General features: G+C 68.7%; 109 protein-coding genes and 3 pseudogenes (2 of these 112 only partly in view). 62 read left to right on the forward strand and 50 right to left on the reverse strand.

From position 1 onward, the window contains the following. The 6 genes from BN3385_RS13300 to BN3385_RS13320 all read left to right on the forward strand — a co-directional run. A protein-coding gene (locus BN3385_RS13300) for a WS/DGAT domain-containing protein (RefSeq protein ID WP_082690456.1) crosses the window boundary here: on the forward strand, nucleotides 1–285 show its 3' portion. The gene continues 951 nt to the left of window position 1, outside the view; 285 of the gene's 1236 nt are visible here — the last part of the coding sequence; its start codon lies beyond the left edge, outside the window; its stop codon occupies nucleotides 283–285. Between the two features lie 40 nt (nucleotides 286–325). Further along, nucleotides 326–841, forward strand: a complete 516-nt coding sequence (locus BN3385_RS13305) for a DoxX family protein (RefSeq protein ID WP_059017210.1) — start codon at nucleotides 326–328, stop codon at nucleotides 839–841. 143 nt (nucleotides 842–984) lie between these two features. Further along, nucleotides 985–2709: a DUF3556 domain-containing protein gene (locus BN3385_RS13310; protein WP_059017211.1), complete on the forward strand. Its 1725-nt coding sequence runs from the start codon at nucleotides 985–987 to the stop codon at nucleotides 2707–2709. 178 nt (nucleotides 2710–2887) lie between these two features. Continuing rightward, nucleotides 2888–4045: a thiolase family protein gene (locus tag BN3385_RS13315; protein ID WP_059017212.1), complete on the forward strand. Its 1158-nt coding sequence runs from the start codon at nucleotides 2888–2890 to the stop codon at nucleotides 4043–4045. 2 nt (nucleotides 4046–4047) lie between these two features. Further along, nucleotides 4048–4197: a hypothetical protein gene (locus BN3385_RS28165; protein WP_502688065.1), complete on the forward strand. Its 150-nt coding sequence runs from the start codon at nucleotides 4048–4050 to the stop codon at nucleotides 4195–4197. Continuing rightward, nucleotides 4194–4991: a crotonase/enoyl-CoA hydratase family protein gene (locus BN3385_RS13320; protein ID WP_059017213.1), complete on the forward strand. Its 798-nt coding sequence runs from the start codon at nucleotides 4194–4196 to the stop codon at nucleotides 4989–4991. Before BN3385_RS28165 ends, BN3385_RS13320 begins: the two co-directional genes overlap by 4 nt. Before the next feature lie 4 nt (nucleotides 4992–4995). On the opposite strand, the gene BN3385_RS13325 is transcribed toward BN3385_RS13320, so the two are convergent. Together BN3385_RS13325 and BN3385_RS13330 are read right to left on the reverse strand one after the other, a co-directional pair. Next, complete coding sequence (locus tag BN3385_RS13325; RefSeq protein ID WP_059017214.1) at nucleotides 4996–5772, reverse strand: fasciclin domain-containing protein; 777 nt, start codon at nucleotides 5770–5772, stop codon at nucleotides 4996–4998. Between the two features lie 107 nt (nucleotides 5773–5879). Next, entirely contained in the window at nucleotides 5880–7145 is a 1266-nt protein-coding gene (locus BN3385_RS13330) for an MFS transporter (protein WP_059017215.1), read from the reverse strand. An 82-nt stretch (nucleotides 7146–7227) separates the two neighbouring features. Between BN3385_RS13330 and BN3385_RS13335 the strand changes: the two genes are divergently transcribed. The 4 genes from BN3385_RS13335 to BN3385_RS13350 are packed head-to-tail and all read left to right on the forward strand — an operon-like array spanning nucleotide 7228 to nucleotide 10620. Beyond that, nucleotides 7228–8181, forward strand: a complete 954-nt coding sequence (locus tag BN3385_RS13335) for a GlxA family transcriptional regulator (protein WP_059017216.1) — start codon at nucleotides 7228–7230, stop codon at nucleotides 8179–8181. 25 nt (nucleotides 8182–8206) lie between these two features. Next, a complete protein-coding gene (locus BN3385_RS13340) occupies nucleotides 8207–8728 on the forward strand; it encodes a gamma carbonic anhydrase family protein (RefSeq protein ID WP_059017217.1) in 522 nt (173 codons plus the stop codon). Between the two features lie 60 nt (nucleotides 8729–8788). Then, complete coding sequence (locus BN3385_RS13345; RefSeq protein ID WP_059017218.1) at nucleotides 8789–9928, forward strand: NAD(P)H-binding protein; 1140 nt, start codon at nucleotides 8789–8791, stop codon at nucleotides 9926–9928. Beyond that, nucleotides 9925–10620, forward strand: coding sequence for a CPBP family intramembrane glutamic endopeptidase (locus tag BN3385_RS13350; protein ID WP_059017219.1), 696 nt, complete (start codon nucleotides 9925–9927; stop codon nucleotides 10618–10620). Before BN3385_RS13345 ends, BN3385_RS13350 begins: the two co-directional genes overlap by 4 nt. Here the strand turns inward: BN3385_RS13350 and tet(V) are convergent. Beyond that, nucleotides 10617–11906 carry a tetracycline efflux MFS transporter Tet(V) gene (gene tet(V), locus BN3385_RS13355; protein WP_059017220.1) on the reverse strand — a complete coding sequence of 430 codons (1290 nt, stop codon included), beginning with the start codon at nucleotides 11904–11906 and terminating at the stop codon, nucleotides 10617–10619. The genes BN3385_RS13350 and tet(V) overlap by 4 nt on opposite strands. Nucleotides 11907–12022: 116 nt before the next feature. Beyond that, on the reverse strand, nucleotides 12023–12841 hold the full coding sequence (locus tag BN3385_RS13360; protein ID WP_059017221.1) for an enoyl-CoA hydratase: 819 nt from the start codon (nucleotides 12839–12841) through the stop codon (nucleotides 12023–12025). Between the two features lie 49 nt (nucleotides 12842–12890). Here BN3385_RS13360 and BN3385_RS13365 point away from each other — a divergent pair, with 49 nt between their 5' ends. The 3 genes from BN3385_RS13365 to BN3385_RS13375 are packed head-to-tail and all read left to right on the forward strand — an operon-like array spanning nucleotide 12891 to nucleotide 15770. Next, on the forward strand, nucleotides 12891–13979 hold the full coding sequence (locus BN3385_RS13365) for a CaiB/BaiF CoA transferase family protein (RefSeq protein ID WP_156432743.1): 1089 nt from the start codon (nucleotides 12891–12893) through the stop codon (nucleotides 13977–13979). 21 nt (nucleotides 13980–14000) lie between these two features. Beyond that, the gene (locus BN3385_RS13370) at nucleotides 14001–14756 is read left to right on the forward strand and encodes a 3-hydroxyacyl-CoA dehydrogenase (RefSeq protein ID WP_059017222.1); all 756 of its coding nucleotides are present in this window, start codon (nucleotides 14001–14003) and stop codon (nucleotides 14754–14756) included. Nucleotides 14757–14768: 12 nt separating this feature from the next. Further along, nucleotides 14769–15770 (forward strand): NAD(P)H-dependent flavin oxidoreductase, encoded by a 1002-nt coding sequence (locus BN3385_RS13375; RefSeq protein WP_059017223.1) that lies wholly within the window; start codon nucleotides 14769–14771, stop codon nucleotides 15768–15770. A 99-nt stretch (nucleotides 15771–15869) separates the two neighbouring features. Here the strand turns inward: BN3385_RS13375 and BN3385_RS29210 are convergent, their stop codons facing one another. Continuing rightward, nucleotides 15870–16001: a hypothetical protein gene (locus BN3385_RS29210; protein ID WP_156432744.1), complete on the reverse strand. Its 132-nt coding sequence runs from the start codon at nucleotides 15999–16001 to the stop codon at nucleotides 15870–15872. 159 nt (nucleotides 16002–16160) lie between these two features. Between BN3385_RS29210 and BN3385_RS13380 the strand changes: the two genes are divergently transcribed. Both BN3385_RS13380 and BN3385_RS13385 read left to right on the forward strand, forming a co-directional pair. Then, nucleotides 16161–18419 (forward strand): MMPL family transporter, encoded by a 2259-nt coding sequence (locus BN3385_RS13380; RefSeq protein ID WP_059021910.1) that lies wholly within the window; start codon nucleotides 16161–16163, stop codon nucleotides 18417–18419. Nucleotides 18420–18453: 34 nt separating this feature from the next. Next, nucleotides 18454–19089, forward strand: a complete 636-nt coding sequence (locus tag BN3385_RS13385) for a class I SAM-dependent methyltransferase (protein WP_059017224.1) — start codon at nucleotides 18454–18456, stop codon at nucleotides 19087–19089. On the opposite strand, the gene BN3385_RS13390 is transcribed toward BN3385_RS13385, so the two are convergent. Continuing rightward, nucleotides 19075–19791, reverse strand: a complete 717-nt coding sequence (locus tag BN3385_RS13390) for an NAD-dependent deacylase (RefSeq protein ID WP_059021912.1) — start codon at nucleotides 19789–19791, stop codon at nucleotides 19075–19077. The two genes, BN3385_RS13385 and BN3385_RS13390, sit on opposite strands and share 15 nt — an antisense overlap. Nucleotides 19792–19828: 37 nt before the next feature. Between BN3385_RS13390 and BN3385_RS13395 the strand changes: the two genes are divergently transcribed. Further along, nucleotides 19829–20194 (forward strand): Rv1152 family transcriptional regulator, encoded by a 366-nt coding sequence (locus tag BN3385_RS13395; protein WP_059017225.1) that lies wholly within the window; start codon nucleotides 19829–19831, stop codon nucleotides 20192–20194. A 4-nt stretch (nucleotides 20195–20198) separates the two neighbouring features. On the opposite strand, the gene BN3385_RS13400 is transcribed toward BN3385_RS13395, so the two are convergent. Together BN3385_RS13400 and BN3385_RS13405 are read right to left on the reverse strand one after the other, a co-directional pair. Next, nucleotides 20199–21014 (reverse strand): class I SAM-dependent methyltransferase, encoded by an 816-nt coding sequence (locus BN3385_RS13400; protein ID WP_059017226.1) that lies wholly within the window; start codon nucleotides 21012–21014, stop codon nucleotides 20199–20201. Nucleotides 21015–21132: 118 nt separating this feature from the next. Further along, nucleotides 21133–21654, reverse strand: coding sequence for a DUF1697 domain-containing protein (locus tag BN3385_RS13405; RefSeq protein WP_059017227.1), 522 nt, complete (start codon nucleotides 21652–21654; stop codon nucleotides 21133–21135). A gap of 30 nt (nucleotides 21655–21684) precedes the next feature. Here BN3385_RS13405 and BN3385_RS13410 point away from each other — a divergent pair, with 30 nt between their 5' ends. Both BN3385_RS13410 and BN3385_RS28175 read left to right on the forward strand, forming a co-directional pair. Then, entirely contained in the window at nucleotides 21685–22128 is a 444-nt protein-coding gene (locus BN3385_RS13410; RefSeq protein ID WP_059017228.1) for a PPOX class F420-dependent oxidoreductase, read from the forward strand. Nucleotides 22129–22146: 18 nt separating this feature from the next. After that, nucleotides 22147–22323, forward strand: coding sequence for a DUF5302 domain-containing protein (locus tag BN3385_RS28175; protein WP_156432745.1), 177 nt, complete (start codon nucleotides 22147–22149; stop codon nucleotides 22321–22323). Here BN3385_RS28175 and BN3385_RS13415 read toward each other — a convergent pair. The 7 genes from BN3385_RS13415 to BN3385_RS13445 form a co-directional block, all read right to left on the reverse strand. After that, nucleotides 22320–23531, reverse strand: coding sequence for an MFS transporter (locus tag BN3385_RS13415; protein WP_059017229.1), 1212 nt, complete (start codon nucleotides 23529–23531; stop codon nucleotides 22320–22322). The two genes, BN3385_RS28175 and BN3385_RS13415, sit on opposite strands and share 4 nt — an antisense overlap. A gap of 102 nt (nucleotides 23532–23633) precedes the next feature. Further along, entirely contained in the window at nucleotides 23634–25271 is a 1638-nt protein-coding gene (locus BN3385_RS13420; protein WP_059017230.1) for a monocarboxylic acid transporter, read from the reverse strand. Continuing rightward, on the reverse strand, nucleotides 25268–25618 hold the full coding sequence (locus BN3385_RS13425; protein WP_059017231.1) for a DUF485 domain-containing protein: 351 nt from the start codon (nucleotides 25616–25618) through the stop codon (nucleotides 25268–25270). The genes BN3385_RS13420 and BN3385_RS13425 overlap by 4 nt, the downstream gene beginning before the upstream one ends. A gap of 137 nt (nucleotides 25619–25755) precedes the next feature. Continuing rightward, complete coding sequence (locus tag BN3385_RS13430; protein ID WP_059017232.1) at nucleotides 25756–27480, reverse strand: sodium/solute symporter; 1725 nt, start codon at nucleotides 27478–27480, stop codon at nucleotides 25756–25758. Then, nucleotides 27477–27860, reverse strand: a complete 384-nt coding sequence (locus BN3385_RS13435) for a hypothetical protein (protein WP_059017233.1) — start codon at nucleotides 27858–27860, stop codon at nucleotides 27477–27479. The genes BN3385_RS13430 and BN3385_RS13435 overlap by 4 nt, the downstream gene beginning before the upstream one ends. Beyond that, on the reverse strand, nucleotides 27853–28629 hold the full coding sequence (locus BN3385_RS13440; RefSeq protein WP_059017234.1) for a LytR/AlgR family response regulator transcription factor: 777 nt from the start codon (nucleotides 28627–28629) through the stop codon (nucleotides 27853–27855). The genes BN3385_RS13435 and BN3385_RS13440 overlap by 8 nt, the downstream gene beginning before the upstream one ends. Nucleotides 28630–28639: 10 nt before the next feature. After that, the gene (locus BN3385_RS13445) at nucleotides 28640–29821 is read right to left on the reverse strand and encodes a sensor histidine kinase (protein ID WP_059017235.1); all 1182 of its coding nucleotides are present in this window, start codon (nucleotides 29819–29821) and stop codon (nucleotides 28640–28642) included. Between the two features lie 31 nt (nucleotides 29822–29852). Here BN3385_RS13445 and BN3385_RS13450 point away from each other — a divergent pair, with 31 nt between their 5' ends. Together BN3385_RS13450 and BN3385_RS27635 are read left to right on the forward strand one after the other, a co-directional pair. After that, the gene (locus tag BN3385_RS13450) at nucleotides 29853–30428 is read left to right on the forward strand and encodes an HhH-GPD-type base excision DNA repair protein (protein WP_059017236.1); all 576 of its coding nucleotides are present in this window, start codon (nucleotides 29853–29855) and stop codon (nucleotides 30426–30428) included. Nucleotides 30429–30469: 41 nt separating this feature from the next. Then, on the forward strand, nucleotides 30470–30616 hold the full coding sequence (locus BN3385_RS27635; RefSeq protein ID WP_082690458.1) for a DUF1059 domain-containing protein: 147 nt from the start codon (nucleotides 30470–30472) through the stop codon (nucleotides 30614–30616). A gap of 73 nt (nucleotides 30617–30689) precedes the next feature. Here the strand turns inward: BN3385_RS27635 and BN3385_RS13455 are convergent, their stop codons facing one another. From BN3385_RS13455 to BN3385_RS13465, 3 genes are read right to left on the reverse strand one after another with little or no spacing between them, the layout of a single operon-like run. Further along, on the reverse strand, nucleotides 30690–32099 hold the full coding sequence (locus BN3385_RS13455; protein WP_059017237.1) for a wax ester/triacylglycerol synthase family O-acyltransferase: 1410 nt from the start codon (nucleotides 32097–32099) through the stop codon (nucleotides 30690–30692). A gap of 7 nt (nucleotides 32100–32106) precedes the next feature. Beyond that, nucleotides 32107–32811 carry an Rv1157c family protein gene (locus BN3385_RS13460; protein WP_082690459.1) on the reverse strand — a complete coding sequence of 235 codons (705 nt, stop codon included), beginning with the start codon at nucleotides 32809–32811 and terminating at the stop codon, nucleotides 32107–32109. 14 nt (nucleotides 32812–32825) lie between these two features. Further along, nucleotides 32826–33386: a hypothetical protein gene (locus BN3385_RS13465; RefSeq protein ID WP_059017238.1), complete on the reverse strand. Its 561-nt coding sequence runs from the start codon at nucleotides 33384–33386 to the stop codon at nucleotides 32826–32828. 240 nt (nucleotides 33387–33626) lie between these two features. Here BN3385_RS13465 and BN3385_RS13470 point away from each other — a divergent pair, with 240 nt between their 5' ends. After that, nucleotides 33627–34805 carry a mannosyltransferase gene (locus tag BN3385_RS13470; protein ID WP_082690460.1) on the forward strand — a complete coding sequence of 393 codons (1179 nt, stop codon included), beginning with the start codon at nucleotides 33627–33629 and terminating at the stop codon, nucleotides 34803–34805. Here the strand turns inward: BN3385_RS13470 and BN3385_RS13475 are convergent. After that, nucleotides 34780–35067 carry a 4a-hydroxytetrahydrobiopterin dehydratase gene (locus BN3385_RS13475; protein WP_059017239.1) on the reverse strand — a complete coding sequence of 96 codons (288 nt, stop codon included), beginning with the start codon at nucleotides 35065–35067 and terminating at the stop codon, nucleotides 34780–34782. The genes BN3385_RS13470 and BN3385_RS13475 overlap by 26 nt on opposite strands. 26 nt (nucleotides 35068–35093) lie before the next feature. Between BN3385_RS13475 and BN3385_RS13480 the strand changes: the two genes are divergently transcribed. The 6 genes from BN3385_RS13480 (at nucleotide 35094) to BN3385_RS13505 (ending at nucleotide 42230) form a co-directional block, all read left to right on the forward strand. After that, nucleotides 35094–35489, forward strand: coding sequence for a (deoxy)nucleoside triphosphate pyrophosphohydrolase (locus BN3385_RS13480; RefSeq protein ID WP_059017240.1), 396 nt, complete (start codon nucleotides 35094–35096; stop codon nucleotides 35487–35489). A 42-nt stretch (nucleotides 35490–35531) separates the two neighbouring features. Further along, entirely contained in the window at nucleotides 35532–36710 is a 1179-nt protein-coding gene (locus tag BN3385_RS13485; RefSeq protein ID WP_231748849.1) for a cytochrome P450, read from the forward strand. 4 nt (nucleotides 36711–36714) lie between these two features. Beyond that, the gene (locus BN3385_RS13490) at nucleotides 36715–37791 is read left to right on the forward strand and encodes a hypothetical protein (RefSeq protein WP_059017242.1); all 1077 of its coding nucleotides are present in this window, start codon (nucleotides 36715–36717) and stop codon (nucleotides 37789–37791) included. Nucleotides 37792–37801: 10 nt separating this feature from the next. Continuing rightward, nucleotides 37802–38266, forward strand: a complete 465-nt coding sequence (locus BN3385_RS13495; RefSeq protein ID WP_059017243.1) for a hypothetical protein — start codon at nucleotides 37802–37804, stop codon at nucleotides 38264–38266. A gap of 138 nt (nucleotides 38267–38404) precedes the next feature. Then, nucleotides 38405–40303, forward strand: coding sequence for a translational GTPase TypA (typA, locus tag BN3385_RS13500; protein WP_059017244.1), 1899 nt, complete (start codon nucleotides 38405–38407; stop codon nucleotides 40301–40303). A 28-nt stretch (nucleotides 40304–40331) separates the two neighbouring features. After that, nucleotides 40332–42230, forward strand: coding sequence for an ABC transporter family substrate-binding protein (locus BN3385_RS13505; RefSeq protein WP_197415299.1), 1899 nt, complete (start codon nucleotides 40332–40334; stop codon nucleotides 42228–42230). A gap of 4 nt (nucleotides 42231–42234) precedes the next feature. Here BN3385_RS13505 and BN3385_RS13510 read toward each other — a convergent pair whose 3' ends face one another. Continuing rightward, nucleotides 42235–43221: a hypothetical protein gene (locus BN3385_RS13510; RefSeq protein ID WP_059017245.1), complete on the reverse strand. Its 987-nt coding sequence runs from the start codon at nucleotides 43219–43221 to the stop codon at nucleotides 42235–42237. A gap of 250 nt (nucleotides 43222–43471) precedes the next feature. Further along, nucleotides 43472–44563 (reverse strand): hypothetical protein, encoded by a 1092-nt coding sequence (locus BN3385_RS13515; RefSeq protein ID WP_156432746.1) that lies wholly within the window; start codon nucleotides 44561–44563, stop codon nucleotides 43472–43474. A 799-nt stretch (nucleotides 44564–45362) separates the two neighbouring features. Between BN3385_RS13515 and BN3385_RS29215 the strand changes: the two genes are divergently transcribed. The 3 genes from BN3385_RS29215 to purU all read left to right on the forward strand — a co-directional run bounded on the left by BN3385_RS29215 (nucleotide 45363) and on the right by purU (nucleotide 48053). After that, on the forward strand, nucleotides 45363–46712 hold the full coding sequence (locus tag BN3385_RS29215) for a hypothetical protein (protein WP_156432747.1): 1350 nt from the start codon (nucleotides 45363–45365) through the stop codon (nucleotides 46710–46712). After that, entirely contained in the window at nucleotides 46684–46941 is a 258-nt protein-coding gene (locus tag BN3385_RS27645; protein WP_082690462.1) for a hypothetical protein, read from the forward strand. The genes BN3385_RS29215 and BN3385_RS27645 overlap by 29 nt, the downstream gene beginning before the upstream one ends. A 215-nt stretch (nucleotides 46942–47156) precedes the next feature. Beyond that, nucleotides 47157–48053: a formyltetrahydrofolate deformylase gene (purU, locus tag BN3385_RS13525; RefSeq protein WP_059021920.1), complete on the forward strand. Its 897-nt coding sequence runs from the start codon at nucleotides 47157–47159 to the stop codon at nucleotides 48051–48053. Here purU and BN3385_RS13530 read toward each other — a convergent pair. Then, entirely contained in the window at nucleotides 48050–49054 is a 1005-nt protein-coding gene (locus BN3385_RS13530; RefSeq protein WP_156432916.1) for a class I SAM-dependent methyltransferase, read from the reverse strand. The two genes, purU and BN3385_RS13530, sit on opposite strands and share 4 nt — an antisense overlap. Before the next feature lie 367 nt (nucleotides 49055–49421). Here BN3385_RS13530 and BN3385_RS13535 point away from each other — a divergent pair, with 367 nt between their 5' ends. After that, on the forward strand, nucleotides 49422–49901 hold the full coding sequence (locus BN3385_RS13535) for a hypothetical protein (protein ID WP_231748727.1): 480 nt from the start codon (nucleotides 49422–49424) through the stop codon (nucleotides 49899–49901). A gap of 3 nt (nucleotides 49902–49904) precedes the next feature. Here BN3385_RS13535 and BN3385_RS13540 read toward each other — a convergent pair whose 3' ends face one another. Continuing rightward, nucleotides 49905–51134 (reverse strand): chloride channel protein, encoded by a 1230-nt coding sequence (locus tag BN3385_RS13540; RefSeq protein ID WP_059017249.1) that lies wholly within the window; start codon nucleotides 51132–51134, stop codon nucleotides 49905–49907. Between the two features lie 45 nt (nucleotides 51135–51179). Continuing rightward, nucleotides 51180–51965 (reverse strand): hypothetical protein, encoded by a 786-nt coding sequence (locus BN3385_RS13545; RefSeq protein WP_059017250.1) that lies wholly within the window; start codon nucleotides 51963–51965, stop codon nucleotides 51180–51182. A 277-nt stretch (nucleotides 51966–52242) separates the two neighbouring features. On the opposite strand from BN3385_RS13545, the gene mshB reads away from it, so the two are divergent. Continuing rightward, a complete protein-coding gene (mshB, locus tag BN3385_RS13550) occupies nucleotides 52243–53097 on the forward strand; it encodes an N-acetyl-1-D-myo-inositol-2-amino-2-deoxy-alpha-D-glucopyranoside deacetylase (protein ID WP_059017251.1) in 855 nt (284 codons plus the stop codon). Here the strand turns inward: mshB and BN3385_RS13555 are convergent. Beyond that, nucleotides 53094–54395, reverse strand: coding sequence for a hypothetical protein (locus BN3385_RS13555; protein WP_059017252.1), 1302 nt, complete (start codon nucleotides 54393–54395; stop codon nucleotides 53094–53096). The two genes, mshB and BN3385_RS13555, sit on opposite strands and share 4 nt — an antisense overlap. A gap of 355 nt (nucleotides 54396–54750) precedes the next feature. On the opposite strand from BN3385_RS13555, the gene BN3385_RS13560 reads away from it, so the two are divergent. Further along, a complete protein-coding gene (locus BN3385_RS13560; RefSeq protein ID WP_059017253.1) occupies nucleotides 54751–55122 on the forward strand; it encodes a hypothetical protein in 372 nt (123 codons plus the stop codon). Between the two features lie 2 nt (nucleotides 55123–55124). Here BN3385_RS13560 and BN3385_RS13565 read toward each other — a convergent pair whose 3' ends face one another. Next, nucleotides 55125–56072 (reverse strand): hypothetical protein, encoded by a 948-nt coding sequence (locus BN3385_RS13565; protein ID WP_059017254.1) that lies wholly within the window; start codon nucleotides 56070–56072, stop codon nucleotides 55125–55127. Between the two features lie 200 nt (nucleotides 56073–56272). Between BN3385_RS13565 and BN3385_RS13570 the strand changes: the two genes are divergently transcribed. Then, nucleotides 56273–58852: a bifunctional FO biosynthesis protein CofGH gene (locus BN3385_RS13570; protein ID WP_059017255.1), complete on the forward strand. Its 2580-nt coding sequence runs from the start codon at nucleotides 56273–56275 to the stop codon at nucleotides 58850–58852. Nucleotides 58853–58883: 31 nt separating this feature from the next. Continuing rightward, on the forward strand, nucleotides 58884–59513 hold the full coding sequence (locus BN3385_RS13575; RefSeq protein ID WP_059017256.1) for a hypothetical protein: 630 nt from the start codon (nucleotides 58884–58886) through the stop codon (nucleotides 59511–59513). Here the strand turns inward: BN3385_RS13575 and BN3385_RS13580 are convergent. Then, nucleotides 59479–61503: an NADPH-dependent 2,4-dienoyl-CoA reductase gene (locus BN3385_RS13580; protein WP_059017257.1), complete on the reverse strand. Its 2025-nt coding sequence runs from the start codon at nucleotides 61501–61503 to the stop codon at nucleotides 59479–59481. The genes BN3385_RS13575 and BN3385_RS13580 overlap by 35 nt on opposite strands. A gap of 76 nt (nucleotides 61504–61579) precedes the next feature. Here BN3385_RS13580 and BN3385_RS13585 point away from each other — a divergent pair, with 76 nt between their 5' ends. The 3 genes from BN3385_RS13585 (at nucleotide 61580) to dapC (ending at nucleotide 64085) form a co-directional block, all read left to right on the forward strand. After that, nucleotides 61580–62464 (forward strand): hypothetical protein, encoded by an 885-nt coding sequence (locus BN3385_RS13585; protein WP_156432748.1) that lies wholly within the window; start codon nucleotides 61580–61582, stop codon nucleotides 62462–62464. Between the two features lie 176 nt (nucleotides 62465–62640). Further along, nucleotides 62641–62964 (forward strand): ferredoxin, encoded by a 324-nt coding sequence (gene fdxA, locus BN3385_RS13590; RefSeq protein WP_059017259.1) that lies wholly within the window; start codon nucleotides 62641–62643, stop codon nucleotides 62962–62964. 14 nt (nucleotides 62965–62978) lie between these two features. Then, nucleotides 62979–64085 (forward strand): succinyldiaminopimelate transaminase, encoded by a 1107-nt coding sequence (gene dapC / locus BN3385_RS13595; RefSeq protein ID WP_197415211.1) that lies wholly within the window; start codon nucleotides 62979–62981, stop codon nucleotides 64083–64085. 45 nt (nucleotides 64086–64130) lie between these two features. Here dapC and mspA read toward each other — a convergent pair whose 3' ends face one another. Beyond that, nucleotides 64131–64769, reverse strand: a complete 639-nt coding sequence (gene mspA, locus BN3385_RS13600; RefSeq protein ID WP_059017261.1) for a porin MspA — start codon at nucleotides 64767–64769, stop codon at nucleotides 64131–64133. Between the two features lie 199 nt (nucleotides 64770–64968). Further along, nucleotides 64969–66525: a PucR family transcriptional regulator gene (locus tag BN3385_RS13605; RefSeq protein WP_059017262.1), complete on the reverse strand. Its 1557-nt coding sequence runs from the start codon at nucleotides 66523–66525 to the stop codon at nucleotides 64969–64971. Nucleotides 66526–66608: 83 nt separating this feature from the next. Here BN3385_RS13605 and pruA point away from each other — a divergent pair, with 83 nt between their 5' ends. From pruA to BN3385_RS13620, 3 genes are all read left to right on the forward strand, one after another. After that, entirely contained in the window at nucleotides 66609–68243 is a 1635-nt protein-coding gene (gene pruA, locus BN3385_RS13610) for an L-glutamate gamma-semialdehyde dehydrogenase (protein WP_059017263.1), read from the forward strand. Then, nucleotides 68240–69238 carry a proline dehydrogenase family protein gene (locus tag BN3385_RS13615; protein WP_059017264.1) on the forward strand — a complete coding sequence of 333 codons (999 nt, stop codon included), beginning with the start codon at nucleotides 68240–68242 and terminating at the stop codon, nucleotides 69236–69238. Before pruA ends, BN3385_RS13615 begins: the two co-directional genes overlap by 4 nt. 182 nt (nucleotides 69239–69420) lie before the next feature. Then, entirely contained in the window at nucleotides 69421–70179 is a 759-nt protein-coding gene (locus BN3385_RS13620) for a sulfite exporter TauE/SafE family protein (RefSeq protein WP_059017265.1), read from the forward strand. On the opposite strand, the gene BN3385_RS13625 is transcribed toward BN3385_RS13620, so the two are convergent. The 3 genes from BN3385_RS13625 to BN3385_RS13635 all read right to left on the reverse strand — a co-directional run bounded on the left by BN3385_RS13625 (nucleotide 70145) and on the right by BN3385_RS13635 (nucleotide 72553). Then, nucleotides 70145–71431 (reverse strand): acyltransferase family protein, encoded by a 1287-nt coding sequence (locus BN3385_RS13625; protein WP_059017266.1) that lies wholly within the window; start codon nucleotides 71429–71431, stop codon nucleotides 70145–70147. The two genes, BN3385_RS13620 and BN3385_RS13625, sit on opposite strands and share 35 nt — an antisense overlap. Before the next feature lie 19 nt (nucleotides 71432–71450). Beyond that, nucleotides 71451–71954, reverse strand: coding sequence for an Rv2253 family sensor-like surface protein (locus BN3385_RS28185; RefSeq protein WP_059017267.1), 504 nt, complete (start codon nucleotides 71952–71954; stop codon nucleotides 71451–71453). A gap of 110 nt (nucleotides 71955–72064) precedes the next feature. Continuing rightward, complete coding sequence (locus tag BN3385_RS13635) at nucleotides 72065–72553, reverse strand: NUDIX domain-containing protein (protein ID WP_059021922.1); 489 nt, start codon at nucleotides 72551–72553, stop codon at nucleotides 72065–72067. A gap of 74 nt (nucleotides 72554–72627) precedes the next feature. Here BN3385_RS13635 and BN3385_RS13640 point away from each other — a divergent pair. The 4 genes and pseudogenes from BN3385_RS13640 to BN3385_RS13655 all read left to right on the forward strand — a co-directional run bounded on the left by BN3385_RS13640 (nucleotide 72628) and on the right by BN3385_RS13655 (nucleotide 77121). Then, nucleotides 72628–74039 (forward strand): annotated as a pseudogene (locus BN3385_RS13640) (acyl-CoA synthetase). After that, a complete protein-coding gene (locus BN3385_RS13645) occupies nucleotides 74030–74377 on the forward strand; it encodes a VOC family protein (protein ID WP_059017268.1) in 348 nt (115 codons plus the stop codon). Before BN3385_RS13640 ends, BN3385_RS13645 begins: the two are co-directional and overlap by 10 nt. A 111-nt stretch (nucleotides 74378–74488) precedes the next feature. Continuing rightward, nucleotides 74489–75817: a cytochrome P450 gene (locus BN3385_RS13650; protein ID WP_231748729.1), complete on the forward strand. Its 1329-nt coding sequence runs from the start codon at nucleotides 74489–74491 to the stop codon at nucleotides 75815–75817. After that, nucleotides 75802–77121 carry an acyltransferase gene (locus BN3385_RS13655; protein WP_059017269.1) on the forward strand — a complete coding sequence of 440 codons (1320 nt, stop codon included), beginning with the start codon at nucleotides 75802–75804 and terminating at the stop codon, nucleotides 77119–77121. Before BN3385_RS13650 ends, BN3385_RS13655 begins: the two co-directional genes overlap by 16 nt. Here BN3385_RS13655 and BN3385_RS13660 read toward each other — a convergent pair. The 4 genes from BN3385_RS13660 to dapD form a co-directional block, all read right to left on the reverse strand. Further along, complete coding sequence (locus tag BN3385_RS13660) at nucleotides 77118–79679, reverse strand: ABC transporter permease (RefSeq protein WP_059017270.1); 2562 nt, start codon at nucleotides 79677–79679, stop codon at nucleotides 77118–77120. The genes BN3385_RS13655 and BN3385_RS13660 overlap by 4 nt on opposite strands. Beyond that, nucleotides 79679–80380 (reverse strand): ABC transporter ATP-binding protein, encoded by a 702-nt coding sequence (locus BN3385_RS13665; RefSeq protein WP_059021925.1) that lies wholly within the window; start codon nucleotides 80378–80380, stop codon nucleotides 79679–79681. Before BN3385_RS13665 ends, BN3385_RS13660 begins: the two co-directional genes overlap by 1 nt. 68 nt (nucleotides 80381–80448) lie before the next feature. Then, complete coding sequence (locus tag BN3385_RS28190; RefSeq protein ID WP_156432749.1) at nucleotides 80449–83100, reverse strand: Ig-like domain-containing protein; 2652 nt, start codon at nucleotides 83098–83100, stop codon at nucleotides 80449–80451. 80 nt (nucleotides 83101–83180) lie between these two features. Further along, a complete protein-coding gene (dapD, locus tag BN3385_RS13675) occupies nucleotides 83181–84152 on the reverse strand; it encodes a 2,3,4,5-tetrahydropyridine-2,6-dicarboxylate N-succinyltransferase (protein ID WP_231748851.1) in 972 nt (323 codons plus the stop codon). 20 nt (nucleotides 84153–84172) lie between these two features. Here dapD and dapE point away from each other — a divergent pair, with 20 nt between their 5' ends. After that, nucleotides 84173–85246, forward strand: coding sequence for a succinyl-diaminopimelate desuccinylase (gene dapE, locus BN3385_RS13680; RefSeq protein WP_059017273.1), 1074 nt, complete (start codon nucleotides 84173–84175; stop codon nucleotides 85244–85246). Here the strand turns inward: dapE and BN3385_RS13685 are convergent. Beyond that, nucleotides 85243–86388, reverse strand: a pseudogene (locus BN3385_RS13685) (AAA family ATPase); the annotation flags it as partial. The gene dapE and the pseudogene BN3385_RS13685 sit on opposite strands and share 4 nt — an antisense overlap. Nucleotides 86389–86463: 75 nt before the next feature. Between BN3385_RS13685 and log the strand changes: the two are divergent. The 9 genes from log (at nucleotide 86464) to BN3385_RS27655 (ending at nucleotide 94508) form a co-directional block, all read left to right on the forward strand. Then, nucleotides 86464–87033, forward strand: a complete 570-nt coding sequence (gene log / locus BN3385_RS13690; protein ID WP_059017275.1) for a cytokinin riboside 5'-monophosphate phosphoribohydrolase — start codon at nucleotides 86464–86466, stop codon at nucleotides 87031–87033. A 38-nt stretch (nucleotides 87034–87071) separates the two neighbouring features. Beyond that, on the forward strand, nucleotides 87072–88856 hold the full coding sequence (gene fadD6, locus BN3385_RS13695) for a long-chain-acyl-CoA synthetase FadD6 (RefSeq protein ID WP_059021927.1): 1785 nt from the start codon (nucleotides 87072–87074) through the stop codon (nucleotides 88854–88856). A gap of 56 nt (nucleotides 88857–88912) precedes the next feature. After that, a complete protein-coding gene (locus BN3385_RS13700) occupies nucleotides 88913–90082 on the forward strand; it encodes a sensor domain-containing diguanylate cyclase (RefSeq protein ID WP_082690463.1) in 1170 nt (389 codons plus the stop codon). Continuing rightward, nucleotides 90082–91275, forward strand: coding sequence for a GGDEF domain-containing protein (locus tag BN3385_RS13705; RefSeq protein WP_059017277.1), 1194 nt, complete (start codon nucleotides 90082–90084; stop codon nucleotides 91273–91275). Before BN3385_RS13700 ends, BN3385_RS13705 begins: the two co-directional genes overlap by 1 nt. 149 nt (nucleotides 91276–91424) lie before the next feature. After that, nucleotides 91425–92249 carry a dihydropteroate synthase gene (folP, locus tag BN3385_RS13710; RefSeq protein WP_231748852.1) on the forward strand — a complete coding sequence of 275 codons (825 nt, stop codon included), beginning with the start codon at nucleotides 91425–91427 and terminating at the stop codon, nucleotides 92247–92249. After that, the gene (locus BN3385_RS13715) at nucleotides 92246–93181 is read left to right on the forward strand and encodes a glucosyl-3-phosphoglycerate synthase (protein WP_059017279.1); all 936 of its coding nucleotides are present in this window, start codon (nucleotides 92246–92248) and stop codon (nucleotides 93179–93181) included. Before folP ends, BN3385_RS13715 begins: the two co-directional genes overlap by 4 nt. Nucleotides 93182–93255: 74 nt before the next feature. Beyond that, entirely contained in the window at nucleotides 93256–93600 is a 345-nt protein-coding gene (locus BN3385_RS13720) for a DivIVA domain-containing protein (protein ID WP_059017280.1), read from the forward strand. Further along, nucleotides 93597–94181: a DNA-3-methyladenine glycosylase I gene (locus BN3385_RS13725; RefSeq protein WP_059017281.1), complete on the forward strand. Its 585-nt coding sequence runs from the start codon at nucleotides 93597–93599 to the stop codon at nucleotides 94179–94181. The genes BN3385_RS13720 and BN3385_RS13725 overlap by 4 nt, the downstream gene beginning before the upstream one ends. Nucleotides 94182–94340: 159 nt before the next feature. Next, nucleotides 94341–94508: a DUF3117 domain-containing protein gene (locus BN3385_RS27655; protein ID WP_003931055.1), complete on the forward strand. Its 168-nt coding sequence runs from the start codon at nucleotides 94341–94343 to the stop codon at nucleotides 94506–94508. Nucleotides 94509–94557: 49 nt separating this feature from the next. Here the strand turns inward: BN3385_RS27655 and glgA are convergent, their stop codons facing one another. Then, a complete protein-coding gene (glgA, locus tag BN3385_RS13730) occupies nucleotides 94558–95721 on the reverse strand; it encodes a glycogen synthase (RefSeq protein ID WP_156432750.1) in 1164 nt (387 codons plus the stop codon). A gap of 148 nt (nucleotides 95722–95869) precedes the next feature. Here glgA and glgC point away from each other — a divergent pair, with 148 nt between their 5' ends. Beyond that, entirely contained in the window at nucleotides 95870–97084 is a 1215-nt protein-coding gene (glgC, locus tag BN3385_RS13735; RefSeq protein WP_059017282.1) for a glucose-1-phosphate adenylyltransferase, read from the forward strand. A gap of 13 nt (nucleotides 97085–97097) precedes the next feature. Next, nucleotides 97098–98015, forward strand: coding sequence for a DUF732 domain-containing protein (locus BN3385_RS13740; RefSeq protein ID WP_059017283.1), 918 nt, complete (start codon nucleotides 97098–97100; stop codon nucleotides 98013–98015). Here BN3385_RS13740 and BN3385_RS13745 read toward each other — a convergent pair whose 3' ends face one another. From BN3385_RS13745 to BN3385_RS13775, 7 genes are all read right to left on the reverse strand, one after another. Continuing rightward, nucleotides 98016–98600 carry a DUF4126 domain-containing protein gene (locus tag BN3385_RS13745; protein WP_059017284.1) on the reverse strand — a complete coding sequence of 195 codons (585 nt, stop codon included), beginning with the start codon at nucleotides 98598–98600 and terminating at the stop codon, nucleotides 98016–98018. It lies immediately after the preceding gene. 10 nt (nucleotides 98601–98610) lie between these two features. Further along, on the reverse strand, nucleotides 98611–100293 hold the full coding sequence (locus tag BN3385_RS13750; protein ID WP_059021931.1) for a CocE/NonD family hydrolase: 1683 nt from the start codon (nucleotides 100291–100293) through the stop codon (nucleotides 98611–98613). Between the two features lie 19 nt (nucleotides 100294–100312). After that, on the reverse strand, nucleotides 100313–100987 hold the full coding sequence (locus tag BN3385_RS13755) for a methyltransferase family protein (protein WP_059017285.1): 675 nt from the start codon (nucleotides 100985–100987) through the stop codon (nucleotides 100313–100315). A gap of 10 nt (nucleotides 100988–100997) precedes the next feature. Continuing rightward, a complete protein-coding gene (locus BN3385_RS13760; protein WP_059017286.1) occupies nucleotides 100998–102605 on the reverse strand; it encodes an ABC transporter permease in 1608 nt (535 codons plus the stop codon). Beyond that, nucleotides 102602–103516, reverse strand: coding sequence for an ABC transporter ATP-binding protein (locus BN3385_RS13765; protein WP_231748853.1), 915 nt, complete (start codon nucleotides 103514–103516; stop codon nucleotides 102602–102604). Before BN3385_RS13765 ends, BN3385_RS13760 begins: the two co-directional genes overlap by 4 nt. Further along, on the reverse strand, nucleotides 103491–104165 hold the full coding sequence (locus BN3385_RS13770) for a TetR/AcrR family transcriptional regulator (RefSeq protein ID WP_059017288.1): 675 nt from the start codon (nucleotides 104163–104165) through the stop codon (nucleotides 103491–103493). Before BN3385_RS13770 ends, BN3385_RS13765 begins: the two co-directional genes overlap by 26 nt. Nucleotides 104166–104285: 120 nt before the next feature. After that, nucleotides 104286–104951 carry an O-methyltransferase gene (locus BN3385_RS13775; RefSeq protein WP_059017289.1) on the reverse strand — a complete coding sequence of 222 codons (666 nt, stop codon included), beginning with the start codon at nucleotides 104949–104951 and terminating at the stop codon, nucleotides 104286–104288. A 218-nt stretch (nucleotides 104952–105169) separates the two neighbouring features. Between BN3385_RS13775 and sigE the strand changes: the two genes are divergently transcribed. From sigE to tatB, 4 genes are all read left to right on the forward strand, one after another. After that, on the forward strand, nucleotides 105170–105943 hold the full coding sequence (gene sigE / locus BN3385_RS13780) for an RNA polymerase sigma factor SigE (RefSeq protein ID WP_059017290.1): 774 nt from the start codon (nucleotides 105170–105172) through the stop codon (nucleotides 105941–105943). Between the two features lie 131 nt (nucleotides 105944–106074). Beyond that, a complete protein-coding gene (gene rseA, locus BN3385_RS13785; RefSeq protein WP_059021933.1) occupies nucleotides 106075–106479 on the forward strand; it encodes an anti-sigma E factor RseA in 405 nt (134 codons plus the stop codon). A 79-nt stretch (nucleotides 106480–106558) separates the two neighbouring features. Beyond that, a complete protein-coding gene (gene htrA, locus BN3385_RS13790) occupies nucleotides 106559–108055 on the forward strand; it encodes a serine protease HtrA (protein WP_059017291.1) in 1497 nt (498 codons plus the stop codon). Between the two features lie 3 nt (nucleotides 108056–108058). Beyond that, a complete protein-coding gene (gene tatB / locus BN3385_RS13795) occupies nucleotides 108059–108466 on the forward strand; it encodes a Sec-independent protein translocase protein TatB (protein WP_059017292.1) in 408 nt (135 codons plus the stop codon). Between the two features lie 15 nt (nucleotides 108467–108481). Here tatB and BN3385_RS13800 read toward each other — a convergent pair whose 3' ends face one another. The 4 genes and pseudogenes from BN3385_RS13800 to BN3385_RS13815 all read right to left on the reverse strand — a co-directional run bounded on the left by BN3385_RS13800 (nucleotide 108482) and on the right by BN3385_RS13815 (nucleotide 112996). Further along, nucleotides 108482–109618 carry an Mrp/NBP35 family ATP-binding protein gene (locus tag BN3385_RS13800; RefSeq protein ID WP_059017293.1) on the reverse strand — a complete coding sequence of 379 codons (1137 nt, stop codon included), beginning with the start codon at nucleotides 109616–109618 and terminating at the stop codon, nucleotides 108482–108484. 115 nt (nucleotides 109619–109733) lie between these two features. Beyond that, a pseudogene (locus BN3385_RS13805) lies at nucleotides 109734–110989 on the reverse strand (lytic transglycosylase domain-containing protein). Nucleotides 110990–111158: 169 nt separating this feature from the next. Further along, on the reverse strand, nucleotides 111159–111695 hold the full coding sequence (locus BN3385_RS13810) for a DUF1003 domain-containing protein (protein WP_059017294.1): 537 nt from the start codon (nucleotides 111693–111695) through the stop codon (nucleotides 111159–111161). Next, nucleotides 111692–112996: a magnesium transporter MgtE N-terminal domain-containing protein gene (locus BN3385_RS13815; RefSeq protein ID WP_059017295.1), complete on the reverse strand. Its 1305-nt coding sequence runs from the start codon at nucleotides 112994–112996 to the stop codon at nucleotides 111692–111694. The genes BN3385_RS13810 and BN3385_RS13815 overlap by 4 nt, the downstream gene beginning before the upstream one ends. 24 nt (nucleotides 112997–113020) lie before the next feature. Between BN3385_RS13815 and BN3385_RS13820 the strand changes: the two genes are divergently transcribed. Then, nucleotides 113021–113977, forward strand: coding sequence for an HpcH/HpaI aldolase/citrate lyase family protein (locus BN3385_RS13820; protein ID WP_082690465.1), 957 nt, complete (start codon nucleotides 113021–113023; stop codon nucleotides 113975–113977). Here the strand turns inward: BN3385_RS13820 and BN3385_RS13825 are convergent. After that, nucleotides 113974–114265: the 3' portion of a DUF4190 domain-containing protein gene (locus tag BN3385_RS13825; RefSeq protein ID WP_082690466.1), read on the reverse strand. The gene runs 146 nt beyond the window's last position; the window shows 292 of its 438 coding nt (coding positions 147–438); the start codon falls outside the window, past its right edge; the stop codon is at nucleotides 113974–113976. The two genes, BN3385_RS13820 and BN3385_RS13825, sit on opposite strands and share 4 nt — an antisense overlap.

A 114265-nucleotide genomic window follows, 5' to 3' on the forward strand; every position in this document is an offset into this window, starting at 1 on the left:
GCGCTGTTGCGTTGGGGAGTAAGCCAGTTCGACCCGGACATCCGGCCGCCGACGGTCACCGGCAACACCGTGGTCTCCAGCGTGAACCGCGGCCCGGCGGACCTCACCTTCGGCGGGGCCCCGGTGGTGTTCGCGGCCGGGTTCTCCGCGTTGTCACCCATGATGAGCCTCACCCACGGCGTGCACGGCCTCGGTGATGTCATCACGCTCAGCGTTCACGCCGATCCCGGCAACGTCGATGTCGAGGACTACGTTGACCGATTGAGAATTACGTTTGGCCGCTGAGGCGTAACGCCAGTGGTCGTAATGCTCTAGGTTTAGCGGCGTGACTGCCTATGACGTCGGATTGTTGATCCTGCGACTGGTGCTGGGGCTGACCATGGCCGCGCACGGCTACAACAAGTTCTTCGGCGGCGGCCGGATCAAGGGCACCGCGGGCTGGTTCGAGAGCATCGGTATGAAGCCGGGCACCTTCCACGCCCGGGTGGCGGCGACGACGGAGGTGGCGGCCGGTCTCGGCCTGGCCGTCGGTCTGCTCACCCCGGTGACCGCGGCAGGGTTCGTCGCGCTGATGCTCGTCGCCGCGTGGACGGTGCACCGGCACAACGGCTTCTTCATCGTCAAGGAGGGCTGGGAGTACAACCTGGTGCTGGCCGCGGCGGCCGTCGCGGTGGCCGCGACAGGAGCGGGCAAGCTCAGCCTGGACTACGCGCTGTTCAAGAGCACCGGCTTCTACGACCTGCTGCACGGCTGGTGGGGCCTGATCATCGCGGTCGCGCTCGGCCTGGCCGGCGGCATCGGCCAGCTGGCGATCTTCTACCGCCCGCCCGCCAAGGCCTAGCCCCTCTTCTCGGCCCCCTCTTTCGCCCAACCCGACACCCGGGCGAACTTCTGCGAGTAGATCGCGCCATAACGTCGACCTCGGCGTAGCGCCTTGTCCCAACTGCGCCCCATCGGAATAGAACACGTTCTAATCTGTCCCGCATGGGATTTCTGAAGCAAGAAGTACCCGTCATCGACTTCGAGACGTGGAGCAGGGGCACGCGCGCCGAGAAGATCAAGCCGATGGCGCGACACTGGGCCGAGGTGGGGTTCGGCACGCCGGTGATCCTGCACCTGTTCTACGTCGTCAAGATCCTGCTCTACATCTTCGTGGCCGCGTTATTTGCACTGGCCACCAAGGGAATTGACGGATGGGGCAATATCGGCCAGTGGTGGTCGGAGCCGATCGTCTTCGAAAAGGCCGTGCTCTACACCATGCTGTTCGAGGTCGTCGGACTCGGCTGTGGCTTCGGCCCGCTCAACAACCGGTTCTTCCCGCCGATGGGCTCGATCATCTACTGGTTGCGGCCCGGCACCATCCGCCTGCCACCGTGGCCCAACCGGGTGCCGCTGACGAAGGGTGATAGCCGCGGCCCGGTGGACGTCGTGCTCTACGGCGCGCTCATCGTCATGCTCCTGGTGGCGCTGTTCTCCGACGGCACCGGACCCATCCCCGAACTCGGCACCGAGGTGGGCCTGCTGCCGACGTGGCAGATCGTCGCCGTGCTGGTGCTGCTGGCGCTGGCCGGCCTGCGCGACAAGGTGATCTTCCTGGCCGCCCGCGGCGAGGTGTACGCCAGCTTCGCGGTGGCGTTCCTGTTCGCCGGGGTGGACATCATCATCGCCCTGAAGCTGGTCTGCATGGCCATCTGGATCGGCGCGGCCACCTCCAAGCTCACCCGGCACTTCCCGTTCGTGATCTCGACGATGATGTCCAACAGCCCGGTGATGCGCCCACGCTTCCTCAAGCGCAAGTTCTTCTCCGACTTCCCCGAAGATCTCCGGCCGGGCCGGGTATCGCATGTGCTGGCCCACTTCAGCACCGCCATCGAGATGGGCATCCCGCTGGCGTTGTTCTTCTCCCACGGCGGCTGGCCGACCGCGATCGCCGCGTTCGTGATGGTCTGCTTCCACCTCGGCATCCTGTCGGCGATCCCGATGGGCGTGCCGCTGGAGTGGAACGTCTTCATGATCTTCTCGGTGCTGTCGCTGTTCGTCGCGCACGCCCAGATCGGGATCACCGACCTCACCAGCCCCTGGCCGGTGGTGTTGTTCGCGGTGCTGGCCTTCTGCGTGTTCCTGGGCAACACCGTCCCGCGCAAGGTCTCCTTCCTGCCCGGGATGCGCTACTACGCCGGCAACTGGGACACCACGCTGTGGTGCATCAAGCCGTCGGCCGAGGCCAAGATCGACAAGAACCTCATCGCGATCGCGAACATGCCGGCCGCCCAGCTGGAGAAGTTCTACGGCAGCAAGGAAGCCGCCCAGATCCCGATCTACATGGGGTATGCCTTCCGCGCCTTCAACACCCACGGCAAGGCGCTGTTCACCCTGGCCCACCGGGCGATGGCGGGGCAGAACGAGGACGACTACTCGATCACCGACGGTGAGCGGATCTGCAGCATGGCCATCGGCTGGAACTTCGGCGACGGCCATATGCACAACGAACAGCTGATCAACGCGATGCAGAAACGCTGCAACTTCGAACCCGGCGAGGTGCGGGTGGTACTGCTCGACGCCCAGCCCCTGCACCGGCAGCGCCAGGAGTACCGGCTGGTCGACGCCGCCACCGGCGAATTCGAGCGCGGCTGGGTGGCGGTGTCCGACATGGTCACCCGCCAGCCCTGGGACGACGACCTGCCGGTGCACGTGACCAGCGGAAAGTAGGCCTCATCGATTCTGCGGTGAGGGCGGGAAAATCGCCCGGAACGGCGCCCTCACCGCAGAATCGATGCGCCGCCAGACCGCCTAACCGAACGGTTGGTTGACCCCGCTGCGCAGGCTCCGCAAGCTCGGTGCTATGAATCGAAGACCCACGTAGTCACCCAGCAGAAGGAGAAAGTCGATGGCTGAAGCGGTCATTGTCGAAGCGGTGCGCTCCCCAGTCGGTAAGCGCAACGGCGCACTGTCCGGTATCCACCCGGCCGAGCTGTCGGCCCAGGTACTCAACGGCCTGGTCGAGCGGGCCGGTGTCGACCCCGCCATTGTCGACGACGTGATCTGGGGCTGCGTCATGCAGGCCGGCGAGCAGGCGCTCGACATCGCCCGCACCGCGGTGCTCAGTGCCGGCTGGCCGGAGACCGTCCCGGGTGTGACCGTGGACCGCCAGTGCGGGTCGAGCCAGCAGTCGCTGCACTTCGCCGTCGCCGGCGTGGTGGCCGGCCACTACGACGCCGTCGTCGCCGGTGGTGTCGAGTCGATGTCGCGCACCCCGATGGGCTCCTCGCTGGCCAACGGCGGCAACCCCTACGGTGCGTCGTTCAAGGCCCGCTACGCCAAGACCCCGAACCAGGGCATCGGCGCCGAGATGATCGCCGAGCAGTGGGGCCTCAGCCGCACCCAGCTCGACGAGTTCTCCCTGCGTTCACATGAAAAGGCCGCCGCTGCACAGGATTCCGGCGCGTTCAAGGATCAGATCGTCGGCATCAAGACCCAGGACGCCGACGGCAACGACACCGTGGTGCTCGAGGACGGCGGCATCCGCCGCGGCGGCACCGTCGAGTCGATGGCCAACATCAAGCCCGCGTTCAAGGACGACGGCGTGATCCACGCCGGCAACTCCAGCCAGATCTCGGACGGTTCGGCCGCGCTGCTGATCATGTCTGCCGAGAAGGCCAAGGATCTGGGCCTCAAGCCGATTGCCAAGGTGCACACCGCGGTTCTCGCGGGTGCCGATCCGGTGATCATGCTGACCGCGCCGATCCCGGCCACCCAGAAGGCGCTGAAGAAGTCGGGCCTGACCATCGACCAGATCGGCGCTTTCGAGGTCAACGAGGCGTTCGCCCCGGTTCCGCTGGCCTGGCTCAAGGACATCGGTGCCGACGAGTCCAAGCTCAACCCCAACGGCGGTGCCATCGCGCTCGGCCACCCGCTCGGCGGTTCGGGTGCGCGGATCCTGACCACGTTGCTGTACCACATGCGGGACAACAACATTCAGTACGGGCTGCAGACCATGTGTGAGGGCGGCGGCCAGGCCAACGCCACCATTCTCGAGCTGCTGTAACAGTGACAGACGTAGAAGCCCCCGCCGCTCTTTATGAGCGGCGGGGCAACGTCGCGCTGATCACCATCAACCGGCCCGAGGCTCGTAACGCCGTCAACGGTGCGGTGAGTACCGCCGTCGGCGATGCGCTGCAGCAGGCGCAGGAACAGTGACAGACGTAGAACCCCCCGCCGCTCTTTATGAGCGGCGGGGCAACGTCGCGCTGATCACCATCAACCGGCCCGAGGCTCGTAACGCCGTCAACGGTGCGGTGAGTACCGCCGTCGGCGATGCGCTGCAGCAGGCGCAGGATGACGCCGGGGTCTGGGCAGTGGTGATCACCGGAGCCGGTGACAAGTCGTTCTGCGCCGGCGCCGATCTCAAGGCAATCTCGCGGCGGGAGAACCTCTTTCACCCCGAGCATCCGGAGTGGGGCTTCGCCGGCTACGTCCGGCACGCCATCGACAAGCCGACCATCGCCGCGGTGAACGGCACGGCACTGGGCGGCGGCACCGAGCTGGCGCTGGCCAGTGACCTGGTCGTCGCTCAGCAGAGCGCCAAGTTCGGTCTGCCGGAAGTCAAGCGCGGCCTGGTGGCCGCCGCAGGCGGGGTGTTCCGCATCGTCGAGCAGCTGCCGCGCAAGGTGGCGACCCAGCTGCTGTTCACCGGCGAACCGATCACCGCCGACGAGGCGCTGCAGTGGGGCCTGATCAACCAGGTGGTGCCGGACGGCACCGTGGTGGACGCCGCGCTGGCCCTGGCTGAGCGGATCACGGTCAACGCGCCGCTGGCCGTACAGGCCAGCAAGCGCATCGCGGCCGGGATCGACGGCGGCACCATCACCGCCGACGAGGCCGGCTGGTCGCGCACCATGCGCGAGATCGGCACGCTGATGAAGTCCGAAGACGCCAAAGAGGGTCCGCTGGCCTTCGCCGAGAAGCGCGCGCCGGTCTGGAAGGCGCGCTGATCGGCTAGGCGCCCGGCGCCTTGGTGGTGGTCGGCGTCGGTGACGGCGACTCCGCCGAGGTGCTGGCGGTGGTCGAGGTGGTGGCCTCACTCGAGGTCGACGTGGTCGACGTGGTCGACGTCGTGCTGGTCGACTCAGGCGTCAGCACGGTGTCGATCATGTAGATGTAGGCACCCTTGGCGGTGTAGCTGCACACCACCTTGGCGGTGTCGTTGATCTTGATGTCGCCGCCGCTGCCCTTCACGCTGATCAGCCGGCCGTCCTGGGTCGGCATCTTGCCGTCGACGTCGTCGGGACCCAGGTAGCCCAGCACCATGTGGTAGTACAGCGTCGGCAGCAGCACGGCCGGATCGTTCTTCAGCGTCGCCAGGGTGGCTTCGTCGAGCTTGGCGAACGCGTCATCGGTGGGGGCGAACACCACGTAGGGGCCGCCGTCGAGCACCGAGGTGACGTTCACGGCGGGGTTCAGCTTGCCGGAGATGGCCGAGCTGAACGTGCTCAGGTCGGCGTTGTTGGCGATGGCCACCGAGGCGACCTGGCTGCCCATGCTGTCGATCGACCCGGCGCCGGTGGGCACCTTGTTCTTGTAGGCGTCGCAGCCCGGGCCCTGCGGGTCGGGCAGCTTGGTGACGGTGGGCACCGGGATCGACGAGGTGGTCGGCGCCGCGGTGTCGGTGCTGGGGGTGGTCGGATCGGCGTAGGCCTGAACCGCGGTCGGGATCGCGACGGCGATGGCGGCGACGGCCGCTGCCACGCCGAGGGTCTTGGTGCGAGTGCTCACATCGGCTCCTTGCTGTGTTTCGGAGTCGGCATGTCGCGGGTCCCCGGGCCGCCGCGACGCCTGAGGCATCGTACTGTCCGCCGGGTGACCCTCCCAAAAGGGCCTGTTCAGCCGCCTGGCCGCCGTACCAGCCAGCACAGCACAGCGGCGCCGACGCACAGCCCGGCGGCGAGCTGGAATGCCAGGTCGTAATTGCCGTTCGCATCCCGCAGCACGCCCGCCCCGGCCGCGGCCAGCGCCGCGCCGAGCTGGTGGGCGGCGAAGACCCAGCCGAACACCACGGGCGAGCGGGCCCCGAAGTACTCCCGGCACAGCACGATCGTCGGCGGCACCGTCGCGACCCAGTCCAGTCCGTAGAAGATGATGAACACCCAGGTGCCCGGCTCGGCGTTCGGGGACAGCAGTGCGGGCAGCGCCGCCAGCGACAGGCCGCGGCCGAGGTAATACACCACCAGCAGTAGCCGGGGGTCGATCCGGTCGGTCAGCCACCCCGACAGGACAGTGCCGGCGACATCGAGGATGCCGACGGTGGCCAGCAGGCCGGCCGCGACGGTCGTCGGCATGCCGTGGTCGTTGGCGGCGGGGATGAAGTGGGTGCCGATCAGGCCGTTGGTGGTCATCCCGCAGATCGCGAAGCTGCCCGCCAGCAACCAGAACGCCGGAACGCGGGCGCCGATGCGCAGGCCGTCGAAGGCGGCCCGGAAACTCGACGCCGGAACGGGTTGCGGCGCTTGGGCTTCCGTTGCACCGTAGGGCAGTAGGCCCTTGTCGGCCGGATAGTTGCGCATCAACAGCAGCACCGGCGGTACCACGGCCAGTGCCGCGACGGCGACGATCAGTGCCGCCCACCGCCAGCCGTGCCGGGTGGTCACCTCGGCGACCAGCGGCAGGAAGATCAGCTGTCCGGTGGCGCTCGCGGCGGTCAGCACCCCGGTGACCAGACCGCGGCGCTGCTCGAACCAGCGCACCGCGATCGTGGCGACGAAACCCATCGAGATCGCCCCGGTGCCGGTCCCGACGAGCACACCCCACAGCAGCACCAGCTGCCAGCTTGCGGTCATCAGCACGCTGGCGGCCGATCCCGCCGCGATCAGCGTCAAGGCCGCGGTGAGAACGGGACGCACTCCGAACCGGTCCATCAACGCCGCGGCGAACGGTGCCGTCAGCCCGAACAGCGTCATGTTCACCGACATGGCGAGCCCGACCACGCCGTGCGACCAGCCGAATTCGTGGTGCAGCGGATTCATCAGCACGCCGGGCACCGACCGGAAGCCGGCTGCACCGAGCAGCGCCACGAAGCTGACGCCCGCGACGACCCAGGCCCAGTGCAGGCCGGTACGGGTGGCGGGCCGAGAGGTCGACGTGGAGGTCACCGCATCACTCTGGCCGACTGGGCTACCGCGCGACTAGTGGCAAGAATGACACTATTCGTCAAAAACATGCCACACTCGAGGTGTGCACCGGGTCGCTGTTCTGTTGGTGGCGCCCGTCGTCGGGTTCGACGCGGGTATTGCGCCGACGTTGTTCGGCGCTGCCACCGCCGCCGACGGCAGCCCGCTCTACGACGTCGTCACCTGCGCCGTCGGTGGTGGGGCGGTCGCCACCACGAACGGCTACGCGATTGTCCCGGCAGCCGGAGCGGAGGTACTCGCCACGGCGGACACCGTCGTCATCCCCGGCAGCCGAAACCGTTCCGCGCGCAGCCTCGGCGTCCTGGAGCCCGACCTCGCGTCGGCGCTGTCGTCGATCCGCCCCGGCACCCGCCTGGTGTCGATCTGCACGGGGGCGTTCGTCCTTGCTGCTGCCGGTGTGCTCGACGGCAGGCCTGCGACCACGCATTGGCGCTTCGCCGACGATCTGCGCGCCCTGCATCCGGGTGTATTGCTGGACGAGAACGTGCTGTTCGTCGACGACGGCGACGTGCTGACCTCGGCGGGCCTGGCCGCCGGAATCGACTTGTGCCTGCACATCATTCGGCACGACCACGGCGCTGCGGTGGCCAACGAGGTGGCGCGGTACTGCGTCGTCCCGCCGTGGCGGGAGGGCGGCCAGGCGCAGTTCATCGACCGGCAACCACCGGCGGATCAGGCGTCGACCGCGGCGACCCGGCAATGGGCGCTCGATCACCTCGACGAGGAGTTGTCCATCGAACAGCTCGCGCGCCACGCGCGGATGAGCGAACGCACCTTCTGCCGGCGGTTCCGCGAGGAGACCGGGCAATCACCAGGGGCGTGGGTGCGCGTCCGCCGAGTGGAGTTCGCTCGCGAACTGCTCGAGACGCAAGATCTGCCCGTCGACGAGGTGGCGCGACGCTCGGGCCTGGGGTCGGGCGGGAATCTCCGGCACCATCTGCGGCGTGGTCTGGGCATGTCGCCCTCGAGTTACCGCAAGGTGTTCCAGGGCGCCTGACACCGCTCCGCCTACGATGACGCCCATGGCCGAGCCCCTCATCATCTCGCTGCGCGGACGCAGCCCCGAACTGCATCCGGAATCCTGGGTTGCCCCCAACGCCAGCCTGATCGGCTGGGTGCGGCTGGGTGCCCGGGCCAGCGTCTGGTACTCCGCGACTCTGCGCGCCGAGGCCGAGCCCATCGAGATCGGCGCGGGCAGCAACATCCAGGACGGCGCCACCCTGCACGTCGACCCGGAGTACCCGCTGACCCTGGGCACCGGCGTGACCGTCGGGCACAACGCGGTGCTGCACGGCTGCACCGTCGAAGACGGCTGCCTGATCGGGATGGGCGCCATCGTGCTCAATGGCGCGGTGATCGGCGCCGGCTCGACCGTGGCCGCCGGGGCGCTCGTCCCGCAGGGTGTCGTGGTGCCGCCGCGGTCGCTGATCGCCGGGGTGCCCGGCAAGGTCCGCCGCGAACTGTCCGACGCCGAACTGGCCGGCAACCGGGCCAACGCCGCGGTCTACGAAAACTTGATGGAACTTCACCGCGACGCCACGTAGCGGTCGATCTCACAGCGACGTCAGGTTTGTGTCACCTTCAAACTGCCGATATTTCGTACCGTGGAAGCAATGCGCATCCTGGTCACCGGTGCCACCGGATATGTGGGTTCACGGCTGGTGGCCGCGCTCGTACGGGACGGTCACAGCGTGGTGGCCGCCACCCGCGACCCGGAGAAACTCGGCCGCTTCGGCTGGTGTGACGACGTGAACGCGGTGGCGCTCGACGCCGATGACCCGGCCTCCGTCGAGGCGGCCTTCACCGTGGCCGGCCCCGTCGACATCGTCTACTACCTGGTGCACGGCATCGGCCAGCCGGGCTTCCGGGAGCGCGATAACGCCGCCGCGGCCACCGTCGCCACAGCAGCCGCCGCGACCGGTGTACGGCGCATCGTCTACCTCGGCGGGTTCGTGCCTGACACCGACACCCTCTCCGAGCATCTGGCCGGCCGGGCCGAGGTGGCTGACGCACTCACGCTCGACGGCGGACCGGAGCTGGTGTGGCTGGGCGCGGCGGTCATCATCGGGGCCGGGTCGACGTCGTTCGAAATGGTCCGCTACGTCGGGGACCGGTTCTGGCTGATTCCGCTGCCGCCGTGGGCCGATCACGACATCGACCCGATCTCGATCCGCGACGTGCTGCACTATCTGATGGCCGCGGCGGATCCCGCGGGCGTACCGGCCGGTGCCTACGACATCGCCGGGCCCTCGACCACCACTTACCGCGGGCTGCTGGAAAGCTACGTCGATGCCACCGGTGCAATGCGGGCGGGACTGCCCGTCCACGACGTCCTGCCGCGCTCGGTGGTCGGCCGGGTGGCCGGGGCGGTGGTGCCGGTGCCCACCGGACTGGCCGCCGATCTCATCGAATCGCTGGACCATCCGATGACGGCCTCGGACACTGTCTTGGGTGACTACGTGCCGGATCCGCCCGGGGGGCTCACCGATATCGACGACGCCGTGCTCGCCGCCGTGTCCAGCCCGCCGCCGCGCCCGGTGGATCAGCTGGCCGACCCACACCATCTCGCCGACAGTGACCCGGTGTGGGCCGGCGGTGACACGTTGCGCCTGCAGCGGCTGGCCGCCACGGTGACGCCGTCGGTGGCCCGGCCCGCGCTCGGGATTCTCGGCGCGGTGCCCCGTCCGCTCGCCGGCGTGCTGCGCACCGGACTGGATTTCATGCTGGCGAGGGTGCCGCTGTGACGGGATTGTCGGACATCCGCGCCGCCGCGGCCAAAATCGCTGTGCCGCATCAGGAATGGCCTTCGGTGGTACGCAGGCGGCGGATCATCGTATGCGTCGTGCTGGTGGTCGGGGCGCTGCTGCTCGGCTATTCACTGAGCCGTCGGCCCGGCGACGAGACGTTCTACTGGCTGACGCTGGCGCTGGCCGCGGTGTGGACCGCGGGGGCGTTCTCCTCCGGTCCGCTGCACCTGGGCTGCATCCGCTGGCACGGCCGCAACCAACGCCCCGTCATCACCGGCATCACCGTGGGGTTAGCGCTCGGCGTGGTGTTCCTGGTTGGCGGTCTGGTGGTGCGCGAGATCCCGCCGATCGCCGAGCGCATCACCCGGGTGCTGGAGTACACCAACCATGGCAGCCTCGCGCTGATCGTGGTGATCACCCTGGTCAACGGTGTGGCCGAGGAATTGTTCTTCCGCGGCGCGCTCTACACCGCGCTGGGCGCGTTCCACCCGGTGCTGATCTCCACCCTGCTGTACGCCGTGGCGACGTCGGCCAGTGGCAACCCGATGCTCGGCTTCGCCGCCGTCATCCTCGGCACGGTGTGTGCGTGGGAGCGCCGGGCCACCGGCGGCGTGCTCGCACCAGTGCTGACCCACCTGGTGTGGGGGCTGATCATGGTGCTCGCACTGCCGCCGCTGTTCGGCCTTTAGCGAAGCGGGTGGGCGATCTCGTCGCTGGGCATCCGCGCCGCGACGAGCGCGACCGCGGCCAGTAACACCGGCAGCACGCCCGCCGCGCCGAAGATCACCTCGACCGGCACCACCTTCGACAGCGGGCCTGCGACGGCCATCGACACCGGCATGAACGCCAGGGAGACGAAGAAGTCCAGGCTGGACACCCGGCCCAGCATCTCCGGCGGAACCCGGCGCTGCAGCAGCGTGCCCCAGATGACCATGCCCACGCCGTCGGCCACCCCGACGGCGAACAGGGCCAGCACCATCACCGGCAGCCAGGACGTCACGCCCACCACCGCCAGCGGCAGCGAGCCCGCACCCCACATCGTCATCATGACGGTGAGGTAGCGCCGCGGCATCAGCCGCGAGGACACCACCAGCGCGCCCACCGCGCTGCCCAGTCCGAAGGCCGCGAGCATGAAGCCGTAGACCTGCTCGCCGTGGGCGAAGCGGTCTCGTGCGACGAAGGGCAGCAGCACGTCGATCGGGCCCAGCGCCAGGAACACCCAGGTGCTGGCGAACATCAGCGTCCAGCGCAGCCAGGCGGTGCGCAGCACGAAGCGCAGACCGTCGCGCAAATCGGCCAGCGGATGCGGCTTTTCGCGCTGCACCTCGAGCACGATGTGCTCGCCGTGGCTGGGCCGCATCGCGACCAGCAGGGTCAGGCCGACCGCGAACAGCGCGGTGACGGTGACCGTGCCGAGTGCCGGGAAGGTCAACCCGACCAGGACACCGGCCGCCGCCGGACCGATGGCCTGCTGCAGGGTGGGGCGGATCGCGCCCTCCAGACCGTTGGCGGCCAGCAGCTGCTCGGCGGGCAGGATGCGCGGCAGGTAGGCGCTGTAGGCGGGGAAGAAGAATGCCGCGCCGATGCCGAGCGCCGCGGCGGCAATCGCCATGTGCCACAACCGCAATGAGCCGGTGAGGCCGAGGACGGCGACCGCACCGGTGGCCGCCACGTTGGTGGTCTCGACGGCGATGATGACCGCACGCTGATTGACGCGATCAGCCACGATGCCGCCGACCAGGATGAAGGCCAGCATGCCCAGTGCCATCGACGCGGCCACGAGGGACAGTGCAGCGGGGTCGTTGGCCAGCGCGATGACCTGCAGGGCCATCACGACCGTCCACATCCCCTCGGCGAACAGCGAGATCGACATCGCCGAGATGAGCAGACGGAACTCGCGGAACCTGAACGGGGTGAGCACGCGCCAGCCGCCGGTGGAGTTCACCGGCCGCTCTACGTCACACGGCGTACCCATGACATCGAGGGTGGCTGACCGAAGCGGGCGCTGTCCAACGATTTTCAGCGCGCCGAATGGCCACTTGTGTCACTGTTCTCGCCGAAAACCGTGACACAAGTGGCCACTCGGCGGGCCTAGTCGTCGGTGAAGGTGGGGCTGCGGTGTTCCTGGAACGCCTTGGTGCCCTCGCGGAAATCGCGCGAGCGCAGCAGGATGCCCTGGCCCTCGACCTCGCGCCCGATCGCCGCGTCGAGTTCGGTGAGCGTCGCATCGTTGATGGCCTGCTTGGTCTTGCGCAGCGCGACGGCCGGCCCGGACACCAGCGTGTTGATCACCTTGTCGGTGGCCGCGTCCAGCTCGTCGACCGGATGCACCGCGCTCACCAGACCGAACTCGAACGCCTCGGTGGCCGAAATGCGTTCGGCCAGAAGGGCCATCCGCATCGCCCGGATCCGGCCGATCGCCGCGGCCACCAATGCCGAGGCGCCGCCATCCGGCATCAGCCCGATCTTGGTGAACGCCAGCAGGAAGAAGGCCTTCTCCGAGGCCAGCACGATGTCGCATGCCAAGGCCAACGACACCCCGACTCCGGCAGCCGGACCCTGCACCACCGCCACCACCGGCTTGGGCAGTCGCGTGATCGCCTGCACGGTCCGGTTCGCATGCAGCAGAACGTCGTCGTCCTCGGGGTTCTCCGACCGGCGGGACTGGTCCTCGGCGCTGATGCCCGCCCCCGAACAGAACCCGCGGCCGGCCCCGCTGAGTCGCACCACCTTGACCGCAGGATCGGACGCCGCGCGCTCCAACGTGTCGGCCGCCGTCCGCAGCATCGCCGCGTTCAGCGAGTTGAGGCTGTCCGGCCGGTTGAACGTCACCGACAGCACACCGTCGTCCAGGGACACCGCGAGATCGGAGATGCCGGTATATGCGCCGGGCGAGTCGAGGGTGGTCATGGCCGCAGCCTAAGCTATCCGGGCGATCAACCAACTGGAAGGTAGGGCAATGGCAGGACCACTTCAGGGATTGCGAGTCGTCGAGTTGGCCGGCATCGGCCCGGGTCCGCACGCAGCGATGATCCTCGGTGACTTGGGCGCTGACGTCGTCCGCATCGAACGGCCCGGCAAGGGGCCGGGCATTCCCACCACTGCCAGTAACGACTACCTCCTGCGCAACCGCCGGTCGGTGGCCGCCAACCTCAAGAGCGAAGAGGACCGCGATCTGGTCCTGCGCCTGATCTCCAAGGCCGACGTCCTGATCGAGGGTTACCGCCCCGGCGTCACCGAGCGCCTGGGCCTGGGCCCGGAGGACTGCGCGAAGCTCAACGAGCGGCTGGTCTACGCCCGGATGACCGGCTGGGGCCAGACCGGCCCGCGCAGCCAGCAGGCCGGCCACGACATCAACTACATCTCGCTCAACGGTGTGCTGCACGCCGTCGGCCGGGTCAATGAGCGTCCGGTCCCGCCGCTGAACCTGGTCGGCGACTTCGGTGGCGGCTCGATGTTCCTGCTTGTCGGCATCCTGGCCGCGCTGTGGGAGCGGGAGCGCTCCGGCAAGGGCCAGGTGGTCGACGCGGCGATGGTCGACGGCTCGTCGGTGCTGGCCACCATGATGTGGGCCTTCCGCCACATGGGGATGTGGAGCGACACCCGCGGCACCAACATGCTCGACACCGGCGCCCCGTACTACGACACCTATGAGTGCGCCGACGGCCGCCACGTCGCGGTCGGCTCGATCGAGCCGCAGTTCTACGCCGAGCTGATCGAGAAGCTGGGTCTGGAGTCCGCAGATCTGCCCGGGCAGAACGACATTGCCCGCTGGCCTGAGCTGCGCGCCATCCTCACCGCGAAGTTCGCCGAGCACGACCGCGACCACTGGGCCACGGTGTTCGCAGGCAGCGACGCCTGCGTCACCCCGGTGCTGTCCTTCGGCGAGGTCGAGACCGAGTCGCACAACACCGAGCGCGACACCTTCTACAGCGAGAACGGCTCGCTGTTCCCGGCCCCGGCGCCCCGCTTCTCGCGCGCGTTCCGGGAGCCGACACCGAGGCTGTCCTGCGCGATTGGGTATAGTCCCCAACCAACCAGTAGGTAGACGTACGAAAGGAACACATCTGTGCTGATCAAGGACTCGGTAGCGGTTGTTACCGGCGGCGCCTCCGGGCTCGGCCTGGCCACCACCAAGCGGCTGCTCGACGCCGGCGGTTCGGTGGTCGTCATCGACCTCAAGGGCGAAGAAGTGGTGGCCGAACTCGGTGACCGCGCGAAGTTCGTCGCGGCCAACGTCACCGACGAAGCCGCCGTGGCCGAGGCGCTCGACATCGCCGAGTCCCTGGGCCCGGTTCGGATCAACGTCAACTGCGCCGGTATCGGCAACGCCATCAAGACTCTCGGCAAGGACGGCCCGTTCCCGCTGGACGGCTTCCGCAAGGTCGTCGAGGTCAACCTGATCGGCACCTTCAACGTGCTGCGGCTGGCCGCTGAGCGGATCGCCAAGACCGAACCGCTCAACGGTGAAGAGCGCGGCGTCATCATCAACACCGCCTCGGTCGCCGCCTTCGACGGCCAGATCGGCCAGGCCGCCTACTCGGCCTCCAAGGGTGGTGTCGTCGGCATGACCCTGCCGATCGCCCGCGATCTGTCGCGCAGCCTGATCCGCGTGGTCACCATTGCTCCGGGTCTGTTCAAGACCCCGCTGCTGGGCTCGCTGCCCGAAGAGGCGCAGAAGTCGCTGGGCCAGCAGGTCCCGCACCCGGCGCGGCTGGGCGATCCCGACGAGTACGGCGCCCTGGCCGTGCACATCGTCGAAAACCCGATGCTCAACGGCGAGGTCATCCGCCTCGACGGCGCCATCCGCATGGCTCCGCGGTAAAGGGGAATCCACATGGCGTTGTCGACGAAGTTCACCGAGGTTTTCGGTGTTGAGCATCCGATTGCTCAGGGCGGTATGCAGTGGGTGGGCCGGGCTGAGCTGGTGGCCGCGGTGGCCAATGCCGGAGGCCTGGGTTTCATCACCGCGCTGACCCAGCCCACTCCGGCGGATCTGTCCCGGGAAATCCAGAAGACCCGCGAGCTCACTGATAAGCCGTTCGGGGTGAACCTGACGATCCTGCCGGCGATCAACCCGCCGCCCTACGACGAGTACCGGCAGGTGATCGTCGATGAGGGTGTGAAGATCGTCGAGACGGCGGGCTCCAACCCGGCGCCGCATTTGCCGATGTTCCACGACAACGGGATCAAGGTGCTGCACAAGTGCACCTCGGTGCGTCATGCGGTTAAGGCGCAGAGCCTGGGTGTGGACGGCATCAGCATCGACGGTTTCGAGTGCGCCGGGCATCCCGGTGAGGACGACGTGCCCGGTCTGGTGCTGATCCCGGCGGCGGCCAAGGAGATCGAGATCCCGATGATCGCCTCCGGTGGCTTCGGTGATGCCCGTGGTCTGGTGGCCGCACTGGCCCTGGGTGCCGACGGCATCAACATGGGCACCCGGTTCATGTGCACGGTGGAGTCCTGCATTCATCAGAACGTCAAGGAAGCGATCGTGGCCGGCGATGAGCGTGGCACCGAGCTGATCTTCCGCAGCCTGCACAACACCGCCCGGGTGGCGTCCAACGCGGTTTCCCGCGAGGTCGTGCAGATCCTTAAGGACGGCGGTCAGTTCGAGGACGTCAAGGATCTGGTCGCCGGTGTGCGGGGGCGGCGGGTCTTCGACGAGGGCGATGTCGATGCCGGTATCTGGACGGTGGGCACCGTGATGGGCCTGATCCACGACATCCCCACGGTCGGCGAGCTGGTCAGCCGCATCGTGTCCGAAGCCGAGGAGATCATCAGCGGGCGGCTGGCCGGCATGATCACCCCGGGTCAGGACGCAAAAGTGCCCGCCTGATCATCAGGCGGGCACGCCGCGCGACTGCGCGGGAATGTCTGAACTCCGATTGGCGCCTCGCCGCGTACCCGCGGCGCAGGCGCCTTTCGGCGTTTCAGGTCAGCTGGCGGTGGCCAGCGGGGGACGATCCTCGAACTGCTCCGAGGTGTCGCCCTCCACGAGGACATCGCCGTGATAGAGCGCGTCGAAGTCGACCTTGATGACATCTGCACTGGTGTCGTCGATCCACATGACACTGAGCGTATGGGTCACCTTTAAGGAATCTTTGAGTCACGATTCGGAAAATGGTGGCAATTCTTACTCCGGAGTCAGGTCACCGGAGCCCATAAGTCATCGTTGCGTCATCGAATACCGGCATTTCGGCTGGTGAACAGCGGTAAAGATGGGACCGTGCTGCAAAAACTGGCGCATCTGGCTCTACGCGCACCCCGGCGGATCGTCGCCGTGGCGGCCTTCCTCATGGTCGCGACGGCGATTTTCGGGATTCCGGTGGCCGGGAGCCTGTCCGCCGGCGGTTTCCAGGACCCGACCTCCGAATCCAGCCAGGCATCGCGGCTGCTCGGCGAGAAGTTCGGGCAGAGCGACCAGCAGTTGCTGTTCACCGTCACCGCCCCTGACGGTGCGGCCGGCCCGTCGGCCCGGGCAGTGGCGACCGGCATCGTCGACCAGCTGTCGGCCTCGCCCTACGTGCTGCGGGTCAGCTCAGCGTGGACCTCGCCGCCCGCGGCCGCCTCGGAACTGATCAGCCGCGATGGGAAGACCGGCCTGGTGGTCGCGGTGCTCGACGGCGGGGAGAACAACGCCCAGAAATACGCCACCGCCCTGGTCAAGCAGATCGGTGACGGTAAGGACGGCGTGACGGTCCGCGCCGGCGGCACCGCGATGATCTACTCCCAGATCACCAAGCAGACCGAACGCGACCTGCTGATGATGGAGTCCATCGCGGTTCCGCTGAGCTTCCTGGTGCTGATCTGGGTGTTCGGTGGCCTGGTGGCCGCCGCGCTGCCGATCGCCGTCGGGCTGATGGCGATCTTCGGCGCGATGTCGGTGCTGCGGCTGATCACCTACGTCACCGACGTGTCGATCTTCGGGCTGAACCTGGCCACCGCGCTGGGGCTGGCACTGGCGATCGACTACACGCTGCTGATCCTGAGCCGCTACCGCGACGAGATCGCCGGGGGTGCCGACCGCGACAGTGCTCTGCTGCGCACCATGGCGACCGCGGGCCGCACCGTGCTGTTCTCGGCGACCACCGTCGCGCTGTCGATGTCGGTGCTGATCCTGTTCCCGATGTACTTCCTGAAGTCCTTCGCCTACGCCGGGGTGGCGACCGTGGCGTTCGCGGCGGCCGCCGCGGTGATCGTCACCCCCGCGGCCATCGTGCTGCTCGGCGACCGGCTCGACTCGTGGGACATCCGCCGGGCGCTGCGGCGGATGTTCGACCGTCCCGAACCCGTCGCCAAACCGTTGGAGCACCAATTCTGGTATCGCTCAACGAAGTTCGTGATGCGTCGGGCCATTCCGATCGGCACCGCGATCGTCGCGCTGCTGGTGCTGCTCGGGGTGCCGTTCCTGCACATCCAGTTCGGCAACCCCGACGACCGGGTGCTGCCCAAGAGCGCCTCCACCCATCAGGTCGGCGACCAGTTGCGCAACGACTTCGCCAGCGACTTCTCTACCGCGGTGTCGATGGTGATCCCCGACGCCGACGGCATCGCCCCGCAGGAGATGGAACGCTACGCCGCCGACCTGTCGCGGGTGCCGGAGGTGGCGCTGGTCTCGGCGCCGACCGCAACGTACGTCAACGGCAAGAAGGTCGGTCCGGCGTCGGCCCCGTCGGGCATCTCCGAAGGCAGCGCCTACCTCACCGTGCGGAGCACCACGCCGCTGTTCTCCGACGCGTCCAAGACCCAGTTGAACCGGTTGCACGCCGTGCAGGAGCCGGCGGGCCGCGATGTGCTCATCACCGGTGGCGCCCAGGTCAACCGCGACAACGTGAACGCGATCCTGTCGCGCATGCCGCTGGTGCTCGGACTGATCGCGGTGATCACCTTCGCCCTGCTGTTCCTGCTCACCGGCAGTGTGGTGCTGCCGCTGAAAGCGTTGGCGCTCAACGTGTTATCGCTGTCTGCGGCCTTCGGCGCGCTGGTCTGGATCTTCCAGGAGGGCCATCTCGGCGCGTTCGGCACCACCCCGACCGGCACCCTGGAAGCCAATATGCCGGTGCTGCTGTTCTGCATCGCCTTCGGCATCTCGATGGACTACGAGGTGTTCCTGGTGGCCCGGATCCGGGAGTACTGGTTGTCCTCGGCGCGCACCCGCGAGGACAACGACGAGAGCGTGGCGCTCGGGCTGGCCCGCACCGGCCGGGTGGTGACGGCCGCCGCCCTGATCATGGCGATCGCGTTCGCCGCCCTGATCGCCGCCCAGGTGGCATTCATGCGGGTGTTCGGGGTGGGCCTGACGCTGGCCGTCCTGGTCGACGCCACCCTGGTGCGGATGGCGTTGCTGCCGGCGTTCATGCACGTCATGGGGCGGTGGAACTGGTGGGCTCCCAAACCGCTGGTCCGGCTGCACGAGCGGTTCGGGTTCAGTGAGGCGCCACCGGAGCCGGTGCCCGCCGCCGTCGGGGTCTCCGGCAGCGGCTAGCGTTGGAGGGACCACGGCGGGAGGACCCTCGACAATGACGTCACAAACCTTCGACCACCCCTTCTTCGCGCGGTTCTGGACGGTGATGTCCGCTCACGAGTCCGGGGCCATGAAGAAACTACGCAAGCAGAACCTGGCCGACTTGCACGGCCGGGTCCTGGAGATCGGCGCCGGTACCGGCACCAACTTCGAGTTCTACCCCGACACCGTCACCGAGGTCGTCGCCCTGGAGCCCGAGACCCGGCTGGCCCCGCAGGCCAGGGCCGCCGCCGCGGCCGCGGGGGTTCCGATCACCGTGATCGAAACGACGGTCGAGACCATGCCCGCCGCCGAACCGTTCGACGCGGTGGTGTGCTCGCTGGTGCTGTGCTCGGTGGAGAACCCGGAAGGTGTTCTGCGCCAACTGAAATCGGTTCTCAAACCCGGTGGGGAGTTGCGCTACTTCGAGCACATCGCCCAGCCGGGCTGGCGCGGTGGGTTGCAGCGGGTGGCCGATGCGACGATCTGGCCGCGGATGGCCGGTAACTGCCACACCCATCGGGAGACCGAGCGGGCGATCGCGTCGGCGGGCTTTGCGATCCAAACCGCGCGGCACGAAGCGACTTTTCCGGCCTGGGTACCGCTGCCGGTCCAGGAAGTCGCGCTGGGCCGGGCCCTAGCTCCCCAGTAGCTCCGGCAGCTTCTGCAACAGCGTGGGCAGCGCGGTGCTGGCCGATTCCCTGATTGTCAGGGTGGCGGTGCTCGACAGCGGGGTGGCTTCCGGATTGACCTCGATCACCACCGCGCCGCGTGCCAGGGCCACCTCGGGCAGGCCCGCCGCGGGGTAGACGATGCCGGAGGTGCCGACCACCACCAGGATGTCGGCGGTGGCGACGGCTTCGACGGAAGCCTGCCACGGCTCGTCGGGCAACTGCTCGCCGAACCAGACGATGCCGGGCCGGATCAGCCCGCCGCACTCGCAGGTGGGCGGCATCTTCTCCAGTTCGGGTTCGGGCATATCGGGTAGCGGGCCGTGATAGCGCGAACCGCAAGTGTCACACCAGAATTCGGAGAGGCTGCCGTGCAGGTGATGCACCGGCTTGCTCCCGGCCCGCTCGTGCAGATCGTCGACGTTCTGGGTGATCACCGTGACGTTGGCGTAGTCCTGCCAGGCCGCGACGGCCCGATGCCCGCTATTGGGCTCGACGGTGGCGACCAGGTGGTGGCGCCACAGATACCAGGCCCACACCCGCTCGGGGTGGCTTTGCCAGCCCTGCGTGCTGGAGAGTTCGTAGGGGTCGTATTTGGCCCATAATCCGGTCTCGTCATCGCGGAACGTCGGGACTCCGCTTTCGGCTGAGATCCCCGCCCCGCTGAGCACCGCGATATGCACATCCACCAAAATAGCCGGTCTCAGCGATAATTAGCATGTGTCGGAGTTGGGGGATTGGTTGCGCGTGGACACACACGCGCCGAAACCGTTATTTGATCAGTTGAGAACCCAGATCATCGACGGCGTCCGCGCCGGTCGGTTGCCACCGGGTACCCGGCTGCCCACCGTTCGGGAACTGGCCGGGCAACTCGGGCTGGCGGTCAACACCGTCGCCAGGGCCTACCGGGAACTGGAGACGGCCGGGATCGTCGAGACCCGGGGCCGGTTCGGAACGTTCGTGGCCCGGGCCGATCCGGCCGATGCGGCGATGGCCGCCGCGGCCAACGCCTACGCCGAAACCGCGCGGGCACTGGGCCTGGGCAAGCCCGAGGCGCTGCGCTACCTCGACGCCGCATTCGGCTGACCGGTCAGCCGAACTCCAGCAGGGTGTAGGCGCCGCGCACGTTGCGGGCCGGGCGGAACGCCCAGATTGCCGGGAACACCTTCTCGAAGAAGAAGCCGCGGCCCCGCGGCATCGGGATGTCGTGCACGGCCGTCACGCCCGGCATCGTGTTGACCAAGTCGGCCAGCTGATCCACCGAGAGGCTGAACGGCATCGGCGGCACCCGGTAGTGCTTGGAGGATCGCATGCCCTTGGGTGCGAGCTTCTTGACCATCACCGGCGGCAGGTCGAAGAACATCTGGCCGCCGGGAAAACGCTTGGCGCACTGGGCGATCAGGTCCATCGCCTCATGCGGTTGCAGATACATCAGCAGGCCCTCGGCGGTGATGAACACGCCGTTGCTGCTGTCCACCCGGTCCATCCAGCTGTAGTCGAGTGCCGACTGCGCCAGGTTGGTGATGCGCGGATCGGCCGGCAGCAGCCGCTCGCGCAGTTCGAGCACCGGCGCGAAGTCCACCGACACCCAGCTGAACTGCGGGTCGCTGATCGCCTCGTTCAGGCGCCAGAAGCTGGTCTGGAAGCCCTCGGCCAAGGCGACCACGGTGGCCTTCGGGTGGGTGCGCAGGTAGGCCTTGGCGCAGCCGTCGACGGCCAGCGAACGCAACGCCATTTCCTGGCCCTTGCGGCCGAACTTGTCGTAGTCGAAGGCGATGGCGTCGCGTAGCTGGATCGCCATCGGGTCGTGCAGGATCGCCCCGGGCAGGCCGGCCTGGTGGGCGCGGCCGTTGAGGGTCAGCAGTGCGGTTTCGGAGACGCCGGTGAGCGTGACAGGCTGGTTCATCACCAAAAACAGTACCCGCGGGACTCAGCGGGTCTGGGCCGCGCCGAATGTGCATCCACTGCGAAAAATGCCCCTCTTTCTCGCAGTGAGCGCACGTTCGGCGACACCTGACGGCGGCTTAACGCAACACTTTGGTCAGAGTCCGCAGATTGCGGGTGGTGGTCGAGGACTTGTAGCGCTTCTTGCCCATCGTCTTGCCGATCGTGGAGTCCAGCGTCGAGGACTTGGGCACTTGCCAGTAGAGGACACCGTCGCCGCGGGCGATCTTCTCCTGCGGTCCGGCGCCGGTCGCGAGCTCGGCGAGTTCGTCGAGAATTTCGGGATCGCTGACGAACGTGACGTAGGAGTGGTGGCCTTCGACCTCCGCCTCGAACGGGTAAGCCTGGGCGATGGTGCCCACGGTGTCGAGGTCATAGACCAACACCCAGGCGTCATAGCCGAACCGCTCGCGCAGGGCGGCTTCGGCCGTGGTCCGGACCTTCGCGGCCGAGGCGGAGGAGTCCAGGACGACGTTGCCGGAGGCCAGGATCGTGCGCACGTCACGGAAGCCGGCGTCGGTGAATGCGGCTGCGACGTCGGCCATCTTGAGGGTGATCCGGCCGACGTTCACCCCGCGCAGGAAAGCCGCATAGCGGGTCATGACCGCAGATTACCCACGTAGTCTCGGGGTATGTCCCGCCACGTGTTCGACGACAAGCTGCTGGCGCTGATCGCGGGCAACTCGCTCGGGGTGCTGGCCACCATCAAACGCGACGGACGGCCACAGCTGTCCAATGTGACCTACCACTTCGACGCCCGGGAACCGGCCATCGAGGTGTCGATCACCGAACCGCGGGCCAAAACCCGCAACCTGCGCCGCGACCCGCGGGCCTCCCTGCTGGTGGCCTCCGACGACGGCTGGTCGTATGCGGTGGCCGAGGGTGAGGCCGTGCTGAGCCCTCCGGCCGCCGCGCCCGACGACGACACGGTGGAGGCGTTGATCGCGCTGTACCGCAATGTTGCCGGTGAGCATCCGGACTGGGACGAATACCGCCAAGCGATGGTGACCGACCGGCGGGTGCTGCTGCGGATACCGATCACCCACGTGTACGGGATGCCACCGGGTAAGCGCTGAACGGTTTAGGCTGCCAGCATGGCCGAGTCAGAGTCCGAATCGCAGGACGACACCAAGCGCAAGTTCCGTGAGGCCCTGGAACGTAAGAAGGCGAAGTCGGCGGGCGGTGCCGGGCACACGGACGGCGGCAACAAGCAGCCCCGCGCCCACGGCCCGGTGGAGAACCGCCGGGAGTTCCGCCGCAAGAGCGGTTAGTCGCTGCGCGCCGCCGAAAGCGTTGCCGGCGAACGACTGCCGGATTCCTGACGCAGGATCGCGGCCAGGCAACCCAGTGCCAGCACGCCGACAGCGGCGGCGAACACGATGCCACTGGGCCGAAGTCTCAGGGCGTGGGCGGCGAACCCCTCGCTGATCACCGGTACCGAGATGGCGATGTAGGCCACCACGAAGTACGTGGAGCTGACCTCGGCGCGCCGCTGTGCCGGCGTTCGCTGGGCGACGGCGGCCAGCCCGCGGCTGAAGCTGATGCCCTGCCCGATGCCGGACACCACCGCGGCGGCGATCAGCCCGGCCAGCGACGAAAACACCAGGGCGACAACCAGGATCGCCATGCCGGTGGCCAGGATGGCGCAGCCGATCGCCACCGCCCGTCGCGGCTCCAGCCGGGTCGCGGCGATCTGCGCCACCGCGGAGGCTGCGAAGATCGACCCGGCGATGACACCGGCCAGCGCGTGGTTGTCGATGCCGACGACGGTGGCTAGGAACGAGGGCGCCACCGAGGTGAACAGTCCGGTCACCGAGAATCCGGCGAACGCCGCGAGCGCGGCGGTGATGAACACCGAGCGGACTTCCGGCGGGACGGAAAGACGTTGGAACCCAATCGTTCCGGTGCGGCTGGAGGTCTCCGGTACGATCAGCACGGCGACGGTGGCGAGCACGGCCAGCGCGATGTGCACGATGAAGGTCAGGTGCAGCGGTGCCGGGGCGTACTGGGCGAGTACCCCGGCCAGCACCGGCCCGGCACCCAAACCGCCGATGTTGGCGACTGTCGCCACCGCAGGCGCCCGGTCCCGCCAGCTCTCCGGAGCCGCCTCGATGATCGCGGCCGTCCCGGTACCGGTGAACAGCCCGGCCGACAGACCCGACAGCACCCGCCCCACCAGGAGAACCGGAACCGAGTCGGCCACCAGGAACACCGCCGCACTGGCCAGCGCACAGGCGGTGCCGGCCAGCAGGATGGGCCGCCGGCCGACGGCATCCGACCAGCGGCCGAAGGCCAGCAGCGCCATCAGCACCCCGCCGGCATAGCTGGAGTAGATGATCGTGGTGGTCAGCACGTCGAAGTGCATCCGCTGGGAGTACAGCGCATACAGCGGCGTCGGCAGCGTGGTGCCGGCCATCATCGCGGCGAAGGCGTAGGCCAGAAGCGCGAACGAGAGAGCTCGCCGGGTGGGGGCGGTCATGGGTCCCGGTGGGGCAGGAGCGAAGCGACCTGGGGTCATGGTGAAGTCAACGTCGTCGACACACCGTGACCATTCCCGCACCCGGCGAGATTCTCACCTCATTTAGTGATGGGTGGCCTTCTCCGCGCCCACACCGGTCAGCGAGCGGACCTCCATCTCGGCGTTGAGCTCCGGATCGCCGGTGTCCGAGGACGTCAGCGTGCCGATGATGCCGAGGATGAACGCCAGCGGGATCGACACGATGCCGGGGTTGGCCAGCGGGAACCAGTCGAAGTTCGCACCGGGGATCATTGCGGTCTTGGTCCCCGACACCGCGGGGGAGAACACGATCAGCACGATGCAGCTGATCAGGCCGCCGTACATGCTCCACAGCGCGCCGCGGGTATTGAATCGCTTCCAGTACAGCGAGTAGACGATCGTCGGCAGGTTGGCCGAGGCCGCCACCGCGAACGCCAGGGCCACCAGGAAGGCGACGTTCTGTCCGTTGGCCAGGATGCCCAGGCCGATGGCGGCGATACCCAGCACCACCGCGGTGATCCGGGAGACCCGTACCTGTTCGTCCTCGGTGACCTTGTGGTTCTTCAGCACACTGGCGTACACGTCATGGGCGAACGAGGCCGAGGCGGTGATCGTCAGACCGGCCACCACCGCGAGGATCGTCGCGAACGCGACGGCCGAGATGATGCCGAGCAGGATCACCCCGCCGAGTTCGAAGGCCAGCAGCGGAGCCGCGGAGTTCTGCCCACCGGGCGCCTTGAGGATTCGGTCGGGGCCGACGATGGCCGCCGCGCCATAGCCCAGCACCAGGGTGAACAGGTAGAACGCGCCGATCAGCGCGATCGCCCAGACCACCGAACGGCGGGCCTCCTTGGCGGTGGGCACCGTGTAGAACCGCATCAGCACGTGCGGCAGGCCGGCGGTGCCCAGCACCAGCGCCAGACCCAGTGACAGCAGGTTGATCTTCGACATGGTCGAGGCGCCGTACTGCGCACCGGGTGCCAGCACATCGCGGCTGGCCACACCCTTCGTCGTCGCCTCGTGCACCATGTTTTGTGCCGAGCCGAGGATCTCGGAGAAGTTCAGCCCGAACTTGGCCAGCACCAGGATGGTCATGAACGCCGCACCGGCGATCAGGAGGACGGCCTTGATGATCTGCACCCAGGTGGTGCCCTTCATCCCGCCGATCAGCACGTAGACGATCATCAATACGCCGACGACCGCGATGACGAACGACTGTGCGGTGCGGCCGTGGATGTCGAGCAGCAGCGCCACCAGGCCACCGGCACCGGCCATCTGGGCCAGCAGGTAGAACAGCGACACCGTCAGCGTCGAGGTGGCCGCGGCCAGGCGCACCGGCTTCTGCTTGAGCCGGAAGCTCAACACGTCGGCCATGGTGAATTTGCCTGTGTTGCGCAGCAATTCGGCCACCAGGAGCAGGGCCACCAGCCAGGCCACCAGGAAGCCAATCGAGTAGAGGAAGCCGTCGTAGCCGTAGACCGCGATGGCGCCGGCGATGCCGAGGAAGCTGGCCGCCGACAGGTAGTCACCGGCGATGGCGATGCCGTTCTGCGGGCCGGAGAAGGCGTGGCCGGCGGTGAAGAACTCGGTGGCGTTGGTGTTGGAGCGGCTGGCCCGGATCACGATCACCAGCGTGATGATCACGAAGGCCACGAAGATGCTGATGTTGACGGCGGGGTTGCCGATGGTGCTGCTCTGCGCGAGCAGGGTCAGGTGATTCACTGCTGGCTCCAGTGCATTTCGTTGCGGATCTTCTCCGCGCGCGGGTCGAGTTCGCGGTTGGCGAAGCGGACGTAGAGGCCGGTGATGAGGAACGTCGTGACGAACTGGCCGAGCCCGAGCAGCAGGCCGACGTTGATGTTGCCCCACACCTTGATCGCCATGAAGTCATGGGCGAAGGCACCCAGCAGGACGTAGCTGGCGTACCAGATCAGGAAGAACGCGGTCGTGGGGAACACGAAGCGGCGCAGGGTGCGGCGCAACTCCTGGAATTCCGGGCTGGCCTGGACGGCCAGGTATTGGGCACCGCTGGGTTGGGTCTCCCGCGGTGGGATTTCGGTTGAGGACACCGCACGCTCCTGTGGTTGTGAACTCGATGGTGTTCACAGGGTATTGAGAGGTGGATCACAGTCCTAGGGCCCACGAGGTGAACAGTCGGACCCTGCGCTGAACGGTTGTCCGGGGGCGACGAGCGGTCAGCCCGCCGCTAGCCGCGGGGCACCCGCTCCACACCCATGCCGAGGCGTTCGGGTACGTGCATCCGAGCGAAGATCCGCGCCACGTCGGCCGGCACCGTCTGCCGGGTGAGCCGGCTGACCACCACCATCGTCGCGAAGGCCAGCGGCACGGTGACCGCGGCCGGGTAGCCGATGAGCGTGGCCGGCCAGCCGCGCAGCGCATCGTCGTCGACCCACCCGGTGACCGCGAGCAGCGCGGCCAACCCCGATGACAGCGCGCCGACCACCAGGCCCGCCACCGCCCCGCGCGCGGTCAGCCCGCGCCACCAGATGCCCAGCACCAGTAGTGGACACAGCGTTGAGGCGGCCACGGCGAACACCAGGCCGACGCCGCGGGAGAGCTCCAGGGAGGCGGCGATCAGTGACAGCGGGATGGGGATGAACCCGGCCACCAGCGCCGCCAGCCGGAAGTCGCGGACCCGGCCGCCCAACAGGTCGGTGGACACCGCGCCGGCGATGCTGACCAGCAGACCCGAGGACGTGGCCAGGAACGCCGCGATAGCGCCTGCGGCCACCAGCGCCGCCATCAGTTCGCCCGGCAGCCCGGCGATGGCGGCCGACGGCATCAGCAGCACCGCCGCGTCGGACTTGCCGGTGATCAGCAGCTGTGGCACGTACAGGCGGGCGAACACCCCCAGCAGGGTGGGGAACAGGTAGAACAGCCACAGCAGCGCGATCACCGCCAGCGCGGTGCGCCGGGCCGTCCGGCCGTCCGGGTTGGTGTAGAAGCGGACCAGCACGTGCGGCAGGCCCATGGCGCCCAGGAAGGTGGCGACCATGATCGAGAACACTTGGTAGAGCGGGTGTTTGCCGCCGAACCCACCGCCGTTGGAGATCCACTGCGCCCCGGTGACCGGGGCCCCGGCCACCACCGGCGTCTGCGCCCCTGCGGCCAGTCGCAGGGTGGTGCCTTCAGGCAGGGTGTACTGGCCGGGCCCGGGCAGGGCGCCGGTGAGGGTCGGCCCGGTGACCGTGATGCCGGCGGGATCGGCGACGGTCACGACGACGTCGGTGTCGACGGTGACGGTGGTGGCGCGCTCGACGGTGGGCGGCAGCGGTCCGCCCAGTTGCGGATGTTCGGTGCCGACGTGGAACAGCAGCACCAGGGCCGGTATCGCCACCGCGGTGAGTTTGAGCCAGTACTGGAAGGCCTGCACGAAGGTGATCGACCGCATGCCGCCGCCGACCACGTTGACGATCACGATCGCGCCTACCAGGACGGGCCCGATCCAGACCGGTACGCCCAGAAGCGTTTTCAGCGTCAACCCGGCACCCTGGTATTGCGGCACCAGATAGAGGATGCAGACGGTGACCACCACCAGCATCGCGACCTGGCGCAACCGCGCCGAGCCGAGCCGGAACTCGGCGAAGTCCGGAACGGTGTAGGCCCCGGAGCGGCGCAGCGGGGCCGAGACGAACAGCAGCAGACCCAGATAACCCGCGGTGAAGCCGACCGGGTACCACAGGGCGTCGGCCCCGTATTTGGCGATCAGGCCGGCGACCCCGAGAAACGATGCCGCCGAAAGGTATTCACCGGAGATGGCCGCGGCGTTCCAGCGCGCCCCCACGGTGCGGGAGGCCACCAGGAAGTCCGACGTGGTGCGGGCGAGTCGAACACCGTAGGCGCCGACGGCCACCGTCGCGACCGCGGCGGCCAGCAGTCCACCGGCGGTCAGCGCGGTCGAGGTGTTCACTGCGGGGGCCTGTCATCGTCGACCACCCCGATGAAGTCCCGCTCGCCCTGTTCGGCCAGCCGGATGAACAACCGGCCCACCCCGTACATCGCGGGGTAGACCAGCACGGCCAGGATCAGCCAGTTCAGTCGCATCCCGAACACCGTGACAGCGGCCAGTTCCGGGAACGCGGCATTGAGCAGCGGCAGGGCGGCCATGCCGCCGGCCACCACCGCCGCCAGCCGCAGCGCCAGCCCGAGCTGGGCGCGCACCAGGCCGCGCACCAGCGCGTCGCCCACCTCGGTCTGCTCCTGGACCTCGACGCGGGTGTGCACCACCCGGGTGCCGCGGCGGTGGGCCAGCACCACCCGCTGGCGTTGCGGGCGGCCGGATCTAGTCATTGCCGCCGCCGGGGCGGAAGGTCCGCATCGGGTCGCGGATCAGCCGGTCGCGCAGTTCGCGGGCCTGGCGGCGGCTGACGGGCAGCTCGACCGGCGGCGAGGAGCCGTTGGCCCGCAGCCGCACCATCGTCGAGGCGCCGGAGGTGCGCAGGCCGGTGACCATGTTCAGCGCCACCAGATAGGACCGGTGCACCCGCTGGAAGCCACGGCTGCGCCAGCGATCTTCCAAGGTGCTCAACGGAATTCGGACCAGATGCGATCCGGATGCGGCGTGCAGGCGGGCGTAGTCACCCTCGGCCTCGACCCAGCCGATGGTGTCGCAGCGCACCAGTTGGGTGACGCCGCCGAGTTCGACGGGGATGGTGTCGCCGATCGGTTCGTCGGCGCTCGGCGCGGGTTCGGCGCTGCGGGCGGCGGCCACCCGGCGGACGGCCTCGTCGAGGCGTTCCTTGCGGATCGGCTTGAGCAGGTAGTCCAGCGCCCCGACTTCGAAGGCGGCCACCGCTTTGTCGTCGTGGGCGGTGACGAACACGACCGACGGTGGATGCGCGAAGTTGCCCAGCACACTGGCCAGTTCGAGGCCGGACAGGCCGGGCATGTTGATGTCGAGGAAGATCGCGTCGACGGTGCGCTCGTTGAGGATGCGCAGCGCGGAGGTGGCGTCGCCGACGCCGATCACCTCACCGATCTCGGGATGGTTGCCCAGCAGGTAGGTCAGCTCGTCGAGGGCGGGCGCTTCGTCGTCGACCGCGAGAACCGAAAGCCCCATCCCACCTCCCTTACGCGCGCACGCCCGCGGCGAACTTGGGTACCCGCATGATGACCTTGGTGCCCGCGCCCGGAGCCGTCTCGACCACCAGACCGTAGTCGTTGCCGAACGCCGCGCGCAGTCGATGGTCGACATTGGTCAAACCCACATGGGCGGCCTGCTCGCCGTCGGCCAGCACGTCGCCGTGCCCGGAGCGCAGGGTCTCCGGATCCATGCCGATGCCGTCGTCCTCGACGCTGATGACGCAGTCGGATCCTTCGTTGCGCGCGACGATTTCGATCGAGCCGCCCTGGCGCCCGGCCAGGCCGTGCCGCACGGCGTTCTCGACGAGCGGCTGCAACGCCAGGAACGGCACCACCACGGTGAGCACCTCGGGGGCGACCTGCAGGGTGACCGACAGGTTGGGCCCGAACCGGGCGCGCTCCAGCGTCAGGTAGCGGTCGATGTTGCGCAGTTCGTCGGCGAGCACGGTGTAGGGACCCGCCGAGCGGAACGAGTAGCGGGTGAAATCGGCGAATTCCAGGATCAGGTCGCGGGCCCGGTCGGGGTCGGTGCGCACGAACGAGGCGATGGTGTTCAGGGCGTTGTAGATGAAGTGCGGGCTGATCTGGGCGCGCAGTGCCAGCACCTCGGCGCGGTCGAGGCGGGCGCGGGAGGCGTCGAGCTCGGCGAGCTCGAGCTGGCTGGCGGCGTAGCGGGCGACCTCGCCGATGGCACCGAGCATGCCGGGCGCCGGTTCGGCGGCGTTGACGGCGACGAGCACCCCGATCACCACGCCGTCATCGTCGAGCAGGGGCTGGGCGACCACTGCGGGGGTCTGGTCGCGAGCCAGCACGCGGCGTTGACCGGCGATCGAGTCGGCGGCGGTCTGCCGGCACACCGCGGTGGTGGCCGGTGTCCACAGCGGCTCACCGGGCGGGTCGGCGGCCAGCAGGGTGCCCTCGCCGTCGTAGAGCGCCACACCGTCGGCGCCGGTCAGTCCACGCAGATGGGGGGCGGCGCTCTGGGCGGAGTCAGCGTCGAGGCCCTTACGCAGGGAGCGGGCGGCCAGTGAGGCGGTGTGCAGGGTGGCGTGCACGGCACGTTCGGCGGGGGTGCTCACCCGTTGGCGGGTCAGGACGGCCAGCATGCCGATGATGAGCGCGACGGCGGCCAGCGCGAGCGCTACCGCGATCGCCACCGCTCCCGACATCTCGCCTCCTCCCGCGACCTACACTGACGCCATGGCGCAGCTGCAACTGACCCAGGATGCCGCGGCAGACACCCTGCTGTCCGAGGATCCGTTCGCCCTGCTGATGGGGATGATGCTGGATCAGCAGATCCCGATGGAAGTCGCCTTCGCCGGCCCGCGCAAGCTGCTGGAGCGCCTCGGCGGGATCGACCCGCGCACCATCGCCGACTACGACCCGGAGTCGTTCGCCGCGGAGTTCGCGAAAACGCCTGCGGTGCATCGCTTCCCCGGATCGATGGCCAAGCGGGTGCAGGACCTGGCCCGCGAGATCGTCGACCGCTACGACGGAGACACCGCGCGGCTGTGGCTCGACGGCGACCCGGACGGTGCCGAGGTGCTGCGCCGGCTCAAGGCGCTGCCCGGGTTCGGTGAGCAGAAGGCCAAGATCTTCCTGGCGCTGCTCGGCAAGCAGTACGGCGTGACGCCCCGCGGCTGGCGCGCCGCCGCGGGCGACTACGGCAAGGCAGGCACCCACATGTCGATCGCCGATGTGGTCGACAAGGGGTCGCTGGACGAGGTCCGGGCGTACAAGAAGAAGATGAAGGCCGCAGCGAAGGCGAAGGCCTGAGCAGTCGGGAACAGAAGGCCAAGGCCTGATAGGGAGGCATCATGAAGACCCATCTGAACTGCCCGTGTGGCGAGGCGATCCGCGGCGAGAACGAGGACGAACTCGTCGAGCTCACCCAGGCCCACCTGGCCTCGGCGCACCCCGGTCTGGAGTATGACCGGGACGCCATCCTGTTCATGGCTTACTAGGCCACGTTGACACAGAACTCACGCAGGGTCCTACTCGACCTTCTTGTGCGTGGTTTCTGAGTCAACGCCTGGTTCAGGCCACCCGGACGGCGGCCTCCAGGTCCGCCAGGGCCTTCTCGGTCAGCGGGATGAGGTCGTCGATGTCGGCGACCACGTCGCGATCGGCCACGTAGCCGACGCCGATGCGGTCGGCGTACGAGCACACCGTGACATTGAGCGCCATGCCGTCGTAGACCACCGAGACGGGGTAGATCTCGTCGACGTGGGCGCCGTTGAAGTACCGCTGTTCCTGCGGGCCGGGCACGTTGGAGATCGGCAGGTTGTAGCTCGGCCGCACCCAGGACGTGAACGGCAGCTGGGGGAGTAGCACCGTCGGCCCGATCGCGGGCATCAGCACCAGCAGCATTGCCCCCGGTCCCTGCGCGGCCACCTGATGTTTGACGTTGCCCATGGCGTAGTGCACCAGCGTCAACCGCTGACCGGCGTCGTCGATATTGGTGCCCAGCGGGCACAGGCCGAGCCCGAACATGTTGCCGTGCTCGTCATCGGGGGTGGCCGCCGGGTCGCGCACCGTCACCGGGCAGATCGCCACCAGCGACTGGTGCGGCAGCTCGTCCTGTTCGGCCAGCCAGTCCCGCACCACACCGGAGACCACGGCGGTGACGACGTCGTTGCCGGTCACCCCGGCCACCTGCTGGATAGCCCGAATTCGGTTGCGGTCCAAGCTGGTTGCGGCCACCGCGCGCTGGCTGCCCAGCTTGGTGTTGAACCGGGTGTGCGGGGCGCCGAACGGCGGTGTCACCGCGGGGGTGGCGATGCTGCCCAGGATGTTGGCCAACTCGCCGGCCACCACATGGCGGGTCAGGTTCACCCCGGAGGCGGCCACCCCGGCCGCAGCCTTCACCGCCGACAGCGGGTTCGGTAGCCGCCGACCCGTCGGCTGTGGCCGTGGTTCGGGGACCTCGGCGCACGCGTAGAACGGCGGCATGTCGCGCTGATCGGGATCGGTGCTCAACGAGTCACCGATCATCTTCAGCCCCGCCACCCCGTCGACCACGATGTGGTGAACCTTGATGTAGAACGCGAACCGCCCGTCGGGCAGGCCGTCGATCAGGTAGGCCATCCACATCGGCGCGGTGCGGTCCAGCGGCAGCGCATGCAATCCGGACACCAAGTCCCACAACGCCTCTGGGCCGCTGTCTGCCGGCAGTGTGCGGCGCTGCATGTGGTGGCGCAGGTCGAGATCGTCGGCCTCACGCCACACCCACAGCCCGGCGGTGTCGATACCGCGGTAGGGCCGCCGGCGTAACCGGGGGTCGATCGGCACATCCGCGGTGAGGCTGTCGGAGTAGAGCTGCTCGACATAGCGATGGGTGTCGACACCTTCCGGTGGGGACAGGATCATCACCACGGCCACGTGCATCGGGCTCGACAACAGCTCGCCCGTGAGCATCAGGGCGTCAATCGGGTCGAGCGTCTCCATCTCCCAATCAGGGTACGACGGTGGAGCCGATCGTCGGCATGAAAGTGCACTGCTTGTCCACAGTGGTCACCTGGCCGAAGATCGTCGACATGATGCTGCCCGAGCCGGTATCGACGACGGCGGTCAGCGTGGTCGGGCCCTGCGGGTTGATGTCCGGGTTCGGCTTGAGCGTGGCGCTACCCGACTTACCGGTGGTCAGGTTGACCCAGGTGACGTTGAGCGGCAGCTTCTGCTCGGCCGCCGGGGCGGGCGTGCCGACCGCGGTGAACACATAGGCCGTCTGGCCGGGGCCGGGGCCGGGGGTGGGGATCTTGGCCGGGCCGGCGACCGACCCGTGGGCGACGCCGGTCAGTGCCGTCGCGGCCGGGGGTGCCGCGGCGGGCAAGGCGGTCATCGGGCCCGCGGCCCCACCCTCCTGCACGAATTTGGTGACCTGCTGAGCCAGGGCTGCCGACCCAGCCGGCGTGGCGGCATTGCCCGCCAGCTGGGAAGCGGCGGCCAGCAGCAACTGCTGCGCCGATGAGGGATTCCCCGCGGCCTGCTGGATCACCGGGCTCAGGTTCTGCACGGCGTCCAGGCCGGGCAGCTGGCCGGGGTCCAGCGGGATGGTCGGGTCGGCGGTCGCGACCGGAGCCAGACTCAGGGCCGCGACGAGCGCGGCGGTGGTCAGGCCGGCGGACAGCTTGGCGATCTGCACGGTGTGCTCCCTCATCGGGTTGTTGGCGGTCAGGGCAGAGCGGACAGCGGCAGCAACTGGCCGAGGCCGGCACCGCCCGGGGTGACCGGCGCGATCGGCGGGTTGCTGGCCGGCGGCACCGCAGCGGGCGCGCCCACCGGCGGGTTGGAGATGCCGGGGGTGTTACCGATGGCCACCGGGAACGGCATGGACTCCGGGGTCAGGTTGGCCAGGTTGCCGGGCACCCCGAGCTGGTTGAGCAGCGGGATGATCGGTCCGGCCAGGCCGCCGGAGGTCGGGGCCGGAGCCGGCGTTGCGGGCAGCGGCGCGGTGCCCGGAGCGCCGACGATCGGCGAGACGGGCATCGTCTGCGCCGGGGCGCCGGTGATGGCCGACGCGCCGGTCAGTGCGGTCGCGGCGGTCTGCATCAGCGCCGCGGCGCTGGCCGGGTTGGTCGCGATCTGCTGGAGCATGTTGAGCGCCGGCACGCCGGGGACGGCGGGCGGTATGGCCGGGTCGGCGGCCGCGGTGGGGCTCAGCGCCAGCGCCGCCGAGCACAGTCCGGCGGCTGCAATCGCGTTGGCGGCGAACAGCTTTGTGAAACGTGACATGGTGATCCCAATCCCTCGATGGCAGGTCTGAACCCGAAGGTAGTCCGTTACTAGAGTTACTCAAGTGACACGTGTGGCGGTTATTCAACCGTTACGGCAGTGATGGCCGATGGTGATCCGCCGCGCCGCGTCCGGCTCCGCATCGATCCTGCGCACAGGGCGGCGACACGCCGACGGCGCACGCCCTCACCGCAGACTCGATGACGTCGGCGACCACCCGAAACTGGCTACAGTCTTGGGGTGAACACGACGGCCCGGGTGGCCCGGCTCGCCCCGGTGGCGCTCGTCGTGTCCATCGCGGCCCGGCTGGCGTGGACCTATCTGGTGCCCAACGGCGCGAACTTCGTCGACCTTCACGTCTACATCGGCGGCGCGGCGGCCCTCGATCAGCCCGGCACGCTGTACTCCTACGTCTACGCCGACCAGACGCCGGACTTCCCGCTGCCGTTCACCTATCCGCCGTTCGCCGCCTTGCTGTTCTACCCGCTGCACCTGCTGCCGTTCGGTCTCGTGGCGTTCTGCTGGCAGATCGGCATCATCGCCGCGCTCTACGGCGTGGTGCGGGTCAGCCAGCGACTGCTCGGCATCGCCGATGGTCAGCCCGCCGCGATGCTGTGGACCGCGGTGGCGATCTGGATCGAACCGCTGCGCAGCACCTTCGACTACGGCCAGGTCAACGTCATCCTGGTGCTGGCCGTGCTGTGCGCGGCCTACACCTCACGATGGTGGCTGTCGGGTCTGCTCGTCGGTGTGGCGGCCGGTATCAAGCTCACCCCCGCGGTCACCGGGCTGTACTTCCTGGGCATGCGGCGCTGGGGCGCGGCGATCTTCTCGGCCGTGGTCTTCTTCGCCACCGTCGGGCTCTCCATCGCGGTGATCGGCCAGCAGGCTCGCTACTACTTCACCGACCTGCTCGGCGATGCCAGCCGGATCGGCCCGATCGGCACCTCGTTCAACCAGTCCTGGCGCGGCGGCATCTCGCGCATCCTGGGTCACGACGCCGGCTACGGGCCGCTGGTGCTCGCCGCGATCGCGGTGACGGCGGTGCTGGCAGTGCTGGCCTGGCGGGCGCTGGGTACCGACGGGGATCGCGACCGGCTGGGCTCACTGCTGGTGGTGCAGTTGTTCGGGCTGCTGATCTCGCCGATCTCGTGGACCCATCACTGGGTGTGGTTGGTGCCCTTGATGATCTGGCTGCTGCACGGGCCGTGGCGGATGCGCGCGGGCGCGCGGGTGCTGGGCTGGGGGTGGCTGACGCTGACGCTGATCGGGGTGCCCTGGCTGCTGAGCTTCGCCCAGCCGACGATCTGGCAGATCAGCCGCCCCTGGTATCTGGCCTGGGCCGGGCTGATCTACATCGTCGCGACGGTGATCACCCTGGGCTGGATCGCGGTCAGCGGTCGCCGAGAAGCCCGTTGATCTCCCGCGCCAGCTCGACGTCCTTATCGGTGATCCCGCCCTCGGAATGCGTGACGAGCGCGAAAGTCACAGTGCGCCAGCGGATATCGATATCGGGATGATGGTCACGGCGCTCGGCCAGATCAGCCACCCGGCGCACCCCCTCGATCCCGTCGAGGAAGCTGCCGAACGTCACCGAGCGGCGCAGTGCACCATCTTTGCGTTCCCAGCCGTCGAGCTCCGCGGCGGCGGCGTCCACTTGTTCATCGGTCAACACGGCCATCCTTCGACGGTATACCGTCGGACGCCATGGTCACCCAGATCGTTGTCGCCGGTGCGCTGATCGCCGACGGCGCGTTGCTGGTGGCCCAGCGGCAGCGACCACCGGAGCTGGCCGGTCTGTGGGAACTGCCCGGCGGCAAGGTGGCGGCGGGGGAGACCGAAGCCGAGGCGCTGGTTCGGGAATTGCGTGAGGAACTCGGGGCCGACGTGACCGTCGGGGCGCGGCTGGGCGACGACGTTGTCATCGGGGAGACGCTGATCCTGCGGGCCTACCTCGTCACCCACACCGGCGGCACCCTGCATCCGCACGATCACCGCGCGCTGCGCTGGGTCACCGCGGCCGACGTCGAGGATCTGCCGTGGGTGCCCGCCGATCGCGGCTGGCTACCGGAGCTCGCGAAACTCCTCGGGTGTCAGGCCTGATCACCCTATGATCTGGGCGTGCCCACCGACGTGAAGCCGGACATCGATCTGACCGACGGGCGGTTCTACGCCGGCGGTACCGCGCGCGAGGCCTACCGCTGGATGCGGGCCCACCAGCCGGTGTTCCGCGACCGCAATGGCCTGGCCGCGGCCGCCACCTACCGTGCCGTCATCGATGCCGAACGCAATCCCGAACTGTTCTCCAATGCCGGTGGCATCCGGCCGTCCACCCCGGCGCTGCCGCACATGATCGACATGGACGACCCCGCGCACCTGTTGCGGCGCAAGCTCGTCAATGCCGGCTTCACCCGCAAGCAGGTGAAGGACAAGACGAAATCGATTGAGGCGCTGTGTGACACGCTGATCGACGCGGTATGCGAGCGCGGCGAGTGCGACTTCGTCCGCGACCTGGCCGCGCCGCTGCCGATGGCCGTCATCGGCGACATGCTGGGGGTGGCCCCCGAAGACCGGGCGACGCTGCTGGCCTGGTCCGACGACCTCGTGGTCGCCCTCAGTTCGACGGCGTCGGAGGAGATTCTGGAAGCCTCGGTCAACGCGCTGCTGGCCTACAACGAGTTCATGGCCGCCACCATCGAGAAGCGCCGCCGACAGCCCACCGACGACCTCGTCAGCGTGCTCATCGGCGCCGAGGTGGACGGCGAGAAGCTGACCGACGAGCAGATCATCTCCGAAACCCTGCTGATCCTGATCGGCGGCGACGAGACCACCCGGCACACCCTGTCCGGCGGCACCGCCGAACTGTCCCGCCACCGGCACCAGTGGGAGGCGGTGCGCGCCGACGGTGCACTACTGCCCGGTGCCGTCGAGGAGATGCTGCGCTGGACCTCACCGATCAAGAACATGTGCCGAATCCTGACCGCGGACACCGAGTTTCACGGCACCGAGCTGCATGCCGGCGAGAAGATCATGCTGCTGTTCGAGTCGGCCAACTTCGACGACACCGTGTTCGACGATCCCGATGTGTTCCGCATCGACCGCAACCCGAACAACCACGTCACCTTCGGGTTCGGCACGCACTTCTGCCTCGGTAACCAGCTGGCCCGCCTCGAGCTGACCGCGATGACGCAGCGCGTGCTGCACCGGCTGCCCGACCTGCGCCTGGCCGACGGTGCGGACCTGCCGCTACGACCGGCCAACTTCGTCAGCGGGCTGGAGGCCATGCCGGTGGTGTTCACCCCCACCGCACCCGTCCACCACTGAGGCCATGGCCGTTCTGCGGTTCATCTGGCAACGCATCCTGGCGTTCGACCGGATCGGATCGCGTATCCCGCAGCTGATCCAAATCTGGCTGCTGGAGTTCTTTTTCGTGATGCCGCTGGCCTTCTTCATCGGCAAGCTCATCGACATCCGCGGCGGCTTCGGCGTCCCCGGCACCGGCGAGAAGCTGGGTGGCACCTTCTGGGCGGCACTCGTCATCGCCATCGTCGCCGGGTTCTTCTTCGTGCGCTCGCTGGTGCGTCCGCGGATCGTCTCGGGTTCGTGGGCCCCGGTGGTGAAGGCCGACGTCGGGGACTTCACCGTGTTCGCGGCCAACAACCGGGCCCGCGTCGACTACGTCTACCTCACCAGCCACCCGTCCTACGCGCTGCTGCTGCTGATCACCGCGCCCATCCCGGCGGTGATGGCGCTGGCCACCATCAATCAGGGCGACAGCACCTTCTATTGGCGCGTCACCGGCATCGTCGGCCTGATCATCCTGGCCGGTATGGCACTGGCGCGTGTATTGGCTTGGTACGTCTTCAGATTCGGCCGCCGACAGCTTGATGACCAGCTGGCCGACGCGCCTGTCTCGCCGCGCCGGCTGGGGTGGGAGATCGCCTGGAAGCCGGTGCTGATGCTGGTGGTGCTGATGTACGCCATCGTCTGCATCCCGCTGGGCTGGATGTGGCTGGCCGAGAAGCGCACCATCGCGCACCTGCCACAGGTGACGGTCGCCGACACCGTCCACCCGGGGGACTACCGCCGCATCGAGGGCGCCGTCGTGGGTGCGCCGGTGTACTGGGCGCCCAACGGCACCGGCCGCGGCGGCAACAACTACGCCGGGGCCGGGGTGCTCGTCGACCTCGACAGCGGCGGGCAGGCGCTGCTGCTGGCCGAGTCGCTGTCGGTACCGGATTTCCGCGGCGTGCTCAAGCACGTCGAGAACGGCCGACTGAGGGCCACCGGCAAGATCGTCGACGAGATCACTGATGTCCAACGCAAGTACTACGGATTCGACGTTGACGCATTCGGCCCACCCCCGGCCGACGGGAGGGTGATGATGCTGTTGTCCTACCCATAGGAGGCGCATCATGACGGCATTGCGCGCCGCCGCGCTCGCACTGACACTGGCCACCTGCTGGGCACCGATCGCCGGAGCCGAGCCCTATCCGGTGGCCGAGGGCAACTACACCAGCGCCGACGACCCGGGCTGGGTGTTCTTTCTCAGCCCACCGGGCTACGGAGACTTCGGCTGCGGGATCGGCCCCGACGGCACCGTCGGCTGTGACGTGGTGCCGCACCCGGTGCCGATCTCCGACGAACCACCCACCGACGTCCCGCCGGATGCCAACCAGACCGTCGCCACCCCGGACCAGCCGGGCTACTACCGCCACGCCGATGCGCTGACCTTCACCCGTGTGGTCGACGTCCTGCCCGAGGGCCACCAACTGGTCAACGGCGACGCGTCCTGCCTCGTGGGCTTCCAGGGCTCGGTCAGTTGCACCACCGGTGAGCACGGCTTCACCCACTACGCCGTGTTCGGCTACACACACTGATACCCGCCCGGCCGCAGTCGGCGTCGGCGGCAAAAGAGATCCTGCCCACACTGCTGAGCCGGATTCCCCCAGCCTGACGGCCCCCGGCGGGCCTGCTCGTTTTCGCGATCGGGGCTCCGCACTGCGACAATCACCGGCGTGAATACGCAGGACTTCCGCAATGTCGCCATCGTCGCGCACGTCGACCATGGCAAGACCACCCTCGTGGATGCCATGTTGCGGCAGTCCGGTGCCCTGACCCACCGTGGCGACGACGCCGTCGAGCGCCTGATGGACTCCGGTGACCTGGAGAAGGAAAAGGGCATCACCATCCTGGCGAAGAACACCGCGGTGCACCGGCATCACCCGGACGGCTCGATGACCGTCATCAACGTCATCGACACCCCGGGCCACGCCGACTTCGGCGGTGAGGTGGAACGCGGCCTGTCGATGGTGGACGGAGTGCTGCTGCTGGTCGACGCCTCGGAGGGCCCGCTGCCGCAGACCCGCTTCGTGCTGCGCAAGGCGCTCTCGGCGCACCTGCCGGTGATCCTGGTGGTCAACAAGACCGACCGCCCCGACGCCCGCATCGCCGAGGTGGTCTCCGAAAGCCACGACCTGCTGCTCGACGTCGCCTCCGACCTCGACGACGAGGCGCAGAAGGCCGCCGAGGACGCCCTGGGCCTGCCGGTCCTGTTCGCCTCGGGCCGCGCCGGGATCGCCAGCACCACCCAGCCGGCCAACGGCGAAAACCCCGACGGGGAGAACCTCGACCCGCTCTTCGACGTGCTGCTCGAGCACATCCCGCCGCCGCAGGGCGACCCGGAGGCACCGCTGCAGGCGCTGGTCACCAACCTCGACGCCTCGGCCTTCCTGGGCCGGCTGGCGCTGATCCGCATCTACAAGGGCCGGCTGCGCAAGGGCCAGCAGGTGGCGTGGATGCGCGAGGTCGACGGCCACCCCGTCATCACCAACGCCAAGATCACCGAGCTGCTGGTCACCGAGGGTGTCGAGCGCTCGGCCACCGACGAGGCCATCGCCGGTGACATCGTGGCCGTCGCCGGTATCCCCGACATCATGATCGGCGACACGCTGGCCGACCCCGACCACGCGCACGCCCTGCCGCGCATCACCGTCGACGAGCCCGCCATCTCGGTGACCATCGGCACCAACACCTCACCGCTGGCCGGCAAGGTCTCCGGACACAAGCTGACCGCGCGGATGGTCAAGTCCCGGCTCGACTCCGAACTCGTCGGCAACGTCTCGATCAAGGTCGTCGACATCGGCCGCCCCGACGCCTGGGAGGTGCAGGGACGTGGCGAACTGGCGCTGGCCGTCCTCGTCGAGCAGATGCGCCGCGAAGGCTTCGAGCTGACCGTGGGCAAGCCGCAGGTGGTCACCCAGACCGTCGACGGCAAGATCCACGAGCCGTTCGAGGCGATGACCATCGACTGCCCCGAGGAGTTCGTCGGCGCCGTCACCCAGCTGATGGCCGCCCGCAAGGGCCGGATGGAAGATATGGCCAACCACGCCGCCGGCTGGGTGCGGATGGACTTCATCGTGCCCAGCCGTGGCCTGATCGGCTTCCGCACCGACTTCCTGACCCTGACCCGCGGCACCGGCATCGCCAACGCCGTCTTCGACGGCTACCGCCCATGGGCCGGCGAGATCCGGGCCCGGCACACCGGGTCGCTGGTCAGTGACCGCACCGGCACCGTGACCCCGTTCGCGATGATCCAGCTGGCCGATCGCGGACAGTTCTTCGTCGAGCCCGGCGACGATACCTACGAGGGCCAGGTGGTGGGAATCAACCCGCGCGCCGAGGACCTCGACATCAACGTCACCCGCGAGAAGAAGCTGACCAATATGCGGTCCTCGACCGCGGACGTGATGGAGACGCTGGCCCGGCCGCTGGAACTCGGGCTGGAGCAGGCGATGGAATTCTGCGCCGAGGACGAGTGCGTCGAGGTGACGCCGGAGATCGTCCGGGTGCGCAAGGTGGAGCTCGACGCCACCCTGCGCGCCAGGGCGCGCTCGCGCGCCAAGGCCCGCGGCTGACCGGGCTACCGCGAGGCGGGTGGATACGCTGAGGGGCGTGCCGACCGGACCGCAACGCCTGCAGACCGCGGCCGTATTGCTGTCGGTGCTGGTCACGGCGGCGTGCACGGTGAGTCCGCCGCCCGCGCCGCAGAGCACCGAGACCTCGCAGAGCCCGACGCCACCGCCGCCGAAGGCCACCCAGATCATCATGGGTATCGATTCGATCGGGGCCGGCTTCAACCCGCACCTGCTCTCCGATCAGTCGCCGGTCAACGCCGCCATCGCCGCGCTGGTGCTGCCGAGTGCGTTCCGCCCGGTGTCGGACCCGTCGACGCCGACCGGTTCGCGCTGGGAGATGGACCCGACGCTGCTGGTGTCGGCCGAGGTGACCAACGAGGACCCGTTCACCGTCACCTACAAGATCCGGCCCGAGGCGTCCTGGACCGACAACGCCCCGATCGCCGCCGACGACTTCTGGTACCTGTGGCGACAGATGGTCAGCCAGCCCGGCGTGGTGGACCCGGCGGGCTACGACCTGATCACCGGTGTGCAGTCCATCGACGGCGGCAAGACCGCGGTGGTGACGTTCTCCCAGCCCTACCCGGCCTGGCGTGAGCTGTTCAACGACCTGCTGCCCGCCCACATCGTCAAGGACGTGCCCGGCGGGTTCCCGGCCGGACTGGCCCGCGCCCTGCCGGTGACCGGTGGGCAATTCCGGGTGGACAACATCGACCCGCAGCGCGACGAGATCCTGCTGGCCCGCAACGACCGGTTCTGGGGCCAGATCCTGTTCCGGCGCGCCGGGGCACCCGCCGCACTGGCCGATTCCATCCGCAACGGCGACACCCAGGTGGCCCAGGTGCACGGCGGCGCAGCGGCTTTCGCCCAACTCTCGGCGATCCCGGATGTGCGCACCAACCGGATCAACACCCCGCGCGTCATGCAGCTGACCCTGCGTGCGCAGGAGGACAAGCTGGCCGATCCGCACGTCCGCAAAGCGATCCTCGGGCTGCTGGACGTCAACCTGCTCGCCGCGGTCGGGGCGGGTAGCGACAACACCGTCACCTTGGCCCAGGCCCAGGTGCGCGCGCCCAGCGATCCGGGGTATGTGCCCACGGCTCCGCCGGCACTGGGCAAGGAGCGCTCGCTGGAGTTGTTGGAAGAGGCCGGTTTTCAGGTCGACCGCACACCCACCGAGGCGCCGGTGTCCCCGCCGCCCTCGGCGGGATCCCGCACCACGTCGCAGCCGCCCGGCCCGCCGGAGATCACCCGCGGACGGATCAGCAAGGACGGCGAGACGCTGTCACTGGTGATCGGGGTGGCCGCCAACGACCCGACCTCGGTGGCGGTGGCCAACACCGCGGCCGACCAGTTGCGCAGTGTCGGTATCGCGGCCACCGTGCTGGCACTCGACCCGCCGGTGCTGTACTCGGATGCGTTGGCGAACAACCGGGTCGACGCGATCGTCGGCTGGCACGCCGCCGGCGGTGACCTCGCGACGCTGCTGGCCTCCCGCTACGGCTGCCCGGCGCTGGAGGCCACCGAGGTGTCGACCACCCCGAGCGCCACGCCGACCTCCTCGCCGGCGCCGAATCCGCCGAATCCGTCGAGTGCGCCGCCGAGCCGGCCGACCACCACGACCGCCCCGCCGCCGCTACCGGCGCCCGACAGCGGCACGCTGGTGCAGGCACCATCCAACCTCACCGGCATCTGCGACCGCGGCATTCAGCCGAGTATCAATGCGGCCCTTGATGGTTCGGCCGACATCGGCGAGGTCATCACCCAGGTCGAGCCGCGGCTGTGGAACATGTCCACGGTGCTGCCGATCCTGCAGGACGCGACCATCGTCGCGGCCGGCCCGAGTGTGCAGAACGTCAGCCTGACCGGAGCGGTCCCGGTCGGCATCGTTGGCGACGCGGGCCGCTGGGTCAAGACCGCCCAGTAACGGGTCAGTCGGCCTTGTGCTGACGCTTCGATCCGCCGGTGGACTTGCCGGCCTTGCCGCTCGACGAGCCTGCATCCGAATCGGTTGCGCCCGAACCGTTGTCATCTCCGGTGGCGGCCGCCGCAGCGGCTGTGGTGGTGGGCACCGCCTTGAACGAGGTGGTCTTCTTGGTCACCGGGCCGGCGACGGCGGCTGTCGGCGGCGTCGAGACCACCGGAATGGGCGAGGTCGCCTGTCCCGGACCTGCGGTGAGGTCGGCATAGACCGTGGCGCGGCCCTCGTCGACCTCGCTCGTCAGGTCGGTCAGTGCCTTGTTCACCGCCGCCTCGAACGGTGCGCGGCCGGCGTTGAAGGCCGTGATGAAATCGCCGGTGGAGGCGAGGGTTCCGGCGAAGATCTGCGAGCCGGTCACCGCACCTGCGGTGACCGTCAGCGGACCGGTCACCAGCGCCTGGGCCAGGATGTTGACGGTGTAGTCGATGATGTGCTTGCTGGCGTTGAAGGCGCGGTCCAGTGCGGCCTGCAGGGCGTAGCCGCCGACTTCGCGCGGCGACACCAGGAGGCGGAAGGTGTTGGTCATCGGGGTCTGGATGGCCAGCAGGGCGGCGCCGAGGGCCTTGCTGACGCTGCCGTCGCCCTGGAGGGTCTGGACGAAGGCGATCGGGCTGGCGATCAGGCCGGCACCAATCCCGGCCAGGCCCCAGCCGGTGAAGGGCAGGCCCGCGCCGACCGGTCCGAGGCATACCGTGCACTGCTCAGTGCTGCCCGCCAGGATCGGTGCCAGCGCCAGCAGGTTGCCCAGCGTGTTGACGCCGATCTGGTAGGGGATCGCGCCGATGGCGGGTGTGGCCAGCGCGCTCAGCTCGACGGACGGCAGGTCCACGGTCGGCACCCGGACGTCGTGCGTGGGTACCAGCGGGCTCATCGCGATGGCGCCGGCCCCGGCGAGCGCGATACCGGTCTTGAAGACAGAGCTGACTGCGGTGGACATTTTCGAGCTCCTTTGCCCGTCGGAAACCTGACCAGCGCAAGCTACCTGAGAGCAGCCTGAGAAAAGGGGAGGTTGTCGATAAGGGCCGACATGTTCTTTGCGTGTGCAATCAACCCGCCGAATCGAGGGCATAGCTGGAAAGGTGGCCACTGGGGGGTTAGCGCTGCGTGTGTTGCGCGCCGACAGGGTGCTCGGCATTGCGCCGTAGGGAAACAGGTGGTGACTGCGACGTCAATATGCCGTCGGCGAGCTACTCGCCGGCGCTGGCTCCCTGGCCGCCTACGCTCTGATCCTTGGCGCTGGCTCCGGTCGGCTTGGTGGCACCCGGATCGTGCGGCTTGGGCCGGCTGATCGGGCGCGGGCCCGCTGTCGAACCCGCTGCGCCGCGCCCACTCTCGGCGACCGAGGTGCGCGTCGGCGTGGAGCCGGGCTGCGGGGCCGAGTCGGTGCTGTCCGGCGCCGAGGAGTCCGTGGCCGGATCGGTCGCAGCAGCGCGGGCCGTCACGCGCGGCGCCTTGGGGGTGCGGTCGCGACCGCTTTGCCCGACCGCGGCGGCCGGGGCCTCGTCGGGGGCGCTCGCTCCGGTGCCACCGACACCTGCCGGGCTATTGCCGGTCTCGGTCGTCGGCGTCGGGCTGGCGGCTGAGGCCGGCACGATGGGAACCGGACCCTGGCCGGTCAGGTTGTCGATGATGTCCTGCAGGCCGCCGATGAGGATGAGGCCGGGGCCGAAGAACGCCTTGATGGCGTCGACGATGGTGGTCAGCGCCGAGGCGAGATCACCCTTGATCAGAGCCACGATGGCTTTGGCAATGAGGTTCGGCGTATTGATGAGGACATCGACCGCGGCGTAGGCAGCCTCGACGACCTTGCTGCCCAGATAGGTGGTGTCCTGCACGAGGTTGGTGACGACCTGCTGGACGTCGGCCGTGACGCTGTCGGCCGGAAGCATCGCCGCAGCAGCGGCGGCCGACGGGGCGCCATTGGCCTCGACGAAGGGCGCCTCGGCAGGCGGGGGAGCGTAGGCAGCGGGACCGAGGGCCGCCGCCGGTGCCGGGGCGCCGTCGAAGCCGGCGGAGTTGACCTCGTTGCCGATCCGGTCGGCCTCGGCGGCCAGCGCACCCAGGATCTGGGCCAGCGCCGAACCGAACGGGGCGGACTGCTGGGAGATCGAGTTGAGCAGCGACTTGTCGAACGGGATGAGGGCCTGCGGACTGGTGGACAACTGCGTGGTGGAGATCTGCATGTCCCTGATCGGAGGCGCGACGGGGTTGGCGACCACGACTGCGGCCGCCACCAGCGCCACTCCTGTGGTCAGGATTGGCCCCATCGCCTTACGCACGCCGTCTCCTCCCGCTGTCGCGGCCCGGCTTATCGGCAACCATACCTGAGAGCAGGCTGATAAGTCCGCAGACTGATCCTGAGAATCTGGCCGGATCCCGGGGTGCCCCGCGCGGTAGTTCCACACAGAAATGCCTTGTCAGTAGTACCGCGGTGGCCGTGCTGGTCGCTGAGTGTCTGCTGAGTGATCGCAGCCCGTTACCGAGGCTAAGAATCCCAGCCGCCGGCGCGGCCGGTGATCGGTGCCGATCGATGCGGTTGGCGTGCCTGTTTGTGTTGATACGAAGCGCGACCCGGCGCGTGCGGATACCCGCCAGCAACTATTCAGAATTTCCCGCATTAATTGGCGTTAACGATAGTTTGTCGCAATTGTCAATTTATTCAAACCCGTTTGCCTACCGGTTATCTGGGACTTTCCTGGAGAGTGTCGAACGCAACGATTCCGGAGTCGGCGGGACGGCCCGGAATCGAATCTCAGCGACTCTTTCTCCCTGAGGAGATGCTGATAAAAGACCCCGGCCGTTCGCCACTTTGCCAAGTCGTGCAAGCACGGCAATCCGCTGACTGATCTGTAAAAACCTTGAAAGAACTGGCTTTTCGGCGTGATCCGGCCATCTCGCCAGCGAAATCCCGTTTCTGGAGGTCGATTCTCAGCGGTCCTTTGCGTCGGAAACAATCGGCTATTTTCGGATCGAAACTACTTCAGTTTTGGGCGCCGAAAAATATCGCATCCAGAGAGTCGCCGGTGTTACGTTGCTGCTGCTTGGATTTCGAGCACGATTGAAGGGAGCTCTTCCTACATGTCCATCCATTCAGAGAAAGTCACCAGCAAGCGACGCGCTCGCCCGCTGATGGCGACGGCGGCCGCAATCGGCGGCGCCGGTATCGTCCTGGGCGCTCCGGCGGCCGGGCTCCTGCTCGCCCCGGCCGCCCAGGCCGCTCCGATCGTGGCGCCGCAGGCGCCACTGGACGATCTGCTGGGCAGCTTCGGCAGCATCTTCGGGGTCGGTGCTTCCTCGCCGTCCCCGAACGCACTGTTGGCCGTCGCGGTCGATCCGTTCAACCAGATCTCGAACGGGTTCCTCGACATCGCTGGCGCCATCCCGGTCCTGAACATCTTCATCGGGAACGGGGCCGACGGAAACGCCCTGCACCCGGACGGGTATGACGGGGGCTTCTTCGCCGGTAACGGTGGCAACGGCCTCAACGGCAGCTACAACCCGGTCACCCAGACCTCCACCAACGGTGGCAACGGTGGCAATGCCGGCCTCTTCTTCGGAAGCGGTGGCAACGGTGGCAACGGCGTCAGCGGCGGCTACTCGGCCACCGGCAAGGCGGTCGAGGCCACCAACGGTGGAGCCGGCGGCAACGCGTCGTTCTTCATCGGCAGCGGTGGCCAGGGTGGCCAGGGTGGCGCGGGTCGTCCGGGCCTCAACGGCCAGAACCCGACCGTGCTGAACTCGCCGCTGGATCCGAACGTCTCCAACGGCGTGCCCGGAATCCCCGGTGCGGTCCTGCCGCCCGCTCAGGCTCAGGCCGGCGGCGCCGGAGGCTCCGCAGGTGGCAACGGTGGCGACGGCGCTGCCGGACTGCCTGCGCCCACCGGACAGCAGGGTGGCAACGGTGGTGACGCCACCGCCGGAGGCGGCAATGGTGGCAACGGCGGTGCCGGTGGCATCGGGCTGGCCGGCGCCGGCGGCGCTGGTGGCGACGGTGGCAATGGTGCCGCGTCGACCGCCAACGGCCAGGACGGCGGCAAGGGCGGCAACGGCGGTGCCGGTGGCACCGGCGGCCTGATCTTCGGCACCGGTGGTAGCGGTGGCAACGGCGGTCAGGGTGGCCAGGGCGGCAACGGCGCCAACGGTGGTAGCGGTGGCAACGGCGGTGCCGGTGGCCTCGGGACCACGGGTGTCGGTGTCGGCGGTGCCGGTGGCGACGGCGGCACAGGCGCCGACGGTGGTGCCGGTGGCGACGGCGGTAACGGTGGCGCGCCGGGTGCCGGTGGCTTCCTGCCCTTCTTCACCTCGCCCGGTAACCCGGGTGTCGGCGGTGGCGGCGGTGGCGGCGGTGCCGGTGGGAACGGTGGCGCAGCCGGGAAGGGCGGCTCCGGAAGCACCGTCGGTGCTGACGGGCGGCGGTGCCGGTGGTAACGGTGGCGCAGCCGGTAAGGGCGGCTCCGGAAGCACCGTCGGTGCTGACGGGACGCCGGGCACCGGTGGCACCGGTGGTGCCGGCGGCAAGGGCGGCCTGAGCGGAAGCGGCACGGCCGGCTCCGCGGGTAGCGCCGGCTCGGCCGGTAGCGCACCGTCGCCGGGATCGACTGCCGGTGGAACCGGTGGAACCGGCGGTAACGGGGGTACGGGCGGCGGCGCTGCCTAACACCGCTCGATTCGGTTGGGATCTGGGAGGAATCCCAGCTGGATCGGCCCCGGGAGCGTCGGTGTTCCCGGCGCTCCCGGGATGCCCGTAACTGCACTGTCAACAGACACCGGGCCCACTTCGGTGGGCCCGGTGTTCTGCATTGCTGTCTCGACACATATCGACACACGAAGGAAAAGTTGATGATCACAGGCGCTGCCGTCAGCATCAACGGCATGTCGACGCTCGAATACCCGCACGGACCGGACGCCCTGGCCACCAAAGACGTGGGCCGGTTACTGCTGCGGTGTGCCGATCGTCCCGGTCTGGTCGCGGCGGTCAGCGCCTTCCTGGCCGGCGCCGGGGCCAACATCGTCTCGCTGGATCAGCACGCCACGGCCCAGGCCGGTGGAACCTTCATGCAGCGGACCATCTTTCATCTGCCCGGCCTGGCCGCCGCGCGGGATGCGCTGGAACGCGACTTCACCGAGCAGGTGGCCACACCGTTCGATATCGACTTCCGGCTGACCGAGGCCAGTAAACCCAAGCGGGTGGCGATAATGGCCTCCAAGGAAGACCACTGCCTGCTGGACCTCCTCTGGCGCAACCGCCGCGGCGAACTGGACATGTCGGTGGTGATGGTGATCGCCAACCACCCCGACCTGGCGGATCAGGTGCGGCCGTTCGGGGTGCCGTTCATCCACATCCCGGCCACCAAGGACATCCGCGAGGAGGCCGAACGGCGACAGCTCGACCTGTTACGCGGCAACGTCGACCTGGTGGTGCTGGCCCGCTACATGCAGATCATCACCCCGGACTTCCTGGCCGAGGTGGGCTGTCCGCTGATCAACATCCACCACTCGTTCCTGCCGGCCTTCATCGGCGCGGCGCCGTATCGGCGCGCCAAGGAGCGGGGCGTGAAATTGGTTGGTGCGACGGCTCATTACGTCACCGATGACCTCGACGAAGGACCGATCATCGAACAGGACGTGGTGCGCGTGGACCATCGGCACGGCGTCGAGGATCTGGTGCGGCTCGGTGCCGACGTCGAGCGTGCCGTGCTGTCCCGCGCGGTGTCCTGGCACTGCGAGGACCGGATCATCCGCTACGGCAACCAGACCGTGGTGTTCTAAAGGGTGATGCGGTCCGGCTTCTCGTAGACCAGCCACCGCATCTCGATGGGACGGTCCTCGCGTGCGACGTCGAATACGTCCTGCCCGCTGACCCATTCCGGGTACCACCCGGTGGGCGGCCAGGCGTCGTCGGGCAGATTGGCCCGCTCGTAGTCGAAGACCGGGACGTCGGACACCAGCGCGAGCGGGAACCCGGCCAGGGCCGCGGCCATGTCTCGCTGGGTGAACAGGGTGCTGTAGCACTGCTGACCCATCTGGACCGCGGCATCGTCGGGTTCGTAGTCCCGGTGGGCGACGAAGGCGTTGAACACCAGCCGCCCACCGGGTGCCAGGCAGTGCGAGGCCAGCTCGAACACCCCGCGCAGCTGGCTGGTGGACCGGAAGTCCGACACCACTTCGGAGAGCACGATCAACTGGTAGTCGCGGCGCAGATCGTCCAGGGTCGCGAAGATGTTGCGCTCGATCACCTTGACGTTCAACGACTCCCGTTCGGCATCTGCCCGCAAGGTCTGGGCGAATGTGGACGTCATCTCGACGGCGTCGACAGGGTGACCGCGTCGCGCCAGGGCCAGCGCGTTGCGGCCGGTGCCTGCTCCGAGGTCGAGGATCGGGTACTGGGCGGGATCAAGAGTCTCGTTGGCCAGCGCCCACACTCGAGCGTCAGGCTGGGAGCCGAACAGCGGGGGCTCCCGGGTGGCCACCCAGTTTTCGTAGGCGCCTTCGACGGTGAACCACTGGGCGTTGACGTGATAGTTCAGCACGGTGCCCACCGGGGCGTTGTAGGTGATGACGATGTTGGACCGCGGTGAGGCGCTGTAGGCCTCGTTGAGTTGACCCTCGAGCACCGAGCGCAGGTGTGCCAGCTGCTCGTCGGTGAACGGCCGGCCGACAGCGCCAAAAATCTTGGCGCACATGGCGACATACTCGTCGATCAGCCCCGGTACGGCGGGCAGTGTGATCTCACCGTTGACGATCGAGCGGCGGTGCAGCCGACGGGCCATCGCTGCATGGAGCAATGGCGTCTGAATGACTTTGAGCGGTTGAGAGTCCACAGATTTCTTCTACACGACTGGGAGACCGTTGTCAGGTACGGCCGGTCAAATACGCGGATTACGGCGCCAATATGAATACCCGGCAAAATCTCGTACCGACGGGCCTGAGGTCGCTGAATACGTAATCCAGCCCGCCACGTGCCGGTCATCGCGAATTCCAGCAATGAAGAGTTGTCGCCCTACGCAACGAAATACGTTGAAATACAATAATTTTCGCGTGCGCAAATGTGGCCGGGTCGTTTAATTCGGGATTACCGGCGGCTATTATCAGCTCATGCCGGATACCACTGAAGATGTCCAAACCCATTCTGCCCCTGTGTTCACCGTCCCCACTGCGTGGCAGCGCCTGACGCGCTGGGGTGTTCCGGTCGCGATCGTGCTGGGCGTCGTCGCCGTCGCACTGTCGGTGTGGGCGCTGCTGGCCGGAGGGACGAAGGACTCGGCGTCCTCTGCGCTGCCCGGTGACCCGAAGATGCGGGTGTGCAACGCTTTCGAGACCGTCAGCCGGGGGGTGGCCCTACAGACCCACAACGACCTGGGTCAGGATCCGGTGGCTCAGGCCGCCGTTGCAGGCAATGCCCGGCTGGCCCTCGTGGGAGGTGGGGATTACCTTCTGCGCCAGCTTGATTCCTCGACCCCGTCACAGCTTGCCGATGCCACCCGCGCGTTCGCCCGCGACCTCCAGGACATCGGGATCAACGCTCTGGCCGGTGTGCAGAACAGTGACCCCGGCCAGGCCGCCCGGCTGGCTGAGGGTGACTCGGCCCGCAAGCAGGTCGCCGACCTCTGCAAGTAACGCTCAGTCACCCGCCGTCGCGCCGCGCATCTGCTTGTTCAGCAGGTGCGCGGCGGTGGCTGCGGCCAGGAAGACGATCAACAGCCACAGCGGCGGCCGCGCCAGCTCCCAGACGAACAGCGCCGCCCAGACCGGTGCGCCCTGGGTGATCGCCAGCACGCCGGCTGCGCAAGCCAGTGAGACGGCGGGCAGGCTGACGTGCAGCGGTGTCCAGGTGTTGAGTGCCAGTGCCACCACCGACCCCATCGCGGCCCCGGTGGCCAGGGCGGGAGTGAGCATGCCGCCGACCGCCCCGGCCCGCAGGAACAGCGCGGTCACAAGGGGCTTGAGGAACAGCAAGGCCAGTGCCGAGGCCAGGGTCAGGCTGCTGTTCACGCTGATGGTGAGCACGCTCTTGCCGTTGCCGGGCAGCTCAGGCCACTGCCGCGAACACAAGCCGACGACCAGTCCGGCGCCGGCGATCGCCGGGATCAGCAGCCACGAATCGCCCACCTTGTGGGCGCGTGCGTAATCCATCACGCGGTTGAAGCCGCGCCCCACCGCCACCGCCACGGGGGCCAGCAGGATCGCGAATGCGGTCAGCAGGTAGGACAGGTCAGGGTCCGGCCAGTGCAGCGGCGTCTCGAGATGGGTCACGGGTGCGGCCACCGCGGTGGCCAGTGCGGAGGTGACCAGGGCCGTCCCGATCGCGCGTAGCTGCCAGGTGCGCAACACGATCTGCAGGGCGAACAGTGCACCGCCCATCGGCACCGAGTAGACCGCGGCCAGGCCGGCACCGGCCGCGCAGCCCAGCAGGATCTCCCGATCCCGCGGTGTCAGCGCCCATCGCGAGGTACCCAGATCGCCCAGTGCCGCGGCGAATTGGCGAGGTGCGCCCTCGCGGCCCAATGAGGCGCCGGTGCCCACCAGCAGGACTTGGAGTCCTGCGTCCAGCGACATCGCCAGCCGGGGGATCGGCTGGTGGCTGGTGATCGCCGTCGTCAGCGAGGGGATTCGGGCCCGGCGCCGCAGCAGCCACCAGCCGAACCCGGCCAGCGCGCCACCGATCATCGGGCCGAGCACCCGTCGCACCGGACTCGCTCCCGTCACGCCGTCCAGCAGTGAGCCGAAGCTGTAGTGGTAGGTCAGGTGCTCGATCCAGTGCAGCAGCAGCGTCGTCGCCGCACCGGCCACCCCGGCCAGCAACCCGACGACCAGCACCCCACAGCCGAACTCGAGGTTGCGCCGGGTCACGGGCCGAATCTAGCCGGATTCGGCCCGGCCCGACACTGTGGGAATTCAGGCCGCGGCGGCCGCCTTCACGGCGCGCTTGCTGCCGGCGGTGCTGGCGCTCGTGACCGCCCGGGTGGTGCGCTTCTGGGCTTCCTCTTTCTTGCCCTGGGCCGCGGTCAGGATGTTCTTGCGGGCCAGCGCCACCCGCTCGCCGACCTCACTCTTGGCCGCGTCCACCGCGGTCGTGACGTCGGAGATGCCGGCTTCGACCGCGGCGCGGATCTCGGCTGCGCTGCCCCCGCCCTGGACAGTGGTCCTGACCTGGGCCAAAGCGGTGGCGGCTTGGGTGGCGACGTCCTGCCCGGCGGCGACGACGGTGGTCAGGACGCCCTGACCCTCCGCCAGCACGGTCGTGAGTACCTTGAGGTTGCGGGCGTTGATCGTTGTCTGCAGCGCGCTGATCTCATCGGCCTGGGTTTGCAGTGCGTTCTTGATCGTGGTGGCGGTGTCGGTCAGGACGGCCTTCACCTTCTCCGGGTCTGATGTCTGGATCGCCTCGCCGAGTTTGCGCGGGGTGGCCGCCAGGGCGATCGCGACGGTGACATCGGCGGTGATGCGGGGGATGGCGAGGGCGGCGGTCTCGCTCACCTTGTTCCGGACCAGCTGGCCCATGATCGGATCGACCTGATCGTTGGCTATTGCTGAGTCGATCTGCTGTAGGACCGGCGCGGCGATTTCGCGCACCAGCGACTTGGCGAAGACGCCCGGGTCCGGGGGCGGGTTGGACGCCGGGACGCCCATGACCAACGACGTGATGAGTGCGATCAACTGAGCCATCACATTGACCTGCATTGCGGCACCTCAATTCGACAGGACCTGAAGGGTGAAGCGAAATTTACGCTGATGAAGGTTTAAGTGTTTGCGTTTGGCGCAAAGTTCTCTTCAGTGAAAAGTGCAGTTCAGTACGTTTAGGAGAGTTCTCTAGCAATCGTGAATTGGTTTCGTGCCGGTCTGACATTGCTAGAAATCGCTGTCGCGGGATTTTGTCGATCAGAATGGCCACCCGCGGTGGCGACCCGACATTGCCAGAACAGCCGTCCGGTCCGCTCGGTAGGGTGGCGCCGTGACAATGCAGGAGACGCCGCGGCTGCTGTTCGTGCATGCCCATCCCGATGACGAGACGATCAACAACGGTGTCAGCATCGCTCGGTATGCCGCCCAGGGCGCTGAGGTCACTGTGGTCACCTGCACGTTGGGTGAAGAAGGCGAGATCATCGACGATCGGTGGTTGCGTTTGGCGGTCGACGAGTCCGATCAGCTCGGCGGGTACCGGATCGGCGAACTCACGGCGGCGCTGCGCAGGCTCGGCCTGCCGGGTCCCCGCTTTCTGGGCGGGGCGGGACGGTGGCGGGATTCGGGGATGCCCGGCACCCCGCCGCGTCGGCACATCCGGTTCGTCGACGCCGACGTCGACGAGGCCGTCGCCGAACTCACCGCGATCATCGACGAGCTCCGGCCGCATGTGGTGGCGACCTATGACCCCAACGGCGGATACGGCCACCCCGACCACATCCAGACCCACCGCATCACGACCGCGGCGGTGGCGGCCGCGACCTGGCAGGTGCCCAAGTTCTACTGGACTGTGATGAGCGCCAGCGCCTTTCGGGACGGTATTGACGCACTGGGCGATCAGGACGTGCTGGGGGACTGGATCTGGCCGCCGGCTGAACTGCAGTTCGGCTTCCCCGATGACCGCATCACCGCGGTCATCGAGGCCCCCGAGCAGGTGCCGGCCAAAGTCGCCGCCATCGCCGAGCACGCCACCCAGATGGTGGTCGGGCCGACGGACCGGGCCTTCACCCTGTCCAACAAGATGATCCTGCCGGTGCTCGCCGCCGAGCACTATGTTCTGGTAAGCGGCGAGCCCGGACCCACCGACGACCGGGGGTGGGAGACCGACCTGCTGGCCGGACTGACCGGTTAGCCGGCGTCCGCCGATGCGCTCCGCGCATTCTTGCCGGTGGACTTGCCTGCCGACGGCTTGTCGGCCGCGGGTGCGTCCGCCGTACGGTCCCGTGCGCTGCCGCGACCGGAGGATGCCGTGCCGGAGTCGGCGGTGCCCGCGGCCGGCGATTGGCTTGCCGGCGTTGCAGAATCCCGCTGATCCTCGGTCGCCACGCTCAGCAGCACGGTCCGCGTAGCACTCGGGACCTGTCCGGCGCCTGGCTTCGCAACCTGCTGTGGCGCAACGGAACTGGCCGGATCGGCCACCGCTGCGACGACGTTGGTGATGGCCAGCCCGGCCTGGCGCCACGTTTCGCGCGCGTTCATCGCGACGCCCGTTGTACCGCCGATCGGTGCCGGCACCGCATCCCGGATGGCGAAGATCGCCGGGTCGGCCACCCAGAGTGGGGCATCGACGATGTTCTTCAGCACCGCCAACGCGCCGGCCTGATCACCCTCGATGACTTTCGAGATGAGCGTGCCGATCACGGCAGGCGCGCCGACGAGGGTCTGCAGTCCGCGCACCGTCGACGCGACGAGTCCGGCAGCGAGGTACAGCGGAGCCTGGCCGAGCCCGGACACCGTCTTCGGGTTGTTGTAGGCGGCGGCACCGGACAGCGATACCGCGGTGTTCACCGCGTCGACGAAATCGGCGAGCGAGGTAATGGGCGGCGCTGCATCGGCGTCTGCCACGGCCGGTGCGAACGGGTTCGGCCAGCCGAGTGCGGTCAGCAGCGTGCTCTCGAGCGAGATACCGCCCTGGCGCCAGGCTTCCCGGAGGTTCATGACAAGGCCTGCGGACCCACCGATCGGTGCGGGCAGGGCGTCGCGCATGGCAAAGAGCGCCGGGTCGTTGGCCCACAGCGCGGCGTCGATGATGTTGATCAAGGTTGCTGAGGCGGTTGCGTGGTCCCCGCTGAGTGCGGAGGTGAGGAGCGAACCGAATGCCGCCGGGGTCTGGGCGATTGCCTGCAGGGTCCGCACAGCGGCTGCGGGGAAGCCGGCCGCCAGGTCGGTGAGGGCATCGACCGGGTCGGTGGCGGGAGATGGATTGTTGACTCGGGCACCGCCGCCGGTCTCGAGCGCGTAGGTGAACGCCTCGACGTAGCCGTCGAGGAGTTGGCTCGGCGTCGGGACACTGAGCGCCGCCAGGTTCACCGCTGCGGTGTCGGGCTGTCCCTGCCCGCCGACCGGTGTGACGGGTGTCAGTGCAATGGCGGTAGCGCCGGCGAGTGCGATCCCGCCCTTGACGATCGATGTGCTGCCTGAAAATGCCATGGATGTCCCCTCCAGAGTGATGCGGTGGCGTGCCGGAGAACGCGAAGGGATGACAAAGCCCCCCCGGTGCTGTCCTCAGGTTGTTCACAGATTGACGGTTTCAGTGAACGCAGATTTGTTGACGTAAGCAACAAATTTGTCCACTTTGGGCAAAAAGCACAGCGCAACTAAGTAGGACAAACATGCAGGAAAATGACCGATGGCAATAATTGACTGCAACGTCAACCCCGCGATGCCGCAGGCAGGATTGTGTTACAAACAGCAAACAATCAGCAACGAGCAACGGTGATCCGGGTCTCGGCGCGGTGGGTACCCGCGACAGCGCCGAAGCGAGGAAGGGGCGACACTCCTACCCGTGGAGGATCCCGCCATTCGCACGGTCGTGTTGGCTCTGCTGGCCGTTGACGGCGTCATCTCGGCGGTGGTCGGTGCCCTGCTGCTACCGCTCTACCTGGGGCCGGTGCCCTTCCCGATCAGCGCGCTGATCAGCGGTCTGGTCAACGCCATGTTGGTCTGGGCGGCGATGTACTGGACCGACTCCACCCGCCTCGCGGCGCTACCGCTACTCACCTGGCTGTTCACGGTCGCTGCCCTGACCCTCGGCGGGCCAGGCGGTGACATCGTGTTCGGCGGCCCGGGTGTGATGGCCTACAGCGTGCTGCTGTTCCTGGTGCTGGGGGCGGGGCCGCCCGGCTGGCTGCTGTGGCGGCGTAACCGCGCCGAGTAGCGCTAGTCGCCCGACTTCGCCTTGTGGGCGCGGGCCGACCCGCCCGTGGACCCCGACTTCTTGGCCGAACCGCCGGACTTCGTGCCGCCGTTGTCCGAGGAGTTGTCACCGGTCTTCGGGGTGTCCGGGGTGGCGTCCGGGGTGTCGACGGCCGTGGTGGTGCTGTCGACAACCTGGGCGGACAGCGCCGCCACCGACGGGGTGTCCTTGACGGCCTTCGTGCGTGCGGAGTGGCCGGTGGCCTTGGGCGTCTCGGCGGGAGCGGCGTCCTCGGCCGGGGCGTCGGCCGATCCGTCACCGGCGACCGCGGCGGCCAGCGGGGCGGCGGCCACGGCGGCACCCGGCAGCGGCGGGAAGGGCAGCGGCGGCAGCGGCGGCAGGATCCAGCCGATGAAGTAGTCGATCTCGGCCAGCACGGTGTTGACCACCGCGGCGACTGTGGACTGCACGACGATGTTGATCCCGGTACCCCAGACCGCGAGGTTCAGCGGGTCGTTGAGGACCGGGACGATCAGCCCGTAGACCAGGGCGTTGCCGATCGGCACACCGAGGTTGTTCCACAGCAACGGGAACTGATCGCCGATCAGGCTCAGCGGCCACACCCAGCCCAGCGCGTACTGCGCCAGGTCGGCGGCGTAGCCGACCCAGTAGTTGATGAAGTTCCACGACGAGATGACCCAGTCACCGGCGGTGCTGTTGGCCGTGACCGATGCCTGCGGCGTGGCGGCGGCCGACGCCGCGGCGGCAGGTTTGGGAGCCTCGCTGACCAGGCCCAACGCCGCAGCAGCGGTGGTGACGGGCTGCACCAGCGGCTGCACTGCGGCGCTCAGGCGCAGGGAGGTGGCGGACACCGTCTCCGGCGCGACGACCTGCATGGGTGCGATGGTCAGGGCGCTTGCGACGACGGTCGCCATACCGGCGGTCAGATAGGAACGAACGGACACGGTCATGGTGCAAACTCCCAGAATCTGTACAGCGAACACCCTTAACTTACGTTCTCGTCAGCCTGGTGTTACACATTCCGCCGCGAGTCTCGGTTGGCGGATCAGCGGCGCAGACGCGCGTATTACTGTGTGGACCATGTCAGCTGCTCGAATTTCAGATTGTGAGACGTGCGGATGATTTCCCTGCTGTCGATGGTTACCGGGGAGTGGCCCTGAACCCGCAGCACCCCAGTCCGCTGCCCAGCCCCGTGGTTCCGCCGCGGACTGACACCCCTGCACCTGCCGCGATGAGACGCGTGCTCCGGCGTGCCCGCGACGGGGTGGCTCTCAACGTTGACGAGGCCGCGATCGCGATGACCGCACGCGGCGACGACCTGGCCGAGTTGTGCGCCAGTGCCGCCCGGGTCCGCGACGCCGGTCTGGAGACGGCAGGCAGGCGCGGCCCAGGCGGCCGGCTGCCGGTGACCTACTCGCGCAAGGTCTTCATTCCGGTCACCCATCTGTGCCGGGACACCTGCCACTACTGCACGTTTGTGACGGTGCCGGGCAAGCTGCGTGCCGAAGGTCGCGGCATGTACCTCGAGCCCGACGAGATCCTGGAGATCGCCCGCAACGGGGCCGAATTGGGTTGCAAGGAGGCCTTGTTCACCCTCGGTGACCGGCCGGAAGCCCGGTGGCCGGAGGCGCGCCAGTGGCTCGACGAACGTGGCTACGACTCCACCCTGGACTATGTGCGGGCGATGGCGATCCGGGTGCTCGAGGAGACCGGACTGCTGCCGCACCTGAACCCCGGCGTGATGAGCTGGGCGGAACTGTCGCGGCTCAAGCCTGTCGCGCCGTCGATGGGCATGATGCTGGAGACCACGTCGCGGCGGCTCTTCGAGACCAAGGGCCTGGCGCACTACGGCAGCCCCGACAAGGACCCGGAGGTCCGGCTGCGCACGCTGACCGACGCGGGCCGGCTGTCCATCCCGTTCACCACGGGTCTGCTGGTCGGGATCGGTGAGAACCTGACTGAACGCGCCGAGACGCTGCATGCGATCCGGCGGCTGCACAAGGAGTTCGGGCACATCCAGGAAGTGATCGTGCAGAACTTCCGGGCCAAGGACCACACCGCGATGGCCGCCGCCCCGGACGCCGAATTCGACGACTTCGTCGCGACCGTCGCCGTGAGCCGCCTGGTGCTCGGTCCCGGGATGCGCATCCAGGCCCCGCCGAACCTGGTGTCGCGCGCCGAATGCCTGGCGCTGCTCGGCGCCGGTGTCGACGACTGGGGCGGTGTCTCACCGCTGACACCCGACCATGTCAATCCGGAGCGGCCCTGGCCCGCGCTGGACGAACTGGCCGAGGTGACCGCCGAGGGCGGGTTCGACCTGGTGCAGCGGCTCACCGCACAGCCGCGGTACGTCCAGGGCGGGGCGGCGTGGATCGACCCGCGGGTGGCCGGCCACGTCGCGGCCCTGGCCGATCCGCAGACCGGCTTCGCGCTCGACGTGAACCCGACCGGGCGGCCGTGGCAGGAGCCCGATGAGACCACCGAGTCGCTGGGGCGCACCGACCTGCACACCGCCATCGACGCTGAGGGCCGGCTCACCGAGACCCGCAGCGATCTGGGCAGCGCGTTCGGTGACTGGGAATCCATCCGCACCCAGGTGGGGGAGTTGGCCGCCCGCGCGCCGGAGCGGATCGACACCGATGTGGCCGCCGCACTACGGGCAGCCGAACGCAACCCGGGCGGGTGCAGTGACGACGAGTACCTGGCCCTGGCAACCGCCGAGGGCCCGGCGTTGGATGCGGTTGCCGCCCTTGCTGATTCGTTGCGCCGCGATACCGTCGGCGAGGACGTCACCTTCGTGGTGAACCGCAATATCAACTTCACCAACATCTGCTACACCGGCTGCCGGTTCTGCGCGTTCGCCCAGCGCAAGGGTGACGCCGACGCCTTCTCGCTGTCCACCAGCGAGGTGGCCGACCGGGCGTGGGAAGCCCACGTCGCCGGGGCCACCGAGGTGTGCATGCAGGGCGGTATCGATCCCGAGCTGCCGGTGACGGGGTACGCCGACCTGGTGCGCGCGGTCAAGGCCCGCGTGCCCTCGATGCACGTGCACGCGTTCTCGCCGATGGAGATCGCCAACGGAGTCACCAAGAGCGGCTTGAGTATTCGCGAGTGGCTGACCGGGCTGCGCGAAGCCGGCCTGGACACCATCCCCGGCACCGCCGCGGAGATCCTCGACGACGAGGTGCGCTGGGTGCTGACCAAGGGCAAGCTGCCCACCTCGCTGTGGGTCGAGATCGTCACCACCGCCCACGAGGTGGGTCTGCGGTCAAGCTCGACGATGATGTACGGCCACGTCGACACCCCGCGGCACTGGGTCGGTCACCTCAACGTGCTGCGCGGTATCCAGGACCGCACCGGCGGTTTCACCGAGTTCGTGCCGCTGCCCTTCGTGCACCAGTCCTCGCCGCTGTATCTGGCCGGGGCGTCCCGGCCCGGGCCCACCCACCGCGACAACCGCGCCGTGCATGCCCTGGCCCGAATCATGCTGCACGGCAGGATCTCTCAGATTCAGACCAGCTGGGTCAAGCTCGGCGTGGAGCGCACCCAGGTGATGCTCAACGGCGGCGCCAACGATCTGGGCGGCACCCTGATGGAGGAGACCATCTCCCGGATGGCCGGCTCCGAGCACGGCTCGGCCAAGACGGTGGCCGAGTTGGTCGCGATCGCCGAGGGTATCGGCCGGCCGGCGCGGCAGCGCACCACGACCTACGCCACGCGTGCTGCCTGAGGGAACTCATCGGCTGCCGCTCACTGCGGGGGTGGCGTTCGCCGTCCTGTCGGTCGCGGCTCTGCTGGTCGCCCCGCCCTGGCCGGGGGTCGACCGGCCCGGCAGCGCGGTCGTGGAGCATGTCACGCGTCATGCCTCGGCGATCCGGTTGCAGGCGTTGCTGATTGCGCTGAGCCTACTGGCCGTGGTGGTCGTGGTCGGCTTCGCCCGGCAGCGCCTGGACGGCCCGGCCGCGCCCATCTTCACGATCGGCGCTGCGGTGTTCGTCGCCCAAATCGGTATCGAGGTGTGGTTCACCGCCGGCCTCACACTGCACGCTGCCGGGCTGGAACCGGCCACCGCCCGCACGCTGGCCGACATCGCGGCCATGTGGGGCCCGCTGCTGACCGTCGCCGACCTGATGCTGGCCGGGCCGATCGTCTGGGCGGCGCGCCAAGGCCGGTTTCCGCAGTGGCTGGCCGTCGTCGCCGCGGTGTTCGCCGTCGAGCAGTTCGTCGAACTGGTCACGATCATCGGGCCCGCAGGCAGTTTCATCGCCCCGGGCGGGCCGATGAACGTCGTCCTGGGTGGTGCGCTGCTGGTGGTCTTCGTCGTCGCACTCGCTGCCGCCGTGGCCTTGCCCGCGCCTACAGCGCCGCCGCCACCTCGGTCCCCTGCTTGATTGCCCGTTTGGCGTCCAGCTCGGAGGCCAGTGCCGCTCCGCCGACCACCTTCGGCTCGATCCCCTTGCCGCGCAGGGCATCCGCGAGGTCGCACACCGATTCCTGGCCGGCGCAGATCACGACGGTGTCGACGGCCAGCAGCTGGGCCCGCCGGCGTCTGGGGCCGAAGCTGATGTGCAGCCCCGCGTCGTCGATCCGCTCGTAGTTCACCCCGGACAGCTGGTGAACGCCCTTGGCCCGCAATGACGCCCGGTGGACCCACCCGGTGGTCCTGCCCAGTCCGCGGCCCTGCGGGCCGCTTCCGCGCTGCAGCAGCCACACCTCGCGGGCCGGGGGTGCCGGAACCGGTGTACCCAGCGCGCCGCGCGCCTCGGCGGGGTCGACGACTCCCCATTCGGCTTTCCACTCCTTGATGTTCAGGGTGGGTGACTCGACGGTGGTCAGCAGTTCTGCCACATCGAAACCGATTCCGCCCGCACCGATCACGGCCACCCGCGGCCCCACCGGCTTGGCCCCGGTGATCGCCTCGGGATAGCTGAGCACCATGGGGTGGTCGATGCCGGGAATATCGGGCACCCGCGGGCGCACCCCGGTGGCCAGCACGATGTCGTCGAATCGCGTCAGATCCTGCGCGCCGGCCCGGGTACCCAGACGGACGTCGACCCGATGCACGGTGAGCATCGTGGTGAAGTAGCGGATGGTCTGGCTGAACTCCTCTTTGCCGGGGATGCGGCGGGCCAGGTCGAACTGCCCGCCGATCGTGTCGGCGGCCTCGAACAGGGTGACCCGGTGGCCGCGCTGGGCGGCGCTGACCGCGGCGGCCAGACCCGCGGGCCCGGCGCCGACGACGGCCACCGAACGTGTTGTCCGGGTGGGGGAGAGCACCAGCTCGGTCTCATGACAGGCCCGCGGGTTGAGCAGGCAGGACACCGTGCGATGCACGAACGCATGATCCAGGCAGGCCTGGTTGCAGGCGATGCAGGTGTTGATCTCGTCAGCCCGCCCGTCGCGGGCCTTGGCCACCCAGTCCGGGTCGGCCAGCAGCGGACGCGCCATCGAGATCGCCGAGACCGCGGTGTCGGTGAGGATCGCCTCGGCGGCCTGCGGCATGTTGATCCGATTGCTGGCGATCACCGGGATGTCGACGTGCCGGGCCACCGCATCGGAGATGTCGACGAATGCCCCGCCCGGCACCGAGGTCACGATCGTCGGCACCCGAGCCTCGTGCCAGCCGAAGCCGGAGTTGATCAGGCTGGCCCCGGCGGCCTCGACTTCGGTTGCCAGCGAGAGGATTTCATCCCAGCCCTGGCCGTCGGGGACGTAGTCGGCCATCGACATCCGGTAGCAGATCAGGAACTCGGGACCGACGGCTGCCCGGGTGCGCGCGACGATCTCGACCGGAAGCCGCCGGCGTTTCTCCGGTGTGCCGCCCCACTCGTCGGTGCGCCGGTTGGTGCACGGCGCCAGGAACTGGTTGAGCAGATACCCTTCGCTGCCCATGATCTCGACGCCGTCGTACCCGGCCAGCTGCGCCAGCCGGGCGCACCGCACGAAATCGTCGATGGTCTGACGCACCCCGCGAGCGGAGAGCGCACGGGGCCGAAAAGGGTTGATGGGAGCCTTGATCGATGATGCGCTGACCGACAGCGGGTGGTACGCGTAGCGGCCGGCGTGCAGGATCTGCAGGAGGATCCGCCCGCCCGCGTCGTGCACCGCACCGGTGATCCGGCGGTGCCGGCGAGCCTGCCCGGCGGTGGTCAGCTCCGCGGCCAGCGGCAGCAGCCAGCCGGTGCGGTTGGGCGCGTAGCCGCCGGTGATGATCAGCCCGACCCCGCCGCGGGCGCGTTCGGCGAAGTAATGCGCCAGCCTGTCGGTGTGCGCGGCCCGGTCCTCCAGACCGGTGTGCATCGAGCCCATCACCACCCGGTTGGGCAGCCTGACGTGGCCGAGGTCCAGCGGGGACATCAGGGTCGGATACGTCTGGCTCATCAGCCCCCGTTCTGCGCGTCGAGCGGCAAGAATGATCATCTTCTCCCAGTGCCGCAGCGTCCGGAAGGAGCTCATCATGAGTGACTGCCAGCTGTGGTACGACTTCGACTTCTCCAGTGCGGCCGGGATGTACTCCCAACTCGGTGGCACGCTGGCCGGTTTCGCCTTCGTGGCGATCACCCTGATGCTCAACCGTCAGCATCGCCGGGAGGCCCTCGGCGTCAAAGACCCCATCGAGGAACTCGTCCAGGACCGCCGCTGCGTGGCCGCGCTCGGCTGCTCGTTTCTGGGGCTGATCGCCACCACCACGCTGTATGCGACGGCCTCGGGTGAACAGACCTGCGCGCTGATCATGGGCCGGGGCGCCTCCGAGGAGGTGCTGGCCGGGGTGGCCTTCGCGTTCTCGCTCTACACGCTGCTGTTCGCGGCGGTTCAGCTGGTGTCGGCGGCGGCGCTGGGCACCCATCTGCGCTTCATCGTTGCGGTCATCACCCCGCCGATCGTGGTCGCCTTCATCATGGCCACCCTCGGCGATCTGGCGCTGTCGCTGGCCAGTCCGCCCGCCAACATCACCCCCGGTCAGCCCATCGACCCGGTGTGGACACCGCAGGGCCTGCAGTTATGGGAACGCAGCCAGTCGCTGGCGCCGTGGCTCACCGCCGGTGTCCTCGTGGTCGCCGCGGTGGTGTGGGCGGCCGGTATCCGGGTACGCCGCAGCAGCGGGCAGCCGACCCGCGTGGTGTCGGTGTCGCTGACGCTGTTGCCCTACGTCAGCCTGGGATTGGTGCTGTTCGCGGTGTGGCGGTCGCTGGAGCTGTCGGATCTGGACCCCGGCGATCGGATCAGTACGGGTGAGGCGTGGTGGCTGGTCGGGATCTCGATGGCGATCGTCCTGGCGCAGAGCGTGAGCCTGTCCCTGGAACGCGGGGAGGAGTACGTGGAACTGCCCGGCGCGTCGTGACCGTATTCGGGTCGAACTCCGCGGCGCGGGATGGCTAATATACGCAACGTCTAGTATCAGTAACCACGCAGAAGTTAGGGCACACTGACTCAGCCGTCGGGGTGCCGACATCGGATACTGGGCCCTCAGTACCGCGCCAGAGACCTACAGCCAACTGCAGACCGAGGAGAACGTTCGTGACGTACACGATTGCCGAACCCTGCGTCGACATCAAAGACAAGGCATGTATCGAGGAGTGCCCCGTCGACTGCATCTATGAGGGTGCACGCATGCTGTACATCCACCCCGACGAATGCGTCGACTGCGGTGCATGCGAGCCGGTCTGCCCCGTGGAGGCGATCTACTACGAGGACGACGTCCCGGATCAGTGGTCGCAGTACACCCAGATCAACGCTGACTTCTTCGCCGAGCTGGGCTCGCCGGGCGGTGCGTCGAAGGTCGGCCAGACCGACAACGACCCGCAGGTGATCAAGGACCTGCCGCCCAAGGAAGAAGACTGACGGCCCACCACCCGTTGCGCGCCCGGCGGGTCTCGGGACGACTTCCGGTCTTCCCCTGGGACACCCTCGCCGACGTGACCGCCACCGCCCGGGCTCATCCGGGCGGCATCGTCGACCTCTCGGTCGGTACGCCGGTGGACGAGGTTGCCCCCGTCATCCGCGAGGCCCTGGCCGCTGCCAGTGGCGCGCCGGGCTATCCCACGACGGCAGGCACCCCGGCGCTGCGGGCGTCGGCGGTGGCCGCGCTGCAGCGCCGCTACGGCATCACCGGCCTGGCTGAACACGCCGTGCTCCCGGTGATCGGCACCAAGGAGCTCATCGCCTGGCTGCCGACACTGCTCGGCCTGGGATCTGACGACCTGGTCGTGGTCCCCGAGCTGGCCTATCCGACCTATGAGGTCGGTGCGCTGCTGGCCGGTGCACCGGTGGTTGCCGCCGATTCGCTGACCCAGCTGGGCCCGCAGTCGCCGGCGTTGGTCTTCATCAACTCACCCAGCAACCCGACGGGCCGGGTGCTGGGCGTCGAGCATCTGCGCAAGGTGGTCGAGTGGGCCCGCGAGCGCGGTGCGCTGGTGGCCTCCGATGAGTGCTATCTCGGTCTGGGCTGGACCGAGCGGCCCGTCTCGGTACTGCACCCCGACGTCAGCGGCGGTGACCACACCGGCCTGCTCGCGGTGCACTCGCTGTCGAAGACCTCGTCGCTGGCCGGCTATCGCGCCGGCTTCGTTGCCGGCGACGCCGAGGTGGTGGGCGAGTTGCTCGCCGTGCGCAAGCACGCCGGGATGATGGTGCCCACGCCGGTTCAGGCCGCCATGGTCGCCGCCCTGGACGACGACGACCACGAACGTGTGCAGCGCGAGCGCTACGCCGCGCGCCGCGAGGTGCTGCTGGCCGCCTTCCGGTCGGCCGGATTCACCGTCGACCACTCCGAGGCGGGCCTGTATCTGTGGGCCACCCGTGGTGAGCCCTGCCGGGACACTCTGGCCTGGCTGGCCGAGCGCGGCATCCTGGTGGCGCCAGGCGAGTTCTACGGCCCGCGCGGCGCCCACCACGTCCGGGTGGCGCTGACCGCCACCGACGAACGTATCTCCGCCGCGGCGGAGCGGCTGGGCCAGCAGTAGCAGGCCCAACCGCCCCGCACGTGAAGCGGAGTCAATGCAGTTGTGTCAGTTCATGTTCCAGGGTTCGCCGTAGGTGGTGACGCTGTCACCGGCCTTGGAGATCAGGCGGGCGAACGGACGCAGCAGCACACCGCCGGCCGCACCGGTCACGGTGCCGTGGGCGTTGGCCACGGCCACCGAGCCGTTGGGGCCTTCGACGTCCACCGAGAAGGTGGCGACTTCCTGGATACCGGGGCCATTGCCCAGGTCAGCGCTGATCGACACACCCGGGAACAGGTTCGGGGTGATGACCGAGCCCAGCGGGTTGAAACCCGTCGGGGAGATATCGGCGTCATCGAGCAGGATGTTGGGGGTGGTGTAGCTGAAGTTGATACCCACACCCAGTGACCACGGGAAGCCGACCTGGTAGCCCAGCTCCAAGGTGCCCGCGAACTCGTCGGCACCGGGGCCCACGACGCTGTAGACAGCCTTGCCAGAGTGGAACCACTCACGGGTCAGCCGGTTGCGGTCCAGGGGGAACACGCCGTCCAGGAAGGTGTCCCACTGCTGAATCGTCAGGGTCCGGCCACCGCCGTCCACCAGACTCAATTGATTGTCCAACCCGGCATTGGACGTTCCATTGCCGACGAACAGTGCCGCCATGGCGGCGATCAACGCCACCAGCACTCGACCCATGTATTTCATGCTGACCCCTTAGTGCTTCGACGGTGAGTCGGAGGGCCCCGCGTTCACCGAGGTTTCTATTGCTGCCCGGACGGGACCGCGGACCTGCGGCGTGGATGGACGACCACGTGACAGGGCTCACAGCCAGTCATGACAAAAGCCTCATCGGCACCAGTAACCACATCGTTACCAATTTTCTCGGAAAATTTTTAGCGCACGCTCAGGCAGTGGCCCGCAGGCTCAGCGCCAGCAGCAGCCGTACGTCCGGATCGGCCAGCGAGGTGGCCATCACCTGCTCGATCCGGCGGACCCGGTAGCGCACGGTGTTCGGGTGCACGTGCAGCTCGGCGGCGGCTGCGGCGATATCGCCGAAGCTGTCCAGGTAGGCCGCCAACGTGGCGGCCAGCACCGGCTCGAGTTCGCGCAGCCGGCGCACCCGCGGATCGACCAGCCGCTCATTGGCGCCGATCATCGTGACGATCTCGTCGAGCAGCACCGTGGTGCGCGCCTGCGCCAAGGTGGTCACCTGCCCGATGGCCACCGGGTGACGTTCGGCGCTGTCGAGCACCCGGTCGATCTCCCGGCGGGCACCGGCCACCGCGCCCAGACCGGCCACCGGTGCGGCGATCACCGCCCGCAGTTCCAGCCCGAGTTCGGTGCGCAGGGTGGCGATCGTGCCGCGGATCCAGGACACCACCGGCCCGGTGCGCCCGGAATCGGGCAGCAACACGTAGACCCGCGAACCGTTCGAGCCGACCTGTGCGTCCGGGCGAAAAGCGCTGGCGCTCAACGCCAGAACGTCAACCAGGCGGGGATGCTCAGTGCGGGTGTCGAAGCCGATCACCGCCGCACGGCCCTCGGCCGCCACGCCGAGTTCGCGGGCTAGGTCGGCGATGTCGGTATCGGTGTCGGCCAGCCCGAGCACCTGTTGCACGGCCAGCAGATGCGCCGACGGCCGCGCCGCCAGCCGGGCCATGATGCGGGCGGCCAGCACCGCCGCGCCGCGCAGCACGTCCTCGGCGTCGTCGGCCAGTGGCCGGGAGCCCTGCTGCACCCAGATGGTGCCCATGAACCGGGCGTCGGGCCGGTGGATGCCGATGGCCAGCCGGGGCCGTAACCCCAGCGCGGGCCGCTCGTCGACGCTGACCACCTCACTGCCCGCACGCAGGATGTCGAAGATGCCCCACTGGGCGATCCATTGCAGGTGTTCGGGCGGGCCAGCACGGCCCAGGATGGACAGCCGGCGCAGTTCGTCGGCCTCGTCGTTGGATGCCGAGTAGGCCAGCACATGGGACTGGTCGTCCTCGATGCTGACCATCCCGTGGGTGCGGTCCGCGATGGACTGGGCCAGGGCGAACAGGTCGGTGCCCGAATCCGAGACCGGGTCGGCGCGGCGCGCCTCGAAGACGTGGTTGACCAGGCGATACAACCGTTCCCAGCGGGCCTTGGGGTCGACGGCCACCACCGCGGTGCCCACCGCGGTGGCACGGGCGACGACGGCATCGGACGGCTCCTTGACGAAGATTGCCGCCGGGGCGCCGTGAGCGGTGGTCTGCCGGTCGATCCACCGGGCCGCATCGGAGGCGCCGATGCCGAGCAGGAAGAAGACGTCGGCCGAGCCCGCGCTCACCGCGAGCCCGAGCCGGACGTCATCGGAGTCGATGAGGGCCGCCGACCGCACCGGCACATCCAGCCCGCGGGGTGCCTCGACGAGCCGGACCAGCGTGGCATCCAGCGCCAACACCAGTTGGCCGAGCCCGACACCGGTGGAGCGCATGTTGTCGGATTCTACTAGTAGGTGCAGTAACTCTTGGCTGATCGGCCAACAGATTGTGCGGTTGGCCAGGCGATCCTTGTGCCATGGACGCCCGCACCGATGTACCCGCCCCGGCCAACGAGCCGGTCCACGACTACGCGCCCCACTCCGCCGAACGCGCCCGCCTCACCACGGCGCTGCGTGACCTGTCCGCCAACCCGATCGACCTGCCGCACGTCATCGCCGGCCGCCACGCCATGGGTGACGGTGACCGGATCGACGTCGTGCAGCCGCACCGGCACGCGGCGCGGCTGGGCACCCTGACCAACGCCACCGCCGCCGAAGGCGCCGCCGCGGTGGATGCGGCGATGGCCGCCAAGGCGGACTGGGCCGCGACGTCATTCGACGACCGGGCCGCGGTGTTCCTGCGCGCCGCCGACCTGCTGGCCGGGCCGTGGCGGGAGAAGATCGCCGCCGCCACCATGCTCGGCCAGTCCAAGACCGCCTACCAGGCCGAGATCGACGCCCCCTGCGAACTCGTCGACTTCTGGCGATTCAACGTCGCCTTCGCCCGGCAGATCCTGGCCCAGCAGCCGGTCAGCGGGCCCGGCGTCTGGAACCGCACCGACTACCGGCCGCTGGACGGCTTCGTCTACGCGATCACCCCGTTCAACTTCACCGCGATCGCCGGCAACCTGCCCACCGCGCCCGCGCTGATGGGCAACACCGTGGTGTGGAAGCCGTCGATCACCCAGAGCTTCGCCGCCTACCTGACGATGCAGGTGCTCGAGGCCGCCGGCCTGCCACCGGGCGTGATCAACCTCGTTGCCGGCGACGGCTACGCGGTCTCCGATGTGGTGCTCGCCGACCGCCGGCTGTCCGGTATCCACTTCACCGGCTCCACGGCCACCTTCCAGCACCTGTGGCGCGAGGTCGGCACCCGCATCGCCGACTACGACAGCTACCCGCGGCTGGTCGGCGAGACCGGTGGCAAGGACTTCGTCCTCGCCCACACCTCGGCCGACCCGGATGTGTTGCGCACCGCGCTGATTCGCGGCGCCTTCGACTACCAGGGCCAGAAGTGCTCGGCGGCCTCGCGGGCGTTCATCCCACGCTCGGTGTGGCAGCGGATGGGCGATGACTTCCTGGCCGCCACCGAGGCGCTGAGCTACGGCGACGTCACCGACCTGTCCCACTACGGCGGTGCGGTGATCGACGCCCGCTCCTTCGCCAAGAACGCCGCGGCCATCGATCGCGCCAAGAGCGCGCCCGGGGTGACGGTCGCCGTGGGCGGCGAATGTGACGACAGCGAAGGCTATTTCGTGCGGCCCACCGTGCTGCTGTCCGACGACCCGGGTGACGAGGCGTTCCGCACCGAGTACTTCGGGCCGATCCTGGCCGTCCACGTCTATCCCGACGAGCAGTTCGACGACATCCTCGATGTGGTTGACGGCGGGTCGCGCTACGCGCTGACCGGTGCGGTGATCGCCGACGACCGGGCCGCGGTGGCCACGGCCGCCGACCGGCTGCGGTTCGCGGCGGGCAACTTCTACGTCAACGACAAGCCGACCGGTGCGGTGGTGGGCCAGCAGCCCTTCGGCGGCTCACGGGCGTCGGGCACCAATGACAAGGCCGGCTCTGCGCTGAACCTGCTGCGCTGGACCTCGGCGCGCTCCATCAAGGAGACCTTCGTCCCGCCCACTGATCACCGGTACCCGCACATGGAGGCCCAGTCATGAGCACGGTCAGCGAGAAGCCGAAGGCGGATCGCGCATCGGCGTGGTTCGCCCGCACCGCGCGCCCGGCCATCCTGGCGGCCAGCCGCTCACACCGGTTGCGGCACAGCGCCGAACGGATGCCCATCGCCCGGGATGTGGTGCGCCGGTTCGTCCCAGGGGAGTCCGTCGAGGACGCGCTGAGCGCCGTCGCCGTACTGCGCGACACCGGCCGGATGGTCAGCATCGACTACCTCGGCGAGGACGTCACCGACACCGAGACCGCCGACGCCACGGTGGCGGCCTACCTTGGTCTGCTCGACGCGCTGGCCGCCGGCTTCGACGCGGGCGGCGCGGTCCGGCCCCTGGAGGTGTCGCTGAAACTGTCCGCGTTGGGCCAGGCCCTGCCCAAGGACGGCGACAAGATCGCCCACGAGAACGCCCATGCGATCTGCGAACGCGCCGCGAAGGTGGGCGCGTGGGTGACGGTGGACGCCGAGGACCACACCACCACCGACTCGACACTGTCGATCGTGCGGGAACTGCGCACCGACTATCCCTGGCTGGGCACGGTTCTGCAGGCCTACCTGCGGCGCACCGAAGCCGATTGTGCGGAGTTCGCGGCCTCCGGGGCCCGGATTCGGTTGTGCAAAGGCGCTTATGACGAGCCGGCCGCGGTGGCCTACCGCGATGCCGACGAGGTCAGCGCGTCCTACCTGCGCTGCCTGCGCACGCTGATGGCCGGCTCCGGGTATCCCATGGTGGCCTCGCACGATCCGGCGATCATCACCGTCGTGCCCGGCCTGGCCCGCGAATTCGGCCGTGGTGCAGACGGATTCGAGTACCAGATGCTCTACGGCATCCGCGATGACGAGCAGCGCCGGCTTGCGGACGACGGCAACCACGTGCGGGTGTACGTGCCGTTCGGCACGCAGTGGTACGGCTACTTCGTGCGTCGCCTCGCCGAACGGCCGGCCAACCTGATGTTCTTCCTGCGAGCCCTCGCTCACCGGACCTAATCCCCGGGTCGCTGCGCTCCTGCCCACCGGACCTAACTCCCGGGTCGCTGCGCTCCTGCCCACCGGACCTAACCCCTGGCTGTCGCGATCCTGTTGCTGTCGTGCTGGATACTTGGACGTCTGCTCGATAGCAACAGCCTGGGTGACGTCGGTGATCGTCCCCGCAACCGGAGGGACCGCACCTGAGCGCACTGGACGCCGTCACCCTGGTGATCGCCGGTGTGCTGGGCGGATTGGCCGGCAGTATCGCCGGGTTCGCCTCGGTGGCCACCTATCCCGCGCTGCTGGCCGTCGGCCTGCCCCCGGTCGCGGCCAACGTCACCAACACCGTGGCCCTGGTGTTCAACGGGATCGGCTCGGCGTGGGGGTCGCGCCCGGAGCTGGCCGGCCAGTGGCGGTGGCTGGCGCGCAGCGCACCGGTGGCCGCCCTCGGCGGTGGTGTCGGCGCGACGCTGCTGCTGACCACCCCGGCCGACGCCTTCGAGAAGCTGGTGCCGATCCTGCTGGGCGTGGCGTCGGTGGCGATCGTGATTCCGCGCCGCCCCGGGCCCGCCGGCGGCGCGCGACACCGCGGCGCAGTGGCCGCCGAGCTGCTCGCGATCTTCGGGATCGCGCTGTACGGCGGCTATTTCGGTGCCGCCGCCGGTGTGCTGTTCCTGGCGATGCTGCTGCACCTCGGCTCAGCCAGCCTGGCCCACGCCAACGCCGCCAAGAACGTCCTGCTCGGCCTGGCCAACACCGTGGCCGCATTGATCTTCGTGTTCCTGGCGCCGGTGCACTGGCCGCAGATGATCGTGCTGGGACTCGGCGGACTGGTCGGCGCCCGGCTGGGACCGATCGTGGTGCGGCATGCCCCGGCGACACCGCTGCGCATTCTGATCGGGGTAGCGGGGCTGATCCTGGCGGTCAGGCTCGGTCTGCACGCCTATCGGCCGGCGTGAGCGCGATCAGCGCCACACCGGCAGCGAAGCACGCCGCGGTCCCGATCGGCAGATGCCCGCCGGGCGCGAACCCGTCGATCGCGATCTTGGTCAGCGCCGCGGCCACGGCCAGCGTGCCCGCGGACATCAGCACCCACCCCGCCCACGGCGGGATCGGTACCGCGACGGCGGGCACCGGGGCGGCGAAGAACGCCCGACCCCGCCACAGCAGCAGCAACTCCAGCAGGGCGACCACGGCGAGGATTCCGACCCACGCCAGCCGGAACCACCACCAGGCACCGGATCCGAGCTCGGGTTGCGGTAACAGCCCGGTCGGGTAGCCGACGAGCGCGACGATCACCACCGGGACCATGTGCCACAGGTACAGGGCCATCACGTTGTCATTGGCGATGGCCAGAAACCGTTGGGCGCGAGCCGAACTCAGTGCACGGTTCACCGCGGGCGCAATCGCCAGCACCAGCCCGGTCTGGGTGAGCCCGAGCGCGAGCAACGCCAGATTCGGGGGCGAGGTGTTGTTGAGGGTCTGGCCGGGCACCCCGATCATGCTGATCGGGTAGGGCCCGACGGTCACCAGCAGCACCAGCGCCACTGCCGACACACACGCCAGTGGCACCTCGTGGCGGGCCCGCAACGTGCCGTCCTGCCAGGCGATGCCGAGTTGGTACAGGGCCGCCCACGGCAGCAGGTAGTTCAGCCAGTCCAGGTACGGCACACCTTCGCCGATGGTCGCCACGTCGACGGCGGCCACCGCGACCACCAGGACCACCGGCACCCACAGCCCCCATCGTTGGTGCGCGGCCACCGCCACCGGCGTCAGCGCGATCACCAACACGTAGATGCCCAGGAACCACAGGTGCATGGCGACGGCCCAGGCGCCGAAGTCCAGTTCGGTGCCGGCCACCCCCGCCGCCGCCAGTGCGGCGACCACGAGCAGCACGATCAGCACGTAGATCGCCGTCGGGCCCAGCGGCCGGGTCAGTCGGTGCCGGATCCAGGTCTGCCGGGACTGCCCGTCCTCAGCGAGTCGGCGCCACGACACCGCGCTGGCGTAGCCGGCCACCACGAAGAACACCGGCACCACCTGGAACAGCCAGGTCAGCCATTGTGTCCAGGGCATTTCCACCAGCGGGTTCTGCCGGTAGAACCCGCCATCGTGATAGGTCAGCGCCGCGGTGATCCAGTGGCCGATGACGACCATCAGTAGCGCGACGACGCGGTACAGATCGGCGGCGTGGTTGCGGGTGCTCGGCATGGGCAAGGGGTCGTCGGGGTTAGGCCGGTACCGCCACGACCGGCATCACGACACTGCCACGGCACGGGCCCGAGGCGATGTCGGTGTGCCAGGTGCCGCGCAGCGAGCCGTCGGGTTGGGGCGCGTAGAACGCCCACGACGTGGCCGGGCTCCACTGCTTCTGGTACCCGTCGCCCAGGAAGCAGTCCCAGGCCCAGTCATAGGTGGTGGTCCACTCCGAGCCGTTCCAGGTGTAGCGGGTCGGTTGCGGGATGGTCGGGTTGCCCGGTGCCGGGCCGTCGACGACGGTGGCCACGCAGGTGCCGCCCGAACAACTCGTCGACAGGGTGAACGTGGCGCCGAAGTCGTTCTCCTTCTGGCGTGTCGCCGGGCTGGTGCCGGCTTTCTGCGAGGCGTACGTGGTCATCTGGTAGCGCCCGTTCCACGCCAGCGGCTGGCCATGCGCCGACGCCGGGCTGACCAGGCCTGCCGTGCAGGCGGTCGCCACAGCGACGATCGTGACACCCAACCGGCCGGTCCCCATATCCCCTCTAACGTCGGCTTGTCAGGAACTAGCCTAGGCGTCAGTAATCACCGAACCGGCCCTGCGCCAAGGGCTGTCGGCGCGATCGTGATCCAACCCTGACCGGACCGTTACCGGCCCTCGGAGAGCAGCAGCAGGGCGTAGGCCGCGATGGACTGGGCGTCGGTGACCTCGCCGGAGCGGATCATCTCCTCGAACCGGGCCCGGGTGAACCACGCGAAGTGCATGTCCTGCTCCTCGTGTTCGCGGTCCGGGTCGCCCTCGGTGATCTCGGTGGCCAGGAACACCCAGCCGCGCTGACTGCTCATCCCCGCGGCGATGTCCAACCGGCCCAGCGGCCGCAGCGAACCCGCGCTCAGGCCGGTCTCCTCGCGCAGTTCGCGCTCCGCCAGTTCGGTGGGTTCCAACTCGGCACGGTCCGGCGCGGTGCCCTGCGGGAACTCCCAGCGCCGCTCGCCCAGCGGGTACCGGAACTGTTCCACCAGGGCCACCCGGTCGTCGTCGACGGCGATGATCAGCGCGTAGGTGGGTTTGTCGACGACACCGTAGATGCCGGTGGAGCCGTCCGGCCGTCGAACGACGTCCTCACGCACCGTCATCCAGGCGTTGCGGTAGACCTCGCGGGTGGAGATCGCGGTGATGGGCTGCACCGCGCAAGGGTAGCCTCGCTGTCGTGCTGCTGGCCTCGCTGAACCCGGCCGCCGTCGCTGCCGGAGCCGATCTCGGCGACGCGGTGCGCATCGACGGTATGACCCTGTCCCGCAGTGATCTGGTGGGGGCTGCCACCTCCGTCGCCGAACGGGTGGGTGGGGCCCAGCGGATCGCCATCCTGGCCACCCCGACCGCGCAGACCGTGCTGGCCATCACCGGTTGCCTGATCGCCGGGGTGCCGTTCGTCCCGGTGCCCGCCGACGTCGGCGTGGCCGAGCGCACCCACATGCTCACCGACTCCGGCGCCCAGGCCTGGCTGGGCGAGGCACCCGCCGACCCGGGTGGCCTGCCGCACGTGCCGGTGCGGTTGCACGCCCGGTCCTGGCATCGCTACGCCGAGCCGTCGCCGCAGAGCACGGCGATGATCATGTACACCTCGGGAACCACCGGCCTGCCCAAGGGTGTGCTGATCAGCCGCGCCGCGGTGGCCGCCGATATCGACGCGCTGGCCCAGGCCTGGCAGTGGAGCCCGGCGGACACGCTGGTCCACGGTCTTCCGCTGTTCCATGTGCACGGGCTGGTGCTCGGTCTGCTCGGATCGCTGCGGGTGGGAAATCGCTTCGTGCACACCGGGAAACCGACGCCGGAGAGCTATGCCGCCGCGGGCGGCACGCTGTACTTCGGGGTGCCGACGGTGTGGTCGCGGGTGGTGGCTGACCCGGCTGCGGCCGCCGCACTGTCCTCGGCACGGCTGCTGGTGTCGGGGTCGGCGGCGCTGCCCGTGCCGGTGTTCGACCGGCTGACCGAACTCACCGGGCATGCCCCCGTCGAACGTTACGGCTCCACCGAGTCGCTGATCACCATCTCCACCCGGGCCGACGGGGAGCGCCGGCCGGGGTGGAGATGGTGATCAGCGACTCGGCCGGCGTGCAGACCCGGTTGCGCGGTGAGGACGGCTCGCCGGTGCCGCACGACGGGGAAACCATTGGCAGCCTTCAGGTTCGGACGCCCACGCTGTTCGACGGCTACCTGAACCGACCGGATGCCACCGCGGAGGCGTTCGAGGCCGACGGCTGGTACCGCACCGGGGATGCCGCCGTCATCGACGACGGCGGGATGCACCGGATCGTCGGGCGCGAGTCGGTGGACCTGATCAAGTCCGGCGGCTACCGCATCGGCGCGGGGGAGATCGAGACCGTTTTGCTCGGCCATCCGGGGGTATCCGAGGTGGCGGTCGTCGGCCTGCCCGACGACGACCTGGGTCAGCGGATCGTGGCCTTCGTGGTCGGTGACGCTGCACCTGATCGGCTGATTGCGTATGTGGCCGAACAGCTTTCGGCGCACAAGCGGCCGCGCGAGGTGCGGCTGGTCGAGGCGTTGCCGCGCAACGCCATGGGCAAGGTGGTCAAGAAGGAGCTGATGACATGGGGCTGAGGTTCACCGAGATCTGCATCGACGCCCACGATATCGATGCGTTGGCGGCGTGGTGGTCGAGTGTGCTGGGCTGGCCGGCCGAGCCGACCGATGACGGTGATGTGGCGTTGCGGGCCCCGGCCGGCGCAGGCCCGGACTGGCTGTTCATTCCCGTCCCCGATGACAAGGTGGTCAAGAACCGTCTGCACTTCGACTTCACCCCTACCGATCAGCAGGCTGAAGTCGACCGAGTGGTTGCGCTCGGGGCGCGCCGGATCGACATCGGCCAGGGCGAGCAGAGCTGGGTGGTGCTCGCCGACCCGGAGGGCAACGAATTCTGCATCCTGGCAGCCGAATAGTCGCGGACCCGCCGCTCGAGAGTGCAGTAGTGGACTACCGATAGCGCCACGGCCCTGCCGGCTGACGATTCCGTTGTGGGAGAGTGCGGAATACGCGAAGAGCACGGCACTGTGGGTGAACCTACGTCGGCGCCGCCGCGGGTGCGCCTGCCGAAGCTGGTCCAGGGCGTCGAATTCGCGGTGTTTCGGCGCAGGGCGATGCGCCGCTGGATCAAGCGGCACGGGCGCATCTTCGAAATGAACATCCCGTTCTTCGGCCGCTCGGTGGTCGTCTCCGATCCCGCCCTGATCCGCGCGGTGTGTAGCTCGAGTCCCGAGCAGCTGGCAAATGTGCAGCCCAACGTCGGCAACTGGTTCGGTCCCGGGTCGCTGTTCGCCCTCGACGGATCCCGTCATCGTGCTCGGCGTCGGCTGCTGGCTCCGGCATTTCACGGCCGAGCTCTGACCCGCCACACCGCCATGATCGAGGACGAGACCCTGCGGGAGGTTGCGAACTGGCCGCAGAACGTGGAGTTTCGGACACTGGAACCGATGAGCAGGATCACGCTGAACGTAATTCTGCGTAGCCTCTTCGGCTCTGATGGCCTGTCGGGCGCCGAGCTGGAAATGTTGCGCGCGACGATTCCGCCGTACGTGCGACTCGGACAGCTTCTGGCGTTCGTTCCCGGGCCGCCTGCCGTTGTCAGGCGGCACAGTCCCTGGCGCCGGATGGACGCATTTCGTGCGGCGTTCGACCGCGTTGTGTTCGCGCACATCGCGGCAGCCGAAGCCGATCCGGCTCTGGACGTGCGGACCGACATCCTGGCGCTGTTGGTGCGCGCCCGGCGCGAGGACGAGGCCGGGGTCTCGTGCGTCGATATCTCCGATGAGCTGTTGACGCTGATCTGTGCCGGCCACGAAACCACGGCGGCGGCACTGAGCTGGTTGTTCGAACGGCTGCGGCGCCATCCACAGGTACTGGCGGAACTGGTCGACGAGGTCGACGCCGGCGGACACCAGCTACGCCGGGCCGCCATCGCCGAGGTGCTGCGATCCCGCACGGTCATCGACGTGGCGGGCCGCCGCGTGATAACTCCGGACGTCCAACTCGGTGGGTGGCGCGTTGCGCAGGGCGCGACGGTGCTCGTGCGCATCGCCGATCTCCACGACAACGAGGAGGTGTTCGCCCACCCCGAACGGTATGAGCCGCAGCGGTTCTGCGGCGAACGAGGGTCTGCGGCCGGATTGGCCTTCGGCGGTGGTACGCGGCGCTGTCTCGGGGCCGACTTCGCGACGACCGAGATGGATGTCGTGCTGCGCATCGTGCTGCAGAACTTCCGGATCCACACCGACGCGGCTGCTGACGAGAAGTCGTCCTTCCACGGGATCGCCCATGTCCCCAAGCGCGGTGGGCGCATCACGGTGAGTCGCAGGGGGGAGCTACTGTGCCGACCCAGCTGATCAGACCATCGCAGGCGCGCAAGCTCGACATCCGCTGCGATGTCGGTGACGCGATCGTGGCGAATCTGGCGACACACATGGTCTTCTTCTTCCGGTGCCACCTCGACGCGACCGCACTGTCCCAGGCACTGTCCGACGCGCTGACGGCGCTGCCGATCTTCGCGGGCCGGATGACACTGTTCGGTGGGCGAATGGGAATCCGGTGCGCGGGGCAGGGTGTGCCGTTCAGCTCGGTAGCCTCCGATCGCACGCTCAGCGACGCCCTGGCATCGACCACCAATGACACCGGACTGTGGCTCGTCGACCCGGTGAACGGTCCGCTGGCTCGGTGGGGATTGGGTGCGGTGTGTAGGGTCCGGGTCACCCACCTCGCGGACGACGCCACCGCGATCGGCTTCTCATGGCACCACGCCGTCGGCGATCTGCAGACGGTGATGCACTTGATGAACGCGTGGTCTGCTGCGGCGGCCGGTAGATCACCGGCCGAGCCGTTGATCGTGGAAAACCGCGCTGCATATCTGCGCGCTTGCCTTCCGGCCGGCGGCGCACCAGAGCCGGGCGTTCGTTGCCTCGGGGTTGGTGAGACCGTCCGCAGCCTTCGATATCTGACCATGCAGTCGCGCAAGCAGCGCACGTTGAGCCTCTACTTCGGCGAATCCGAGATCGCCCGCATGCGTGCTGCCCTCTCGGGCCGGATGTGGCTGTCGGCCAACGACGTTGTGTGCGCAGTTGTCGCCGAGGCGTTGCTGAAGGCGGACCCGGCAGCAGGTCGCCGCACCCTCGCCATCGTCGTGAATGTGCGCAACCGACTCGGTCTGGATTCGATGCTGGCCGGAAACCTCATCACGACGCTGAATCGCGAAGTATCACCGGACGACTCGGCATGCTCGATCGCCGAGCGAATTCGCCACGGCGTGAACAACTTTGTCGACCACCACTGCGATATCCGGGTCAACCAGGAGTTTCTGGACGCCACCAACGCGTGGCGCGCGGCTCGCTGCGTCTCGACCGCATTCGATCCGGCCTGCTGGAATCCGCTTGTCACCAATCTCAGTGGATTCGGCCTGTACCGCATCAGGTTCGGCCAGAGCGTCCCGGCGTATTGCACGATGGTGATGACCTTGCCCGTCGCAGGCGGCGGTGCGCTGATCGAAGGGGCTGACGGGCACGGCTTGGTCTTCCAGATGTCGCTGCCGCCCAAAGAGTTCGCCGTGGTAGCCAGCCACGCGATGCGCGAGCACATCCACCGGTTCCGGTGTGCGGACGACGACGTTCCCGACCTGCATCGCGTACTTCACGGCTAACTGCTCCGCAGCACCTCCACCGTCTCCAGTCGGCGCGCGTGGATCACCGGGTAGACGGCCGCGATCGCGATCAGGACCAGCACCGCGGTTACCGCGGACCGAAGTGCCCGCGGTTCCACACCCCATTCGATCGCGATGCCGTAGAACACCGGCGATCCCATCGCCCACAGAAATGTCAGACCAAGGCCCCCGAGCACCGCGATGCCGCCGACCAGGACGCCCAGGACAGCGGCGTTGGCCACGATGACGGCCTGCTCCTGCTCGCACGTCACCCCGATCGCCCGCAATGCGGCGCGTTCGCGCTGGCGTTGCACGAGTCCGAGCACGAACACATTGAGCAGGCTCAGGCCGGCGGCGACCATCACCACGTACCCGGCGAGGGTGAACGGATGGAGAAAGCGGCTGATCCCGGTCGTGGCGACCGTGCGCCACTCGTCATCGTCATAGACGAACAATCCGGCGTCGAGACCGCGAAAATCGTCCCGGTGGGCACTGGCGTCGGTCGAGGAAGGGTAGGCCACCGCGATCTGATCTCGTACCGCCGCCCAGTCGGAGCGGGCCGAGGCATCCGAGGTCAGGACGATATCGCCGACCGCGGCATCGTTGACCATCGTCGGGGTCACGATTCCCGCCACGTGAAAACGCCTCGGACCGTGGACTGTCGGTAGTTCGACGGTGTCGCCGGGTGCGGCGCCGAGTCGGCTGGCGGCGATCTCGCTCAGACCGATCTGGCCGTCGTGCAAGCCATGCCAGAAGGAGTCTGCGGCGCCGGCCGGTACGAATAGTGCTGTGCTGTACCAGTCACCAGGGGTGACACCGATGACCAGTCGCGACGAACTGCCGGAGGAAATCGTTGACCGCCAGCGGGACGAGACGCTGCGCCCGTCGGCGGTCGCGGACACCATCTGGAACGTGGGGTCCGAGATCTGTCCGTCGCGTTGATCGAGGACGGACTGGGCGGTGATCAGCAGGGCGGTGGGCAGCTGGCGGGCCTTTTGCTCGCCAATCTGGGCGCTGCCGAGCAGTTGCATACTGTAGGCCCCGATGGCGAAACTCGTGCTCTCCGCGAGCAGCGCAGCGGAAAACGCGAAAAGTAGCGCATAGCGGCGGAAGTCGGCGCTGAGCAGGCGCCCGACGGCCGGAAATGCGGTTGTCAGAACCCTGATCAGGAGCGCGGCGCCCAGCGGTGCCAGCCAGACCGTCACCAGTACCAACCCGAACAGTCCTACCGTCAGGCCGTTCATGCCCATGCTGATCGGTAGTGATCCGTGGCGAAAGATCTCGAGCACCGCAACGGAAGCCGCCAGCAAGCCCGACCCGATGAACAGCGGCCAGACGGGAATCCTCCTGGCGCGCTCAACTCCGCCGGCGCTGGCCATGGACGCCAATGGTCCGTCGCGCATCAGCCTGACTGCGGGCCCGGTCATGGCGATGAGTCCGCACAGGATTCCCGCGGTGGCTCCCATTGCTAGCAGGCTAGGGCTGAAGTGCGCCGCGATGGTGCCGCCGGAACCGGCCAGCATGGAGCGCCCGAAGGTGGCCACGAGATAGCTGCCGAGAACGAAGCCGCCCGGTACGCCTACCAGCCCGCCGATCGCGCCCACCAGTGCGGCTTCGGCAAGCATCCCGCCGAGTAGTCCGGTCGGCCTCGCGCCGATGGCGCCGATGGTCCCCAGCACTGCTCGCCGGTCCTCTACCGCCAGCAGAATCGTATTGACCGCGATGAGGATTCCGACGATCATACCGGCGATCGCCACCAGATTGAGGCTCTGTGCACCACTCTCGAACACCGCAGGCAGGTGTGGCTGCGGTGGCCCGGTCGTGGCGACACCCGCGACGACCTGATCGACTTCGGTTGTCAGGCTGGTAATTTCGCCGCCGGGGTCCGGTACGACGAACGCAGACGTCACATACCCGGGTGAGCCGAGCAGTCCGGCTGCGATCTCGGCGGACGGCGCCAGCAGCACATAGCCGTCATTGATGCCTGCGACACGGTCGAACTCGGCGAATGTCCACCCCAGGTGGGCGGACCCGGGCGGTAATCCGGGGATGCGCACCTCATCACCGAGGTGCAGACCATGCCGGTCGGCGATTGCCGCCGGAATCTGAAGCGGGATACCCGGGCCGGCGGCGGGAGTGAGGTCCCGGGCGCGGCGCTCACAATCGAACGGGCCCACCAACCGCTCGATCTGACATGAGCCGCCGAGCAGGAAGAAGCCATGACTGCCCCGTGGCATGTCCACCGGGGTCAGCCCGGCCACGACGGGGATGACAGTTCCGGCCACCTCGCTGTGCAACCGGTCGACGGTCTGGACGGGCAAGCGACCGCTGACATTCGGTGTCACCTCTAGGACCCCCGCGTCGGCGGCGTGGGTGAGTGCGGGGCCGAAAGCGTCGAACGGGCGGACCAGCTCCGATTTCAGTATCAGCACGGCAAGGACCACCGTCACGCCGAGGGCTACGCCGATCACACTGAGCAGCGTGCGGTGCCAGTCGGCGATCAGTGCTGCGATGTGGATGCGGCGAAACGAAGTCCAGCCGGCGCGCAGCGTGTCCATCAGTGTTCCGACTGCCGTGCGCCGTCCGGTGCGGATGCCCGCCCGTCGACCAGGTGTAGCTCGCGCGATCCGTAACGAGTGGCGGCCGGGTCATGGGTCACCATCACAACTGCGGTGCCGTCCTCGTCTGACAATGTCTTCAGTAGGTCCAAAACCTCAGTGGAGGAATGACTGTCGAGGTTCCCGGTGGGCTCGTCGGCGAGCAGGATGGAAGGCCGGGCCACCAGCGCGCGGGCCACCGCGACGCGCTGCATCTGGCCGCCTGACATTTCGGCGGGCCGGTGTCGCGCCCGGTCGCCGAGCCCGATCCGATCCAACAGTTCGACGGCCCGTGCATCGGCGAGTCGCGCTGACACACCGTCGAGGACCAGCGGCAGTGAGACGTTCTCGACCGCGGTCAACATCGGCACCAGGTTGAAGAACTGGAACACGAAACCGAGGTTGCGCCGCCGGAATGCGGCGCGCGCGCCGGGTCTCATCGACCACAGGTCGGTGCCGGCCACGGCGACCGTGCCGTTGTCAGGTGATTCCAGTCCGCCGGCTATGTGCAAAAGCGTCGACTTTCCCGCACCCGATGGTCCGGTCACCACCACGAATTCGCCCGCGCCCAAGGTGAGGTTGAAGTCGGCGAGCACCTGCACCCGCTCGTCGCCACGTCGGTAGGTCTTGTGCACGCAACTGAGCTCCAGAACCGCAGCCATCGACACATCGTCAGACACCCGTGTCGCGGCGGGCGCAGTAGCCCGCTACTGAAAATCGGGGCAGGACCTCAGACCAGACGGCTGGCCTTTGTCTCGTAGACCGCACCGATGACGTCGCGGGCGTAGGACGAGTCGGCGGGCCACAGGTCGTGATGCCAGTCGGTGGTCACCAGGTTCACGTTGCTCTTGAACTCGCCGCGAATCCACTGCTGCAGAGCGGGATGGACATCGAACAGCAGCTCCCGGTTCGACGTCGGCCCCAGCGTCAGGATGCCGGCCACGATCGTGCTGGTATCCGGCGTGGTCTGGCCCGACAGACCCCAGATCAGCCAGGGGAAGCGGTTGTTCAGCGAATCGCGATTGGCCTCCAGCAGCGGGGGAACCGACTGGACGTTGGGCCAGGGCTGATAGATCGAGCCGCGGTACCACAGGTCAGGATCCGCGGTCACGATGCTGCTGTTGCCGTAGAGCAGGATCACGTTCTTGTCGATCGCCCACAGGTCACCCAGCGAGGCCGCCGTGCCCAGGCTTCGCGGTGCCAGCCGGTCACCCAGGGTGGCGTAGATCTTGTCCAGCAGGATGTCGTGGCTGGCGGCGTCGAAGTTGGTGAAGCGGGCCATGTCGACGAGCAGCACCTCCCGGGGGTGCTCGTGGGCGAACCGCGAAATATCGTCCAGGACTTCGTCAATCGTGGACCCGCGCAGCCCGTGCTCGATGTAGATCTGCCCGTCGGGCTCGTTGGTCAGCCGCAGGTCGACATACCGAATGCCGTCGGAGAACTGGCCGTAGAGGTCCTTGCCCGCGGTACGGGCCCAGGCCGCGGCGATCGGCTTGACGATGAAATCGGGCAGCTGGGTGAGGATGCCGAAGTCGGCGACGCCGGTCAGCGCCCACGGCGAGGCCGCGGTGATGCCGTAGCTGCCCGAATCGTGGGTGCCCGGAATCGGCAGCTGGGTCAGCGGCAGATCGGACAACTCGGGCAGGTCGCCCATCCAGTTGGCCAGGTCGACGTTCTGCGGCCCGACCGCGGCCACCGTGTAGCTGAACGTCACCGATTGCGGCCGGTGATTCGACAGGTCCTGGCCGCTGCCGTTGAGGAAGTTCAGGCCCTCGTTGGTGTAGCCCACCGCGGTCAGGCGCACCGGGCTGCTGGCCGGATCACCCGGGTCCAGCGCGGTGGCGCTGCGGTAGAAGATCTTGTCGGGCTGTTCGCAGTTGTCGGCGTAGGCACAACCGGGTGCATCGGTGGGGGTGATGCCGTTGTACTCCACCTGTACCCACGCGTCGGTCAGGCCGTTGGCGGTGGCGAACTCGGTCAGGGATTGCCCAGTGCCGGAATACAACTGGCTGAAGTCACCGGCCACGATCACCGCGCGCCCGACCGAGGTCGCGGCGATGAACGTCGACAGCTGGGCCAGGTCGGTGTCGGTGAACTCATCGCCGTCGTTCACGTGCACGTTGTAGAGATCGATCGACGAGCCACCGGGAATGTGGATACGGGAGTAGGTGAATCCCTTCGGGGCGATGCACACCAGCTCGCAGCCCGACCAGCCCTGCCGGGTCAGGCTCTCGATGTCGTAGGCCGAGAACGTGTTCAGCCCGTCGGAGAACGGCAGGCCGGCCGGCCACAGCCAGGTCGGCACCGACGGCGCGGTCTGGTCGGGGAAGGCGGTGTTGGCGATGAGGAACGGGTGGAAGGACACGTCGGCCTGGACGTTGACGATGTCGAAACCGTTGAGCAGCGAACCGATCTGGAGGTTGCTGGTGATCCGCGGGAAGGTGGCGTCGGTGAGCCCGATGGGCAGCCCCGCCACGTTGTAGGTGAGCATGCTGAACTGGCCGGTGATCGGCGCGACGGGCACGCCGTTGAAGATCGTCACGGTCGCGGTGTCGGTGTGCCCGCCGGCCAGGCTGGTGCCGAAGATGCCGAACGCGGCGTTGAGCAGGTTGTCCCAGGCGTGCACGTGGATGGTGGTCTCATCATCGGCGACGAACGCGAAAGTGTCTGTGCCGGTGTAGTTCTCGTCCGGTGTGTAGGTGAACGTGCCGGCAGTGTTGTCCACCGTGACGATGCCGTGCTCCGGGCCTCCCGGCATGCCCTTGACGGGCACCGAGTACCGGATCGGATCGCCGTCGGGGTCGTAGGCGGTGAACGGGATCGCGGCGCTGGTGACCCCGCCGGCCAGGTTCACCTGGACCTGCATCGGGCTGGCGACGGGTGTGTGGTTGAAGAGCACCGGCTTGAGCGGGGCGGGCAGCCACGCGGTGCCGTCGACCCAGGGCTGGAAGTTGACGTAGGTGCGCAACCACCGGTCGACGTCGGCGACCACATTTTCGACCGCCTCGACGGGGGTCACCTGCTGGGCGGCGACCTGCCGGGCTGTGGTGGCGGTGGCCTGCTCGCGCCGGGTCCACGCCAGCAGTGCCGAGGTCACCGGTGTGGCAGGGTCGCCGGCCGGGAGGGTGCGTGGCCGCAGGGTGGCCGCGGCGGGCCGCTTGGCGGCGGTGACGGTGGCTCTGGCACTGGCGGTGGTGCTGGCCTTGACCCGCTTGGCCGCGCCGCCGGTGCGGGCCGACTTACCTGACGAACTCGACGCCGACGAACTCGACGAGGATCCCGAGTCGGCCCAGGCGGCCGGTGCGTTGCTGGCGATCGCCGCTCCGACACCCAGGGCCACCGCCGCGGCGCAGACTCGACCGACACCGCCAGCAGCACCCACCATTGACGCCTTTCGCCAGGCCCCCCAACCTCGTGCCGAACTTTGCCGACGATGCTAAGGCAAGGGTGGGCCCGCCGGGGTCAGTTGGCGTGCAAAGCCTCGTTCAGCGCGATGCCCTGGCCGTCGCGGGCCACCACCTCCACCGCGCCGGTCACCGAATTGCGGCGGAACAGCAGGTTGTTCGCACCGGACAGTTCGCGCGCCTTGACGGTCGTGCCATCCGGTGTGGTGACCTTGGTGCCGGCGGTGACATACAGCCCGGCCTCGATGATGCAGTCATCGCCCAGTGAGATGCCCAGGCCGGCGTTCGCGCCGAGCAGGCAGCGCTTGCCCACCGAGATCACTTCGGTGCCACCGCCGGACAGGGTGCCCATGATCGAGGCGCCGCCGCCGATGTCGGAGCCGTCGTCGACCACCACACCCGCCGAGATCCGGCCCTCCACCATCGAGGCGCCCAGCGTGCCGGCGTTGAAGTTGACGAAACCCTCGTGCATCACGGTCGTCCCGGGTGCCAGGTGTGCGCCCAGGCGCACCCGGTCGGCATCGGCGATCCGCACCCCGGTGGGCACCACATAGTCGACCAGGCGGGGGAACTTGTCGATGCCGTACACCGTCACCGGGCCGCGGGCGCGCAACCGCAGCCGGGTTTGCTCGAAGCCCTCGATCGCGCACGGTCCGTAGTTGGTCCACACCACGTTGGTGAGCGTGCCGAAGATGCCGTCGAGATTGCAGCCGTGCGGCTCGACCAGCCGGTGCGAGATCAGATGCAGCCGAAGGTAGGCGTCGTAGGTGTCGGCGGGTTTGTCGTTCAGGTCGGCGATCACCGTGCGCACCGCGATCACCTCGACACCGCGGTCAGCGTCGGGTCCGGTCAGCGCGGCGAACTCGTCGGGGGCGTCGGCCTCCGACAGCCGGGTGGTGCCCGCCGGGCTGTAGGCGCCCAATTCGGGATCCGGGAACCAGGTGTCCAGGACGGTGCCGTCCTCGGTAACAGTGGCCAGTCCGATACCTGCAGCAGAAGTCACGGTGCTAGAGGGTAGTCCATCGCGCAGGCCCGCTAGCCTGGGAAGTTGTGGCCGCCTCCTTAGACCTGCGCGCGGATCCGATCGCGCTGACCGCTGCCCTCGTCGACATCCCCAGCGAGTCGCGCGACGAGGCCCGCATCGCCGACGAGGTCGAGGCCGCCCTGCGCGCCCAGGCTCCCGGTTTCGAGATCATCCGCAACGGTGACGCGGTGCTGGCCCGCACGAACCTCGGCCGGCCATCCCGGGTGCTGCTGGCCGGCCACCTCGACACCGTGCCGATCGCCGACAACGTGCCGTCCCGGTTCGAGGGCGATCACCTGTTCGGCTGCGGCACCTCCGACATGAAGTCCGGTGACGCCGTCTTCCTGCACCTGGCCGCCACCGTCGCCGACCCGGTGCATGACATCACGCTGGTGATGTACGACTGCGAGGAGATCGAGGCCGCCGCCAACGGCCTGGGCCGCATCGAGCGGGAGCTGCCGGACTGGCTGGCCGCCGATGTTGCGATCCTCGGTGAGCCGTCCGGCGGCTACATCGAGGCCGGCTGTCAGGGCACCCTGCGGGTGCTGATCTCGGCGACCGGAACCCGCGCGCACTCGGCCCGATCGTGGTTGGGCGACAACGCTATTCACAAGCTCGGCGCGGTACTGGACCGGCTGTCGAACTACGACGCGCGCATCGTGGACATCGACGGCTGCACCTACCGCGAGGGGCTGTCGGCCGTCCGGATCGACGGGGGAGTGGCCGGCAACGTCATCCCCGACGCGGCCAGCGTGACAGTGAATTTCCGGTTCGCCCCGGACCGCTCACCGCAGGCCGCACTGGAGCACGTCCGCGAGGTGTTCGACGGTCTGGACGTCACCCTGGAGCAGACCGACGCGGCGGCCGGCGCGCTGCCCGGGCTGCATCACCCCGCCGCCGCGGCACTGGTCGAGGCGGCCGACGGGCTGGTCCGCGCCAAGTACGGCTGGACTGATGTGGCCCGGTTCGCCGCGCTGGGCATCCCGGCGGTGAATTACGGTCCTGGTGACCCGAATCTGGCGCACCGCCGCGACGAACGCGTCGCCGTCGCGCAGATCACCGCGGTCACCCAGACCCTGCGGCGCTACCTGGCGGGTTAACCGCCGATCTCGTCGGCCTGCCGGGCGGCGTCTGCCGCCACCCCCGCCATGCCGATGGCGGCGAATTCCGCCGCCGCGCCGCGTAGTCCGGCGGCGTCACGGGCCCGCAGCGCCCTGGCGTAGTCGACGGCCAGACGCCCGACCCCCGAGTCGAGGTTCAGCCGCTCCAGCCCGTCGGCGGCCCGGGCGTCACCCAGGCGCACCGCGTCGAGCAGTGCCCGCAGTGCGACGCCCGACTGTCCGCCGCGCTCAGCGGTCTTGGCGGCGTCGCGTGCCGCGGCGATGGCTTCGGGAACGTCCCGGCGGGCGGCGGCTGTCCACGCCTTCGCCAGTCCGAGCTCCGGGGCGAACAGCATCGACTTCAGACCGTGCTTGGATTCCGCGCGCGCCAGCACCCGGCCGGCGTCGGCGAGCCGGCCGGCCTGGGCGTGGGCCCGGGCCAGCAGCATCCACGCCAGCGGTCCCCACGAGTAGCCGGTCGGGGCCAACGCGGCGGCCGACTCCTCGAGCAGCTCGGCGGCCGCGGCCAGATCGCCGCGCGCGATCAGCACATCGGCCACCAGCAGCGTGCCGATCGCGTGGGCGGGCTGCCCGCCCTCGGCGTCGTCGACCAGCTGCTGGGCCAGTGCCTGTGCCCGGTCCAGTTCGCCGGAGAGCACCAGCGCCGTGGTCTGGCCGAAGGCGGAGGTGAAGCGCAGCAGCCCTGGATGCCCGGCGGCGATGGCCCGTTCGGCGAGGTCGTCGACGTCGGCGAAGACTCCCATCCGGGCCCGGCACAGGGCGGCCGCCGCGGCCGCCCACCCGATGGCCTGATCGTCGGCCTCGGCTGAGGCCAGCACCTCACCGGCCAGCTCCATCGCCCTTTGAGGGCTGCCCGCGTTCATCGCGAAGGTGCCCAACAGCGCGTCGACCGTCGCGACCGACGGTCCCGAGGACACCCGGTTGCGCAGGGTGCGCAGGAATGCGGTCGCCCGCTCGGGTTCGTCGAGCATCCAGAACTGGTTGGCCGCCCGGGGCAGCGCCCAGGCCATCAGCTCGGACTCGGTCAGGGTGGCGGGGTCGACGCCGGCGAGCACGTCGGCCGCCTCGCGGCCGAGGCCCTGCCACGCCAGCTCCTGCGCTTTGGCGAGCGTGGCTTCCAGCGACAGTGACACCGCCGCAGTGTATGGCTCCGCCGTGGCTGGGCACGGCGAAATGCTGCGCGCTAGGTTTCTCGGGTGCAGCCCCAGCCGGATACCCGTACCGAGTGGGCGGTGTGCGTGTACTGCGCCTCCGGCCCACGCCATCCCGACCTGCTCGACCTGGCCCGCCGGGTGGGTGAGGGGATCGCCGACCGGGGCTGGACCCTGGTCTCCGGCGGCGGCAACGTCTCGGCGATGGGCGCGGTGGCCGACGGTGCCCGGGCACACGGCGGACGGACCGTCGGCGTCATCCCCAAAGCCCTGGTACACCGCGAACTGGCCGATGTCGACGCCGACGAATTGATCGTCACCGACACCATGCGGCAGCGCAAACAGGTGATGGAGGACCGCAGCGACGCGTTCATCACGCTGCCCGGCGGAATCGGCACGCTGGAGGAACTTTTCGAAACGTGGACGGCTGGGTACCTGGGGATGCATGACAAGCCGGTGGTGCTCCTCGATCCCGCCGGCCACTATGACGGCCTGCGGACCTGGCTGGCTTCCCTGGTCGACACGGGCTTCGTCGCCTCCGCCGCCCTCGACCGGCTCCTGGTGGCCGACGACGTCGACACCGCACTGGAGTTCTGCTCGACCGGCCGCCGTTAGGCTGGCCACCACACCCCACACCATGAGAGGTGGCACACGTGCCCGTTGACGACTCTGGCTCGCACAAGCATTCGGTCGGATTGCTCGACCTGGCGACCCGGTTGCCGGCGGTGGTGATGGACGCCCCCGTGATCGTGCGCGGTGCGCTGACCGGGCTGCTGGCCCTGCCCACCTCGAAGGCGTCCATCGGCAAGGTGTTCCAGGATCGCGCCGCCCGCTATGGCGACCGGGTGTTCATCCGGTTCGGTGCCGAGAAGGTCACCTACCGGCAGGCCAACGAGACCGCCAACCGCTACGCAGCGGTGTTGGCGGACAAGGGCGTTCGCCGCGGCGACGTCGTCGGCATCATGTTGCGCAACTCGCCGGACGCGGTGCTGATGATGCTGGCCGCCGTCAAGTGCGGGGCGGTCGCCGGGATGCTGAACTATCACCAGCGCGGAGATGTGTTGTCGCACAGCATCGGTCTGCTCGATGCCACTGTGGTGGTCGCGGAGTCCGATCTGATCGAGCACATCACCGACAGCGGCGCGCAGGTGTCCCAGCTGATGACCATCGAGGAGATGGTGGAGCAGGCCGAGGGTAAGCCGACCGGCAATCCGGCCTCGGCCGCCGAGGTGCAGGCTCGCGACACCGCGTTCTACATCTTCACCTCGGGCACCACCGGGCATCCCAAGGCCAGTGTGATGACCCACCACCGCTGGCTGCGGGCGCTGGCTGCATTCGGCGGTCTGGGGCTGCGGCTCAAGGGCGATGACACGCTGTACTGCCCGCTGCCGCTGTACCACAACAACGCGCTGACGGTCGCGGTGTCGTCGGTAATCAACGCCGGCGGCACTCTGGCGCTGGGCAAGTCGTTCTCGGCGTCACGGTTCTGGGACGAGGTCATCGAGATGGAGGCCACCGCCTTCATCTACATCGGCGAGGTCTGCCGGTACCTGCTCAACCAGCCGCCCAAGGACACCGACCGCGCCCACAAGGTCCGCGTGGTGGCCGGCAACGGGTTGCGCCCGGAGATCTGGGAGGAGTTCACCCGCCGGTTCGGCATCGGCCGGGTGGCCGAGTTCTACGCCGCCAGCGAGGGCAACGCCGCCTTCATCAACATCTTCAACATCCCCAAGACCACCGGCATCAGCCCGCTGCCGCTGGCCTACGTCGAGTACGACCCGGAGACCGGCGAGCCGGTGCGCGACGAGAACGGCCGGGTGCGCAAGGTGCCGGCCGGCAAACCCGGTCTGCTGCTCAGCCCGGTGACCAAGCTGGCGCCGTTCGACGGCTACACCGACAAGGCCGCCAGCGAGAAGAAATTGGTGCGCAACGCCTTCAAGGAGGGCGACGTCTGGTTCAACACCGGTGACGTGATGAACCCGCAGGGCATGGGCCACGCCGCGTTCTCCGACCGGCTCGGTGACACCTTCCGGTGGAAGGGCGAGAACGTCGCCACCACCCAGGTCGAGGGTGCGCTGGGCCAGGACACGAACATCGAGGAGTCCACGGTGTTCGGCGTCGAGGTGCCCGACACCGGCGGGCGGGCCGGGATGGCGGCGGTGAAGCTGCGCGATGGCGCGCAGTTCGACGGCAAGGCGCTGGCCCAGACCCTCTACGGCAACCTGCCCAGCTACGCGGTGCCGCTGTTCGTCCGGGTGGTGGAGTCCCTGGAGACCACCTCGACGTTCAAGAGCCGCAAGGTCGACCTGCGCAAGCAGGGCTACGGCAGCGAGGTGGAGGACCCGCTGTACGTACTCAACGGTCGCGAGGAGGGTTACGTGCCGTTCTACGACTCCTACCCGGGCGAGGTCGCGGCGGGAAACCGACCAAAGGGCTGATTCTCTCGATGATCAGCAGGTAGCACGCCGGTTCGGCGGCTACAGTCGGGGCCGACATGAGTGCACGGCGCCCGATGTTCGACGCTCTCGCGCTGGCGGGGGCGTCGGCATTCGTGTGCAGCCGAGACAGCGCGGGACTGCACATCATCGATCGCACTGCGGAGTTCACCGCGTTGATCAACGGCCTCGCCGGACAACTCGACGAGCCTCAGCTGCTGTCTGATCTGGAGGCCGGGTGGCCGGTCAGCGCCGAATCACCGTTCGTGGTGTCCGCGAAGTCGCCGCCGATCTGGCAGTGCGTACTCCGCGATGTCGGGGACGGCACCTACCTGGCCATATTCCGCGTCGTCGACGAGGGTCAGGAACACAACATGACCTTCTTCAACGTGCTCCAGACGCTCTCGACCGCCGTGCTGCGAGCCGACCGCAATCTGCGCACCCTGTACACCAATCCCAGCGTCGACCAGATCTTCGGACCCCGCGCAGCGCAGAACCTGATCGGTCGGGACCACACCGAGCTGGGCCTGCCCGACGAGCTCGTCGAGGCCTGGTCCGGAGCCCATCGGCAGGTGTTCGACACCGGAACCCTCGTTGCGCTGGAGTTCACGTTCCCCGCCGCCGACGGCCCGCGTCAGTATCTCTGCCGGTTCGTGCCCGAGTTCGGTGCCGACGGGCGGGTCGACACCGTGCTCGCCGTGGCCCGTGAGGTCAGCGAGATCAAGAAACTGCAGCGTCAGCTCGAGCTGCTGGCGCAGACCGACCCGCTGACCGGTCTGCTCAACCGGCGCTCCTTCGTCGAACGCCTCGACGCCGAGCTCACCCGGACGGACCTGGAGCGAACACCGCTGAGCGTGTTGGTTCTGGACCTCGATGATTTCAAGGCCGTCAACGACACCTACGGCCATGTTGTCGGCGACGTCGTCCTGGAGGCGGTCGGCAGGATTCTGACGGAGTCGATCAGCGAATCCGACCTGGCAGCCCGCCTCGGTGGCGATGAGTTCTGCGTTGCGCTGCTCGACGCTGGGCCCGTGGACGCCCCGAAGGTCGCCGAGCGAATAAGGCGGCGCATCGTTGCGATCGATCATCCGAAGGTCAGCGCCAGTATCGGCGTGGCATGGGCTACCGCGGCCGACCGAAGTGCGAAAGATCTGATCACGCGCGTTGATGGGCGGATGTACCGGGCAAAGCTGACCGGCAAGAACCACGTCGACGCCGGGGACCGATGATGAACGACGCGACGTCGTGGATCGACACCCTGCAACGGGCCAGGTTGGCGGCGTTCGTCTGCCGTGACGCCGAGGGCGCGCCTACGATCACCGAGCGCACCGCGGAATTCATCAGCCAGATGAATACGCTCACCACTGAGCTCGACGAACAGGCCCTGCTGGAGCAGCTGGCCGCGGTCTGGCCCCCCGCCCTCCACGAGGCCCCGGTGGTCGTGTCGTCGCGCCGAGCACCCCACTGGCGCTGCGTGATCGATGCCGCCGACGATGGCGCCTACCTGGCGCTTTTCGTGCTGGAGCCGAGCGCAGCGGTGGCCACCGACGGCCCGTTCTACACGATGGTGGAGAACTTTCCAGACATCGTGTCGCGCCACGATCGCCAGCTTCGCCACGTCTATGTCAACCACGCGGTGGACCGGGTGATCACTCCGCTGACCCGTGACGACTACATCGGCAAGACGCACTACGAAGTCGGCGAGACGCAAGAGTTCATCGACTTCTTCCAGGGCCTGCATAAGCAGGTGTTCGTCACCGAGGAGCCGGTCGAGCGTGAGTTCGACTATCCAATCCCCGGCGGGGGGGGCGTGGTCAACTACCTTGTCCGCATCGTCCCGGAGGTCGATGTCGACGGTGAGGTGCGCACCGTGCTGAGCACCAACGTCGACATCTCCGAAGTCAAACGCCTCCAGCACCAACTGGAGATGCTGTCGACGACCGACCCGCTGACCGAGTTGCTCAACCGACGTAGCTTCTGCGGCCGGCTTGACCCCGAATTACAGCGAATCGCTTGCAGTGCAGGCGTATTGAGCATGATGTTGATCGACGTAGACAATTTGAAGGCCATCAACGACGGTTATGGACACGCGGTGGGAGATTCGGTGCTGGCCGCGGTCGGCCGCATCCTGGCCGACGTGACCCGCCCGTCCGACCTGGCCGCACGGTTGGGCGGCGACGAGTTCTGTGTGGCGATGCCCGATACCTCGTTGCAGGATGCCCAGCCGATCGCCGAGCTGATCCGGAGCCGGATCGCCGAACTGGGGCGCACCGGTGGCTCTCCCGTGGAGGTCAGCGTGAGCATCGGTGTGGGGGCGGCGAGTGCGACCGATCAGTGCACCGCCGATGTGATTGCCCGCGTCGATCGGTTGATGTACCAGGCCAAGCTGGCCGGCAAGAACCACGTCGTCGGTCTGGCCTGAGGTCACCTGCGCTTTCGCCCAGATGTCGGGTTCGGCGACAAACTGCGACTAGATCACACCATTTCGTCGATCTCGCCGTGACCAGGCACCATGGTGGAGTGAAGTCGACGTTCTGCGGACGGCCGGTGGCCGGTGATCGCGCCTTGATCATGGCGATCGTCAACCGCACCCCGGACTCGTTCTACGACCGGGGCGCGACGTTCACCGACGAGGCCGCCAAGGCGGCCGCCTACCGGGTGATCTCCGAAGGTGCCGACGTGGTCGACGTCGGTGGGGTCAAGGCAGGTCCGGGCACCGTGGTCGACGCCGACGAAGAGATCGCCCGCGTGGTGCCGTTCATCGGGTGGCTGCGCGCCGAGTTCCCCGACCAGCTGATCAGCGTGGACACCTGGCGGGCCTCGGTGGCCAAGCAGGCCTGCGCGGCCGGGGCCGACCTGATCAACGACACCTGGGCCGGTGCCGACCCGACGCTGCCCGAGGTGGCCGCCGAGTTCGGGGCCGGGCTGGTGTGCTCGCACACCGGCGGCGCGATCCCCCGGACCCGGCCGTTCCGGGTTAACTACGGCACCACCGTGACCGGTGTCGTCGACGACGTCATCGCCGAGGTGACGGCCGCCGCCGAGCGGGCCGCAGCTATCGGGGTGGCCCGGGATGCGATCCTGATCGACCCGACCCACGATTTCGGCAAAAACACTTATCACGGCCTTACTTTGTTGCGTCATGTAAACGATCTCGTTAAGACCGGATGGCCCGTCCTGATGGCTCTGAGCAACAAAGATTTTGTCGGGGAGACTTTGGGTGTGGAGCTCACCGAACGGCTGGAGGGGACGCTGGCGGCAACGGCGTTGGCCGCCGCCGACGGTGCCCGGATGTTCCGGGTGCACGAGGTGGGACCCACCCGGCGCGTCTTGGAAATGGTCGCGTCGATCCGGGGGGATCGCCCGCCGACGCGCACGGTAAGGGGACTGGCATGACCGATCTCGCGGCCAACGACACCCTGCCCGGTGACACCTGGCTCTCCGACCACAGCTGGTCGCACCCGACCTGGACGGTTGAGGACCTGGTGGCCGCTAAACGCGGCCGCACCATCTCGGTGGTGCTGCCGGCCCTGAACGAGGAAGAGACCGTCGGCTCGGTCATCGACACCATCAGCCCGATGCTGGGCAGCCTGGTCGACGAGCTCATCGTGCTGGACTCCGGATCCACCGACGACACCGAGATCGTCGCCGTCGCCGCCGGTGCCCGGGTGGTCAGCCGCGAGCAGGCCCTGCCGGAGATCGAACCGCAACCCGGTAAGGGTGAGGTGCTGTGGCGGTCGCTGGCCGCCACCACCGGCGACATCATCGTGTTCGTCGACTCCGACCTGATCGATCCCGACCCGATGTTCGTGCCGCGCCTGGTCGGCCCCATCCTCACCGGGCAGGGTATCCACCTGGTCAAGGGCTTCTACCGGCGGCCGCTGACCGTCGGCAAGGGCGAGGACCCCAATGGCGGCGGCCGGGTCACCGAGCTGGTCGCGCGCCCGCTGCTGGCGGCGCTGCGCCCGGAACTGGGCTGCGTGCTGCAGCCGCTCGGCGGTGAGTACGCCGGGACCCGGGAATTGCTGACGTCGGTGCCGTTCGCCCCGGGCTACGGCGTGGAGATCGGCATCCTGATCGACACCTACGACCGGCTGGGGCTGGACGCCATCGCGCAGGTCAACCTGGGTGTGCGGGCGCACCGCAACCGGCCGCTGACCGACCTGGGGGCGATGAGCCGCCAGGTGATCGCCACGCTGCTGTCCCGCTGCGGGATCGCCGACTCCGGGGTGGGGCTCACCCAGTTCCTGCCCGACGGCGACGAGTATCTGCCGCGCACCACGCAGGTGTCGCTGGCCGATCGGCCGCCGATGAACACCCTGCGCTGAGATTGAACCTACGCAGCAGAACATCGGGTAAACAGCTGCGAGAGTTCAATCTCGGCGCGAAGTAATCTCGTCTGGTGACCTTGATCCTGCTGTACCTGGTGGTGCTGATCCTCATCGGCATCGTCCTGTTCGGGGTGGCCAGCCTGGTCTTCGGGCGCGGTGAGGAACTGCCCCCGCTGCCGCGGGCCACCACGGCCACCGTGCTGCCGGCCTCCGGGGTCACCGCCGCTGATGTCGACGCCGTCAAGTTCACCCAGGTGCTGCGCGGCTACAAGACCAGTGAGGTGGACTGGGTGCTGGACCGGCTGGGCGCCGAACTCGACCAGCTGCGCGCCGAACTGGCCACCGTGCGCGCGGTCGCCGGCCTGGACGAACCCGAGGTGACCCATCACGCCGCCGCCGACGAGGACGCCGGGTGAGCGAACCCGACGACGACGGCCGGATCCGCTGCGGCTGGGTGGGCGGGCAAACTCAGCTCTACCGCGACTACCACGATCAGGAGTGGGGCCGGGAGCTGCGCGGCACCGTCGCGCTGTTCGAGCGGATGAGCCTGGAGGCGTTCCAGAGCGGCCTGTCCTGGCTGATCATCCTGCGCAAACGGGACAACTTCCGGGCCGCCTTCGACGGTTTCGACATCGAGACTGTGGCCCGCTACACCGACCGCGACATCAGCCGCCTGATGGCTGACGCCGGAATCGTGCGCAATCGGGCCAAGATCGAGGCCACGATCTCCAACGCCCGGGCGGCCGCCGACCTCGACGTCGACCTCTCCGACCTGCTGTGGTCCTACGCCCCGCCGCCGCGTCCCCGGCCCGCCACACTGGCCGATGTGCCCTCGCTGAGCCCCGAGTCGCAGGCGATGGCCAAGGACCTCAAGAAGCGCGGTTTCCGGTTCGTCGGACCCACTACCGCGTATGCGTTGATGCAGGCCACAGGCATGGTCGACGACCATGTCGCGTCCTGCTGGGTGCCCCCGGCGAAGGCCCGGAAGCGGCGCTGATCACACCCGCTGGCCCGGGTCTGGCACACGCACCCGCTCGGATAAGGAACAATGGATGTGAAAACAGGCAGTTCAGTGCCAGGACGCAGCAAGCCCGGTGGTCTGGCACCGATCCGGGTCCGTGTTCACGGGCCGGCTCGACTCTGGAGGGAGTACTCGATGGCGGCGATGAAGCCCCGGACTGGCGACGGTCCGCTGGAAGCAACCAAGGAGGGGCGCGGCATCGTGATGCGGGTACCACTGGAGGGCGGTGGCCGACTCGTCGTCGAGCTCACCCCCGAGGAGGCCGCGGCCCTCGGTGACGAACTCAAAGGCGTCACCAGCTAACTGATCAGCCCCATGAAACCCCGCGTGCGCTCGCGGGGTTTCGTGCTGCCTACGTCGAGACTTTGCGGTAGATCTCCAGCGTCTGCTCGGCGATGTGGGCCCACGAGAACTCGTCGATACAGCGCTGCCGCCCCGCCTGCCCATAGCGCGCGGCCCGCTCCGGATCGGCCACCAGGGCGTTGACCGCCTCGGCGATCCGCACCTCGAAACCGGCCGCGTCGTCGGCCGCGTAGTGCACCAGCGTGCCGGTCACCCCGTCGTCGACCACCTCCGGGATACCGCCCACATCGGAGGCCACCACCGCGGTTCCGCAGGCCATCGCCTCGAGATTCACGATCCCCAGCGGCTCATACACTGATGGGCAGACGAAAGCTGTTGCTGCCGAAAGGATTTCGCGGATCTTGCCGATCGGCAGGAACTCCTGAACCCAGAACACGCCGCTGCGCGCGGCCGCCAGCTCCTGCACCGCACCGCTGACCTCAGCGGCGATCTCCGGGGTATCCGGCGCACCCGCGCACAGCACCAGCTGCACCTCGGGGTCGAAGCGGTGCGCCGCGGCGATCAGGTGCGGCACCCCCTTCTGCCGGGTGATCCGGCCGACGAACGCCACCATCGGCCGCGACGGGTCCACACCGAGTTCGGCCAGCACGGACTCACCGCGCTCAGGCGGGGCCGGGTACCACACGTCGGTGTCGATGCCGTTCTTGACGACGTGCACGCGGTTGGGATCCAGGCCGGGGTAGACCGACAGGACGTCCTCGCGCATACCCGAACTCACCGCGATCACCGCATCGGCTGCCTCGACGGCGGTTCGCTCCACCCAGAGTGAAACCCGGTAGCCGCCGCCGAGCTGCTCGGCCTTCCACGGCCGCAGCGGTTCCAGCGAGTGTGCGGTCAACACATGCGGGATGCCGTGCAGCAGCGCGGCGATATGCCCGGCCATCCCCGTGTACCAGGTGTGCGAATGGGCCACCGTGGCCCCGGCGGCGGCGTTGGCCATCACCAGATCCGCCGACAGCGTCGACAGTGCGGGGTTGGCGCCCTTGAGCGCCGGGTCGGGCTGATGCACGAACGCCCCTGACCGGGGCGCCCCCATGCAGTGCACGTCGACTTCGCAGAGCCGGCGCAGCTGTGCGACGAGCTCCGTCACGTGCACACCGGCGCCACCGTAAACCTCGGGTGGGTACTCCCGAGTCATCATCGCCACCCGCATGGCACCGACCGTAGTAGGCCCGGCGCGTGAATGCAGCTTTGTCGTCAACGTGGTTGAGCGCGACCAGAAATCTGTTCCCGGCGCGACACCAGCGCGCAATAGTGCCAATGGCCTAGCCGACATCGGCAGCTGCCATTAGGTTTGCACCATGAGGGAATTGCCACACGTGCTGGGCATCGTCCTGGCCGGCGGGGAGGGCAAGCGTCTGTACCCGCTGACCGCTGACCGAGCCAAGCCCGCGGTTCCCTTCGGCGGGGCCTACCGCCTCATCGACTTCGTGCTCTCGAATCTGGTCAATGCGCGGTACCTGCGTATCTGCGTGCTGACCCAGTACAAGTCGCACTCACTGGACCGGCACATCTCGCAGAACTGGCGGCTGTCCGGTCTGGCCGGGGAGTACATCACCCCGGTGCCCGCCCAGCAGCGGCTCGGCCCGCGCTGGTACACCGGCTCGGCCGACGCGATCTACCAGTCGATGAACCTCATCTACGACGAGGACCCCGACTACATCGTGGTTTTCGGTGCCGACCACGTGTACCGGATGGACCCCGAGCAGATGCTCAAGTTCCACATCGAGAGCGGCGCGGGCGCCACCGTCGCCGGCATCCGGGTGCCGCGCGCCGAGGCGCACGCGTTCGGCTGCATCGACGCCGACGAGTCCGGCCGCATCAAGGAGTTCGTCGAAAAGCCCGCCGACCCGCCCGGCACGCCCGACGACCCGGACCAGACGTTCGTCTCGATGGGCAACTACATCTTCACCACCAAGGTGCTCATCGACGCCATCCGCGCCGACGCCGACGACGACCACTCCGATCACGACATGGGCGGCGACATCATCCCGCGGCTGGTGTCCGACGGTATGGCCGCGGTCTACGACTTCAACAACAACGAGGTGCCCGGCGCCACCGAGCGCGACCACGGCTACTGGCGCGACGTCGGGACGCTGGACGCGTTCTACGACGCCCACATGGATCTGGTGTCGGTGCACCCGGTGTTCAACCTGTACAACAAGCGCTGGCCGATCCGCGGCGAGTCGGAGAACCTGGCGCCGGCCAAGTTCGTCAACGGCGGCTCGGCGCAGGAGTCCGTCGTCGGCGCCGGCAGCATCATTTCGGCGGCCTCGGTACGCAACTCGGTGCTGTCGAGCAACGTCGTGATCGACGACGGCGCCATCGTCGAGGGCTCGGTGCTGATGCCGGGTGTGCGGGTGGGCCGCGGCGCGGTGGTGCGCAAGGCCATCCTGGACAAGAACGTGGTCGTCGGCCCCGGCGAGATGGTGGGCGTCGATCTGGAGAAGGACCGGGAACGCTTCGCCGTCAGCTCCGGCGGCGTGGTCGCCGTCGGTAAGGGCGTCTGGATCTAGCTCCCGGTCGCCGATGTTCCGCTGGGGCCGCCGTCGTCCGGCCGGTTCCGCACCGGCCACCTGTCCGTACTGCCAAGCAGCCCTTGATGTCACCGGCACCTGCGCGCGCTGCGGTGCGCTCACCCCTGCCGCGGCGCCCACCGGCTGGCGCCCGGACCCGACCGCGCGATTCGAGGGGCGCTACTACGTCACCGGCCGGCCCACCAACCGGGTGCGCAACGGCCGGACCGAAAACTCCGATCCGGTCGGCGGCCAGATGCTGCCGGGCTACCTCGACGTGCCGGCCGGGCGGTCCGGCGTCCGCTCCACGTGGCTGGCGACGGGGGCGACGACGGCGATCATCGTGATGGTGGCCGCCGTCGAATGGGTGCTGTGGACCGGCAGCCACCGCCCGCCGCCGGCCCCGGAGGCCGGCTATCTCGAGGCGCTCAAGGGTGCCGACCTGATCAACCAGTTCAGCTCCGAGGCCAATGCCATCGCCCACGGGCGGTCGGTGTGCCGCCACCTCGAGGACGGTGGGCCGCAGCAGGGGCTGCCGGCCGACAAGATCGCCGTCGACGCGTTCTGCCCGGAGTTCAACAAAGGCTTCCGGATTCTCGAGTCCACCACGGTGCCAGGGGTTTTCGTGCTGACCGACAGTCTGGGCACCGAAGCCATCACCGCCGACGGGGGCACCTGTTCCGGGGCGAACGGGTACGCCGATGTGGGTGCGAGCACCGCGGTGACGGTGAAGAACGGCACGGGCGACATCCTGGCCACCACCGCGCTGGGTCCGGGCAAGGGTGATACCGCCACCTGCACGTTCTCGTTCAGCTTCACCCTCACCGAAGGCCAGGACCGCTACGTGGTCTCGGTGGGCCGCCGCGGCGACTTCAGCTACAGCTTCGGCCAGCTACGCGCCCGGGGCGTGCAGATCCACCTCGGCATGTGATCAGACCGCGCGTTTGCGGCGGCGCCGTCGGCGCAGCAGCGACACCGCGCCCCACACCAGCGCGACCATCACCACGAGCACCAGAGCGGGGATCAGGATCGCGATGAACACCAGCCCGACGCTGGTGACGTCCTCGATGGTGCTCAACACCGGTGCGGCCACCCCCGCGGTGGCGACGTTGGCGGCCGGGCGCACCGCGGTTTTGGTCAGGTGCACCACCAGAGCGGTGACGACGCCGATGGCGATCGGCACCCACTGCCCGGTGCGGGCGAACTCGCCCGGGTCGGTGACGGCGGCGGTCTGTGCGGCGGTGCCGGAGCCGAAGACGATGCCGCCCGCGGTGGGCCGCACGAACGTCTGCACCGCGTCGTTGATGGAGTCCAGCGCGGGCACCTTGTCGGCGACGATCTCCACCAGCAGCAGCACCGCGACGATGCCGATCACCCAGCCGTTCTCCAGCCACGCCCAGCCGTGCGGCAGATTGATCAGGTTGGTGAACCGGCCGAGCAGACCCATCGCCAGCAGCGGGATGTAGGCGTTCAGACCGGCCGCGGTGGCCAGCCCGAATCCGGTCATCAGCTCCACGCGGGCCTCCTCAGGCCGGGATGACGGGCACCAGCAGGTGCGCGTCGTGGGACGGTCCCCAGTACAGGATGACGCGTCCACGCCTCGACGTGGGGTAAGCGGCGGGAAACTGTCCGGTCAGCGGATTGCGTGGCGCCAGCCAGCGGCCCGCGACCACCAGCCGCAGCTGCTCGCCGGCGCGGAACTGGGTGGCCGAATCGACCAGGGCCACGTCCACCGGAACGATCTCCCCGGGCGCGACCGGCTGCGGCTGCGTGCACGACGGCACCGGCTGCCACGGCCGGGACCGCTCGGCGTCCAGTGCCCGCAGCGACACCCGCTGCCAGCCGGTGGCGAGCCGGTCGCGGCCATAGCCGTAGGAGCCTTCGAAGTCGACGCGGCGACCGTCGCGCCACTTCTCCACCCCGACGAACAGGTCGGCGTCGGTGGCGTCGCGGACCGCCACCCACAACCGCGCTGCCATCGGCCCGCTGATCTCGGTGTCCTGCGCCAGCGTCCAGGTGAAACAGGCTGCCCGCGAACGGATCGCGAACTCGAGGTCGCCCGGTTGTCCGGGTGCCTCGGTGCTCAGCTCGCCGGGTCCGGCCAGGTACAGCCGGAGCCAGTCGGTGCGCTCCAGCGGCCAGCTGAGCTCCTCCCGGACCGAGGCGATGGTGGTGCGGTCCTCCCGAACCTCCAATCGCACGGTGCGCGAAGGTCGTTCGGTTCCCTCACCATCGAGCGCGGTGCGCAGGAAGTCCAGCTGGGCGGCCTTGGCCGCCGCCGAGTAGTAGGTGGCCCACTTGCCGCCGCGGTGGGTGTAGAGGTGGGCGATCCGCGAGCTGGTCTGCTCGAACGCCCGGAACGACCCGCGGCTGTGCAGGTTGTGGTCGGAGAAGCTGCCACACACCAGCATCGGCACCGTGATCGCCGAGAGGTCGGGCACCAGGGATTGCCAGAACTCGTCGCGCAGCGGATGCTCGTCGCCCTTGGCGATGATGTCGTAGCGCTGCCGGGTGGTACGCCGGATCCCAGCTGCCCAGATCCGGAGGAATCCCTTCTCCCGCACTCCGCCGGGGAAGGCGAGGTCGCGGTAGACGTCGGTGAAGCCCTCCCACGGGATGATCGCCTTGAGGGCGGGCGGACGCAGTGCGGCCACGGCGTACTGGCTGATGGCCAGATACGACACCCCCGACATCGTGACCCGGCCATCGCTCCACGGTTGGTCGGCGCACCACTGCACGATGTCGTAGGTGTCCTGCGCTTCCTGGTGGGACAGCAGCGCGCCGGTGCCGTCGGCCGTGCCGCACCCGCGCAGATCGGCGTTGACGACGGTGAACCCCTGGGCCACCCACCACGCCGGATCCGGTGCCTCCCAGGAGGTGTAGGCCGAGAAGCTCACCGGACTCGGTTGGCGCAGGGCCCGATACTGCGGGGAGAACGTCCAGCGGCCGCGTTTGCGCTGCGGCAGGTCGTCCTTGCCGTACGGATGTGCGCACAGCAGCACCGGCCGGCGCTTGTCACCGGGCGGGCGGAAGACGTTGGCGCGCAGGATCGTTCCGTCCCGGGTGGGCACCGCCAGGTCGCGGTCGACGACGATGTCGGCGGGCGGATCGGTGACCGTGACGGGTGGACGCACCGCGCTACGCAGTCGCGCGATCGCATAGCGCAGTCTGCCGGGCCTACGCCATGGTGTGTCCAAAGCCCGCGTCACGACGTTCACCCTAGACCGCTCACCAGGCCAGCGGGATCAATCGATAGCGCACCCGGGCCGTGTAGTCGCGGTAGCCGGGCAGTTCCCGGCGAAGCACGTTCTCCTCGTCGACGGTGCGGATCACCAGCAGTGCCAGCGACGGAATGACGATCAGCAGCGCCCAGTAGGAGCCCAGTGCCAGTGGCATCCCGACCATCATCACGATGCTGGTGGCATACATCGGGTGGCGGACGACGCCATAGAGCCCGGTGGTGACCAGCGGCTGGCTGTCCTCGACGGTGATAGTGGCTGCCGCATAACGGTTCTGGAAGATCACCAGCATCGCCCCGCCGAGACCGACGGCCACCATCACCGCACCGAGCACCGACACCCACGCCGGCATCTGCGACCAGCCGAACCGGTGGTCGAGTCCGGAGACGACCAGGGTGCCCAGGAAGCAGACGAGGATCCCGACCACCACGATCTTCTGGACCGGGCGGGTCTCGGCGGTCGGCCCGGCGTGCATCCGGCGCTCCACAGTGGCAGGGTCGTTGCGGCCCAGGTACAGCGTCGGCAGCAATGACACCACCGCGAACACTCCGAGGAACAGCCAGCCCTGCCAGTAGTGCGCGGTGCCCGCGGGCACAAACAGCAGCAGGATGAAGCCGGCCAGACTGGCCAGCGAGGACAGCGCCACCCGCAGTGTGCTCGACATGATCAACCCCCTAGATGACATCGCGGCGGCGGTAGAGCCAGCCCGCGATCACGGTGAGCGCGATGGCGACCGCACTCATAACCCCCAGTGCACCAACAGAAATCGACGACGGCGCCAGCGTGCGGCTCACCGGTGAGGCGTCGATCAGCCAGTGTGGCAGCCGCAGCAGCGCCCCGAGGTACAGCGCTGCGACCACGAACGTCACCGCCAGCCAGCCCACTACCGGCCTGCGCAGTGCGACGCCGAGGGCCGCCACCGCGGCCACCACCGCCATCGCCGGCAGGAACGCCAGCCCGGCCAGGGTCAGGCGCAGGATCGTGGCGGGCTCACCCAGCGTGAGTCCCGCGCCCAGCCCGTTGCCCAGTCCTGCGCAGGCGAGCAGGATCGCCGCCCCGGTAATGGCAGCCCCGACCGCCGACAGCAGCCAGGCCCACCGTGACACCGCGCCGGCCAGGACCGCTTCACCGAGCCCGGACTCCTCGTCGCGGCTCACCCCGACCACGACGCTGACCACATACGCCGTGGTCGCCGCGGCCAGAAATTGCGTCATCGTGGTGTACACACCGTCGGTGCCCTGCGCCGAAAGCACCCGCTCGAGCAGTGGATTGCCGCGCGCGGCGTCCAGCAGCGACTTCGTCATCGACCCGAATGCCGCACCGGCAAGCAGCAATCCGATCGACCAGCCGATCGTGAGACCGCGGTGGGTCACCAGCTGCAGGCCGAACACCCCGCCCACCGGACGTGCATCAGGATGCTCACCGGATGACGACAGCACGCCGTCGTCGTACTGCCGCCTACGCTCCAGAACCACTGCCGCGCAGACCAATCCGGCGACCAGCACCGCAATCAGTGCCAGTGGCCACCAGCGCAGCGCCACGAACGCCCGCATCTGCTGCGCCCAGGCGATGGGGGAGAACCAGCTCAGGGCGCTACCGGCATTGTCGATCACATCACCGGCACCGCGCACCAGGACCGCCACGGCCAGCGTGGCCATCGCGGCCGCGGTGGCCGTGCGGGCCTGGCGCCACAGCTGCGCGGTCACCGCCGCCACCGCCCCGAAGACCATGGCCGCCGCGGTGATGCCCAGACACATGGCGGCGGTGTCGACGACGGCGAACCCCGCTGCCGCCATGGCCGCCGTCATCGTCACCGCCAGCGTCGCATTCACCGCCGCGACGACGATGAGGGCCGCGGCAGTGCGGGCGTGGCGACCGACAACCGACGACAGCACCAGCTCGGCGGCCCCGCTCTCCTCCTCGGCGCGGGTGTGCCGGATCACGGTGAGGATGGCCAGGATTGAGGCCGCGACGATCAGGGTGAGCATCAGCTCGTTGGCCATCATCACGCCCAGGTCGGTCTCGTTGCCGCCGAACATGGGGCCGCCCAGCATGATTCCGGCCGGCGTCTTGAGCAGGTTCACCCGGGCCTGGCGCTGCGCCTCGTCGGGGTAGGCCAGCTTGATGCCATTGGGCGCGTACACCATCATCAGCGTCAGCGCCGAAATCCACACCGACAGCCGCACCCGGTCGCGGCGCAGGGCGAAGCGGACCAGCGCCCCGGTCCCGGTGAGCGGCGAGGCGGCCGGGACCGCCTGGTGACGGCCGGTGGCCGCGGTCATCGTCCGGCGTCCTGGTACTCGCGCAGGAACAGGTCTTCCAGCGAGGCGGGTGTCACGGTCAGGTCGACGATGCCCAGCCGGGTCAGGTGCGCCATCGTCGGATCCAGCTGGTCACGTTCGACCGAGAACCGCACCCGCCCGTCGCGGAACTGGGCATCGTGCACGCCGGGCCAGCTCCGCACCTGCGCGGCGTCACCGCGGATGCGGGCGGTCACGGTCGTGCGCATCAGGTGGCGAAGCTGGGCCAGCGATCCGGACTGGACAGCGCGCCCAGCCCGGATGATCGTCACGGTGTCACAGAGCTTTTCGACCTCGGCCAGGATGTGGCTGGACAGCAGCACCGCCGCACCGCGGCGGGCGACCTCGGCGACACAGTGCTGAAAAGCCTGCTCCATCAAGGGGTCCAGGCCGGAGGTCGGCTCGTCGAGGATGTAGATGTCGGCGTCGGTGGCGAAGGCTGCCACCAGTGCGACCTTCTGCCGGTTGCCCTTGGAGTAGGTGCGGGCCTTCTTGTGCGGGTCGAGTTCGAACCTTTCGATCAGTTCGGCGCGGCGGCGCGCATCGGCTCCGCCCCGTAACCCGCTGAGGAAGTCGATGGCCTGCGCCCCGGTCAGGTTGGGCCACAGCGTGACATCACCGGGGACGTAGGCGACGCGGCGGTGCAGCTCGACGGCGTCGTGCCACGGGTCGCGGCCCAGCAGGCGCACCGTGCCGCCCTCGGCGCGCAGCATGCCCAGCAACACCCGGATGGTGGTCGACTTACCCGCCCCGTTGGGACCGAGGAACCCGGCGACCGAGCCCGGACGGACCGTCAGGTCCAGGCCGTCCAGTGCCCTGGTGTGGCCGAACGACTTGACCAATCCCAAGATGTCGACTGCGGCGGTGTCAGTGCGGGGTGTCGCCGGCGTCATCGTCATGGTGCTCTCCTTGCGTGTCCGCGACCAGATTCTCTTGGGCGGCAAAGGTTTCCAACATCGTGGAGTCGGTGAGCAGGCCCTCGGTGAAGACTTCGAGGGCGGGCATCATCATGTCGTTGCTGTAGTCGCGCAGGACCGCGCGTAGATCGGTCGGGTTGTCGTGCAGTTGCAGGTAGAGCAGGAATGCGCCACCGCCTGCCATGGCCAGGTACTTCGCCCGGGCCGCCGGGTCGCGGCTCGGGCGCACGGTGCCGGCTCGGACGCCGTCGTCCAGATAACTCTCGACGTTGGCGATCATGGTGTGCCACAGGTGCTTTGCCAGTTCGCCGCCGGTCTGCATGCTGCGCACCAGATACGCCATCATCGGCGCGTAGGACTCGATCTCGGCCACCTGGGCGAGCCAACTGGCCGCGTCGGTACTGCGGATGGCCTGTGACTTCTCGCTGCGGATCTCCTCGGCGATGTAGTCGTCGCAGGCTTGGCGCAAGCCGTCCTTGGACCCGAAGTGGTGGATCACCAGCCCGGGACTCACACCCGCGGCCTCGGCGATCGCGCGCACGCCCACATCGAACCCGCGCGATCCGAACAACTCGATGGCCGCGTCCCGGATCCGGGCGACGGTCGTCAAGTCCGCTGAACGCATGTTTAATATGCTAAACACGCGTTCAATCAGCGGTCAAGGGTCATTTCCGCGAGCGTGCGCGTCGGTACGGCGACACGCCGTTGGAGCGTGCAGCGACTGCACGCTCGACCAGGGGAGATATCAGTCGCGGGCGGCGACCAGGATGCCGTCGCCCAGCGGCACCAGCACGGGGGTGAGGCGTTCGTCCTCGGCGATCAGCCGGGCCGCTTCGCGGACGGCGGCCACTTCGGCATCGTTGGCGGCCGGATCGCCGGCGCGACCGCCCAGGGCCGCCCGGTGCAGCACGATCACGCCGCCGGACCGCAGCAGCCGAACCCCTTCGACCACGAAATCGGCCTGATCGGCCGGGGCGGCGTCGATGAACACCAAGTCATAGGACTCGTCGGCCAGCCTGGTCAGCACTTCCTGGGCGCGCCCGGCGATCAACCGGGTGCGCGACGGCCCGATACCGCCCTCGGAGAACGCCTGCTTGGCGATCCGCTGATGCTCTGGCTCGATGTCGATGGTGGTGAGCACACCGTCCTCGCGCATCCCGGAGAGCAGCCACAGGCCACTGACCCCGGCGCCGGTACCGACCTCCACGACGGCTTTGCCGCCGGACAGCCGCGCGAGCACCGACAGCAGGGCGCCGACGGCCGGTGTGACCGCACCCGCACCCGCGTCGACCGCGCGTTCCCGGGCGGCGGCCACGATGGCGTCCTCAGAGATCGAACCCTCTGCGTGCGCAAGGATCCGGTCGGCCCGGCTCGGCTCCCGCTGGCCTGAATTGTCGTCGGTGGTGGCCATTCTCAGCAGCGTAGAGCCAACTCGATCCGCGGGTGGGCAGGCGCGCCCGCTCGGGCGCCGATGTGGCGGCCGTCTCCGACACGCCGATGCTGGCGAGGCCACAGGAACCTCGCAGGTCCGGCATCACCCCAGCGCACAAAAGGTAACGAAACTATTTCTCATAGCTAGCTCAGTTTGCTCACATCCTCCCCACACCGCCATGGGGAACGGTAGCGGGCATGGAACACCGGGAACGCTGGTCGGGGAATACACCCGAAGGCGCTCGTGTTGTGCGGCTTGATGCGATCGACGGCACCGAGCCGTCCTTGCAGATCAACCAGGAGGATCCCACGACCACCACACTGACGGCCCCGACGAGCATGGCGCATCTGGAGCAGATGGCCGACGCCGAGTGGGTCGAACCGTCCGATGACTTGCAGGGCACCGCGGTGTTCGACGCAACGGGCGACCGGGCGGCCATGCCGTCCTGGGACGAGTTGGTGCGCCAGCACGCCGACCGGGTGTACCGGCTGGCCTACCGGCTGTCGGGTAATCAGCAGGACGCCGAGGACCTGACGCAGGAGACCTTCATCCGGGTGTTCCGCTCGGTTCAGAACTACCAGCCCGGCACCTTCGAGGGCTGGCTGCACCGCATCACCACCAACCTGTTCCTCGACATGGTCCGTCGCCGCGGCCGCATCCGGATGGAAGCGCTGCCCGAGGACTATGACCGGGTGCCGGCCGACGAGCCCAACCCCGAGCAGATCTACCACGACTCCCGACTGGGCGCTGACCTGCAGAATGCCCTGGATTCGCTGGCGCCGGAGTTCCGCGCCGCCGTGGTCCTGTGCGATATCGAAGGTCTGTCCTACGAGGAGATCGGGGCCACCCTCGGGGTGAAACTGGGCACCGTGCGCAGCCGCATCCACCGCGGCCGCCAGGCGCTGCGGGAGTACCTGGCCACCCACTCCGGCCAGCGCAGCCTCAGCGACTTCACCGCCGAATCGGCCTGACGCACCCGTCCTGTGCGGCGGGCCGGTCGTGGGCCCACGTGTCAGTCATGCCATGTCATATGCAGGTTCGCGCGCTACATTCGACCTAGCGCCGCGAGACTTCGACGCGACTTGGAGGAGAGGAGCCGGTGATGGTCGACCGTGGACACGTGTTCCGACGGGCCTTCTCCTGGCTTCCCGCTCAGTTCGCCTCACAGAGTGACGCGCCGGTCGGTGCCCCGCGCCAGTTCGGTTCCACCGAGCACCTCTCGACCGAGGCGATCGCGGCTTTCGTCGACGGCGAGCTGCGGATGAAGTCCTATCTGCGGGCCGCGCACCACCTGTCGCTGTGCCCGGATTGCGCCGCCGAGGTCGACGGCCAGAGCCAGGCCCGCGAAGCACTGCGCGACTCCTGCCCGATCAGCACTCCCAGCAGCTTGTTGGGCTTGCTGTCGCAGATTCCGCACTCCGCCCCCGAGGAGCCGGCGGCCCCGCAGGCCGGACTCGCCGACCAGTTAGCTGATGGCACGCCCCGCGGACGTCGTAAGCGCCGGTAGGCTGGATGTGACAGCGAGCAGCGAGGTGCTCGGTCCCGTAGCGCGCGTTCGTTTCTGAGCGCCTGGATAGAGGTTGAACTTGAGCCCCAATCAGGACAGTTCCGGCAGCAGCCCCCGCCTGGCCCCGCGTCCGATCTCGCGTCCCCCGGTCGACCCGCAGGCCACCAGCACGTTCGGTCGCCCCAAGGGCGTCGACGGATCCTTCGTTGCCGAGGAGCTGCGCCCGGCCAAGTACCGCGGCCAGGTCGATTTCACCCCGACCAACAAGCCGGCGGACCCGGTGTTACAGGAGGCCTTCTCCCGGCCGTACCCCGGCGGTGAGTCGCTGCAGCGCCACCCCGCCGATGCCGGTGCCCTCGACGGTGACTCCGCCGGACCTGAGGAGCCTGACGATCCGTGGCGCGACCCGGCCGCACCGGCGGCGCTGGGTACCCCCGCCGTCGAGCGGCCCGTCGCGGTGGCCGCGGCCGGTCCCACCGGCAAGCTCGGCGTGCGCGACGTCCTCTTCGGCGGCAAGGTCTCCTACGTCGCACTGGCGATCCTCGGGATCACCGCACTGCTGATCGGACTGGTCGGCGGCTGGGTGGGCCGCAAGACCGCCGAGGTCGTCGAAGCGTTCACCACCTCCAAGGTCACGCTGTCCACCGACAGCAACAGCGAGGTGCCCCAGGGCCGGTTCGCCAAGGTGGCCGCGTCGGTGGCCGACTCGGTGGTCACCATCGAGGCGGTCAGCGATGACGAGGGCGCCCAGGGCTCGGGCGTGGTCGTCGACGGCCGCGGCTACATCGTCACCAACAACCACGTCATCTCCGATGCCGCGCAGAACCCCAGCAAGTTCAAGACCACGGTGGTGTTCAACGACGGCAAGGTGGTGCCGGCCAACCTCGTCGGCCGCGACCCCAAGACCGACCTGGCCGTGCTCAAGGTCGACAACGTCGACAACCTGACCGTCGCCAAGTTCGGCGACTCCGACAAGGTGCACGTCGGTGATGAGGTGATCGCCGCCGGCGCCCCGCTGGGTCTGCGCAGCACGGTCACCTCCGGCATCATCAGCGCGCTGCACCGGCCGGTGCCGCTCTCGGGTGAGGGGTCGGACACCGACACCGTCATCGACGCCATCCAGACCGACGCCTCGATCAACCACGGCAACTCCGGCGGCCCGCTGATCGATATGAACTCCGAGGTCATCGGCATCAACACCGCCGGAAAGTCGTTGTCGGACAGCGCAAGTGGCCTGGGCTTCGCCATCCCGGTCAACGAGGTCAAGGAGACCGTCGAGACCTTGATCAAGGACGGCAAGATCTCGCACCCGACGCTGGGCCTGTCAGCCCGCTCGGTGAGCAACGATCTGGCCCAGGGCGCCCAGGTGGCCAACGTCAAGGCCGGTGGGCCCGCCGAGAAGGCCGGCATCCTGGAGAACGACGTCGTGGTCAAGGTGGGTGACCGCAAGGTCGCCGACGCCGACGAGTTCGTGGTCGCGGTTCGGCAGCTCAAGATCGGCCAGGACGCCCCCATCGAGGTCATGCGCGACGGCCGCAAGGTCGTCCTGACGGTGAACCCCGCGCCGGACAACTGACGCATGTTCGCCAATGTCGGGTGGGGCGAGATGCTCGTGCTCGTGGTCATCGGACTGGTGGTCCTGGGTCCCGAGCGGCTGCCCGGTGCCATCCGGTGGACGTCGAACACGGTGCGCCAGGCCCGCGACTACATCAGCGGGGCCACCAGCCAGCTGCGCGACGATCTCGGGCCGGAGTTCGACGATCTGCGCCAGCCGCTCTCGGAATTGCAGAAGCTGCGCGGGATGACACCGCGGGCCGCGCTCACCAAGCATCTGCTCGACGGTGACGATTCCTGGCTGACCGAGGCGTTCAAGTCCCCGGACGAGAAGCCGCATAGCGCACCGCCGCCGTCGGCGGTCACCCCGATCCCCGCCCAGGAGCCGTTGCCGCCCGGCGCACCCGCCCCCTACGACAACGACGCCACCTAGCGGGCGAGCCGTTCGCTACTGCCGGCGGGTGGTGTCCAGACCCAGCGACATCCCGGCCAGCCCGCGGCGTCGTTCGGAGAGCTTGTCGGCGATCCCGCGCAATTCCTTGCCGGCCGCCGAGTCCGGTGCCGAGAGCACCAGCGGCACACCGGAATCGCCCGCGGCCACCAGCGCCGGGTCCAGCGGAACCTGGCCCAGCAGTGGCACATCCGCGCCGACCGCGCGGGAGAGCCGCTCGGCCACCTGACGGCCGCCGCCCTCACCGAAGATCTGCATGGTGGTGCCGTCGGGCAGCAGCAGCCCGGCCATGTTCTCCACCACGCCGACGATGCGCTGGCGGGTCTGCAGGGCGATCGCCCCGGCCCGCTCCGCCACCTCGGCGGCAGCCAGCTGCGGGGTGGTGACGACGATGATCTCCGCGCCCGGGATCAGCTGGGCCACCGAGATCGCCACGTCGCCGGTGCCAGGCGGCAGATCCAGCAGCAGCACGTCCAGGTCGCCCCAGTACACGTCAGCCAGGAACTGCTGCAGCGCCCGGTGCAGCATCGGACCGCGCCACACCACCGGCGCGTTACCGCTGGTGAACTGGGCGATCGAGATCACCTTCACGTCGTGCGCCACCGGCGGCAGGATCATCGACTCGACCTGGGTGGGGCGATCGTCGGTGCCCATCATGCGCGGCACCGAGTGGCCGTAGATGTCGGCGTCGAGCAGGCCGACAGACAGCCCGCGGGCAGCCAGCGCCGCCGCCAGGTTGACGGTCACGCTCGACTTGCCCACCCCGCCCTTACCGGAGGCCACCGCGTAGACGCGGGTCAGCGATCCGGGCTGAGCGAACGGGATCACCGGCTCGGCGGCGTCGCCGCGCAGCATCTTGCGCAGTTCGGTGCGCTGCTCGTCGTTCATCACGTCGAGGGTGACGGTGATCGCACCGGTGCCGGGCACGTCGGCGGCGGCTTGGGTGACCTTCTCGCTGATCTCGGACTTCTTCGGACAGGCCGAGGTGGTCAGGTAGATCTCGACGTGCACCGCGCCGTCGGCGGCGGCCGTCACGCTCTTGACCATGTTGAGCTCGGTGATCGGACGACGCAGTTCGGGGTCGATCACCTTGCCGAGGGCAGCGCGGACGGCGGATTCAAGTTCTGCAGACATCGAGGCCGAGTCTAGGTCGTGTGCTGATGCGCCCTTCGCCCAGCGTCACTCCAGGGTGAGCTTCGACGCCCGGCGTCACTCTGGTGTGACGTTCGGCGGGCAGGGGTGCCTCAGATCAGGCGGCCGGTCCGGGCAGAGCGCCGTGGGTCGGCGGCAGCGGCGCGGCAGGCGCCGGAGCGGGTTCGGGCGCCGGGGCGGGCTCGAAGGCCGGGGCCGGGGGCGGCGGCGGAAGCAGCCACGGCGGCTGCCACGGCGGCGGAGCCTCCGGGGTCTCCGGGGTGGCTTCCGGTGCCGGGGTGGCCAGCTGCGAGCCCATGCAGATCACCTGGCAGGGCGCCTGCCCCGGCAGCATGCCTGCCGGTCCGGGCAGCGGGCCGGTGGCCAGCTGGCCCGCGGTTTCGGTGTTGCCGAAGTTGACCAGCGGCATCTGGGCCAGCGGGTCGGTGGACGGCAGCCCGATCGCGTTGAGCGGCATACCGGGGCCCAGGCCCTCGGGGTTCTCCAGATGCGCGTCGGCCAGCGCCGGGACCGGTCCGGTGATCGGCGGAAGGGCGACGGGTTCGACCCCGGTGGCGTACGCGCCGGCCCAGCCCATCACGTTCTGGGCGTAGGCCATGGAGTTGTTGTAGCGCAGGATCGCGGTGAGCACCTGCGACTGGTTGCGCAGGTTCAGCCCGCCGCTGCACAGGTAGCGGGCCGCACCCAGGGCCGCGTCGTAGACGTTCTGCGGGTCGGCCTTGCCGTCGCCGTCGCCGTCGGAGGCGTACCGCGACCAGGTGCCGGGCAGGAACTGCATCGGCCCCATGGCGCGGGCGTACACCGCACGCCCGGACTGCACGGTCTGCACGATCACCTCGTTGCCGGGCAGCGTGCCGTCCAGCGCGGGACCGTAGATCGGGGTGACGGCCGTGCCGCGCGAGTCGGTGGCCCCGCCGTTGGCGTGCATGGACTCGATGCGGCCGATCCCGGCCAGCAGGTTCCAGCTGATACCGCAGCCGGGCGCGGCCTTGGCCATCGTCGCCTCGGCGTTGCGGTAGGCGGCCAGCGCGACGGCCGGAATCCGCATGGCGCCAGGGGAATTCACCACGATCGACGGCGGCGGCGCGGACACGGTGGCCGCGGCGACCCGGAAGTTGGTGGGCTGCTTGGTCAGTGCGACGACGGTGACCCCGGAGGTGTCCTGGGGGGTGGGGGAGACGGCGCCCGGAAGTTGGTGGGCTGCTTGGTCAGTGCGACGACGGTGACCCCGGAGGTGTCCTGGGGGGTGGGGGAGACGGCGGCCAGTGGGGTCACGCCGGCGTCGTAGACCGGGGTGTTCTGCTTGCCGGGGGCGGCGCCCACGGCACCGGCGAGAACGATCGGAGTCAGCATCGCGATACCGAAGACGGGGGTCCGTATCGCCCTGCCCACGCGGTTGCCTATGCCCACTCGTCCGTCCTCAACAGACTCGTCCATCCCTGTCACAGAAAAAGTTCGTGCTTGTGAACCAAGTCACCATACATACCTTCGTGACCTCAGTGGTATCCAATGGTCACCTTGGTCACGAACCAGTTTTCTTGGACCGGCGTTCTGATCCCTCAGGCTTGCTCGTCTCCGTCTGCGTCAATTGCAGACCTTCCAGCAACTCCCGAATCTCCTCGAGTTCACGCCTCAGATAGTCGCGGGTGGCGACCTCGCCGATGGCCAGTCGCAGCGAGGCGAGCTCGCGGGCGAGGAACTCGGTGTCGGCCTTGGTCTGCTGGGCGCGTCTGCGGTCCTCCTCGAGCGCGACCTTGTCGCGGTTCTCCTGACGGTTCTGCGCCAGCAGGATCAACGGGGCGGCGTACGCCGCCTGGGTGGAGAACGCGAGATTGAGCAGGATGAAGGGATAGGGGTCCCAGCGCAGGCTGACCGCGAAGAGATTCAGCGCGATCCAGACGATGACGATGATCGTCTGCCAGGCCAGGTAGCGGCCGGTGCCCAGGAACCGGGCGATGGATTCGCTGATCCGGCCGACGGCTTCGGGGTCGACGTTGAACGCCGGCCGCCGCGAGGTGCGCGGGGTGTCCAGGCGCTGACGTGCCGACAGATCGCTCACGTCGCCCCCTCCGTTCCGGCCAGCTGCTCGAACTGTGGATCCTCATAGTCGTCGCGCCAGTCGTGCGGCAGCAGGTGGTCGAGGACGTCGTCGACGGTGACCGCACCGAGGAGGTGGTTCTCCTCGTCGACCACCGGCCCGCAGACCAGGTTGTAGGCGGCGAAGTAGCGGGTGAGAGCGCCCAGCGAGGTGGTCGGCGTCAGGCTGGGCAGGTCGGTGTCGACGATGCCGCTGACCAGGTTCGCCGGCGGCTCGCGCAGCAGCGCCTGCAGGTGCACGCAGCCCAGGTAGCGCCCGGTCGGGGTGGCTGTGGGCGGGCGGACCACGAACACCAGCGACGAGAGCGCCGGGGTCAGGTCGGGGTCGCGGACCCGGGCCAGCGCCTCGGCCACCGTGGTGTCGGGGGCCAGCACCACCGGTTCGGAGGTCATCAGACCACCGGCGGTGTCCGGCGAGTGCGCCAGCAGGCGTCGCACCGGCTCGGATTCCTCCGGGTCCATCCGGCGCAGCAGCACCTCGGCCTCGGTCGGGTTCAGCACGCCCAGCAGGTCGGCGGCGTCGTCGGGATCCATCGCCTCCAGGACGTCGGCGGCCCGCTCGGTGTCGAGCTGCATCAGCAGCACGGTCTGGTCGTCCTCGGGCAGCTCCTGGAGGATGTCGGCCAGTCGCTCGTCGTCGAGGGCGTTGATCACCTCGGTGCGGCGCTTGGCCGGCAGGTCGCGGATCGCGTCGGCCACTTCGATGGGCCGCTGGCCGTCGAACTGGTGCAGCAGCTGGGCCACGCCCTGGCCGGGCATCGCCAGCGCCGAGGGCGTGAGCCCTTGGACGTTCTGCCAGTCCACCACCTGCACGGTCGAGCGCCGGCCCAGCCGGCGCATGCTGCGCACCGCCACGCGGGTCACCACCCAGTCGCGGGTGCGGGTCTGTTCGATTCCCAGGTCGACGACCACGACGTCGATGTTGGCGAACTGCGGCAGCTCGGGGTCACTGACCCGAACCCGCGAATCGAGGACCTGGCCCAGCACCAGGACTTCGCCGGGGCGCTGGGCGAAGCGGCGCAGCGAGACGTTGCCGGTGGTCAGCGTCACGGAGTTCGGCTCGATCGCGGTGACGCGCAGAATGGGAACGAAAATCCTTCTGCGCGTGAGTAATTCGACCACCAGGCCGAGCACTCGGGGTTGCTGGCGCACGATGCTCATGCTGATCACGACATCGCGGACGCGACCCAGGGATTCCCCGTCCGGACCGAGGACTGCCATACCTGCCAGCCGCGCCGCGTAGACCCTGTTCACCGACGCCATGCCTCAAAGAGTAGGAGTGTAGGCGTGGATAACGCGTATCGACCCCGTAGAACGTGCCTCTCGGTTCCCGGTAGCAACCCGAAGATGATCGAGAAGGCCAAGGGGCTGGCCGCTGATGAGGTGTTCCTGGACCTCGAAGATGCCGTGGCACCAGATGCCAAGGCGCAGGCCCGCACCCAGGTCGCCGCGGCGCTGGCGAGCCCCGGCTGGGCCGGTCAGCTACGTGGTGTCCGGGTCAACGACTGGACCACACCGTGGACTCACACCGACGTCATCGACGTCGTCTCTGCGGCCGGTGCGCACCTCGACGTGATCGTGCTGCCGAAGGTCACCGACGCCAGCCACGTCCACGCCCTGGACCTGTTGCTGACCCAGGTCGAACTCACCCACGGACTGCCGGTCGGGCGGATCGGTGTCGACGCCCAGATCGAAGACGCCAAGGGGCTGCGCAACATCGATGCGATCGCCGCCGCGCCGCGCGTGCAGGCGTTGGTGCTCGGCCCCGCGGATCTGATGGCGAGCCTGAACATGCGGACCCTGGTGGTGGGGGAGCAGCCCGAGGGTTACGACGTCGGCGACGCCTATCACCACGTGCTGATGACGATCCTGATCGCGGCCCGGGCGCACGGGGTGGCCGCCGTCGACGGGCCGTATCTGAAGGTGCGCGACGTCGAGGCGTTCCGTCGCGTGGCTGGCCGTTCGGCGGCACTGGGCTATGACGGCAAGTGGGTACTGCACCCCGATCAGATCGCGGCGGGCAACGAGATCTTCAGCCCCCGCCAGCAGGAGTACGACCATGCCGAACTCATTCTCGAGGCCTACGAGTGGCACACCTCGAAGGCCGGCGGGGCCCGCGGTGCGGTGATGCTCGGCGACGAGATGATCGACGAGGCCAGCCGCAAGATGGCGTTGGTGATCGCCGGAAAGGGCCGCGCCGCCGGGATGACCCGCAGCGGGCAGCGGTTCGTTCCGCCGGCCTAGAGGTTCTCGTAGGAGCTGGTGCTGGCCACGACGAACACCATGAACACCACGTAGAGCAGCACCAGCGCCAGGATCGCTGCGCCGATCGCCACACCGGCGACGGCCAGGCCGAAGCCGTCCTGCCCGGTGCGCTTGGTCTCGCGCATCGCGATGATGCCCAGGATCACCCCGCCGATCGACGGCAGACCGCAGAACACCAGACCGGCCAGCGAGCACACCAGCGCGGCGATGGCCTTGCCGTTGGTGCCCGGCGGTTTGAGCGGCCGGTACGGGTCGTACGGGTCACCG

This window comes from Mycobacterium sp. M26 (assembly GCF_001494595.1).
Classification (GTDB): domain Bacteria; phylum Actinomycetota; class Actinomycetes; order Mycobacteriales; family Mycobacteriaceae; genus Mycobacterium.

Bases quoted from the DNA above. Each gene is read 5' to 3' on its own strand.
- pruA (WP_059017263.1), top strand. From the start codon at position 66,609: ATGGACGCCCGCACCGATGTACCCGCCCCGGCCAACGAGCCGGTCCAC.
- BN3385_RS29215 (WP_156432747.1), top strand. From the start codon at position 45,363: ATGTCCATCCATTCAGAGAAAGTCACCAGCAAGCGACGCGCTCGCCCG.
- BN3385_RS13440 (WP_059017234.1), bottom strand. From the start codon at position 28,629: ATGGGGCTTTCGGTTCTCGCGGTCGACGACGAAGCGCCCGCCCTCGAC.
- BN3385_RS13635 (WP_059021922.1), bottom strand. From the start codon at position 72,553: ATGACGGTGCGTGAGGACGTCGTTCGACGGCCGGACGGCTCCACCGGC.
- BN3385_RS13665 (WP_059021925.1), bottom strand. From the start codon at position 80,380: ATGGCTGCGGTTCTGGAGCTCAGTTGCGTGCACAAGACCTACCGACGT.
- purU (WP_059021920.1), top strand. From the start codon at position 47,157: ATGTCGACGCTCGAATACCCGCACGGACCGGACGCCCTGGCCACCAAA.
- BN3385_RS13450 (WP_059017236.1), top strand. From the start codon at position 29,853: ATGGCGCAGCTGCAACTGACCCAGGATGCCGCGGCAGACACCCTGCTG.
- BN3385_RS13445 (WP_059017235.1), bottom strand. From the start codon at position 29,821: ATGTCGGGAGCGGTGGCGATCGCGGTAGCGCTCGCGCTGGCCGCCGTC.
- BN3385_RS13400 (WP_059017226.1), bottom strand. From the start codon at position 21,014: ATGAACCAGCCTGTCACGCTCACCGGCGTCTCCGAAACCGCACTGCTG.
- BN3385_RS13765 (WP_231748853.1), bottom strand. From the start codon at position 103,516: ATGACGCCGGCGACACCCCGCACTGACACCGCCGCAGTCGACATCTTG.
- BN3385_RS13340 (WP_059017217.1), top strand. From the start codon at position 8,207: ATGGCCGAGCCCCTCATCATCTCGCTGCGCGGACGCAGCCCCGAACTG.
- BN3385_RS13760 (WP_059017286.1), bottom strand. From the start codon at position 102,605: ATGACCGCGGCCACCGGCCGTCACCAGGCGGTCCCGGCCGCCTCGCCG.
- BN3385_RS13490 (WP_059017242.1), top strand. From the start codon at position 36,715: ATGGCCGTTCTGCGGTTCATCTGGCAACGCATCCTGGCGTTCGACCGG.
- BN3385_RS13475 (WP_059017239.1), bottom strand. From the start codon at position 35,067: ATGGCCGTGTTGACCGATGAACAAGTGGACGCCGCCGCCGCGGAGCTC.
- BN3385_RS28185 (WP_059017267.1), bottom strand. From the start codon at position 71,954: ATGGGGACCGGCCGGTTGGGTGTCACGATCGTCGCTGTGGCGACCGCC.
- BN3385_RS13705 (WP_059017277.1), top strand. From the start codon at position 90,082: ATGAACGACGCGACGTCGTGGATCGACACCCTGCAACGGGCCAGGTTG.
- BN3385_RS13435 (WP_059017233.1), bottom strand. From the start codon at position 27,860: ATGACTAGATCCGGCCGCCCGCAACGCCAGCGGGTGGTGCTGGCCCAC.
- glgC (WP_059017282.1), top strand. From the start codon at position 95,870: ATGAGGGAATTGCCACACGTGCTGGGCATCGTCCTGGCCGGCGGGGAG.
- BN3385_RS13315 (WP_059017212.1), top strand. From the start codon at position 2,888: ATGGCTGAAGCGGTCATTGTCGAAGCGGTGCGCTCCCCAGTCGGTAAG.
- BN3385_RS13360 (WP_059017221.1), bottom strand. From the start codon at position 12,841: ATGACCACCCTCGACTCGCCCGGCGCATATACCGGCATCTCCGATCTC.
- BN3385_RS13375 (WP_059017223.1), top strand. From the start codon at position 14,769: ATGGCGTTGTCGACGAAGTTCACCGAGGTTTTCGGTGTTGAGCATCCG.
- BN3385_RS13460 (WP_082690459.1), bottom strand. From the start codon at position 32,811: ATGAGGGAGCACACCGTGCAGATCGCCAAGCTGTCCGCCGGCCTGACC.
- BN3385_RS13530 (WP_156432916.1), bottom strand. From the start codon at position 49,054: ATGGCCCGTCGGCTGCACCGCCGCTCGATCGTCAACGGTGAGATCACA.
- BN3385_RS27635 (WP_082690458.1), top strand. From the start codon at position 30,470: ATGAAGACCCATCTGAACTGCCCGTGTGGCGAGGCGATCCGCGGCGAG.
- BN3385_RS13775 (WP_059017289.1), bottom strand. From the start codon at position 104,951: ATGGCCACCACCGACGACAATTCAGGCCAGCGGGAGCCGAGCCGGGCC.
- mshB (WP_059017251.1), top strand. From the start codon at position 52,243: ATGCAGGAGACGCCGCGGCTGCTGTTCGTGCATGCCCATCCCGATGAC.
- BN3385_RS13585 (WP_156432748.1), top strand. From the start codon at position 61,580: ATGAGTGACTGCCAGCTGTGGTACGACTTCGACTTCTCCAGTGCGGCC.
- BN3385_RS13580 (WP_059017257.1), bottom strand. From the start codon at position 61,503: ATGAGCCAGACGTATCCGACCCTGATGTCCCCGCTGGACCTCGGCCAC.
- BN3385_RS29210 (WP_156432744.1), bottom strand. From the start codon at position 16,001: ATGTGGATCGACGACACCAGTGCAGATGTCATCAAGGTCGACTTCGAC.
- BN3385_RS13510 (WP_059017245.1), bottom strand. From the start codon at position 43,221: ATGTCCACCGCAGTCAGCTCTGTCTTCAAGACCGGTATCGCGCTCGCC.
- BN3385_RS13800 (WP_059017293.1), bottom strand. From the start codon at position 109,618: ATGTCTGCAGAACTTGAATCCGCCGTCCGCGCTGCCCTCGGCAAGGTG.
- BN3385_RS13495 (WP_059017243.1), top strand. From the start codon at position 37,802: ATGACGGCATTGCGCGCCGCCGCGCTCGCACTGACACTGGCCACCTGC.
- BN3385_RS13310 (WP_059017211.1), top strand. From the start codon at position 985: ATGGGATTTCTGAAGCAAGAAGTACCCGTCATCGACTTCGAGACGTGG.
- BN3385_RS27655 (WP_003931055.1), top strand. From the start codon at position 94,341: ATGGCGGCGATGAAGCCCCGGACTGGCGACGGTCCGCTGGAAGCAACC.
- BN3385_RS13645 (WP_059017268.1), top strand. From the start codon at position 74,030: ATGGGGCTGAGGTTCACCGAGATCTGCATCGACGCCCACGATATCGAT.
- BN3385_RS13755 (WP_059017285.1), bottom strand. From the start codon at position 100,987: ATGTCGAGCACACTGCGGGTGGCGCTGTCCTCGCTGGCCAGTCTGGCC.
- BN3385_RS13365 (WP_156432743.1), top strand. From the start codon at position 12,891: ATGGCAGGACCACTTCAGGGATTGCGAGTCGTCGAGTTGGCCGGCATC.
- BN3385_RS13605 (WP_059017262.1), bottom strand. From the start codon at position 66,525: ATGCGCTCCACCGGTGTCGGGCTCGGCCAACTGGTGTTGGCGCTGGAT.
- BN3385_RS13415 (WP_059017229.1), bottom strand. From the start codon at position 23,531: ATGACCGCCCCCACCCGGCGAGCTCTCTCGTTCGCGCTTCTGGCCTAC.
- BN3385_RS13660 (WP_059017270.1), bottom strand. From the start codon at position 79,679: ATGGACACGCTGCGCGCCGGCTGGACTTCGTTTCGCCGCATCCACATC.
- BN3385_RS13410 (WP_059017228.1), top strand. From the start codon at position 21,685: ATGTCCCGCCACGTGTTCGACGACAAGCTGCTGGCGCTGATCGCGGGC.
- BN3385_RS13455 (WP_059017237.1), bottom strand. From the start codon at position 32,099: ATGGAGACGCTCGACCCGATTGACGCCCTGATGCTCACGGGCGAGCTG.
- BN3385_RS13625 (WP_059017266.1), bottom strand. From the start codon at position 71,431: ATGCCGAGCACCCGCAACCACGCCGCCGATCTGTACCGCGTCGTCGCG.
- BN3385_RS13385 (WP_059017224.1), top strand. From the start codon at position 18,454: ATGACGTCACAAACCTTCGACCACCCCTTCTTCGCGCGGTTCTGGACG.
- BN3385_RS13555 (WP_059017252.1), bottom strand. From the start codon at position 54,395: ATGGCATTTTCAGGCAGCACATCGATCGTCAAGGGCGGGATCGCACTC.
- BN3385_RS13700 (WP_082690463.1), top strand. From the start codon at position 88,913: ATGAGTGCACGGCGCCCGATGTTCGACGCTCTCGCGCTGGCGGGGGCG.
- BN3385_RS13465 (WP_059017238.1), bottom strand. From the start codon at position 33,386: ATGTCACGTTTCACAAAGCTGTTCGCCGCCAACGCGATTGCAGCCGCC.
- BN3385_RS13715 (WP_059017279.1), top strand. From the start codon at position 92,246: ATGACCGATCTCGCGGCCAACGACACCCTGCCCGGTGACACCTGGCTC.
- tatB (WP_059017292.1), top strand. From the start codon at position 108,059: ATGTTCGCCAATGTCGGGTGGGGCGAGATGCTCGTGCTCGTGGTCATC.
- folP (WP_231748852.1), top strand. From the start codon at position 91,425: ATGGCGATCGTCAACCGCACCCCGGACTCGTTCTACGACCGGGGCGCG.
- glgA (WP_156432750.1), bottom strand. From the start codon at position 95,721: ATGCGGGTGGCGATGATGACTCGGGAGTACCCACCCGAGGTTTACGGT.
- BN3385_RS13405 (WP_059017227.1), bottom strand. From the start codon at position 21,654: ATGACCCGCTATGCGGCTTTCCTGCGCGGGGTGAACGTCGGCCGGATC.
- sigE (WP_059017290.1), top strand. From the start codon at position 105,170: ATGGAACACCGGGAACGCTGGTCGGGGAATACACCCGAAGGCGCTCGT.
- BN3385_RS28175 (WP_156432745.1), top strand. From the start codon at position 22,147: ATGGCCGAGTCAGAGTCCGAATCGCAGGACGACACCAAGCGCAAGTTC.
- mspA (WP_059017261.1), bottom strand. From the start codon at position 64,769: ATGAAATACATGGGTCGAGTGCTGGTGGCGTTGATCGCCGCCATGGCG.
- rseA (WP_059021933.1), top strand. From the start codon at position 106,075: ATGGTCGACCGTGGACACGTGTTCCGACGGGCCTTCTCCTGGCTTCCC.
- BN3385_RS13615 (WP_059017264.1), top strand. From the start codon at position 68,240: ATGAGCACGGTCAGCGAGAAGCCGAAGGCGGATCGCGCATCGGCGTGG.
- BN3385_RS13770 (WP_059017288.1), bottom strand. From the start codon at position 104,165: ATGCGTTCAGCGGACTTGACGACCGTCGCCCGGATCCGGGACGCGGCC.
- BN3385_RS13815 (WP_059017295.1), bottom strand. From the start codon at position 112,996: ATGGCGTCGGTGAACAGGGTCTACGCGGCGCGGCTGGCAGGTATGGCA.
- BN3385_RS13565 (WP_059017254.1), bottom strand. From the start codon at position 56,072: ATGACCGTGTCCGTTCGTTCCTATCTGACCGCCGGTATGGCGACCGTC.
- BN3385_RS13480 (WP_059017240.1), top strand. From the start codon at position 35,094: ATGGTCACCCAGATCGTTGTCGCCGGTGCGCTGATCGCCGACGGCGCG.
- BN3385_RS13740 (WP_059017283.1), top strand. From the start codon at position 97,098: ATGTTCCGCTGGGGCCGCCGTCGTCCGGCCGGTTCCGCACCGGCCACC.
- BN3385_RS13545 (WP_059017250.1), bottom strand. From the start codon at position 51,965: ATGCAGGTCAATGTGATGGCTCAGTTGATCGCACTCATCACGTCGTTG.